Origin of the sequence: Sporofaciens sp. SGI.106 (assembly GCF_050314255.1) — a bacterium.
Lineage (GTDB): Bacteria > Bacillota > Clostridia > Lachnospirales > Lachnospiraceae > Claveliimonas.
In genome coordinates this window covers 1-115343 of the sequence record NZ_JBNPMZ010000001.1, presented here as the reverse complement: position 1 = coordinate 115343, position 115343 = coordinate 1, and the positions used below count along the sequence as shown (strand labels likewise).

Here is a 115343-nt window from a genome sequence, read left to right as displayed (position 1 = left end):
CCAGATGCTTAAAGGAGTTGGTTACCTCCAGATAATAGCCGAATACTTTATTGTACCGGATACGCAGGTTCTTGATACCCGTCTTCTCCCGCTCTTCCTCCTCCAGTTTGGCAAGCCAGTTCTTCCCTTCTGTCTTGGCACTTCTCAGGCGGTCTACCTCTTCGTTATAGCCTTCCCGGATAATGCCTCCTTCCTTCATGGCAAGTGGAGGTTCCTCACAGATTGCCTCCGAAACCAGAGAGCAGAGATCCTCCAGTGTATCCAGAGATTCCCGTATCCCCACCAGAAGCGGGCTTCGCATATCCTGCAGGATGCATTTGATATGGGGAAGCATTGCAAGTGAACTCTGAAAAGCGATCAGATCTCTCGGATTTGCCGATTTGTAGGCAATCTTACCCACCAGACGCTCCAGATCATAAACCGGAGACAAATATTCGCGGATTTCTTCTCTGGAAATAGCGTTGTTCTTAAGCTCTTCAACTGCTCCCAGGCGCCTCTCGATCATCGTGCGGTCAATCAATGGCTGCTCTATGTATTTTCGCAGGGTTCTGGCCCCCATTGCTGTCTTTGTCTTATCAAGCACCCACAGAAGAGACCCTTTTTTCTGCTTTTCACGCAGTGTTTCACAAAGCTCCAGATTCCGTCTGGTGGAGCTGTCAAGAAGCATATATTTTCCGGTTGTATATCCCACCAGCCTGGTCAGATGGGAAAGAGATGTCTTCTGCGTCTCCTCCAGATACTTAAGAAGTGCCCCGGCTCCGATGATTCCACAATCGTAATCTCCAAGTCCCAGAGCTTCCATGGAGCTGACACCAAAGTGATCCTTCAGCGTGCGCTTGCAGACACTGTCATCAAAATACCAGGCGTCCAGCGCATAGATGGTAATTCCAAGCCGGTCACGCATATCGTCAAAATCCATACCACTCATGTAAAAAGCCTCATTACAGATCAGCTCAGACGGCATGAATTTGTAAATCTCATCGAAAAGCTTACCGCTGTCCTCTATCTCCGTGACCATATACTCTCCTGTCGTCACATCGGCAATGGATACCCCATACCGGTCAGCCACATATACAATACACATAATATAATTGTTCTTCGTCTCATCCAGACTCTGCGTATCCAGATTCGTTCCGGGTGTTACAATCCTTACAACTTCCCGCTTTACGATTCCCTTGGCAGTAGCCGGATCTTCCATCTGCTCACAGATGGCTACTTTATATCCTTTGGACACCAGACGGTTCAGATAACTGTCCACGGCATGGTAGGGAACTCCGCACATGGGAGCTCTCTCCTCCAGTCCACAATTCTTTCCGGTCAATGTAATCTCCAGCTCTCTGGATGCAGTCAGGGCATCATCAAAGAACATTTCATAAAAATCTCCCAGTCTATAAAACAGAATACAGTCACTGTATTCTTTCTTGGTCTCCATATATTGCTGCATCATTGGTGTTAATTCAGCCACAGTCCTTCTCCTCTTTCGTCCATTCATATTTTAGTGCAGCTCTCATTCTATAAAGCCACATACATAATTAGTATAACACTTTTTCAGATTTGATTAAAGCAAAATAAACCTGGGTTTTTCTTCCCCATAAAACAGATACCCGATATAGCTGCTCAGGAAAATCCCAAGCACACACAACCCCGAAAAAATCACCATAAAAGGCAGGCATATCTGCCCCAGTAATTGAAATGGAAGTTCCGAATAATCCCACACCTGCATTCCCAGCCATTTATTCACAATAATCCCAGTAATAAACTCCATTGCTGTTACAAAAACCAGACACCTGAGCGTCTGACGCCACAGCGGATCCTGCCAGTGGACCATTTTTCCCTGTATAAAGAAAAATAAAAAACAAACGCCCCCCAGCAAAAACATGGACCAGTGGGAAAATCCCCGGAACAACACTTCAAATCCATAATACATGCAGCCGCCCACTGCCCATAAAAATAAATATTCACTGATTCTTTTCATGGAAAAACGCCCTCACTATGTGTTCTTACTACATAGTTTGAGCGTTTTAAATTCAAAGTATGGGTGGTATTTTAAACCATTCTCCCCAGATAATAAAATCCCTTACATTCCTCAAGCTTTACATCGACCAGTTTTCCAATCAGCGAATCACCTCCCGGAAAATGCACCAGAAGATTGTTGCTCATTCTTCCCGTTACCAGAGAAGAATCATGATCATTGATTGTCTCTACCAGAACCGTCTGCGTGCTTCCTTCGTGAACAGAACATACTTCTGCCGATATCTCCTGCACTTCTTTCAAAAGACGGTCAAACCGGTTCTTTACCACATCCTCCGGCACCTGATTCACCATGGCAGCAGCCGGAGTCCCGGTACGCTTGGAATAAATAAATGTAAATGCACTGTCATAGCGAACTTTTCTTACAACATCCAGAGTCTCTTCGAAGTCTTCTTCCGTCTCTCCCGGAAATCCTACGATAATATCGGTTGTAAGAGAGATATCCGGCACCGCTTTCCGTATCTTTTCCACCAGTTCCAGATATTTTTCCTTCGTATAGCGGCGGTTCATTTTTTCCAGAATCCGGCTGCTTCCGGACTGTACCGGCAGATGAAGATGTCTGCAGATTTTTTTTGAAGTACGCATCACTTCAATCAACTCATCTGACAGATCCTTCGGATGGGATGTCATGAACCGGATCCGTTCCAGTCCCTCAATCTTCTCAATCTCTCGCAAAAGCTCTGCAAAAGTCATAGGATTGTCCAGCGTTTTTCCATAAGAATTTACATTCTGTCCAAGTAGCATGACCTCTACGACACCGTCTGCAACCAGATTCTTAATTTCGTCAATAATTGCCTGCGGCTCTCTGCTCCTCTCCCGTCCTCTTACATACGGTACGATACAATAGCTGCAGAAATTATTACATCCGAACATGATATTTACGCCGGATTTAAACGGATATTTTCGCTCTATCGGCAGATCTTCCACAATCTGATCCGTATCTTTCCAGATATCTACCACCATGGAGCCGGATTCAAACCGGGATACGATCAGCTCGGCAAACTTAAATATATTATGGGTTCCAAATACAATATCTACAAACCGATAGCTTTTGCGGATTTTTTCTACCACATCAGGCTCCTGCATCATGCAGCCGCAAAGCGCGATCATCATATGCGGATTCTCGCGTTTGATGCGATTCAGCTGTCCCAGTCGTCCGTAAACACGCAGATTGGCATTTTCCCGGACTGTACAGGTATTATAGATTACAAAATCCGCCTTTTTTTCGTCCGCCTCTTCTACATATCCGATTTGTTCCAGAATTCCGGCAAGTTTTTCCGAATCTCTTGCATTCATCTGACATCCAAAAGTAGTCACGCAAAAAGAAAGCGGTCTTCCCAGTTCTTCGGACAGTTTCTTTACATAGCCCTTTGCTTTTTCTATGTATTCATGCTGGCGTCTGGTCTCATTCACCGCCTCTGCATTAGACAAACTGATGTCTGGACTCATCATATTCATAATCAATTCCTTTCAATTTATTCACCAGTGTTTCCCTGTCCACCTGCATATCCTCACACAGTGCATCCAGAGAACTGTAGTAATCTCTCAGTTTCGTATTCACCACACTCAAAAGAAGCATGGGATCTGAAGGAAGGTTCATCTGCATGATTAATGCCCCCTCTTCTTTCCATACTTCTCTCCAAGGTCCGTAATACTTCCATCCGCTTCCTGAATAGAAATATTATTAAGCTGACCGCGCAGATTCTTACGGATCGCTGCAATATACTCCTGCCTCAGGAGCTGCTGCTCCTTCTTCTCCGCATCGGTCAGTCCTTCTGCTTTTGATTTTCTGTATAATTCATTGATTCGTTCAATTTTCTTTTCATCCATTGTAATTGTCTCGTTCCTTTCCCAAAGACTGCCCTATTATCTTACACTAATTTCCGTATTTTCGCAAACCCCAAATTCTGCATTTTCCGATACCATTTCAGGAACTTCATTGTGGATTCTCCTGTTGCATGTTAAGTCAGCTGGTGTAGTTTTCCAGAAAACTGTAGAGGCTTTCCGTATCCTTCACATATTTTCCATTTTTAATCTCATTTTGCAGATCGTAAGGCAGATCCTTCACCTGAATGCTGGTATACTCATAGGCCGTCTTTTTATCACTGCAAAATACTGCCACATATCCATTTACTTCCATAAGATAATAACAATCCGCTTTCATTGCTTCACCATCTGCGGATACGGAAGGGATCTCATTCTTAATCTGAACCTGCTCTTCCCGGGCACGTTCCTTTGCTTTTTCATAACTGATCTGATATGCCCCGGATATGCCGACCAGGAGTACCAGCGAAATAATCAAAAAACCAATACTATATCTTTTTTTCATAAGGACAACTCCTTTTTTATATAGTATTGGCTTATTATTTACTCTTTATTCTCTCATTAAATGCATTTTTCGGCAGATATTCAGCAAAGTCTGCCCTTTTGGCAGTGCCAGCATCTCATCCCTGGAAATGCCTCCAAGGAGTACCAGACTGACAGCATATGTCAAAACAGCAACCAGAATGGAAATAACAGTAGCAATTCTGGCTCCAATAAATAATTCACAAATCAGATGAACCAACATGGAAAGAAGGCTCATAATCACAGCAGCAATAGTCGGAATAACAAATGTTCTCTTATACTCCTGTACATAACCGCATGCCACACGCAAATCATGTCCATTCAGAATGCAGATCGCGCCTGCGAATATGATTTTACTCAAAACAATCGAATAAATATTCCACTTGAAGGCCACCAGCATAATAAATAATGCAATCAGGTGGATAACCAGAGAGATAGCCGCATTTTTAACCGGCTTTGCCATCAGATCCATTCCCTGAAGCGCAGCATTTGTTACGGTAGACAAACAGAAAAACACAACAGAAACACCGCCAAGTCTCAAAAGCATGGCCGGAATCGTATTATCCTGCGTGTAATACAAAAGATCCAAAATCGGCTTTCCAAGGGAGATAAAACCTGCCGCACATGGGATCGCGATCAACATATTAAACCTGGATACCATCTCAATCTTGCTATGTATCTGCTTACGGTTTCCTGTCTGAATGGTAGCCACCAGACTCGGAATAAAGGATGCAGCAAGTGCACTGGAAACACTCAGTGGAATATTGGTCATCGTATCATATCTGCCGCTGAACATCCCCAGAAGAGTAGAATACTCTGCCTTAGAATATCCCTGTACTGCCATAATATTCGTAAACATAGCCTGATCCAGAAGATTGCTGATATTGTAAACAGTAGCACTTAAGATAACCGGAGCAATCGTCAGAAACAGAACTTTATAGATGGTTTTTCTGCTTTCTCTTCTTCTCGTACGGTCATGCTTCATATGCCGTTTCATGGTAGACTTGTACATAAAAAATACAAGAAGCATAAAAAGGAGTGCGGTAAGCGCTCCCATCACGGTACCCAGTGTTCCACCAGCAGCCGCAAAAGCAGCCCCATAGGATTCGCTGTTAGGTCCCTCGGCCATCTTTTCTCCCGTTTTCAAAAGAAGATATGCACCAACTACGCTAACAATCGCATTGATGATCTGTTCAGCAATCTGGGAAAATGCCGTTGGGATCATGGTCCCAAATCCCTGGAAGAATCCTCTGAGCACTCCTAAGATAGCGACAATCAAAATACAGGGGGCAAGAACACGAAGAGCATACACACTCAGATCCATCTTCATAATATCTGCAGCAATATACTCTGCACCAAAGAAAACAATAGCTGTCACCACACCTCCTGAAAGAACGGCAAAAGTCATTGCTCCTTTAAAAACGGCATGGGCATTCTTATATTGTCCGGTTGCGATTCTGGCCGATACCAGCTTGGACACCGCCATAGGAAGACTGTAAGAGGTCAGCATAAGGGCCAGGTTATAGACCTGGAATACCACTCCGTAATATCCGTCTCCCTCTGCTCCCATAATATTTGTCAATGGGATTCTGTATGCAAGTCCAATAAACTTTGTAATAATAGCTGCCACCGCCAGAATGGAGCCCTGTACCAAAAAATTATTTCCTTTTTTCTTATCCGACATACCGTTATTCCATACCTTCCATCATTCTATCGGGTAATTCCAAGCAATTCGAGAATCTCTCTCTGCTTCGCCTCCATGACCGTGCGTTCCGCTTCCTCTATATGGTCATATCCTGTTAAGTGTAACACAGAATGAGCAATTAAGAAAGCATATTCTCGCTCGATCGAGTGTCCATATTCCTCAGCCTGAGCCACAACCTTTTCTTTCGAAATCACAATGTCTCCCAGAACAAGCTCCCCGCTCTCCGGGTCGAAACATTCTTCCTCTTCTTCCAGAAAATCAAACTCTCCCGGAACCCCATATTCAATCATTGGAAAAGACAGCACATCCGTAGCCCGGTCAATCCCACGGAATTCCCGATTCATCTCCCGAATCTGGTCATTCATCGTAAGAAGCAGATTCACCTGTGCCTGATAGGGACATCCCACGAAGTCCAGAGCGGCACCTGCCACCCTCACTGCCAGCTCCTCGCATGGAAGAGGAAGAGACATGTCTCCCTCCTCCTCAAAAAAAACAGTTACTGCTGCTTCCTCCTCCGGCATCTGTGTTCCGGTAATTCTATAATCGTCCATTTTCTTCTATCCTCTGCTATTCATACTTTCTGTCTGCATATTATGATCTGCGCTTCCGATTCCGGTCTCCCGTACGGCCCTTCTTAGATTCATACTCTTCATATGCCTTCACAATGCGCTGTACCAGCGGATGACGCACAACATCTTTACTGGTGAGAGTACAGATGCTGATATCCTCAATATTTTTTACTACAGCGGTGGCAACATCCAGCCCGGACTGCTGTCCTGCCGGCAGATCCTTCTGGGTGGAATCACCTGTAATCACTACTTTTGACCCGAATCCAATTCGTGTCAGGAACATCTTCATCTGAGCAGGAGTCGTATTCTGTGCTTCATCCAATATGATGAATGCATTATCCAGAGTACGACCTCTCATATAAGCCAGAGGTGCAACCTCAATCAGGCCTTTCTCCGAATTTTTCAGAAAGCTTTCTGCACCCATGATCTGATAAAGCGCATCGTACAAAGGACGGAGGTAAGGATCTATCTTGCTCTGCAGATCTCCCGGCAGGAATCCCAGCTTCTCTCCCGCCTCAATTGCCGGTCTGGTCAGAATAATTCTTCCAACTTCATTATTTTTAAATGCAGTAATGGCCATTGCCATTGCAAGATATGTTTTTCCGGTTCCTGCCGGTCCCAGTCCGAACACGATCATCTGTTTTCGAATGGCATCCACATATTTTTTCTGTCCCAGTGTCTTGGGCTTAATGGGCTTTCCCTGAAGTGTGTGGCAGATAATATCCCTGTCAATCTCCAATACCTTCTCCTCACTGTCTTCCATCGCAAGAGAAATGGTATAATCAACATTCTGCTCCTTTACTTCACTTCCTCTTCTCGCAAGCTCTGTCAGCTGATCCAGCACACGCTTCGCCTTCTCAGCTCTCGCCGCCTCACCCAGTATCTTCACCGTATCATCTCTGGCAATCAATGTTACGTGAAGCGCCCTCTCTATCTTCTTTGCAAATGCATCAAACTGCCCGAATACTGTACTCTGATACTCAGCAGGTATATCTGCAATGACTTCAATCATTCCCATCTGTCAATTCCTCTCTGTTCTGAACTTCAGGTATGGAAGCCTTCTGTTCAGTTCCTATCTTTTGCAGAACAGTCAGTGTGCCTCTTGCTTCCGCCTGTTCATTCTCTGTGTATATTTTAACATTATTCTCGATAATTTCTACCCCCTTTTTTTCCAGTTCCCCGCATTCTTTCACAAATCTTTCAGACAAAATTCGCCTTAGTTCTTCTTTTTCATAGGAAACCTCCGTTGAAACATAAGGTTTTGTAACACGATTTCCATAATAAATGGGGAGATAAAAATGTTCACCGATACACAGTTGATGATTCTTCAGAAGTGCTTCTGAACTTTCAAAGGTATTTTTTTTACTTCCAAGCCAGAAGAGCCAGGAGCCAATCCTGACAAATAATTCTTCCTTTACGGGCTCCTGATATTCCTTTTCTTCATATACGAGAGGCCAGGCATCCCGATATTCTATCGTCGTTCTGCCCTGAATATCAGCATCCGCCTTCTGAAGCTGATATCCGGTCACTTCCTGACTGTCATTCTTCACCTCAACGATACCGCTTACCAGAAGGTCTCCCTTTTTCACCTCATCACCGACGTGAACTGCAGGCGTTCCCTTTCTGGTAATCATTTCCGTAATCACACAGTCCTGGTCCGCCACCAGATTCATTCCTTCCTGTCCATCCCCGTCCTCCTGACCGGTTTTATTTTCAAAAGAATCCTCATTTTCTTTTATCTGAATAATAAGCCTGCTTCCCTCTACCGATGCCGAAACCCAGATAATATCATCATATTCTTTACGGATATCCTTTACAATTCGTCCGCAATCCACATTCGCTATTCGCATTCCATGTACCACCTTCCGGGTTTCCAGGAAACGAAGAAGAGTCTCATCCGTCCGGGTATAGTTTCCGCGGATATCAATGTTCCAGATAAACAGTGACAAAAAATAGATCAGGCAGACACTCATACATGCTCCCACAAAAAAGATCTTCCTCCTGCGGTAACGGTGCAGAAAAAAAGGCAGTCCATATCTTCCCGTGATTCGTACCGTTGTTCCTGTTTTCTTTATGACAGGCTTCAGCCGCCGAAATCCGGATACTGTAATAAACATCTCATAAGCCCCTTTTACCGGATGCAGCCCCCACAGATAGATTCCTCTGTGGCAGCAGGCATTCAGAAAGCGTTCCGGCGAAAATCCGCTTACCCGGATTCTTAAGTAGCCTTTGATATAACGAATAGCCTCTGTCAGCACAGATATGCTCCTTTCTGAATCCTTATTGCTTCTGATATTCGATTGTATTTATAGTTCCGGTAACCTTCATTTCATCATTCGTATAGGATTCTATCTGAAGCATGCAGCCGCATATCTTAATCTGTCCGATTCTGGTCTGGATGCGAATCAGAGTGTCCGTATACTCCAGTATTCCGCGATAGTTCATCAAATTCAGTTCCATCTGTCCGGTTACCGTCAGTATGGGCGCTCCAAGAACTACATCCTTTGGCGCTCCCGACGCCTCTGCCATGCGGTTTTTCCAGGACCGGCTGTCGGCTTTCGCTTCTCTTTTTTTCATAAAAAACTGCCGCACACACCATTTTATCACTAATGTATGTACGGCAGTTTCTGATTATTCGTTTTTCTATTATTTACGACAGGCAGTACTGCTTCTCTTTAATCCCAGCACTTTTTCTTTCTCTTCTTTACTGACCCGATAGGACTCCCGAATCTTCTGGATGGATTTCTGATGGGTAAAATCATCCAGCTCATCCCCCTCAAGCAACTCCCATGTCTGCTTCGGAAACTTCACATAGCAGATGCTGACCGCCCAGGCAGCCGCCATCTTTACGTAATATCCTTCATGACAGATACCTGCCAGTTTATCCAGCACCCGCTCAATAAACTCTTCTGTCACAAAATGATCCAGAAGTGACACGATCCCGAAACGGATCTCATATTCCTGATTACTGTCAAAGAACTTCTCCAGATATCGATACCAGAGCTCCTGATCTTTCTTCATAAACTTATAAGTCATACAGCTACTGTCACAGACAGCCCAGTTATTAATCTGAGGCACAAATTCATCCAGAAACCTCATCCGCTCCTCCATGTCACATTTCAGATATCCAATGATCATTCCATGCAGCAGAAGTTCCTCATGATAAATGTCCTGCCTTTGTTCATAGACTATGATTTCGTTTATGTACTTTCTGCCATCTCCCTTTGCCAGCGCTTTCGCAATCTCACGCAGCTTTGGAACACGGATTCCCAGCATGCGGATATTATCTCCGGGAACCAGAGATGCGTTAAAATCCCGGTATTTTTCTTCAGAATCCTGCATCAGTTGTCTGCGTATTTCTTCAACCATAGGCTTCACCTTCTGTTATTACGCCTCTTCCTCAATGATAGAAGTACAGTGCGGACATCTGGTTGCTTCAATATCAATCTCACTCTTACAGAACGGACACTTCTTAGTTGTCGGCGCTTCTTCTTTTTCCTCTTCTTTTTTCTTTGTCATGGCTGCTGCTTTATTCAACACCTTGATCAGAATAAAAATCACAAACGCCATAATGAGGAAATTAATGATTGCCGTGATAAATGCTCCGTAATTGAGAGTCACATCTCCGGCAAGCTGCAGATGATATTTGTCGAAATTCATACCACCAAAAAGACCAAGAAGGGGATTAATAATGTCATTTACCAGAGAATTCACAATTGCGGTAAACGCACCACCGATAATGATACCGACTGCCATGTCCATGACATTGCCACGACTGATAAAGGCTTTAAATTCATCTAAAAATTTTTTCATTTCTCTGCTCCTTTTCTTTTGTTTCTTCTATTTCAGACTATTCAATTCACATTATAACGAAATATCAATAAAATAACAACTATGTACAAAAACAAAAAGAGAGGCATATTCCAATTAGAATTCCTCTCTTATCCAAATACTGTTTTTATTCTACACTCTTTCGTCATCCGCAATAGATTATCCGAAATGTTTTCCAACCAACCGCTCCCGGCAGGCACTCACCGGATACCAGGAGCACTCTCCGCAAATATCCGCCAGGATCTCCGGAGTCATTTTGCTCCGGATTTCTTCGGTAATTTCCATATAATTATATGTTTTCTCTTCCAGATGGAAATACTCAACTACCTTTCCGTCAAGCTGCTTCACATGTTCATTGCTGTCGCACAAATCCACATCCAGCATATGAGGACAGCACACACACAGGTCATCGGTGGAAAAAGTAAGTTGAATCTCCACCAGTCCTTCCCCGCGGAGTTTCCCGACGATCCTGTTCATATTGCTAACGAACGCATCGTTATAGCCTTTCCCCTGATATCCCTGTGTACAGAGCAGATGATGAGGTCTTAATCTTATGCACATTGCAGCACCATCCCTAGTCTCTTGCGAAGCTCCAGTCCCAGCACAGATGCAACAACAGCTTTTATGATTGCCGTCGGAATAAACGGAAGTACACATGCTGTGATTCCGGTTGCCACAGGACTCTGGGTAACAACGCAGAAAAGGATCACACCAACCACATAATTAGAAACTGTTCCAAGAACCAGGAATAAAACGAACAGTTCTTTCTTCTTAAGTTCTACCCCAAGCCCGATCAGATAAGCCATGATCGGAAATGAAATGATAAAACCTCCGGTCGGTCCCACCAGATTCTGAAATCCTCCGCTGAATCCAGCAAATACCGGAACTCCGATGGCACCTAATAATACGTATACCAGAATGGACATTCCACCCTTTTTGGAACCAAGCACAATACCTGCCAGTGTAATCGCAAAGGTCTGCATGGTCATCGGCACACCGAGGGGCATGGGAATAGAAATCTGTGCCATTACGGCAGTGATAGCAGTCATGATAGCAATACTGCATATATCCTGAATTGAGAATTTTGAATTTTGCATATTATATGCCTCCATTTCTTAAGTCTGTCAACATTATATATGCAGGTTTTTCTATTGTCAACTTATTTTTAATATTAGTTAACTATTTGTCTGGTCTTCTATAAATGAAACAAAATTCGGTATTTCTTCTATGGAATCTGCCAGAAAATCTGCTCCGTCAAGTTCTCCTTCTTCTCCGAAGCCATATCTGCATCCCACGAAAATGCTTCCACTGGAAACAGCGCATTCCATATCACTTTTTCTGTCACCGATTACAATATAAGGACCCGGTATGTCTTTTTCAATCTTCCGAATGATCTCTGTCTTAGGTGCAAAATCATAGGATTCACAGTCGTAAAATGCATTAAACCACCGCTCCATGGAAAATTCCCTCCAGTGTGCCCTGCGGTATGCTATCTTGCAATTGCTTAAGATTACCATACGGAATCCCATTTCTTTAAGTGCAGTCAGCATCTCTTCCGCTCCCGGATACCAGACTGCCTTATGGTCTTCCACCTGCTTTACCATAGATTCTCCGACACGCCTGCTGGCTTCTTCCCTGAGCAGGATACATATGTCAAGAGTTGTGACTGAATTTATTTTTCATCCACATATTCAAAAAAGTCAAAATCTGCATAATGTTTATGTTTCACACGATCCGCACAGGTAAGACCTACCATGGTTCCTGTAAATTCTCCGTATTTGCAGTATTCATCAGAAAACCTGGTTGTGTCAAATACTCTTCCTATTTTTTCATACTGTTCTCCGTCAATACTCCATTCAAACCAGGACTCTCTTCCGTTAATATACAGTCTCAAATAAACCGGACAGTCCGGTACCGGAATTCTTGAATTCAGAAATTCCGTCTTTTCTCCATTTTCAAGCTGTATGACAGAAAGTGCACTTTGTCCCAGTGTCTCACTGTAATACTTCCGAAGATTGATATAATTCATATTATCATAATACAGGATCAGCCCGGCACTGTGCTGATGCACCTCAGGCAGGAATTCCATTTTCGTTGTGATTCGCGCATGTACACTGGTAAGCTTTCTAGCAAGAATGCTTACTTTATTCAGTGAAGTGCGTGATTCCTGGCCACGGATCCTTACATATCCGGGCCGTGCCTTCACATCCGCGAATGACTGCGGCATCAGTCTTGGAGCATAATACCAGATTCCCAGCTCATTTGAATCAAAATCATCAAAATTAGGTATCCGTGGCATCGGACATTCCGGAAGACTGCTTTCCGGTACCTCCTCTTTAGCCAGATTGCTTCCATCTGCCATGCGGAGCCAGTGATCCTCTGTCCACATCATTTTCTGAATGGCAGTCTCCCTTCCAAGTGTACAGCGAAGCTCCGGTACAAAAGGACGTGCCGTTAAATGCACCAGATACACTTCCCCATCCGGTGTCTCAACATAACTGCCATGGCCGGATTTCTGCAGTACGGAATCCGGATTGAAGTATTTGGGTTTCAAATGATCCGGATCGTGACGCTCATAAGAATCTCCGGGAACAGAGGTTACAATCGGATTTTTCGGATCTTTCTCATATGGTCCCCATACGTCTTTGGCTCTTCCCATGGTAACACAATGGTTGTAACCGGTGCCGCCTTCTGCACACATGATATAATAGTATCCGTTTCTTTTGGTCAGATGAGGAGCCTCGATACAGCCTCTGTCCGTCCCTCCACTCCAGATACGCTTCGGATATCCGATAATTTCTTTATTCTCCGGAGAATATTCTACCATACAGATTGCTCCCGGTTTTTCATATCCTTCTCTTGTCTCCCATTCAAGGGATACCACCCATTTTCTTCCATCATCATCATGGAACATGGAAGCGTCAAAACCGGAGGAATGCAGATATACCGGTTCGCTCCATGGACCCCTGATATCCTTCGCTGTAATCACAAAATTATCCACATCAAAATATCTGGCATTCATGGAATTCATTACGCCATATACAACATAAAATAAATCATCCGCCTCACAATAGGTAAGGCATGGTGCCCAGATCCCCTTTGCAGAAGGCAGCTTTTTTAAATCCACTTTTTCATCATCAGTCAATACATGGGTATAAAGCTCCCAGTTTTTTAAATCTTTTGAATGATAGACGGGTATCCCTGGAAACCATTCAAACGTTGACACCGCCAGATAATAGTCTTCTCCTTTTCTGCAAATACACGGATCCGGATTAAAGCCCGGAAGTATTGGATTTTTTATCATAATCATCACCTTCTTTAAATCGTATCTTCATCAAATTTGCCGCTAACAATAGAATTTGCAGGAATAACAAATGTAAATATTTTACCGGAAATACGAAGATGGCATTTCTGTTCTTCACCACTTCTGTTTAATAATATAAATATCTTTCCACCATCTTTATTTTCCCATGCCGTCATATCGATTTTATCTGTATACCTTGTGGAGGCAAGTCTTACCGCACCCGGTTTCAGAAAGCAGGCGAAATGCCGGTAATACTGCAGACATTTTCTCTCTGCCAGTTTTTTGCTTTTCAAATCAAACATATAAGGAGCTTCACAGTAATTCGCCGTATGATTCGGTCCTCCTTCACTGTCAAGCAGAATGTTCCAGTCGTAAAATCCACACATGCCATGATTCAGATTTCCAATCATATCATGCGCCAGCCGTCCTGCATTTTCCAATTCTGCATTCCTGTCGTATTTACCAAATTCCAGACAGCTCTCAGACAATATCAGCTTTTTATCCGGATACATCTGTCTCACAAGATCCAGTGCTTCAAAATGATCACCGCTGTACCAGTGAAATGCCACACCATCCACCAGATCGTCTGTCGTTTCATCTATAATCCCGGAAGCTCTTTCATATACGCGTTCCTTATTATGATCCCAGATGAAAATCTCTATATCATCCAGCCCATGCTCTTTCAACGTCGGTGCAAGATAATCCCGGAGAAATATTTTTTCTTCCTCCACTGTATAAACACAGGAATCCCATTCCTGTACGGCTTTGGGTTCATTCTGAATGGACATTCTTACAACTTCATAGCCTCTGCTTTTGAATTCCTCAATATACCTGCACAGATATTCTGCCCAGCGTCTCCGGTATTCCGGCTTTAGAGAACCACCCTTTTTTCTCTTGCAATTTGTCTTCATATATGCCGGTGGAGACCATGCTGATAACATAATTTTCAGCTTTTTCCCGGCTTTCTTTTCTGCCGCTTCCAGAAGTGGAATGATATACTTCTCTGTATCAGCAAACGAAAACATCTCAAGCGTTTCGTCCTCCTCATAAGGATCCGCCTCATACATATGGGTAGAAAAATCACAACTGTCCATGTGTATGCGTACCTGTGTATATCCCATCCTGTCCGGATGAAAATAGGTTTCCAACATTTCATTCTGCTGTTTTTCGGATAATTCCGAGAAAACATATCCGGCCGCATCGGTCAGAGCCCCTCCGAATCCTTCAAACGTCTGGTATTTTATTTCCGGATAAATATTTAAGACCTCATTTTCCGTACCGTCATCTTTTTTGCATGTGATGACATTCTCCTTAAAGTTTTCAGCCTCTGTTGTTGTATACAAAAAAGCTCTCATCTATATTTCCTCCAATATTTTCACATCCCAGTCTTTCAGAGTGATACTGTCACCTTTTCGATAAATTTCACCCGTCAGAATGTCCTGTACTGAACGATAGGGACAAAGAACGGTTCTATCTTTTTCGCTGTAATGAAGCAGATAATGCAGCTTTTTCCCTTCCTGATTCATGCCGCTTCTTATGATTACCGGCCAGGAAAAATTGCTTTCTGCCTGCAAAATACCCACTTCTTCCGCAGCAGTTCTATACACATCTTTTATTACATCTTTTTCTGTATAACACCCAATGTAATATGCATGTCCTTTTCCATAATAGTTGTGGGTGAAAGCTGCATATCTTCCCCAGTATTTATGCTCATAATCCGCTATGCTCTCCCCGCCGTCCAGCTTAAGCAGTTCTGCAAAAAACTGTACTTTCTTTCCCTTCACTAACGCCTTTCCCGGCTCTGTAAACTGGTTATAGCTCATACCAAAGCATCGGTGAAGTCCGTGCGGCTGCGTGTCCGGATATACGCTTAAGTGCTCATCCGCCACAAATGACCGGAAAGAGCTTATAAGAACACCGCCATCTGATACGAATCTTTCCAGCTTACCGATTGTCTCTTCATCGGCACTGTAAAGTGCCGGAGTTACAATCATTTTATATTTAGATGCATCCAGTGCATGTACATCTACAATATCACATTCGATATTCATTTCATAAAGGCTGTCATACATCCACCTTACCACATCATTGTAACTCAGATCCCTGTCAATTGGAAACCACTTGCACGCAGTGAGAGAATGATTATCCACAACCAGGGCAACCTGATTTTCTTTTTTCAGATGCATCAGACGACTTCCAACCTTTTTCCACTCCTGCCCAAATACGCATGCTTCTTCATAGGCAGGATTCACAGACAGATCATGGCTTAACAGCCCTCTCCAGTACGTTTCATAACCGTTATGGATGGAATGCCAGTTCCAGTACATAATACCATCCGCCCCGCTGGCAAGATGACTGTAGGCGTGAAGCCGCAGCTGTCCCGGATAAGGAGTCCAGTACTTAAATGCCTGGGCCTGACATTCAAGGACAATGTAATTATCATTTTTCAGACTGCGGATAGAATCACCTCCAAAGGCTATCTCCGCACCGGTCAGTTCATCCTGCGTCGGATGATAGATATCTGTTCCGGCTATGGTAAGACACTTCGAAGCTTCATAGTGATTGATATCCGGCTGCACACCGTAAGAATATCCATCCTGAGCAATATCTGCCCCGAATTTTTTCCATTCGAAATCAAAATTATGGGTAATAAACTGTTCTTTTCTTTTATATTCTCCTACCAATTCTGCCTGCCATGCCAGATACTCTGCCACAAGCTTTCTCCGAAATTTTTCGAATTCTGCCACAAGCCCGCCATTCACGCATCCGCTCATATCCGGGAAATCTTCCCAGTCATGAATCGAATTGCTCCAGTAGGCAAGATAAAACGCCTTATTTAATTCTTCTGTTGTTTCAAAAGTTTCCCGGAGATACTCCCGGAACATGGCCTGAACCTGCTCTCCCACATTTCCGTAATACTTTGTCTCATTATCAATCTGAAAACCAATCACCTGGGGATGATCTGCCGTGTGGGCGATCAGCTTTCGAATGACTCTCTCCGCATAAGCACGGAACACAGGATTCCACAGATTCATAAGCTGGCGATGACCGTATTTTTTTCTGCCTTTATCTGTCACCGCCATAACATCAGGCTCTTTTCTTTCGAGCCATGAGGGAATTGCATAGGTCGGAGTACCGATAATTACCTGCATATCATATTTTTCTGACACTGCAAGAACCCTGTCAATATAGGAAAAGTCAAACTCACTTTCTCTCGGTTCCAGTGTGCTCCATGTAGATTCCGCAATACGGATCACATTCATTCCCGCCTGTTTCATCATTTTCATGTCCGTTTCTATCCTGTCATACGGCATATACTCCGGATAATAAGCTGTCCCAAATAACAATTCCCGATTCATAACTCACTCTCCATTTTATTTATCTGTTCTGTGTTTTCCTTCTGCCAGATCCGCTACAACCTGATCATATTTTTTATCCAGATCAAAGAACGCCATACAAACGATACAGATAACCGATGTGATTACCGGTACCATATCCATTATACCATTCTCCATAGGTAATTGCATCCTGAAGACATCCGAACATAGTTGCACCGCCGTAGCCAAATCCAAGTGAACACATTTCATTGACAAAATTCATACAAAAAGAAAAAATCAGCCTGGCAAAAAACCTGCTGATTTATTCTCATTATTCTTATATTGAAATAGCAACTTACCTGGGTTACTCATCCCAGAGTCATCTCGGAAAACAATTCAAAGAGGAAACAGGATTTACTCTCCGTAAATACCGGGAGCTTTATGGGATGAAGGATTTTGTGTGGTAGATGACTTACTCCCATACCGCCATGAAAAGGACAACGCTTCCTTGGGACAGCATGCCGTACATTTCCCACATCGGATACACTCTGCTGAATTCGGATTTGTTACCGGATTCACATCCATCGGGCACACAGCCTGGCATTTTCCGCAGGAAATACAACTATCCTTATTAATTTCCATATGGTAAACACTGATTTTATTTAATATGCCATATATTGCTCCCAGAGGGCACATCACCTTACAGAAAAACCGGCAGACAATCACACATCCGACCAGAGTAATGATCAGGATCAGCATCTTAACCGAGAACAATGATCCTATGATCGCCCTCAGTTCCGGATGTTTGGCCAGCATCGGAAGCCCTGCTTCTAACGTACCTGCCGGGCAGATATACTCACAAAATGCCGGTGCCCCCATTCCCACCTTATTCGTATGCAGAATCGGAAGTGCGAGAACAAACACAACCAGAAGTACATATTTTACATATGTAAGGGTCTTCCATATTTTCTTCTTGGGAGATGGAATCTTATAGATGAGTTCCTGAATCAGCCCAAAAGGACAGATAAATCCGCAGATAGCTCTCCCAAATAATACGCCAATGGCCAGCACAAAACCAAGCACATAAAAACTCATCTTAAAGTTAATAGATCCACTTACTGCCTGCATGGATCCGATCGGGCAGGACAGTCTTGCTGCCGGACAGGAATAACAATTCAAACCCGGATTACAGAACTGCTTCCATTTCCCTTTATATAACTGCCCATTCACAAAATTGCCGAGGTATGTATTGGAATAGCCAAAAGCCACAATCTGAATGATTTTTCTTTTTATTTCCTGACTGATCTTCATTGCACTACCCCAATCCAATACATTCCAGACAGATGTTTATGGCTTTATTCAGGACAAGCGCTATCTCACCTCTGTATACACCATACGCAGTCATTGCAATTGCCGATACCATAATTATCCCTTGAATCATCTTTTTCTTACTGCTGTCCATTCAAATATTCCTCTACAAAATCTTTATAGCCTTCTACATTAACCCCTATGATCGGATCACCGACAATATTTCCCTCTTTGTCTACAAAAATGGTCGTTGGTACCCCAACAATATGCTTCAAAAGCTCAGAAAAATCACCAGAGACAGGCAAATGTACATAGTTTGCTCCCGTCTGTTCTATAAAATGCTGTGCATCCGCATATTCCTGTGAATCCTTCGATTCAACATCAGTTATAATCCCTATAATCTGTACATTATCCGGCATGGACTTGGACCATTCTCCCAGTTCCGGCATCTCACTGATACACGGACCGCAGAACGTGCCCCAGAAATTCACCACCGTTAAATCTGCCTGCGAAAAAATATCATTGGTAACCGTATTTCCGTCAAGATCCGTAACCGAAAACTCCGGCATTGTATCCGGAAACGATGAAACAGATGACATCGCTTTTGCAGAACTGTCTCCCTGTGTTTTTGTGCTTTCGTCGTCTTCTGCACTGCAGGCACAGAGAGACACACATAATACTGTCGTCAAAAAAATTGAAGTTAATCTTTTTATCATAAAACCCTCCATTTGAAAAACTGGGTAAGACTTCCCGGTTTATTCTTCATCAAGTTTCAAAATAATTTTCGCAACATCCATGGCACTTTCGGCTATATAATCCGCACCGGCCTCTTCAAGCTCATTTCGATCTCCATAGCCATAAAGTACTCCCATAGAATCCAGGCCATTTTGTTTTGCTCCAATAATATCATGCCTGCGGTCTCCAACCATGAGTACGCTCCCTTTATCCTCATCCGGAATCCCAAGCATCTCCAATGTATAACGGATTACATCTGCCTTTTCATTACGTGATTTATCCATCGTTGCACCACATATCTTCTCGAATTTATCAGTAAGTCCAAAGTGTTCTATGATTCTAACCGAATACTCTTCCGGTTTCGAAGTCGCTATTGCATGTTTTTTCCCGCTCTCACTTAGTAATTTCAGACTTTCCTCTATCCCCTCATAAACAGAATTTTCAAACAATCCTTTTTGCAAAAAATATTCTCTGTAAAACACGACTGCCTGTTCAGCCTGCTCCTCATTCATGCCATAATATTTCTTCATAGAATCAACAAGCGGAGGCCCGATAAACTGGAGAAGTTCTTCCTCATCCCTAATCGCAAATCCCATTTTATTCAAGGCGTAACGAACAGAATTCAAAATACCAGGTGCCGATTCCGTAATCGTTCCATCCAGGTCAAATAATATGTACTGATACTTCATAAGTTCTCCTATTTATTTTCTGCAAGTTTTTTTATTACTTTTTCTGACGCACGGAAGATTGTGCATTCATCCAAAGGCACAGCTCCTAAAGAACGATAAAAATTCATACTTGATTCATTCCAGTTCAGGCAACACCATTCTAATCTTCCGCATCCGCGTTCCAAAGCAATTTCTGCCATATGGCCCAATAACTTTTTACCATATCCTTTTCCACGATACTCCTGATCAATGAATAAATCGTCAATATAAAGTCCGCCTTTTCCCAAATAAGCCGGGAACGTCTGATAGAAAAAGGAAAATCCTATTTCCTTTCCATTCACTATTGCAAATACGACTTCCGCCCGCTGTTTTTCAAACATCCACTCTTCCAAAAGTTCTTCCGTCGCAAATACAGCCTCCGGAATCTGTTCATAATCAGCAAGCTTTCTGACAAATTGAAATATCAAAGGAATATCCTTTATTTCTGCATATCGGAATGATACTTCATTTCTTTCCATCTAATGATTTCCTCCGTTACTTATGATATGGTTCCCCGTTAATGATCCTGTAACTCCGGTACACCTGCTCCAGCAAAATTACCCGCATTAGCTGATGCGGAAACGTCATCTTCGAAAAGCTCAACGCATAATCGGACCTGGCAAGGACCTCCCTGCCAAGCCCGATAGATCCGCCGATAATGAAGATAATATGGCTGACTCCCTGTACACCGAGTGTATCGATCTTATCTGCCAGTTCCTCCGAGGTTAGTTGTTTTCCGCCAATCTCAAGAGTGATAACAAAAGCTCCATCTCTGACATTCTTCAGAAGACGCTCTCCTTCTTTTGACCGGATAGCATCCTCCACTGTCTCACTGGCATTCTCCGGCGTCTTCTCATCTGCCACCTCAATGATCTCAAGTTTACAATACCTGGAGAGACGCTTAGAGTATTCTGCAATGGCATCTCTCAGATATTTTTCTTTAATCTTTCCAACCGTTAAAATTGTAATCTTCATATCTATAAACTCGCATTAAGTTTTAGAATACCTGCTGCGTATTTCTGCTCTGGAAATAGTTTTCACGCAATACCAGGAACATCTCGGCATCTGTTGCATATACATACGGTGCTACATAGAAAATTCCTGCAATTCCACAGGTGATTCCTGCGAGCAGTTCCCATCCGATAAATGATAAATCCAGAACAAATGCATTCCACTTCTGTCCTGTCATCATCTCTTTGCTGATACGAAATGCATCCTGTCTGCTCATCTCCGGACAATCTGCCAGAAGATATGGCACCATACGATATTCGTACGCCTTAATAATTCCAGGAATAACAAACAGAAGACTCCATAATGCAATAAATAAATCTCTCAGGAACAAAGTGAGCACCATCTTACCATATGCACCACTCTTAAATGCGTATAAAATCTTTCCTACGCCCGGTGTATCATTCGCATTCTCTACAAAGAAACGGCATCCACCTATCTCCATTGGAGAAAACACAAAAATGCGAAGCAACTCTACAATAATCACTGCCACGCTAAAGATAGCCATAAAAATCAAAACAAATGCTTCTACGCTGATTCCCATATCATTAGATGCAGCAGTCAAAGAATTTATAAAGTCCTCTGCCGGATTCCCCTGACTGGTAATTCCAGCCTGTTCAGTCATCTGTCTGCCGGCATTAGATGATGCTGTTGATGCTGCACCGCCTGTCACTATCATCAGAATCAGGGCAACCAGTACACAACTCCAATAATTGCGTTTAAATGCAACCTTTGCTCTCTCCTTCAACATTGCTCTAGTCCACATAATATTTCTCCTTTAATGTTAAAATAGTAAGTACTTTTGTTATCGTTAACATTATAACTCATTATATCAGCGAAGTGAAGCGTTTCTTTGAATTCAATTATGTTTCAAAAAAGGAGCGCGGTTTTCCGCGCTCCAAAAATACAATATATATTATTTCTGTGACAACAGCTCGTGAATACCCTTTGCACCAGCTTTACCAGCTCCCATTGCAAGGATTACAGTTGCTGCACCTGTAACAGCATCTCCACCTGCGAAAACACATGCTTTGGAAGTCTGTCCATTTTCTTCCTCAGCTACGATACATTTTCTGCGGTTTGTCTCAAGCCCCTTTGTTGTAGATGCGATCAATGGGTTCGGTGATGTACCAAGGGACATGATTACTGTATCCAGTTCCATCTCATACTCAGAACCTGGAATCTCTACCGGACGTCTTCTTCCGGAAGCATCTGGTTCGCCAAGTTCCATCTTGATAACCTTCATACCTTTTACCCATCCATTCTCATCAACGAGGATTTCTTTCGGATTGGTCAGAAGATCAAAGATAACGCCCTCTTCTTTTGCATGATGTACTTCTTCTACTCGTGCCGGAAGCTCTGCTTCGCTACGACGGTATACGATATGTACCTCTGCTCCAAGACGAAGTGCAGTTCTTGCAGCATCCATAGCTACGTTACCTCCACCGATAACGGCTACTTTCTTACCTGCTGCGATCGGTGTATCATAAGAACTGTCAAAAGCTTTCATCAGGTTGCTTCTGGTCAGATACTCATTTGCTGAGAACACACCATTTGCAGTCTCTCCCGGAATTCCCATGAACATTGGAAGTCCTGCACCGGAACCGATAAATACTGCTTCAAAATCTTCCTCTTCCATCAACTGATCGATGGTAGTGGATTTTCCGATTACTACGTTTGTCTCGAATTTAACACCTAATTCTTTAACTTTTTCAATCTCTTTCTTTACAACTTTCTGTTTCGGAAGACGGAACTCAGGAATACCATAAACCAGTACACCACCCAGTTCATGAAGAGCCTCAAATACAGTTACTTCATAGCCAAGCTTTGCCAGATCTCCTGCACAGGTAAGTCCGGACGGACCGGAACCGATAACAGCTACTTTATGACCGTTCATCTTTTCAGCTTTCTTTGGTTTAATATCATTCTCCAGTGCATAATCTGCAACAAATCTCTCCAGTTTTCCGATAGATACCGGATCACCCTTGATTCCGCGGATACATTTGCACTCACACTGAGACTCCTGTGGACATACTCGTCCGCAGATAGCCGGCAATGCGGAAGACTGTCCGATTACTTCATATGCACCTTCGATATCTCCGTCCTTTACTTTGGAAATGAATCCAGGAATATTGATAGATACCGGACATCCCTGAATACATTTTGCATTTTTACAGTTCAGGCAGCGGCTTGCTTCATCCATTGCCTCTTCTTTATTATATCCATAACAAACCTCTTCAAAGTTTGTTGCTCTTACTTTCGCATCCTGCTCTCTTACAGGAACTCTCTTTAATACATCTGCCATTATTCGTCACCTCCGCAGTGGCCACATCCACCATGGTGAGTGTCGCCTTCCTGTAATTTCAGCATTGCACGTCCCTCAGCGGTCTTGTACATCTGCTGTCTCTTCATTGCCTCATCGAAGTTAACAAGGTGTCCATCAAATTCCGGACCATCCACACAGGCAAATTTAATCTCATCACCAACATGCAGACGGCAGGCACCACACATACCGGTTCCGTCTACCATAATCGGGTTCATGCTGACGATTGTCGGAATCTCCAGCTTCTTGGTCAGAAGACAAACAAATTTCATCATGATCATCGGTCCTATTGCCACACAGATGTCGTACTTATTGCCCTCTTCTACCAGCTTCTCAATCTTGGTAGTAACCATACCTGCATGACCATAAGAACCATCATCTGTACATGGATAATAATTACCGGCTACTGATCTCATCTCATCTTCCAGAATCAGCATGTCTTTCGTCTTGGATCCAACGATAACATCTACATGAATGCCGTGCTCTTTCATCCATTTTACCTGTGGATAAACCGGTGCAGCACCAACGCCTCCGGCTACGAATAAAATCTTCTTATTCTTCAGGCTCTCAATGTCTTCTCCCACAAATTCTGATGGACATCCAAGTGGTCCGGTAAAATCACGAAAAGCATCTCCGACTTTCAGTCCTGCCATCTTATGTGTGGATGCTCCTACAGTCTGGAAAACGATAGTAATCGTTCCTGCTTCTCTATCGTAATCGCAGATGGTAAGCGGAATTCTCTCGCCTTTCTCATCCATTTTAACGATGACAAACTGACCCGGCTCACAGTGCTTCGCTACACGTGGAGCTTCAACATCCATAAGATAAATCATATCGGCCAGTTTTTCAGCCTTTAATATCTTGTACATCTTATTTCCTCCTATCATTTCATACTTATTCTATAATAATGTATTTGCCCAAAAATATCAAGTACACTCCAATTTATTTGTGGCAAAATGCTGAAAACCACTTTTTATAGTTTTATGGTTTTGAAAAAGACAGATGCGGCTGCACCTGTCTTTCCATCAAACAGTTTTAGAAGTCTACTTCTGTTCCGTAATAAATACATGTAAAGAGTCTTTCCATTGTTGCAGGATCAATTGCTCTCGGGTTAGAACCTGTACATGCATCACCAACTGCATTTGCAGCGATTTCTGCTATTTTTTCCTTAAATTCATCTTCCTTAATTCCAAACTCTTTTAATGTAGCCGGAATTCCAAGGATTACATTAAACTCATCAATTTTAGCACAGAGGCTGTTGATTAAGGATTTTTCAGAAGCTCCCTGAAGTCCAATTTTTCTTGCGATTTCAGCGTAACGTTTTGCTGCAACCGGATCCTTTGCATTATATTTAATTACATATGGGAGATACATTGCATTTGCAAGACCGTGTGTAATATGTCCTGTTGAGAACGCAGCACCAGTCTTATGTGCCATGGAGTGTACGATACCAAGCAGAGCATTGGAGAATGCCATACCTGCCAGACACTGTGCATCATGCATCTGTGCTCTTGCTTCCATATTACCCTTGAATGATGCCGGCAGATAGTCAAATACCATCTCAATAGCCTGAATTGCAAGAGGATCTGTGTATACACAATTCAGTGTAGATACATAAGCCTCAATTGCATGTGTCAGTGCATCCATTCCTGTGTATGCAACCTGATGTGCCGGAAGTCCTTCAACCAGTTCTGAATCAACGATTGCAACGTCAGGTGTAATATTAAAGTCTGCCAGAGGATATTTGATTCCTTTTTCGTAATCTGTAATAACTGAAAATGCCGTAACCTCAGTTGCTGTTCCTGATGTCGATGGAATTGCACAGAATTTTGCTTTCTGTCTCAGTTCCGGGAAGTTAAATGGAATAATCAGATCTTCAAAAGTAGTCTCAGGATACTCATAGAATGCCCACATAGCCTTTGCAGCATCGATTGGAGAACCTCCACCCATAGATACAATCCAGTCAGGTTCGAATTTGCGCATTGCTTCTGCACCTTTCATTACGGTCTCAACAGACGGATCCGGTTCAACACCTTCAAAGAGTTCTACTTCCATACCTGCTTCTTTCAGATAATTCACTGCTTTATCCAGGAATCCCTGACGCTTCATGGAACCACCGCCCACAACAAGAATTGCTTTTTTACCTTTCAGATTCTTCAGTTCTTCCAGGCATCCCTTTCCGTGATAAATGTCTCTTGGTAATGTAAATCTTCCCATTTTTCGCATCTCCTTTGCGTTTAAACATTGTTAATTATTTGATAATCTCATTCTAATCCTGTTAAATATTTAACGCAATAGGTTTTCCCTTGTTTTTTGTATTTTTTTTCATACAATTACGCAATACTTTTCTATTATTTTTGTAGCACCAAAAACTCAAAGATGTTACAATTTATTCAAGATTAATCGTGTAAGGAGGCGTTTTTTTTGAAAAAAATACTATCCATTTTTATTGCATTTTCTCTGTTGTTTGGCACATGCCAGATTGCTTTTGCAGTAGAGGACGTTCTTACCGAGGGAGACTACAAATATGTAGTTCTTGAGGACGGAACCATTGAGATTACCGAATATACCGGAAAAGAAGAAACGGTCACTATTCCCTCGAAGCTTGGCGGAAAGAATGTTACCAGACTCGGCGAATCGGCATTTCGTGCAGGCATTCAGGTTCACCATCTCATTCTGTCCGAAGGGATCACATCCATTGGGGATTATGCCCTCGAAGCCTGTTCCAATCTCGAAACTGTAGTTATGCCGGACAGCCTTACGAAAATAGGACGATGTGCCTTCTCCGGCTGTGCAAATCTGAAAACTGTGGATTTTTCTGAAAATCTTGAAACAATTGGTGACGGTGCTTTTTTATCCTGCCGGAATCTGACATCGATCGTTCTTCCTGCCAGACTTACCAGTGCCGGGATGTTTGCCTTTGCAGAATGCAGCAGTCTCTCCAATGTTTCACTGAATTCTGGTTTAACCGCAATCAGTGACCGGCTGTTTTACTGCTGTGCCGCCCTGAGCCAGATAGAAATCCCATCTTCTATAACTACAATAGGCACCCGCGCTTTCGCATCCTCCGGACTCCAGACTGTCAATATTCCTTCCAGTGTTACATTCGTCGGTGAATATGCATTTGCGAATTGTGTAGATCTTACTGCTGCTGATTTTCCCTGTTCAGAACTTGCCGCAGGAACATTCGACGGTGATTATTGCCTTAACGCGATAAATTTTACAGGCGGTCTGAATTCTATCGGATGTAAAGCACTCTCCGGATCTAATCTTGCAACGGTTGTAATTCCACAATCCGTAACGAGTATTGACGGATCTGCATTCAATCACTGCAATACCGGTGCATACGCTGTAGAAGAAGGGAATTCCGCTTTTACTGCCGTTGACGGCATCCTGTATAACAGTGACATGACAGAACTTGTTGCCTATCCGAACTTAAAAGAGACTGATACACTTGTAATACCTGAATCCGTTACGAAAATCGGGGATTATGCATTCAGTACAGCAGATATTAGCGGTGAAATTATCCTTCCCTCTGCAACCCTAGAAATTGGAAACTATGCTTTTGCAGATACAAGTACAGCAATCACATTGAATGAAGGGCTCCAAAAAATAGGGGATTATGCATTTTCCGGATACGGTTATGGACTTGAAACACTCCATTTGCCTTCTTCTTTGGAAGTACTTGGTGTGGGCGCTTTCTGCCGCACCAATCTGGAAAAACTTACCCTTCCCGCTAATGTAACACAAATTACTGACTGTATGTTCCGTGAAAGTAATCTGCACTCCATCACATTATCCAATTCTGTATCTGAGATTGATCCTACAGCATTTTCGGAATGTAATGAACTGTCAGAAATTAATATTCCTGAAAGTAATGCATATTTCACAAACATTGACGGAGCTATATTTACAAAGGATGGAACGGAACTGGTTCTGTGTCCGCCTTTCGTCTCAGCAGATTCCTATACCGTACCGGAGGGTACCCGGAGAATTGGCGACCGTGCTTTCCTTGGAAACAAATCTGTCTGCGCGCTTTACATTCCCTCTTCTCTCACCGAAATGGGGGATGCAGCGTTTGGCTTTTATTACGAATATAGAAATACCACATTCCTCAGACAGAAAATGACTTCCTCTGCACTTGCGATTTATGGCAGTGCAGATTCGCCGGTACGTGAATATGCACTGAAAAATAATATTGCATTTTTCACAGGCATTCCTTCACAAAACGCGGAGGATATCACTCTCGCCGGTGGAGAAACCTTTACCTTTTCCATTCTGAATGCAGTGACAGATGATGTCTCATTTACATCCAGCGATGACCGGATTGCAAGTGTAGATCAAACTGGAGTAGTAACAGGATTGAAACCCGGAACTACTTCCATCATTGCAAATGTTGGACTTTTTACTTTTAAACTCAATGTGGAAGTTACGTCTGACTGTGGTATCGCATACACAGGTTTTGATGACAGTTCGTACAAACAACTAACAAAAGATACTATCAGAAAATGGGCGATTGACTATAATACATACAACAATGTACCGGATGGTTTTCCCAATTATTATATCGATCTGTATAAGGGACAGGCTTACTATGAATCCATGAAAGGTGTCCAGGACGAATCCTCCTATTATTACACGATTGGAACAGATTCCTTTGGCAGTGATTACAAAGAAATGATGCTGGCAATGAATCACGGTGTAGCTGCAGAGCTTGCACGCTACAGACAGCCCGAGAATGTAGTCCTTTACAGTGGTGTTTCCACTCTTTATACCACTCAGCTGACCGGAAGCGATCCCAGCATAAAGTCTTTAAAAAATGCTGTCGGAACAACCTATACCGACCCATTCTTCATGAGTACTTCTCTTTCGGAAATGGTATCACAAAACTTTGCTTCTTCTGATGGAGTTGTTTACATTGTTTACGCGGATAAAGAAGCACTCAATAATTGCCCTGCGGGATACGCAGATTCTTCAAATACAGATGTGGGTGAATACGAAATATTGCTTGACGGAAATGCAAAATTCGAAGTACTTGATGCCGGCGTAAGAGAAGTATATATGGAAAGCTTCAGTACTGATGAGGCAGAAACCCGGTTGGAGAGATATGTAAAACTGAAACTGATCAACGAAGGTGGCTCTCCGGATCAGCCTGTATCCCCCGACAAACCGGTAACTCCAGATGAGCCTGAGACTCCGGAAAAACCGGTCAATCCGGAAAAACCGGAAGACAATCCTTCTTCAAAATATTCCGGTAAAGTGAAAACAGCTGATTCGACACAAACAGCGACAATCATTATCTTCGGATTTTTTATGATTGCATCAGTTGCTACAGTTGCCGTTACCCGATATAGAAAGAAAAACAAATACCTTTCCTGATATATGATAAAAAGCAATTATCAGCCGCTCACAAACAGCTGATAATTGCTTTTATTTCTTTACTGAATAGTCAGTTCATAATTTCTGGTAGTAACACCACTGAGTCTGCCTTTTCCATTCACCAGCACTGCTTTGAATATAGTTGATCCTGCAGGCATTTCAATCGGACCTGTGTACAGATTCGACTCCGTTGTAGGATCACTCCTGTCCATCGTATAATATGCTGTATATCCATCCGGTACCTGAATCGTGATCTGCACAGGTTCATCATACTGTCCGGTGGACGGTGTTACTGCCGGAGCATCTTCAATCGGAAGCTCGACCATATATGTCTTGGTTTCCGTAAGACTTGGAACACCCTTTTTATTTACAGCAATCGCTTTTATCGTCGTCTCTCCCTCGGATATCTGAATTGGTTCATCGTATTTCTTACTTTTCTCCGTCGGTTCGGTGCCGTCTATCGTATAGTAAATATCCCCGGATTTCGCAGTCAGTGAAAGTTGTTGTACATCATCAAAAGTCTCCGAATCATCCAGACTAAATTCCGGTACACTCACAATATATGCCGATAACGACTCACGTACTGAATCTTTTGCCTCATCCAGAAGAATAGGAATTTCTTTGCTTTGACTGGTTTCCAGATAGAACTTTATGCATGCCTCATAAATAGCAATACTCTCCGGATATTTATCAATCGCATCCCGATATATCTCTTCTGCTCCATCTCTGTCATTGTCAGCAAGGCAGATTTTAGCCAGACCAATGTAAGCCTCAGCCTTCTCAGGAGCCTTTTTCACTGCCTTATTAAAATAATGTTCTGCATCGCTGTACTGTTGTTCTGCCAAAGCTTTATAACCTTTTTTCACCTGTCCGGAATAAGAATTCTGGTACAGTACAAATCCCAGTACTCCTAATACTACTGCAATTATCAACAGAATAATCAATGCACGAAGCAACTTCTTCTTTCTGAGAGCACGTTTTCTCTCAGCCTGCCTTTTCCGGTCATTTCCCGCATTTCTTCCAGTACCGGAAGCAGTATTCCTTCTGCCCCCCGAAGCAGTATTCCTTCTGCCGCCGGGAGCAGTATTTCTCGACACTGCCGTATTTCTTTTTACCACAGTATTTCTTTTTACCGCAGTATTTCGCCCGGCTCTTGTCATACTTCCGGTTGAACGTTGCAGTGACGCAGTTCGGCTCATATATTCATAATCATCCAAAGGAGTCTCTGTTCCATCAATGGAACCCTTTACCTGTGCTGCAAGCACATCATCCAGGGGATTATAATCCGGTACGATACGCAACTCTTCACCGCAATACTCACACCGCAGCATGCCATTAGGCATTTCTCGCCCGCAGTTTCTGCACCTCATCTCCTGACAACCTCCTGTCACTCTGTAATCATAATTTTTTCATAACTTAACTAGCATACTACATAATCCGAACAGTTTCAACTCTATTTATATGTATTCATCAATATACTGTTCAAACTCTTCCATTGACATCAATACCTTTCTCGGCTTTGTACCCTCTTCCGGTCCAACCACACCAGCCTCACAAAGCTGATCCATAATTCTCGCCGCACGGTTAAATCCAATCTTGAACATTCGCTGCAGCATACCTATTGATGCTTTTTCTTTTTCAATAATAAACTTCCCGGCTTCAACGAAATAGACATCCCGTCCATCTCCATCTGCACTGCCGGAAACAGTACCTGTCACACCTGCCGAAGCACTGCTGTTGACCTGATTCACGATTTCTTCGCTGTATGAAGCGTCATCATTATGTTCTTTCAGATAATCTACTACGCTCTGCACCTCTCTGTCAGATACGAAAGATCCCTGCACACGCGCAGGTTTCTGATATCCAGACGGATAAAACAGCATGTCACCCTTGCCCAGAAGCTTTTCCGCTCCATTCATATCAATAATCGTTCGTGAATCTACTCCGGAAGATACGGAAAATGCAATTCGCGAAGGCATATTTGCCTTAATCAGTCCTGTGATAACATTTACCGACGGACGCTGTGTAGCCAGAACCAGATGAATTCCTGCCGCTCGAGCAAGCTGTGCCAGTCGACAGATTGCTTCCTCCACTTCTCCCGGTGCAACCATCATCAGATCTGCAAGCTCATCTACAATAATTACGATCTGAGGCATCTTTTCCATCTTTATGCCATTTTCATCCGGTACTGACTGTTCTGCTTTTTCGTTATAGCCTTTCAGATCCCTGACATTCTGTTCTGCAAAAAGCTGATAGCGCTTTGTCATCTCGCCAACCGCCCAGTTCAAAGCTCCTGCAGCTTTTTTCGGATCTGTTACTACCGGTATCATCAGATGTGGAATTCCATTATATACACTAAGCTCCACCACCTTCGGGTCAACCATGATCAGTTTGACCTCATCCGGCGATGCCCCATATAAAATACTCATAATCAGGGTATTGATACATACCGATTTACCGGAACCGGTAGCACCTGCCACCAGAAGATGTGGCATTTTGGCAATATCAGCCACCACAACCTTACCGGCAATATCCCGTCCCACAGCAAAAGAAATTTTAGATTTACTGTTCTTAAACTCCTGGGATTCCAGAAGGTCTCTCAGCATGACGGTAGCATTTTCCTTGTTCGGAACTTCGATTCCAACCGCAGCTTTTCCCGGAATAGGCGCCTCTATACGGATATCCGCAGCCGCAAGGTTCAGTTTAATATCATCACTCAGACCCACGATCTTGCTTACCTTAACTCCCTGCTCCGGCTGAAGCTCATATCTGGTTACAGACGGACCACAGCTTACATTCGTGACAGTCACATTTACTCCAAAATTATGAAGTGTCGTCTGAAGCTTCATTGCAGTTTCGCGCAGATGTGCATCTGAATCACCGCCACCCTTTTTACCTCTGGTAAGAAGAGAAATCGGTGGATATTTATAGACTTTTTTCGGTCGTTCATTTCCGGCCGCAACAGCCGCCTCCACATGAGCCACCTCATCGGCTACCATGTCTTTTCCCATACGGGATTTCTTCTGCACCACCGCAGGCTCTTCCATCTTTTCAGCAGGAATTACTTCTTCCGGCTCTGCCTCCGGCATTACCGCACGATTAATCACAAAATCCGGTTCCGGCTGGGGAGCAGAATGCTCAGCATTCTCCTGAGATGCTGCCTTATCTGTATTGATATTCAGCTCCTCTGCCTCCGTTTTTAATTCCCGAAGCTCCGGTGACTTTTTGTCTGACTTATTTTCAAGTGTAGTAGCAAATGATACTCCCGACACATGTTTATCTTTTCTTTTTTCTTCGCGGCGTCCATCCTGTAACTGTTTCTTCTGTTCATCCAGGCGCTCTTCCATCTTACGCTCCTGTTCCTGTCTTTTCAGCTCACGACGATTATCCCGGAATTCCTTCCTTCTGGCGGCATCCTGCCTTGCCCGGTCATAGGCACGCCCGCTTCCGGTTCTCACCGGCTTCAGAAGAGATTTCTCCGTAATCAGAACCATACAGATAATGATCAGGATAATAACCACCACATATGTACCTGCAATTCCTATTGCAGGTGTCAGCCACTCTGTAAATACATAACCCAGATTTCCTCCGGCCTCACAGAGTAATTCAAATAATATACAAAGCAGGACGAAAAGAACAATTGCTGCTCCTGCCTTGATATAAGCCTTTACATTTTCCCTGTTGGAAATCAGAAATGTAACCGTTCCAAATAAAAGGAAAGGAACCAGATATGCTCCCGTTCCAAATAATCCCATCAAAACAGATGCTATGGCCTCCCCTGCAAAACCACAGAATCCAAAATTACTGAGCAGAATCAAAATGCTGACTGCAAGTGTGAGCCATATAATAATCTCATCAGAATAAAAACTCCCTGTTTCCGCCTTCTTCGTCTGTCTTTTGGAAGTCTTTTTTCTGGTATTTTTTTTCTTTACCGGCTTTGAAGCCATATAACTTCCCCCTTAAAAATCAAGTGTGTAAATACACATACTATATTTAGTATAGCATTTTTAAAATAGACTGTCATTATCAAATTATATTGTTGTTTATTTTCATTGTTTTTCACTGCACATGGTCAATCATTTCGTGCAATTTATGCAAAGCATCACTCATTCCACCCACCGCATCGATCAAACCTTCTTTTACTGCTTCTTCTCCCTCCAGAAGAGTTCCCACGTCTTTCACAAGCTGGGTGGGGTTCAGCATCAGTTCTTCAATTCGTTCCTGACTCATATGAGAATGCTTCGCAAGAAATCCTGTGATGCGATCCTGGGTACGGACCATATTTCGAAAACTCTGCATGACACCGATAAACATTCCACTGGAACGAACGGGATGAATGATCATCGTGCCACTCGGCACAATAAAAGAATAATCTGCCGAAACCGCCAATGGACCTCCGATCGAATGACTTCCTCCCAATACCAGGGAAACAGTAGGCTTACTCAGAGATGCTATCATTTCCGCAATAGACAGACCTGCCTCAACATCACCTCCCAATGTGTTAAGGAGAATCAGAAGTCCATCAATTTCCTCACTGTCCTCAATCTCAGCAAGCATGGGAAGCAGGTGTTCATACTTGGTAGACTTCGTATTTCCGGACACAGCTTCGTGGCCCTCTATTTCTCCAATAATTGTAATCAGCTTAATACGGTGTCTGGATGATCCGGATGTAAGATTGGCTGTTCCCATCTCCTTGATCTGTTCATTTTTCTCTTCTTCTTTTCTGTTTTCCGCCATAAAAAAACACCTCCATACTGCTTAGTATGAAGATGTTTTCATATTTTTATACTTGTGCAAGTGCCTGTTCTACATCTGCAATAATATCATCCGCATTTTCAATACCGACACTGAAACGGATCAGATCCGGCTGAACGCCTGCCTCCAGAAGCTCCTGATCGTTCATCTGACGGTGTGTATGGCTTGCCGGGTGAAGTACACAGCTTCTTGCGTCTGCAACATGAGTTACAATAGCAACCATCTTAAGGCTGTCCATCATCTTAACAGATGCATCTCTTCCGCCCTTCAGACCAAAAGTGATAACACCGCAGGTTCCGTTCGGCATATATTTCTTTGCCAGATCATAGTATTTATCCCCTTCAAGAGACGGGCTGTTAACCCATGCAACCTTCTCATGGCTCTGAAGATATTTTGCAACCTTTACAGCGTTCTCACAGTGTCTCGGAACACGAAGATGCAAAGTCTCCAATCCCAGGTTCAGCAGGAATGCATTCTGTGGAGCCTGAATGGATCCCAGATCACGCATAAGCTGTACAGTTGCCTTGGTAATATAGGCACCTTTTCCGAATCTCTGTGTATATACCACTCCATGATAGGTCTCATCCGGTGTGGTAAGTCCCGGGAATTTGTCTGCATGTGCTTCCCAGTCAAAGTTACCGCTGTCAACAATCGCACCACCGACGCAGGATGCATGTCCATCCATATATTTGGTAGTTGAATGTGTAACGATATCTGCTCCCCATTCAAATGGACGACAGTTGATCGGTGTTGCAAATGTATTATCTACAATGAGCGGTACTCCATGACTGTGAGCTGCCTTTGCAAACTTCTCAATATCCAGAACAACCAATGCCGGGTTCGCAATCGTCTCACCAAATACTGCCTTAGTATTGTCACGGAATGCAGCATTCAGCTCTTCTTCTGTGCAGTCGGGGTCAACGAAAGTTGCCTCGATACCCATTTTCTTAATCGTATGGGCATACAGATTATATGTACCTCCGTAAATAGCAGATGCGCATACGATATGGTCTCCTGCCTCTGCAATATTCATAATCGCATAGAAGCTTGCAGCCTGTCCTGATGAAGTCAGCATTGCTGCCACTCCGCCTTCCAGATCACAGATCTTCGCTGCTACTGCATCATTGGTCGGATTCTGGAGACGGGTATAAAAATATCCGGAATCCTCCAGATCAAAGAGACGTCCCATCTGCTCACTGGTGTCGTATTTAAATGTTGTGCTCTGATAAATAGGCAGAACACGGGGTTCGCCTTTTTTCGGTTCGTATCCGGACTGGATACACTTGGTCTCGATTCTGTAATCACTCATAATCTTTTCCTCCCGTATGATTCACTCTTATTCATCCCAGTTGTGGTAAACATCCTGAACATCATCGTCATCATCCAGAAGATCCAGAGTTTTCTGAATATTCTGGATATCCTTCGGATCTGTTAATTCAACATATGTCTGCGGAATCATCGTCACCTCTGCAGATGCCATCTTGATACCAGCCTCTTCCAGAGCCTCTCTTACAGCACTGAAATCATCCGGATCTGTCAGAATCTCGAAGCTGTCCTCCTCTTCCGCAAAATCCTCTGCACCTGCATCCAGAGCCTGCATCATCAGATCGTCCGCATCTCCTTCATACTCTTCCTTATCAACAATAATCTGTCCTTTTTTGTCAAACATAAAGGATACACATCCCGGTGTTCCCACATTTCCATTTCCTTTTGTAAACGCGCTTTTTACATTAGAAGCAGTACGGTTCTTATTATCGGTAAGTGCCTCAACGATAATTGCTGTTCCGTTCGGTCCATAGCCTTCATATGTAATATGCTCATAGTTTGCGGAGTTCGCATCACCTGCAGCCTTTTTAATACTTCTGTCGATAGTATCGTTCGGCATATTGTTGGCTTTCGCTTTTGCGATCACATCACGAAGACGACTGTTATTGGCCGGATCAGCACTGCCTCCTTCTTTAACAGCTACTGCAAGCTCTTTACCGATCTTTGTAAAAATCTTACCCTTTGCAGCATCATTTTTCTCTTTTTTATGCTTAATATTGGCAAATTTTGAATGTCCTGACATCTTTTTCTCCTCGCTTCTCTCTATTCTAATCACATCGTTATATTTTAACACTTCTAAACAATTTTTTCAATCTTAACTGACTGAATTGTGTTATTATCTACTTCCATAGTCGTAAACCTGTATCCTTCATAATCCACAACACACTGTTCATCTTCCGAAGGAATCCGGTCCAGCCTGTCAATCATAAATCCGTTCAGAGTTTCATATTCTTCTTTGTCAAATGAAAGGCCCAGAAGATCTTCCAGATCCTCCAGCTCAATAAATCCATTCGCTTCATAAGTTCCATCCGGGCATCTGACGATCATTTCCTCTTCTTCATCATATTCATCCATGATATTTCCAACAATTTCTTCCAGAATATCTTCCATGGCTACCAGACCGGATGTCTGACCATACTCATCCAGAACTACGACCATGTGGTTTTTTTCTGCCTGCATATCCTTAAAAATCCGGTCAATACTTCTGGTCTCCGGAATAAATGTAACGGGACGTATGTAGTCTTTCAATTCTCTGATTGGTTTATCCCTCATTTCCTTTTGGAAATAACAGGTCATGGCATCTCTGAGATGAATGATTCCCGTTATCTCGTCAATATCTTCCCGGTAGATTGGAAATCTGGAAAAGCTCTCATCCAGCATAAAATGAAGCGCATCCTCCAGCGTTTCTTCTCCATCTATGGCAACAATATCTCTTCTGTGTGTCATAATGTCCTTGGCATCTTTATCCATATATCGGAAAATATTCCGAATCAGCTTTGCCGCTTCTGCGCCCAGCTTTTTTTCTTCCTCTCCCTCTGCCGGGAACAACTGTTTCATTCGATGAAACAAACTGCCTTCTTCCATAATTATTTTTTATCTCCTTTTGTTTTATGTATGAAGCTCAAAGCTTATCTTCAAAGCCTCATCAACCTTATCCATCAGTTCCTTATCCAGATGACATACCATATCTTTCAGTCTCTGTTTATCTATCGTACGGATCTGCTCCAGCAAAATAACAGAATTCTTTACAATCTGATATCTCCTTGCATCTATCTCTACATGAGTCGGGAGCTTTGCTTTATTCATCCGGGACGTAATCGCCGCACAGATGACCGTAGGGCTGTGCCGGTTCCCAATATCATTCTGTATGATCAGCACCGGACGGATTCCGCCCTGCTCCGATCCTACCACCGGACTTAAATCTGCATAATATATGTCACCACGTCTTACCTGCACTCTCTTTCACACTCCGATTTTTAATCTAAAGAAAGTATTCCCATCTTTCCCGGATGTATTCCAAAGAGTTGGATCTTAGATTCAAGATCCGCATTCCCTAAATGCAGTTCTACGTAAAATAATCAATCTGTTTTACCACTTCACCGTTTCTCAGATATTCTCTTGGTATCCTCTTACTCAGGCAGCATACAAACTCGTAGTTAAATCGTCCGGACAAATCACTTAATTCTTCCACCGGAATATGTTCCTCTCCATCAAATCCTACAAGAACCACCTTATCACCGAATTTCACGTCCTCAATGTCAGTCACATCTACCATGAACTGATCCATGCAGATTCGTCCGCAAATGGGTGCCCGCCTTCCATGTATCAGTACCGCTCCTTTATTTGACAGGCTTCTCGGATAACCGTCACCATATCCCACCGGTATGGTTGCAATCTTTCGCGGTGAATCTGCCACATAGGTTGCTCCGTAGCTGATAGTAGCTCCTTTTTCCACCCATTTCACATGTGTAACATGGCTGATCAGCTCCATTGCTGGTTTCAATGGTACGTTTTCCTTGACAACCTCCTCGGAAGGATACATACCATAGGTAGATATTCCTGCCCTGGCCAGATCCATATTCGCCTCTTTCATATCGATAATTCCCGCACTGTTGGAACAGTGATAGAACTCAAAGTTCACTCCACGGTCAGTCAAAGCCTGCCTCATCCACTGATATTTTTCAATCTGTTTCTGCGTAAATGTCTTATCTGTCTCATCCGCCTTGGCAAAATGTGTATACATACCTTCCATTACCAGATTCGGCATGGAGGCAATCCTTCGTATAATCTCTGCGTTTTCCTCATTAATTAAAAATCCAAGCCTGCCCATGCCTGTATCAAGCTTAATATGCACATATGCTTTCTTTCCCATTTCCACTGCAAGATTCGATAAATCCTGTGCCATCTCTTCCGTATAACAGGTTACCCGGATATTTCGTTCGATCATATCCCTGCGCTGTTCCGGGAAGACACATCCCAGTACCAGAATCGGCTTCATAAGATCATGCTCTCTCATAAAAAGCGCCTCGTCTGCGGTTGCCACCGCGTATCCCCAGACATAATCCCTGGGTTCCAGTATTCTTCCAACCTGAACAGCACCGTGTCCATAAGCATCCGTTTTCACTACTGCGATCATCTTCGTATCCGGATGCAGGTTTCGCCTCATCATTTCCATATTATATTCTATGGCATCCAGATTCACTCTTGCACAAACTCTGCTATATTTCTTCATTTAATCCTCCTCCAATTTTCTCAAAACTACTGCCAGATTCTCCGCCAGATCCCGCGCCAGCACGCTGTATGCCCCTTTTTGCTTTCTGGCCGCATCCCCGGCCAATCCATGGAGATATGCGCCCAGGACACCTGCCTCATAAACATCTGTGCCCTGTGAAAGGAGTCCTCCGATAATGCCGGCAAGAACATCTCCCGAGCCTGCCTTTGCCATGGCAGCATTACCTGAGAGGTTCAAAGCCGTGTGCCTTCCCTCACATGCCGTGAGAGTTCGGGCATCCTTCAGCACACAGGTGACCGGATAGTTTTTCACAAACTCCTCCAACATTTCTCTTTTATTCTCCCTGAGTTCCGATACCGGTTTCTTTAAAATCCTGGACATTTCTTTCATATGTGGAGTAAATACAAATTGGTTTTCCCTCAGATCTTTCATATATTTTGGATTTTCTGCCAGTAGATTCAGTCCATCCGCATCAATCACACATGGAACAGCCACATACTCCAGGGTAGTGCGCAGAAGCTTTTTCGCCAGATCTGTCGTCCCGATTCCGGAACCGATGACAACTGTATCTGCCCATCGGAGCAGGGAAATTAACTCTCTCTCATCGAACAAATCATAAGTCGTTATAATTGCTTCCGGAAGGAGCTGCTGAAGAATCATTCGATTTTCTTCTGCCGTGTAGATCTGCACCAGTCCGGCGCCTGTCATATATGCCGCATATGCATTCAGCCAGGCTGCTCCCGCCATCCCCTTACTGCCTGCAATCACAAGCAATCTTCCATAGGTTCCTTTATGGGAATCTTCCCTGCGCTCCGGCATCATTTTCTTAATATCCTTCTCCTCCAGGGCACAGACTGTATGAATATCCTCATCCAGGCATTCTGTATTGATACCGATATCCGTTACGATTACCTCACCGGCCATCTGCCGTCCCGGATCCATATAGAGCCCCAGTTTTCCCCTCTGAAAGGTTACTGTCACATCTGCATGAAATGCATGCCCCAGTATTCTTCCGTCTGCCGCACTGATTCCCGACGGCACATCCACGGCAAACCTGACTGCCTCTGCCTGATTCATCTCTTCAATCAACTCGCCATATCTTCCCTCTATATCTCTATTCAATCCTACGCCAAATAAGGCGTCTACTATGACACTATATTTTCCGGATTTCCATTCACTGACTGTTCCTCCTGCTTTTTCAAACAAATCCATCTGATACACTGTCTCCGGGGTCCTGCTCTCCATGCGTCCCGCCAGAACCGCCTTAACAGAATATCCTTTCTCCAGCAGCATCCTTGCAATCGCAAATCCATCTCCACCATTATTGCCGGAGCCACACACAATGCACACATCTGACAGATCTGTTTTTCGATCTTCCATAACTTCCACACAGGCTCTTGCTGCATGCTCCATCAGTTCCAGAGATGGAATCCCAAGATCACAGATGGTGTGGCGGTCCGCCTCCTTCATCTGATTTCCATCCGGTAAATATATCATATCTCTTTTCCTCCTCTTATTTTCAGCCTGACTATACGCAAAAGACGTGTAAAGAAAGCCTGCACAGCACAGACCGACATTACACGTCCCACTTTCGTTTCAAGACTCACTCTATTCTGTTTTATGCTCCTCGTTATATCGGCTGATATTATAGGATAACCTCATCAGACTCTCTGACAGATGAACATTTTCAACAATGACATGTTCCGGCAGATTCAAATCTGTATGAGCAAAGTTCCAGATTGCTCTGACTCCATGCTCTACCAGTTCATTTGCAACGTCAATCGCTTTTGCCTTCGGTATAGTAAGTGCGGCAATCTCAATATCATTTTTGCCTATAAACTCTCTCAATTCACTCATCATTCGAATCGGAACACCACGAATGGACACACCTGCAAGGGTAGGATTTACATCAAATATCCCTTTCAGAACAAATCCTCTCTTTTCAAATGCCGCATAATTTGCCAGAGCCTGTCCCAGGTTACCGGCTCCGATAATAATCATATTATGGTTCTTCTCAAGCCCCAGGATTTTCCCGATCTCCGTGTATAAATATTTTACATTATATCCGTATCCCTGTTGTCCAAATCCACCAAAATTATTCAGATCCTGTCGAATCTGGGATGCCGTCACCTTCATCTGCTTACTCAGCTCATTTGAGGAAATACGTTCTACACCATTTTCAAGCAACTCGCCCAAATAGCGATAGTATCTTGGAAGTCTTCGTATTACAGCCTGAGAAATTTCTCTTTCTTCCACTAGTCTCACCTTCCCGATTTGTTTCTCTTCATAATATTATATAGAATTGTCAACTCAAAGTCAAACTTTTAGTTGTATTTTGCATAAATTTCGTTATAATTATTGTGAGTAATACTAGGTTTAGGAGGTCATGCCATGATTTTATCATGCCATAACATCAAAAAAGCTTTTGGAGAAGAAGTCATTGTAAAACATGGCTCTTTTCATATAGAAGAACACGAAAAAGCAGCACTGGTGGGTCTCAATGGTGCCGGCAAATCCACGATTCTTAAGATGATCGTGGGGGAACTTTCCCTGGATGACGGTTCTGTCACTCTTGCCAAAGGAAAGACTCTCGGATATCTGTCCCAGCACCAGGAAGTCACTACCGGTCATACGATTTACGAAGAAGTAAAAACTGCCAAGGCAGATGTCATCGAGATGGAGCGTCAGATCCGCTCTATTGAAGAGGAATTATCATCTCTGTCCGGACAGGAGCTGGAAGACAGACTTACCACCTATCATCGGCTGACAGATACCTTTGAGCGGGAAAATGGATACGCTTACGAAAGCGAGATTACCGGAGTACTGAAAGGACTGGGATTTGAAGAGTCTGAATTTGGGAAACCGGTCGACACCCTCTCCGGCGGTCAGAAGACCCGTGTCGCGCTGGGTAAATTATTGCTGACACGCCCGGATGTCCTTCTTCTGGACGAGCCTACCAACCACCTGGATCTGAATTCTATTGCATGGCTGGAGACTTATCTTCTGAATTACCCGGGCGCCGTTCTCATTGTATCCCATGACCGTTATTTTCTGGACCGTGTCGTAACAAAGGTCATTGAAATCGAACTGGGAAATATCATGATGTTCCCCGGAAATTACACAGCCTTCGCACAGAAGAAACAGATGATCCGGGATGCCAGACTGAAAGAATATTTAAACCAGCAGCAGGAAATCAAACATCAGGAAGCCGTCATCGAAAAACTGCGCTCCTTCAATCGGGAAAAATCTATTAAGCGGGCAGAAAGCCGTGAAAAAATGCTGAACAAAATGACTCTGGTGGAGAAACCTGCAGAAATCCACAGTGAAATCCACCTGACACTTGAGCCTTCCTGTGTAAGCGGTAATGATGTACTCTCTGTAGAGAATTTGAGCAAATCCTTTCCGCCGCAGACATTATTTTCCAATATAAGCTTCGAGATTAAACGCGGGGAACACGTAGCAATAATCGGTGATAATGGAACGGGAAAGACCACACTGCTCAAGATACTGAATCAGGTACTTCCGGCAGACAGCGGTACATTTACCCTGGGAACGAACGTCAAAATCGGATATTACGACCAGGAGCATCACGTCCTTCACATGGACAAGACCATTTTTGAGGAAATATCCGATGATTACCCCTCTCTTACCAACACCCAGATTCGTAATATGCTGGCAGCATTTCTGTTTACAGGCGACGACGTCTTTAAACTGATCGGGGATTTGAGCGGTGGAGAAAGAGGTCGGGTATCTCTTGCAAAACTCATGCTCTCAGAAGCGAATTTTCTGATTCTGGATGAGCCTACCAACCACCTTGATATAGCTTCCAAAGAAATACTGGAAAAAGCCCTCAACGATTACACCGGCACCGTGTTATACGTTTCCCACGACCGTTATTTCATCAACCAGACCGCCTCACGAATTCTGGATCTGGTGAACCAGACCTTTGTAAATTATATAGGAAATTACGATTACTATCTGGAGAAAAAAGAAGAACTGACCGCCGCCTATGCCGGTCAGACCATTTCCGAATCCAGTATTTCAGGAAAAAGAGCCGCTGTCACTGCAACCAATCCCTCCACTTCTGCCGTATCCGAATCCAAGCTGAGCTGGCAGGAACAAAAAGAACAGCAGGCGAAAGAACGAAAACGCCTGAACGATCTGAAAAAGACAGAAAACCGGATCACCGAACTGGAAGAACGGGATGTTGAAATTGATGAACTAATGGCTCAGGAAGAGGTATACACTAATTCCGTCCGGTGTCAGGAACTGGCACAGGAAAAAGCAGCGATCGCCGATGAACTGGCTGAGCTTTATGAACGCTGGGAGGAACTTGCAGAGTAAACTGAACAAAAAGGTACACCGCAAATGTTAATTGGGGACGTAGCAAAATGCATTTTGCTACGTCCCCAATTAACTTACAATCTTTTCGCAATTGCCTTAATAAACTCCTCACTGTTCAGCACCGTCGGATTCTCCATCGTTGTGATCAGCGCCAGATCCTTTGTCATCTCGCCACCTTCGATCGTGTCAATGGTAGCTTTCTCCAGACGGTCTGCAAACGCCATCAGCTCTGCATTTCCATCCAACTCACCACGTTTTCTTAGAGCTCCTGTCCATGCGAATATGGTTGCAACTGAGTTCGTGGAGGTTTCCTCTCCCTTCAAATGTTTGTAATAGTGGCGCTGTACGGTTCCGTGAGCAGCCTCATACTCATAATATCCGTCCGGTGACACCAGTACGGAAGTCATCATGGCAAGAGAACCAAATGCAGATGATACCATGTCACTCATTACATCCCCGTCGTAATTCTTACATGCCCAGATGTAACCGCCCTCGGATTTCATTACACGTGCAACGGCATCATCGATCAGAGTATAGAAATATGTAATACCAGCCGCATCAAATTTTTCTTTATATTCCGCATCAAAGATTTCCTGGAAAATATCCTTGAATGTGTGGTCATATTTTTTAGAAATAGTGTCTTTGGTAGCAAACCAGAGATCCTGCTTTGTATCCAGTGCATAGTTGAAGCAGCTTCTTGCGAAACTTTCGATGGAATCACACAGATTATGCATGCCCTGTGCCACGCCCGGTCCTGCGTAATTATGTACGAGTTCTCTTGTCTCTGTTCCATCTTCGGCAGTATAGACCAGTTCTACCTTTCCAGGTCCCGGAATCTTCATCTCGGTGTTTTTATAAACATCACCGTATGCATGTCTTGCAATGGTAATCGGCTTCTTCCAGTTCTTAACGCAAGGCTCAATTCCTTTTACAACGATCGGTGCACGGAATACGGTTCCATCCAGTATAGCACGGATGGTTCCATTCGGGCTCTTCCACATTTCTTTCAGGTTATACTCCGTCATACGTGCAGCATTCGGTGTGATGGTAGCACATTTTACTGCCACTTTATACTTTTTCGTTGCATTGGCAGAATCAATAGTTACCTGATCATTTGTCTCGTTACGATGCTCCAGTCCCAGATCATAATACTCTGTGTTGAGTTCAATAAATGGTTCCAGAAGATTGTCCTTGATCATCTTCCAGAGGATTCTCGTCATCTCGTCTCCATCCATCTCTACAATAGGGGTTGTCATTTTAATCTTTGCCATTGCCTTCAGCTCCTTTTCGATATTCTATACTCTAAATTTCTAAGCTCTGTTAAATCTTAATTATTGTTATTCTTCATTCATGTGGAGATTTGCCATTACCTTAATAATATGCTCATTCGCCAGTTTCTCGGCCAGAACCTCATCCTTACTCTTGATTGCATCCAGTATTCCCCGGTGCTCTGCTATGGACTTCTCTGCCCGGTCTTTGGCACCTACTGACATTGTTCTTGCAATCTGCACATACTTGTGAAAATCTGATAGAACATGCTCCAGTATACGGCTGTTGGAGGCCTCGTACAGTACCTTGTGGAACTTACCGTCCAGATCGGATACCTGTTTCGCCTTCTCATTTCCTTCTTTTTTCAGATGAAATTCTGACAAAAGTATGATCTCTTCCAGTTCCTCAATCTGTTCATCAGTAATATGTCTGGTTGCCCACCGTGCGCATAATCCTTCCAGCATGGAGCGGATCGTATAAATATCATGCACATCTTTAGGTGTAATTCCAGTCACATATGCTCCTTTATTCGGGATGATCGTAACCAGTCCTTCCAGCTCCAGTTGTCTTAATGCTTCCCGGACCGGCGTCCTGCTGACTCCCAGCTCTTCTCCGATAGAGATTTCCCTTAATTCTTCATGCTCCTTATATTTTCCGGATAAAATATCCTCTCTCAGTTTCCGAAACACTCTTCCCCTCAGTGAGCGATCCTGATATTCTTCCATGATTTGCCTCTTTCCGGAGTTTCCCCCAATTGATACTACAGCAATTCCACGCCCAGCTTCTTACAGGCATCATCAATTACCTTAAGCAGCTCGTCGTCTGTCAATACGGTAACTCGTCCGCTTTCATATTCCTCATCCACCCAGGCTTTTACCATAGCTACAAGCTCCGTATTCTTATCTACCTGCTTCTCCTGTGGAAGGCGAAAATATGTATTGATCCAGTGTGCGATTCCCGCAAGTCCTGATGTATTGGATACTGCTACAAGCGGTGGACGGTTCAGGAATTTGTCAGTATCAAATACATTGTAGATCTCCTCATTTTTCAAAAGACCATCCGCGTGGATTCCTGCTCTTGTCACATTGAAATTCCTTCCGACAAACGGTGTCCTGGATGGAATCGTGTAACCGATTTCTTTCTCATAATACTCTGCCAGCTCTGTAATGACTGTGGTATCCATTCCATCCAGAGTACCCCGAAGCTGCGCATACTCAAATACCATAGCCTCAAGCGGAGTATTGCCGGTACGCTCTCCGATTCCGAAGAGGGAACAGTTCACGCCGCTGGCTCCATACAGCCATGCTGTAGTAGAGTTGCTGACTGCCTTATAAAAATCATTATGTCCATGGAATTCAATCTGTTCACTTGGTACGCCCGCATGTACACGAATACCGTAAATAATACCCGGAATAGACCTCGGAATCACAGCTCCCGGATAGTTAACACCATATCCCATGGTATCACAGACACGAATCTTTACCGGAATCTGATATTCCTCCTGAAGTTTCATAAGCTCCAGACAGAATGGAATTACAAATCCGTAGATATCAGAGCGGGTTATATCCTCCAGATGACACCTCGGACTGATTCCCGTCTCCAGGCATTCACGGATAACGGAGAGGTAATGATTCATACATTCTCTTCTTGTCATCTTAAGCTTATAAAAAATATGGTAATCGGAACAGCTTACCAAAATTCCTGTCTCCTTCATACCGATATCTTTCACCAGTTCAAAATCCTTCTTACTTGCACGGATCCAACTGGTCACTTCCGGGAATTCATACCCTCTTTCCATACACTTATAAACGGCATCTCTATCCTTCTTGCTGTATAAGAAAAATTCACTCTGTCGAATCTTTCCTTTTGGACCGCCCAGTTTATGAAAATAATCGTACAATGTTACAATCTGCTCTGTACTATACGGTGCTCTTGACTGCTGACCATCACGGAATGTCGTATCCGTAATCCAGATATTATCCGGCATACAGTGCGGCACAATACGGTCATTGAACGCAATCTTCGGAATTTCATCATAATGAAACAGATTCCGGAATACATTCGGTGTCTCTACATCGACCAGCGGATACATATGCTCTTCAAGCTGTAATAAATTAGAATGTTTATCAAAATATACCTTTCGATCTTCCATCGCTGCACACTCTCCTTCAAATTATACTCTTCTGTCAAAGGTAAATGATTTTCTTTTTCGATGTGTATAATTGTATACAATTATACACATCCTGTCAAGAATTATTTTCAGAATAAAGAGTTTTACTCTATGGAAACGCAGTTTCCTATAGAGTAAAAAAATGCCCCTCTGGTTTTTAGGCCAAAGGGGCATTTTTCAATAGGGTATATTTTCAATTCGGAGGATGAGGTTACAATATTAAATTGCTCTTGTATATTTTCTCAGCCATTCTTTTTCATCTTCTTCAAGATAAGGAGAAACTTTATCATATACAAGCTGATGATAGTCATTTAAAAGAGCTTTTTCCGGTTCAGACATCATTTCCGGTAAAATGGCATCCAGATCCATTGGAATATAGGTAATTGGCTCGAAGTACAGGAAATCTCCATACTCATTCTTCTGCCAGGACTGAACAAGAAGCTCATTTTCCAATCTTACTCCGTGTGAACCTTCAAAATAAATTCCCGGTTCATCTGTAATAACGATTCCCTCTTCAAATGGATGTGTATCATTTGCACGATACTGCCAGCGGAAGTTTGTCGGACCTTCATGGATATTCAAAAGATATCCCATTCCATGTCCTGTTCCATGATTAAAGTTAATTCCTCTGTCCCAGAATGGTTTTCTCGCAAGAATGTCCAGGTTCATTCCGGTACAGCCTCTTAAGAATTTTGCGCTTGCAAGCTGCAGATGGCTGATTGCAACAAGTGTAAAATGCTCTTTCATAATCTGTGGAATCTCACCCAGGGCATAGGTTCTGGTCACGTCCGTGGAACCTTCATAAAATCCGGCACCTGTGTCTGTCAGGAATACACTGCCTTCTTTTAATTCTACATTTGTCTCTTCAGAAGAAACATAGTGGCATAACGCTGCGTGCTCTCCATATGCACAGATTGGCTCAAAACTTGGACGGATAAAATTGCCAAGCTCCATACGGAATTCATCCAGCTTATCAGAAGCACTAAGCTCTGTAATGGTTGTCTTTCCAACATTTTCTTTCAGCCATTTCATAAACCGGATGTGTGCAATACTGTCTTTCATCTGTGCTTTTCTGATATTCTCAATCTCAGTAACATTCTTTACAGCCTTAAACACAATCTCCGGATTACGCTCTTCTACCTTTTTTACTTCATTCGGAATATTTTTATAAATTGCATAATTAATTTTTGCCGGGTCAAGAAGAAGTGTTTCATCTGCATTTAACTTCTTAATATCTTCATAAATATCATTGTATGGATGAAGTGTAATTCCATCTTTTGCGAAACTTTCTTTTATCTCTTCTCCAAGCTTCCTTTCATCAATATAAAGTTCCATTCCATCCAGTGTAATGATTGCATAAGATAATACTAACGGGAAAAATTCAATATCATTTCCTCGGATATTCAATGTCCAGCAAATATCGTCTATGGTTGTGAGCACATGTGCGGTTGCTCCATGTTCACGCATAAATTCACGGATCCGTCCGAGTTTATCTGCTGTTGATTCTCCGGCATACTTCAAATCCAGAGCAAATGCAGGTTCTTCTGATAATTTCGGACGATCTTCCCAGAAGGTATCAATCAGATCGTAAGCATATACAATGCTGCCGCCCTTTTCTGCTGCAATATGCTCATATGTTTTTCCTTCCCCCATGGATACCACACGACCGTCAAATCCAATCGTTCCATTTTCCGGGAGGGTATCTTTCAGATATTCTTCAACAGTTGGAACACCCGGCTCTCTCATCTTCATCAGTTCCACCGTAGTTCCTTCCATCTGTCTTGCAGCCTGGATAAAATATCTTCCATCTGTCCACATATATGCTTTATCTTTTGTGATCACAGCAGTTCCGGCAGAACCGGAAAAACCGGTAATATATTTTCTTGCTTTAAAATATTCCCCAACATACTCACTCTGGTGAAAATCTGCCGTTGGAACGATATAGATATCAATTCCTTTTTCTTCCATCTGAGTGCGTAATTTCGCAAGTCTTTCACGTACATCCATTTTTCTATTCCTCTTTTACTATATACTTCCTAATCTACGAGTGCTGAGAGCTTCTTATCCAGAAGAACCATTATAATCGCAGAAACAAATGCGATACCTGCAACGATTCCTGCTCCTACTCTGAACTCCAGATTTCCGCCAAATAAAACTCCGTAAACATATCCGTAGGATTTTGCTGCGATAAATGTCGCAAATCCCCATACAGACATCATAACTGCAAGGTAACGGCTTGGAGAATATTTACTGATAAACGCATGTCCCAGTGGTGAGAAGAACATTTCACCAAGTGTAAGAAGGAATGCAAATCCCAGAAGCCAGACTACACTGACTTTTCCGTCTCCACGAACAATGTCCATAATGATATAGAAAAGATAACCCAAACCAATTGTTGTGATACCCAGAGCTGTTTTACGGAAAATACTCATATCACCCTGTGGTCTTGCTGCAAGTTTCTTCCATAATGAAGCAACAACAGGACCTAAGATTACACAGAACAGTGAATTCGCTGCGTCAAACCATGTTGCCGGAACCTCGTAACCTGCAACTACCCAGTTGGCATTTTCTGCCCAGTAATAGTATACCGGAAGGTATCCAAGATACCAGAAGATCCAGAAGATGATAGAGAATACAGATGCGATAATGATTGCACCAATTCTCTTCTTTTCTACAGTTGTCATTGGCTGTTTTGTTTCTTTTTCGGAAGCTTTTCTTGCTTTTTCTGCTTCGATTTCTTCAGCAGTCATTGTCTTTTTGAATGGAAGCGCTGCTGTATTACCTAAGAATCTCCAACATACAAATACATACCATAATGCACCTAATACCATGATCAATGCTGCAAGTCTGAAACATGGAACGAAACCTAATACGCCGTCTTTCGCAAATACGTCTTTATATAAGATACCTACTGCAAATGTTCCGATAAACGCTCCAACATTTACAAGAGAATAACGGATAGAAAACGCAGAGTCCATCTGTGATTTATCGGTAATAACACGTCCGATAATCGGTCCGTTTTTAAAAAGTGCAAGTCCTGCGCTGACAAAAAAGATCATCAGATATACACCCATTGTGCTGGTTGCAACAGAACCCATGAAATAACCAAAACCTGCGATTACCATACCAACCGGTGTCGTGTATTTCGCACCAATATATTTGTCTACGACAACTCCTCCCAAAAGCGGAAGCAGATAAGAAAATGCTGTCAGGTTTGACTGCATGTTTGCTGCAACTGTATCAGAAAGCCCAAGACCTCCTGTCGCTACGGTTGCTGTTACAAAGATTAAGATCAGTGAACGTCCAAGATAGTATGACAGACGCTCGAAAATTTCTGTACATGCACATGCCCAAAATGCTTTTGGATAGCCTTTTTTCTTAGTTTCCATTGTTTTGTTCCTCTCTCTTTCCCTTTTCCTTTATTCCATATTTTTTAAGAATGCTTTATATCCTTTATAAACTTCATAGATATCTGATTTGCTTGTCACCTCATTTGGTGCATGCATGGACAGAACTGCAACGCCGCTGTCAATTACGTTCATTCCATAATTTGCCATAATGTATGCAATAGTTCCGCCGCCTCCAAGGTCAACTCTTCCCATTTCTGCAGTCTGGAATGCCACTTCATTTTCATCAAATACTTTACGGATCTTTGCAATATATTCTGCATTGGCATCACTTGTATTGACTTTTCCGCGGCTTCCGGTGTATTTGTTTAACACAAGACCTTTTCCAAAGAAAGCTGTATTCTTCTTTTCAAACGCACTTGCATGAAGCGGGTCGTAAGCTGCACTTACGTCAGAAGATAACATGTAGGAATTGCGAAGTGTACGTCTTACTTTCAGCGCATCTCGGTCCCCTGTGAGAGCGGAAAGTTCCGCAATTGTATCTTCAAAAAATCTGGAGTGCATTCCGGTTGCACCTACACTTCCTATTTCTTCTTTATCCACTAATATACAGCAGCTTGTACGCTTTGGCGCCTCTGTTTCCAGCATAGCAAACAAAGATGTAAATGCACACACTCTGTCATCCTGTCCATAACCGATGACCATGCTTCTGTCCAGACCACAGTCTCTTGCTTTTCCCGCCGGAACAATCTCCAGCTCAGCAGACAGGAAATCCTCTTTGTCCATATCATATTTTTCTTTCAGATATTTGAGAATGGATGCTTTTACAAGCTCTTTTTCTTCCTTATCGTCACAATCCGCAAGTGGTTTTGTTCCTACCAGAACATCCATACCTTCCCCTTCAATCACGACACTTGCTTTCTTTTCCATCTGCTCCTGCGCAATATGTATTAACAGGTCAGAAATTACAACAACCGGATCATTCTCGTCTTCACCAATCACAACATCTATCGTTGTTCCATCCTTCTTTGCTACCGTTCCATGAATTGCAAGAGGAATTGTCACCCACTGATATTTCTTAATACCGCCATAATAATGAGTATCCAGATAAGCCATCTCACTGTCTTCATATAATGGATTCTGCTTAATATCCAGTCTCGGTGAGTCAACATGTGCCCCCAGAATATTCATTCCCTTCTCCAAAGGCTCACTACCCACCTGAAAGAGTACGAGTGCTTTCCCCATGCACTGTGCATACACTTTGTCACCGGCTTTCAGACAGACATCTTCCGCGATGCATTCCTCTATGTCCCGATACCCATGCTCTTTCGCCATGCGAATTCCAAGAGCTACACATTCTCTCTCAGTCTTCGCAGTATTCAGACAATTTTTATATCTGTCGTTTAAGTTCTCCAGTTCCTGGTTCTGGGTATCCGTATACTGCTTCCACATATTTTCTTTTGCCATTTCCATATTCCCTCCTTTTTTTGTCAGCAGTCTCTATTACAGATTTTATTACCGCATTTCGACAAATTCAAACAAGAAAAAATTATATTTGGATAAGAAATTTTTATAGGTATATTTCCGTCAAAATGTACACAGAACAGCTACTAAAACAGGAGAAGGTAAATGATTTCCACAAATCATTTACCTTCTCCTGTTTGAAACGATTGATTTCCAATCTCATTATTCATCGTTTCCCATCAATTCCCGAAGATTCATAAATACATCCCTTATCTCAGGTCTGTCTTTCTTAAAATAAAACTTTACAAGACAGGTTTTATCAAAATCTTCTAATATCCTGAGTTCTCCGTCATCAGATGAGAAAAACCTGCTGTCCACAAATGCATATCCATCATTAAACTCCACTTTGAGTTTTAATGTATCCACATTATCTTCACACTTTACCCATTCATCTTCATCCTTATCCGTATATTGAGAAATTCCTTTTTGTCTGCTGCAGGAATAAAGCTTTGTCTCATATCTTTTGTGCCCCTCCAGATCACTAAGTGTAAGTACTTCCCTATCCTTTAGAGATGAACTTGGTCCCAGAAAGACCCCTATTTTGCTTTTGCAAAGCACCTCTTCCTCCAGATCTCCCAGCTTCAGATTATTCACCTCATATCCGATAAAAATATCAAGTTCCCCGTCCTCCAGCATCCGGCATCCGGTTCTTGAATCAACCTTATGAAAATGATAATCAGCTTCCGTTTCCGGATAGTACACATACAGCATCTTCTCAACTTTTTTCCAGAATATCCGACTTAATGAACAGTCCACACCAAGCTCAAATTTCGATCTGCCCTTATACCTTTTGATTTCTCTGAGCATTTCTTCATTGATCTCCAGCATTTCTTTGGCTTTTGTGTATACAATGCGCCCCAGTTCTGTCGGCTCAATTCCACCGCTTCCTCTGTCAATCAGTTTTCCTCCCACGCTTTTCTCCAATGAAGAAATCTGCTGGCTGATCGCAGTCTGTGATACAAAGTTTTTCTTTCCTGCTTTCGTAAAACTTTTACTGTCAATTACATCGACAAAATACTTATATTTCCAAAGACTCATGACTATTATCTGCCTTCCTCAAACACCCTGTCTTCCGTAATCATAGCTTCTTTAATATAATTTTGCACCAATTTCTCGCGGTCTGAAGCCTTCATCCTCCAACGCCTGAAGGATCTCATTCTTATGTTCGGTTCCGAATGCCTCCATGGTAATTCGAAGTTCCACAGCCGCATTACGGTTTGTGCTGACGAACTGATTATGCTCAAGCTTGATAACATTTCCCTGAGCATTGGCAATAGTTGCCGCTACACGCACTAGCTCACCCGGCTTGTCCGGAAGCAGAACGGATACAGAGAAGATTCTGTCTCTCTGGATCAGACCATGCTGTACAATAGAGGACATGGTAATCACATCCATATTTCCTCCACTTAAAATTGCAACGGCTTTCTTATGCTCCAGATCTAACTGTTTTAAAGCAGCTACTGTGAGCAGGCCGGAATTTTCCACGATCATTTTGTGATTTTCTACCAGATCAAGGAATGCACCGATAAGTTCATCATCCTCTACCGTAAGAATATCATCCACGTTTTCTTTAACATATGGGAAGTTCAGATCTCCCACACGCTTCACTGCAGTACCATCGGCAATAGTATTGGCACTTGGCAGTGTCACAGGCTCTCCGGCTGCAAGTGCGGCCTTCATGCTTGCTGCCTGAGACGGTTCTACACCGATTACTTTAATTTTGGGATTCAGCATCTTTGCCAGAGTTGCCACTCCGGTAATCAGTCCGCCGCCGCCGATCGGTGCCAGGATATAATCAACTGTCGGAAGCTCCTGAACAATCTCCATCGCAATCGTTCCCTGTCCGGTTGCCACATCCAGATCGTTGAAAGGATGTACGAATGTATATCCCTTTTCCTCTGCAAGCTGCATTGCATACTCACATGCTTCATCATATACGTCCCCGTGAAGGATAACTTCTGCACCATAGCTCTTTGTCCGGTTTACTTTGATCAGAGGAGTAATAGACGGCATTACGACAATTGCCTTGCATCCGAATTTCTGTGCTGCATATGCAATTCCCTGTGCATGGTTGCCGGCAGACGCAGCAATCAGTCCTCTGTCCCTTTCCTCCTGACTCAATGTGCTGATTTTATAATATGCACCACGAACCTTATAAGCTCCTGTATTCTGCATGTTCTCCGGTTTCAGATAAATCTTACCCCCGGTCTGTCTGCTCAAAAAATCACTGTAGACCAGCTTTGTCGGATTGGTAACGTCTTTTACTAATTCACTTGCCTGTTCAAATTTCTCTAATGTTAACATCTCTCTCTCCTTCTCTTATTCATGCTCCTTATCTGAAGTGGTAAACAACGCATCCACAAATGTATCTGCATTAAATTTCTGTAAATCATCTATGGTCTCACCTACACCGATGTATTTCACCGGAATACCAAGTTCTGCCTGAATTGCCACTGCAATTCCACCCTTGGCAGTTCCGTCCATCTTCGTAAGAATGATACCCGTAATATCGGCAACTTCTTTAAATTCCTTCGCCTGCTGAAGTGCATTCTGTCCGGTAGTTGCATCCAGAACGACCAGGGTCTCACGAAATGCCTCCGGATACTCCCGGTCAATAATCCGGTTCATCTTCTTAAGCTCTTCCATCAGATTCTTCTTATTATGGAGTCTTCCCGCCGTATCACACAGAAGAACATCCGCGTGTCTGGCTTTTGCAGCAGCTACTGCATCATATACAACCGCAGCAGGGTCTGATCCCTCCTGGCCGCCAATCAGCTCTGCCTGAGCACGGTTTGCCCATTCCTTCAGCTGTTCTCCCGCAGCTGCGCGGAAGGTATCCGCAGCCGCCAGCACTACCTTTTTGTTCTGTGCCCTAAGTTTTCCGGCGAGCTTGCCGATAGTAGTGGTCTTACCTACACCATTGACACCCACAACCATAACTACAGATGTTTTCTCCTCGAACTCATAGGCAGCTTCCCCCACATCCATCTGTTCTTTGATACTGTCTATCAATATCTGACGGCAATCTGCCGGTTCCTTGATGTGACGTTCCTTTACTTTCTTTCTCAGATCATCCAGAATATCATATGTTGCCTGTACACCAAGATCTCCCATGATCAGAAGTTCTTCCAGTTCTTCGTAAAAATCTTCGTCTATTTTGGAAAATCCATTGAAAATACTGTCCATGCCGGACACGATATTATCTCTTGTCTTTGCAAGTCCTGAGACCAGCCGTTTAAAAAAACCCATTCCCTCTGCCATAATTTCCCTCCTGATTATTTATCCAGCTCATCGGTGAGCAGGCTTACCGATACAAGGGTGGATACACCCTTTTCCTGCATCGTAATACCGTATAGTCTGTCTGCCGCCGTCATCGTTCCCCTTCTGTGGGTGATAACGATAAACTGAGTGTTCTTCGTCAGTTTATGAAGATACTGCGCAAATCTGGTAACATTGGAATCATCCAGCGCCGCCTCAATCTCATCCAGAAGACAGAATGGGGACGGTTTCAGATTCTGAATCGCAAACAGAAGTGAAATTGCTGTAAGTGCCTTCTCTCCACCGGAAAGCTGCATCATATTCTGAAGCTTCTTTCCCGGCGGCTGGGCAATGATACGAATACCTGCCTCCAGAATATCCTCATCCTCCTGCAGTTCCAGTGTACCCTTACCACCACCGAATAATTCTTTGAACACACTGTCAAATTCCTTTGCGATCCGCTCAAACTGCTCGGAAAACTGTCTGCGCATCGCTTCATCCAGCTCATTGATAATCTTAACCAGGGTTGCTTCCGCTTCCACCAGATCATCATGCTGGGTCTTTAAAAATTCATAACGCTCTGAAAGATTCTTAAAATCCTCAATCGCATTTACATTGACAGATCCAAGCCCCCTGATCTCATTTTTCAGTGTCTGGATCCGTTTCTTCATTACAGAAAGATCTGTCAGGTTCTCATTCCGAAGCTCCAGTGCCCGGTTGTAAGTGAGCTCGTATTCCTCCCACATATAATTGATCTGTTTCTCGGATGCCTCTTCATATCCTTCTTTCCGGCTCTCAAGCCGGAATATCTCTTTATCCAGCTCTGCCATATGTTTGGACAGATCTTCTCTTTTCTGAAGGAATGATTTATGTTTCTGATTCAGTTTTTCGCGCTCTTCCACTGATTTTTGAATCTCTTCCTCAAGCTCTGCAAAAAGCTCTTTGGAATTCTCGATCGTCTCCCTGATTTTCAGAATCTGTTCTTCCTTCTCCCGAATCTCCTGAGAAGCGTTATCCTTACCCGACTCCAGATCTTCCTGCTCCTTGCGGAAGCCTTCCAGTTCTTCACCGATTCGGGCAAGATTCTCTTTCATGAAAGTATGCTTCTGCTCCATACCGGCATATAACAGATGCAGCTCTTCCACCTTCTTCTGACCGTCACTTTCCCTGACCCGAAGTTCCTCCAGCATCTTCTGGTATTCTTCTGTCTGCTTTGTAAGCTCAGACTCCATCCGCTCCGACGTATCCAGTTCCACTGCAATGGACTCCTGATTATCGCTGATATCTGTAATCTGCTGATCCAGTTCCGCGTTTTCCTTCTGAATCCTGAGCGATTCTTCCCGCGCCTGTGCAATCTTTGCCTGGCTCTGATCCAGATTCATTTTTGCCGTATTCTGAATAACGTAGGCCTCCTGAAGTTTCTTCTGTATTTCATCAATCCTTGCATAATATCCGGCACGCTCTTTTCTCAGCTTCTCGGATTCCTGCTGCATGATGTCCATTTCCTGCTTAAGCTTCCGGACTGTCTTCTCAAATTCTTCCATCTCCCGGCGCCTGCTGAGCAGATTGCTGGAATTCTTGAATGCTCCACCAGTCATGGAACCTCCCGGATTCAAAAGTTCACCTTCTACCGTTACCAGCCGGAGCGACTGATGATACTTACGGGCAATTGCAATTCCGCAGTCAATATTCTCTACCACAATGGTTCTTCCCAGAAGATTGTCTGCCAGATTCCGGTATTTATCTTCCACCTTCACCAGCGTACTTGCAATTCCGATCACACCCGGTTCCTTAAGAGCCTCCGGTCTGTTGATCCCGTGATTGCCATTGACACTGGTAAGCGGCAGGAAAGTCGCACGACCATATTTATTTTTCTTTAAAAATGCAATCATCCTTTTGGCAGTATTTTCATTATCTGTGACAATATTCTGAATACTTCCACCAAGTGCTGTTTCAATGGCAATCTCATATGCCTTATCTACCTTAATAATATCGGCAACTACACCCAAAAGCCCCGGCTCCTGAGATTTACGCTCCATTACCTTGCGGATACTGTTGCCATATCCGTCATAGCGCTCTGTAATATTTTTAAGGGATTCCAGTCTGGACTGCTCTCTGTGATAAGCCGTCTGGCCGATCTGAAGCTGTTCGGTCTGTTTTGCCAATTCTTTCTGAAGCTTCTCAATCGAAGCTTCCAACATGCGATTTTCATCCGTATACCCAACAATCGTCTCAGATATCGTTCTCAGCTCATCCTCATATTTCTTAAGCTGGTCCATCTCCTCACCGGATTCGCTCTCAGAGATCAGCAGCTTCTTCTGCATCTCCGACTTACGCACCTGAATCTGTTCCAGCATGGTATCATAACGCTGTATCTTCGCTTTTGTGGAAGCTCTGTTATTCAAAAGCTCAATAATATCATTCTTATTCTTTTCAATCTGGTCAGTCAAAGTGGCAATCTTTGTCTGAATCTCTATCAGAGCCCTTCTGGCTTCATTTTCAGCCTGGCTCTGCTCCTTCATCTGCCCGCGGATTTCTTCCTGCTCCTTCGTAAGTTCACTGAGCTGAAGATTTCTTTTCTCTATTTCTTCCGAAATAGCCCTTGACCGCTGTTCAAAATGCTCATCCGTCATGCGGGCACTGTGAATCTTCTCTTTTAAAAGCGCAATCTGATTCTCCAACTGTTGTTTTAGCAGGTTCGTCTCATTAAGTCTGTTTTTATAGCCTTCAATGGAATCTTCAATCTCATCCACCTGCTCTTCCACGGCCTCATATTCCGCCTTCATGGCATCATAGGCTACTCCCGCCTGTTCCAGTTCTTCTTTGGAAATATCCAGTTTACTATCTACCTCGCTGATCTGCTCCTTTAGTCGTGCCGTCTCCAGAAGGAACATATTAATATCGTATGTTTTTAACTCTTCTTTCTTTTTCAGATATTCCTTTGCCACCTCGGACTGGCGCTCCAGAGGCCCCTTTTGCTTCTCAAGCTCAGACAGAATGTCATTCACACGAACCAGATTCTGACGCTCATCCTCCAGCTTTTTCACCGACATATTTTTTCTGCGCTTAAACTTTACAATTCCGGCAGCCTCATCAAAAAGCTCTCTTCTTTCTTCCGGCTTACCGCTTAAGATCTTATCAATCTGTCCCTGACCGATAATGGAATACCCTTCCTTTCCGATACCCGTATCATAGAACAGCTCATTGACATCCTTCAAACGGCAGGTACTTCCGTTAATCAGATACTCACTCTCACCGGAACGATATAATTTTCTCGCAACCGTAACCTCCTCATACTCAATAGGAAGCTGATGATCCGAATTATCCAGAGTAATGGCAACCGAAGCATAACTTAATGGCTTACGATTCTCAGTTCCTGCGAAAATAACATCCTGCATGCTGCCTCCGCGCAGCTGCTTGATTCTCTGTTCTCCCAGCACCCATCTTACCGCATCTGCTACATTACTCTTACCACTTCCGTTCGGACCCACGATTCCGGTAATGCCGTTGTGAAAATCAAACACGATTTTGTTGGCAAACGACTTAAAGCCCTGCACCTCTATGCTTTTTAAATACATATAACACCTACTTTATATTTTTCTTGTGCAGCAATAAAATTGTCTGATATGCGGCTTCCTGTTCCGCTGCTTTCTTGGTTCTTCCTTTTCCGTTTCCGTATTCTTCCGGACCAATATGAACACTTACCGTGAACGACTTATCATGATCCGGACCTTCTTCCGCAATGAGATCATAAGAAATAGCGGCATCAAAATTTGCCTGCACAATCTCCTGCAGGATAGTCTTGCTATCAAAAAAGAGTTTCTTATTCTCAAGATCATTGAGAACAAAACGATGAACAAACTCTTTTGCATTAGCAAAACCACCATCTATATATATTGCTCCGATCAAAGCCTCAAGCGCGTCTGATGTGACAGATTCCCTCTTTCTTCCTCCGGTAGCCTCCTCTCCCTTACCCAGCAGAAGATAATCTCCCAGATGAATATCTCTGGCACAATAAGCCAAAGACTGTTCGCAAACCATACTGGCCCTCGTCTTCGTCAGTTCCCCCTCCGGCATGGTCTCATGCTCATAAAACAAAAATTCACTGGATATAACCTCAAGAACAGCATCACCTAAAAACTCCAGCCGTTCGTTACATTCATATTTCGGCAAATGCTTCTCATTTACATAAGAGCTGTGCATCATTGCCTTTTTTAAAAGTGAAAAATCCTGAAAATGATATCCAATTTTTTCTTCCAATAATTTTAAATCTCTGTTCATTTTCCGCCTCACAAAACGAAAAAGCCCGTTCCTGGGCTTTTTCGTGTCAAATGCCTAGTTATTTGTTGCGTTTTTGATCTCCTCTACCGCATCACCAACGGTAACAATCTTCTCAGCATCATCATTATCAATTTCAATATCAAAAGCCTCTTCGATTCCCATAATAATCTGGAAAATATCCAGAGAATCTGCTCCAAGGTCATCTACAAAAGTAGAATCCTCTGTAATGTCATTCACATCCACATTAAGGACATCTGCTATGATTTCCTGTATTTTTTCAAATTCCATACTTCTCTTCTCCTTTTTTGTTACATATTGATTTATTCTGCGGATTTCGTATCCGTTTGAATACATTCTCTGATTTTTCCATTTACATCCTGTTCTTTAAATGTAATACACTGGATGATGGAATTACATACTTCTTTTGCCGTTGCACTGCCGTGTGTCTTTACCACCAGACCATTCAGCCCCAGAAGTGGTGCTCCTCCATACTCACTGGCATCAAATTCTTTCAGAGTAGCCTTCAGTGCAGGCTTCACCAGGAGTGCTCCTATCTTACTCCGAAGAGAGGACATCATGCCCTGCTTTATCTTATGCACCAAAGTGGAAGCAAGCCCTTCCGTAAGTTTTAAAATCACATTGCCTGTAAATGCCTCACATACAATGACGTCTGCCTGCCCATGTGGAATCTCTCTTGCCTCAATACTGCCGGTAAAATTGATACCCTGGGTCTCTTTCAGCATCGGAAAAGTCTCCTTCACCAAAGCATTTCCCTTCTCTTCCTCTGCGCCGATATTTACAATAGCCACTTTCGGATTTTTAATTCCCACAACACGTTCCATATAAATGGATCCCATCTTGGCAAACTGTACCAGATGAGAAGGACGGGCATCCACATTAGCTCCACAGTCAACAAGAAGCGCCACTCCCTTTTCTGTAGGAATCAACGGTGCAAGAGGCGGCCGTTCCACTCCTTTGATTCTTCCCACCAGCGTCTGTCCGCCAACCAGGACCGCTCCGGAGCTTCCTGCTGATACAAAAGCGTCTGCTTCCTTCGCTTTCACCATCTTCATTCCCACTACAATCGAGGAATCCTTTTTTCTGCGGATAGCATTCACCGGCGGTTCTGCTGTCTCAATCACCTCCGTTGCATTTACAATCTCAATCCGGTCTTTGTCATAAGTATATTTATCTAATTCACTTTTTACAATCTCTTCTTTACCCACCAGAAATACTTTGACATTCTTTTCTTTCGACACGGCATCCACAGCGCCTTTCACCATCTCTACCGGAGCATTATCTCCCCCCATGGCGTCCAGTACTACTTTCGTTATTTCTGACATTTTTTTCCCTCCATTGTCTGCTAGGTATCATTCTACTAAACATTGATATAAAAATCAATATATGACAGAAAAAAAGAGCCTTCCGATATTTCGGAAAGCTCTTTACTCTCATTAATCCTGAGCGATGATTTCTTTTTTGTTGTATGAGCCACAAGCCTTGCATACTCTGTGAGGCATCATTAATTCGCCGCACTTGCTGCATTTAACCAGGTTCGGAGCGCTCATTTTCCAATTCGCTCTTCTCTTGTCTCTTCTTGCTTTAGAAGATTTATTCTTTGGACAAATTGACATAGGTTACACCTCCTTAAAATTCTTAAAAACATCGCGGATAACTGACATTCTAGGGTCAAGACTTGTATCTTCACAGTCACAAGTTCCCTGGTTCAGGTTTTGACCACACACGTTGCAAATACCCTTACAGTCTTCGCTACACAGAATCTTCGTCGGCCACCCTATTAGTACTTCGTTGCGGATGAGTTGTTCCGCATCGAGCGTATATCCGTCAATATAGTTTGTTTCATCTAAATCTTCTGACTGTTCTCCATCCGGCACACTAAGATCGACATCCTTGGTAAAATCAAGAACCAGCTCTGTTTCCACAGGTTCCAGACAGCGATCACATGGAATCTCCACCGTAATCTTTGCTTTTCCTGTAATCAACAATTCTCTTCCTTTTACATGTTCCACCCTGATAGCCAGAGGCTCTTTATCAAGAATCCGGAACTCACCCAGTTCTGATTGAAATACCTCCATCTCTATCGGAATATCCTTCTCGATGGTCTTATGTTGTTCAGACAGAACGTCTGATAGGTTTAATATCATATTATTACTCCTATTCACACCTAGACTATTATATCACGAAATATAAATTTGTCAACCACTAATCTTCTATACTAATGCAACAGTTTCGCGGGCGATTGCAAGCTCTTCATTGGTAGGAATAACCATTACTGTTACTTTTGAGTCCGGAGTAGAAATTGCGATCTCTTCTCCTCTCTTTGCATTTGCCTCTGCATCAAGCTCAATACCAAGATAACCGAGGTAGCTCATAACTTTCTCACGTACGATTCCTGCATTCTCACCGATACCTGCAGTAAATGCGATCGCATCAACCCCATTCATTGCTGCAACATATCCGCCAACATATTTTGCAACACGATAGCAGAATACTTCCAGCGCAATCTTAGCCGGTACATTTCCTTCATTGGCACCTGCCTCCAGATCACGGAAGTCACTGGAAAGGTTGTTGGAAAGACCGTAAACACCGGATTTCTTATTCAGCATGTTCATAAGTCCTGCAATGTCCAGATTCTCTTTCTTTGCAATGAACTCCAGGATAGCCGGATCAATATCACCGGAACGTGTCCCCATTACCAGACCTTCCAGAGGTGTCAGACCCATGGATGTGTCAACGGATTTGCCATTTTCTACAGCACAGATGCTGGCACCGTTTCCAAGGTGACATACGATAGTTTTCAGCTGATCATACGGTTTTCCAAGCAGCTCAGCCATTCTCTTGGATACGAAGCTGTGGCTTGTTCCGTGGAATCCATAGCGTCTTACCTTATATTTCTCATAGTACTCATACGGAAGTCCGTACATATATGCCTTCTCCGGCATTGTCTGATGGAATGCGGTATCAAATACTGCCACCATAGGTGTGCCCGGCATCAGCTTCTGGCAAGCTGCGATACCGATTAAGTTTGCAGGATTGTGAAGCGGTGCAAGATCATTACACTCTTCAATTGCCTGGATAACTTCCTCATTGATTACTACAGAATTTGCAAATTTCTCACCGCCGTGGACTACACGATGTCCAACTGCCCCAATTTCGGAAAGACTCTTTACAACGCCTGTCTCAGCGTCTGTCAGAGCATCAATTACGAACTGAATTGCTTCTTCGTGTGTCGGCATTGCTTTGTCAGATTTTACCTTTTCCCCACCTGCCGGCTGGTAAGTAAGGCTTCCGTCAATTCCGATTCTCTCGCACAGACCTTTTGCAAGTACCTGCTCGGACTCAGAATTGATCAGCTGGAATTTCAGTGATGAACTTCCACAGTTAATTACTAATACATTCATTGGTTTGCCCTCTCTTTTTTTGATTTATTTATCAGCAGCCTGGCACTGTACAGCCGTGATTGCAACAACGCCTTCAATATCCTCTGCGCTGCATCCACGTGACAGATCGTTAACCGGTGCTGCGATACCCTGTGTCAGTGGTCCATAAGCCTCTGCTTTTGCAAGTCTCTGAACCAGTTTGTATCCGATATTTCCGGCATCCAGATCCGGGAATACCAGTACGTTTGCTTTTCCTGCAACCGGGCTTCCAGGTGCCTTGGATGCTCCGATCTCCGGAACGATAGCTGCATCTAACTGGAACTCTCCATCCAGAAGCAGTCCTTCCGGTGCATTCTCTTTTGCAATTCTTGTTGCCTCTAATACCTTATCTACATCAGCGTGCTTTGCACTTCCCTTAGTAGAGTGTGACAGCATTGCAACAACAGGCTCTTTTCCTGTCAGAAGCTCGAATGACTCTGCGGAAGAAAGAGCGATTGCAGCCAGTTTCTCCGGATCCGGATTCTGTTCCAGACCGGAATCTGCGAATACGAATGTTCCGTCTGCTCCCATATCACAATCCGGAACTACCATTACGAAGAATGCGGAAACAAGCTTTGTTCCCGGTTTGGTCTTCAGAATCTGCAGACATGGTCTTAAAGTATCTGCTGTAGAATGGCATGCTCCGGAAACCATTCCGTCTGCGTCTCCCATCTTTACCATCATTACACCATAATATAAGTAGTTGGTAAGAAGCAGTTCTCTTGCCTGCTCTTCTGTCATGCCTTTTTTCTGACGAAGCTCAACCAGTTTTGCAATATAGCCTTCTGTCTTCTCGCTCTTCGCAGGATCCACAATTGTTGCTCCTGAGATGTCAAAAGAACCTTTATTCTTTGCGATCTCTTCTTCGCTTCCTACGAGAATCAGTTTTGCAGTTCCTTCTTTCAATACAGCTGCAGCTGCTTCATAAGTTCTTGCATCTTCTGTCTCCGGAAGTACAATTGTTTTTACATTTGCTTTTGCTTTTGCTTTAATTTCATCAATAAATCCCATGATTTACAGACTCCTTTCCATTTTTTCTCACATATATTTATTATAATACAAAGAGACCCTGCGGACAAGGTCTCTTGCTGGAATATTATGTCTGTTTTTTAATACAATGTATCATTTCTTTCTCATTTATAACTGAAATATCGCGCTGACAATCGCAAAATAAACACTGATCGTGCTGATATCCACCAGCGTAGAGATCAGCGGCGTTGCCATGATCGCCGGATCCAGTCCCACCTTCTTTGCAATAAGCGGCAGGGTACATCCCACTACCTTCGCAATGATTACCGTACAGGCCATGGTCATACCGATCGTCAGAGCCATCAGCCCGCCTCCCTGCCCCATAAGGACAATACGGATTCCATTGACCACTGCCAGAATAATACTGATACATACGGCAATTCGAACTTCTTTCCATATTACTTTAAAAAGATCTTTAAATTCTATTTCCTCCACGGCCAGTCCCCGGATCACCAGAGTCGAGCTCTGGGAACCGCAGTTTCCTCCCGTTCCGGTCAGCATAGGAACGAATCCGGCAAGCTGCGGCATCACTGCAAGGGCAGATTCATAGCTGTTCATGATCATCTGAGTCACTGTCGCTGAAAGCATCAGAAACAGAAGCCAGGGCAGACGGCTCTTCACATGCTCCATCACCGTCGTTCCGAAATAAGATTCCTCACTGGGGCTGACACCGGCCATGATCGAGATATCTTCCGTTGCCTCTTCCTGCAGGACGAGCATAGCGTCGTCAACCGTTACAATACCGACCATACACATTTCATGATCCACGATAGGCAGAGCGATCAGACCATATTTCCGGATGATACCTGCCACCTCTTCCTGATCATCCGTGGTCCGCGCGTACAGCATATTGGTTTCCATGATTTCTTCAATGGTCTTAGACTCACTGGTGGTCAGAAGTTCCTTTACGTCAACGACACCGATCAGCTTCTTCTTCTCCGTAACATAGCAGGTGTAAATGGTCTCCCTGTTTAGACCTACCTGACGGATCTTCAGGATGGACTCCGCCACCGTCATTTCCTTGCGAAGCGCGATATAGTCCACGTTCATGACACTTCCGGCGCTGTCCTCCGGATACTGCAGAAGCAGATTAATCTGCTGGCGGGTCTCTTCGTCCGTAGCCATCAGGAGACGATCCACCACATTGGCAGGCATCTCTTCCAGTACGTCTACCGTGTCATCCAGATACATCTCTTCCATAATCTCTTCCAGCTCGGAATCTGTAAGCCCGTTGATCAGAATCTCCCTCAGATCACTGTTCATATACGAAAATGTCTCCGCCGCCTCTTCCTTGGCAAGGAGACGAAATACCATCACCATCTGTTTCTGGTTAAAATTTTCCATCAAATCGGCAAGATCGACAGGATACATGTTATTTTCCAGTTCTTCTTTCAAGTCTTTATACTGTCTTGCCTCCAGCATCTCAAGGATACGTTCTTCCGTCAGTTCCTCGCGCTCTTCCATATAATCTGCCGTTTCATCCTGTTCTTTGACTGCGAAATCACTTTCCGGATCATGTTCTTTCCATTCTTTTTCCATGGTATCCTCCTTCCTGTCTTCTTTTGTCGGATGAATTTCTGCCATTCAGAACTCGCATCGCGAGTTCCAGCGCGTGATTTGTACCTGCAAAGCAGGCATTATTTTCCACAGGTTGCATACACTCATCCTTATATAGTATAATCAATTTCAAAGGGATATACAAGGGAGATTATTATGAAAATCGTCGGACTCATTACAGAATATAATCCATTTCACAACGGACACCTGTATCATATAGAAAAAACAAAAGAACTGACCAATGCAGATGCAGTCATCGTTGTCATGAGCGGTGATTTTGTGCAGAGGGGTGCTCCGGCTATTATGCCCAAACATTTACGGACAGAGGCTGCATTGAGATCCGGAGCAGATCTGGTCATAGAACTTCCTGTGTACTGTGCGTCAGGAAGTGCCGAATATTTTGCCGCAGGTGCAGTCTCAATTCTGGATCAGCTAGGATGTGTGGATTATCTCTGCTTCGGAAGTGAATCCGGTGACATAGAAGGACTGAAACATCTGGCATACATTCTTTCCGAAGAACCGGAAGCCTATCAGGACAAGCTTAAACAGGCACTCAAAGCCGGCAATTCTTTTCCAAAAGCACGACAGAAAGCACTGGCAGAATACCTGGGAGACGAAGATGCCGCATCTCTTCTCGGGCAGCCCAATAACATCCTGGGCATGGAATATATCAAGGCTCTCTTCCGAAGAAAAAGCAGGATGAATGTCCTCACCATTCAAAGATTGGTATCCTGCTATCACGACGAAGAACTTCAGGACGGACTGAGCTCAGCCTCCGCAATCCGCAAAAAATTACTTCAGACTGAAGCTCCGGAAATTCCCACCCTCCTTGCAAACCAGGTTCCCCCTGCCAGTCAGCATCTTTTGCAAACAACATACGGAACCCGTTATCCGGTTTGCTCAGACGACTTTTCCCTGCTTCTGAAATACCGCCTTCTCACAGAGAACCGGAGTAATCTGGCAGCCTATGCGGACATCACTGAAGAACTGGCTAACCGCATTGCCAACTGCTCCAATGATTTTATAAATTTCGATCAGTTCTGTGAGCTTCTCAAGACAAAAGAGATTACCTATTCCCGCGTCAGCCGGGCATTATTTCATCTTCTTTTGAACATAAAAAAAGAGGATGTAGATGCCTACATCCAGACAGGATATTGTCCTTATGCGCGTATTCTCGGATTTCGCCGGGATGCAGTCGGAATTTTGAAAGAGATAAAGGCGCACGCCTCTATCCCGCTGATCACCAAGCTCGGACAGACAGAAGGGCTTTCTGATACCGGAAAACGGATGTTGGAAACGGACATTTTCGCGGCCAACCTCTACGAATCTGTCATCACAGCCAAATTCGGGACACCTTTTATCAATGAGCATCAGCAATCTATTGTCATCATATAATAGACGAAGGGGTTTTGCCTAAAAAACGAGGGAGCCCCGCTCCATAATCGGCTTTTGCGACACTCCCTCTATCACCAATTTAAATCTTTTTACTGCATGCAACTGCCATGGACCCCGGTCCGATATGACACGCCACACTCAAAGAAAGCTTGTCCATCTGTATCTCATATCCCGGAAGCCTTGCTTCAATCTCACGTTTCCATTCCTGTGCTTCTTCCTCTGAACAGGTATAAGCTGCTTCCAGATGAACCTCTTTTCCCGCAAAACGTTCCTTAATATCTTTCTCCATGGCATCCAGCATGGTCTTCTTTGCCGCTTTCCATCCACGAACCTTTGCAAAAGCATCCAGCTTTTCTCCCTGGATCTGAAGCACCGGCTTCAAGTTAAGAACCGTTCCGATAGCTGCCGCTGCCGGTGTGATGCGTCCTCCCTTTTTCAGGTATTTCAACGTATCCACCGTAATATAAATACTTGCTTCCAGCTTCTCTTCCATCAGTTTGTCGTGAATTTCCTTCGCGGATTTGCCCTCATTTGCCAACTGGATCGCGTCCATGACAGACTGTCTCTGGGTAACTGAAATTCTCTGATTATCAACTACCTGCACCTTACCTTCATAATCCTGTGCCAGCATCAAAGCTGTCTCACAGGTACTGGAAAGTCCGCTTGACATTGGAATGTGCACAATCTCATCATAACTTTTCAGCAGTTCATCCCAAAGCTCCAGTACATCCCCCGGTGAAGGCTGGGATGTAGAAATATCCGCATCCTGAGCAAGCTTCTGGTAGAATTCTTCCTGTGAAAGCGTGATATCTTCATAAAACAATTCTTCATTAATATAAAACGGCATTGGAATCACACGGATCCCCAGTTCTTTTGCCTCATTCTGTGTAATACCGCTGTTACTGTCAGTCACAATCGCTACTTTACCCATTTTTTAACCTCTCTTTTTAATTTTTAAAACTATGAATAGGTGCCGGGATACGTCCCTTTCTATTTATAAATGCACTGCAGTCATACTCATTAACCGGAATAATCGGAGCATATCCGAGAAGACCTCCGAATTCTGCCGTATCTCCGACATCCTTTCCGATAACAGGAATAAGACGGACTGCCGTAGTTTTCTGATTTACCATACCGATAGCCATTTCATCGGCAATGATACCGGAAATGGTCGCAGCACTGGTTTTTCCCGGAATCGCAATCATATCCAGACCAACGGAGCAGACACAGGTCATAGCCTCCAGTTTCTCGATGGTAAGCGCTCCCATCGTCACTGCATCAATCATTCCCTGATCCTCACTGACCGGAATAAATGCACCGCTTAATCCTCCCACGTATGAAGACGCCATTACCCCGCCTTTCTTCACCTGGTCATTCAGCATGGCAAGTGCTGCAGTTGTTCCCGGAGCACCTACACGTTCCAATCCGATTTCCTCCAGAATCTCTGCCACACTGTCTCCAATTGCCGGTGTAGGAGCGAGTGACAGATCCACAATACCGAACGGAATTCCCAGTCTCTTTGACGCTTCTCCTGCTACAAGCTGTCCCACACGGGTTACTTTGAACGCCGTCTTCTTAATCGTCTCACAGAGAACTTCGAAGCCCTGGCCGCGTACCTTAGCGATGGCATTTTTCACAACACCCGGTCCGCTGACACCTACGTTAATCACCGCGTCTCCTTCTGTCACACCAAGAAAAGCGCCTGCCATGAACGGATTGTCATCCGGTGCATTACAGAAGATGACCAGCTTGGCACATCCGAGAGAATCCATTTCACTGGTTGCTTCAGCCGTTGCCTTCACAATTTCACCGCAAAGACGTACCGCGTCCATATTAATACCTGTTCTTGTGGATCCCACATTTACCGAACTGCATACTCTGTCTGTGCATGCAAGTGCTTCCGGTATGGACCGAATCAGATTCTCATCACTGACAGTCATTGCCTTGGACACCAGAGCAGAATATCCTCCAATAAAGTTAACTCCAACTTCTTTTGCCGCTTTGTCGAGAGTTTTTGCAAGACTCACATAGTCCTTTGGCTCCTTACAGGCGGATGAACCTATGATACCGATCGGTGTTACAGAAATACGTTTATTTACAATCGGGATACCAAATTCCTTCTCTATATCTTCTCCGGTCTTTACCAGATCTTTCGCGAGGGTGGTAATCTTATTATAAATATTCTCATTCAGCCGTTCCAGATCGGAATCCATACAGTCCAGAAGACTGATGCCCAGAGTAATGGTTCTCACATCAAGATTTTCCTGCTCGATCATCTGATTGGTTTCTTTTACTTCAAGTATATTAATCATAATTCTGTACGTGACCTCCTATATTCTGTGCATGCTTTCAAATATCTCTTCTCTCTGACAATGAATGGTCACGCCGATCTCAGCACCCAGTTTTTCCAGCTCCTCTGCATACACATGAAACTCTTTATCCGCATTTGACACATCCACTACAGCCATCATATTAAAATAGCCGCTCACGATAGTCTGAGCAATATCCAGAATATTGATATTAGTCTCTGCCAAATAGGTGCACACCTTCGCAATAATTCCAACAGTATCTTTTCCCACAACAGTTATTACACATTTTCTCATGTTCTTCCTCCTAATCTCGTCCCTCAACAACTGACTTGCTTTTATACGGTTACAATATCTGATACACGGTCTCTGCCTGCTACATACAACGGAATATCATCTCCCTTATAAGGATTATCTCCTATTGTCACTTCCAGTTTAACTGTCTCATAGGCAAGCTCCGCATAATTATTCTCCTTGCTCAGATGCCCCAAAATTACATATTGCAAGTTGTCATGTAGTATATCACAAAGAAGGCGTCCTGACAATTCATTCGATAAATGTCCTTTATCGCCCATAACTCTTCGCTTAAGCGGATAAGGATAAGGCCCCACCTCCAGCATGTGTATATCATGATTTGCCTCCAGAAGGACTGCATTCAGATTCTTCAGATTTTCCACCGTATATTCGTCGTAGATTCCAAGGTCGGTGGCAACTGCCACAGATTTCCCTCCATGATTCATCCGGTAGCCGCAGGGCTCCTTGGCATCATGGGAAATCCGGAAAGGATGGACTTCAATATCTCCCAGCATAAAATCCATATCCGTCTCCACCTCATGAAGCAATCCTTCAGGCAAAGCTCCCAGACTCTTATATGCCCGGATCCCCTCCAGCGTTCCTCTGGTAGCATAAATTGGAACCTGATACTTCCGGCTGAACACTCCCAGCCCCTGAATATGATCCGAATGCTCATGGGTAATCAAAATCCCGTCTAACTCTTCTCCCTTAATTCCAATCTCTGAAAGGCCTTCATCTATTCTCTTTTTACTGATTCCAGTATCCACAAGCAGATGGGTATCATCATTACCCACATAAATACAGTTTCCGCTGCTTCCACTGGCTATACTGCATAATCTCATGTAATTTCTCTCCCGGTTATAATTTATCTAAAATGTGCTCCAGCTGGGCGCAGGTCTCTTCAAAGCTTCTGCTGTTATCAATGACTCTGTCACTCTGCTCCATATATTCCTCTCTTGTCTTCTGGGCACGGATTACAGACTGTGTTTTTTCTTCACTGTAACCCCGGAAGAATCTCAGACGTCTGGTTCTCACCTCATCACTGGCATAAATGTACCAGATTTCATCACAGAAATCTTCATAACCAGCTTCAATTAAAATGGCTGATTCCAGCACAAACAGGGATTTTCCCTGACTCTGAGCCTCTTCTTTAAGCTGCTTTACTCTCTCTTCCACCGCCGGATGCACGATCGCGTTAAGAGCGGCCAGTCTGTCCGGATTATCAAATACAATTGCAGAAAGCTTTGCACGGTTAATCTTCCCGTTCTCCTCCAGGATCTCATCACCAAATTCTGCCACAATACTGTCATAGCAGGCCGTTCCTTCCTGTTGCAGTTCTCTGCCCACTTCATCTGCACGGCAGACAGAAGCCCCATGTTTCTCCTCCAGATAACGGAGCACTTCACTCTTGCCGGAGCCTACGCCGCCTGTAATTCCTACTATCTTCATCTCACACCTCAATCTTTATTTCGCCTCATACCAGTTTTCTCCGGTATGCATATCTATCTCAAGAGGAACCTCCAGCGATGCTGCCTGTTCCATTTCTTCTTTTAATATTTCTTTCACCTGTTCCAGCTCCGACAGATGTGCTTCAATAAGAAGCTCATCGTGAACCTGAAGAACCAGTCTGGACTTCATATGCTTTTCCTTTAGCTGACGGTTCACGCCTACCATCGCAATCTTCATAATATCTGCCGCTGTTCCCTGAATCGGTGCATTCATAGCCACACGCTCTCCAAATGCACGCTGTTGGAAATTGCTGGATGAAAGCTCCGGAACCGGTCGTCTTCGTCCAAACAGGGTCACCACATAGCCCATCTCTTTTGCATGCTTGACCGTATCATCCAGAAAAATCTTGATTCCCGGATAAGTTTTAAAGTACTGTTCGATGTACTGTGCAGCCTCTTTTTTGGTAATACTCAGATCCTCACTCAGTCCAAAGGAGCTGATTCCATACACGATTCCAAAATTGACTGCCTTGGCATTGCGCCGCTGCAGATCCGTCACTTCCTCAAATGGAGTGTGGAACACCTGAGACGCGGTAATTCTATGAATATCCTGCGCCTCCCGATATGCCCGTATCAATTTCTCATCTTCAGAGCAGTGTGCCAGCACACGAAGCTCAATCTGAGAATAGTCCGCATCCACAAATACATATCCGTCCTCCGGAACAAATACCTTGCGGATCAGCCGTCCAAGCTCCATCCGCACCGGAATATTCTGCAGATTCGGTTCCGTGCTGCTGATTCGGCCGGTAGCCGTTATGGTCTGATTAAATTTACCATGAATCCGCCCGTCTTCACGGATATAGCCCGCTAGTCCGTCTGCATAGGTGGACTTAAGCTTCGTAAGCTGACGATACATCAATATCTGTCCGATAACCGGATAATCCGGTGCCAGCTTCTCCAGTACATCAGCCGCTGTAGAATAACCGGTCTTGGTCTTCCTGCCGCCTTTCAGACCCATTTTTTCAAACAAAATGACCCCCAGCTGCTTAGGAGAATTAATATTAAACTTTTCTCCTGCCGCCTCGTAGATTTCCTGTTCCAGGGTTTCGATGCGGACTCCCAGCTGTTCGCCGTAAATGCGAAGAGCCTCCGCCTCAACCCTTACCCCGTTCTGCTCCATATCATGCAGGGTAAATACCAGCGGCATCTCAACATTTGCAAAAAGGTTCCACATCTGTGTTTCCACAAGCTTCTCCGTCAGAGGTTTCACAGACGCATATGCCGTATAGACCTCATAGCATACCTTCACATATTCTTCGCTCTTCTCTTCCAATATCAGATCCATCTGTTCCCTGGCCACATCTTCATAAGTATAGTCATTTTTCAGCGGGTTCAGAAGATAGGCAGCTACCGTATTGTCAAACCAGCACGCCTTCTCACCGGATTGAAGATAAGAAAGCAGCTCTTTTACACGGAAAGCCGCAAGAGTCTTCACCTTATCCGTCAGAATATCTATCTGTTCTGCCAGATAATCCATCGTTATATCTGTATCTGCATAAATGCAGTAAATGTCTTTCTCACCATAGCAGATTCCAATTCCGCCTGCCTGGGCTTCATTGGCAAACAGGGGCAGCACGTCCTTTGTATTCCGGAATACTGTAACTGCCACCGTTTCCCTCTTCCCGGCCTCTGTAAAAATGCGTTCCGCATCCGCTTTCGCATGAATTTCCCGGAATCCGTCCTCCACCGCATTAGAGGGTGCACTGATTTCAAATCTGCCAAGAAGATTCTTGAACTGCAGCTTCTGAAACCATCCGTAAGCCTCTTCTGTATACAGATTGCCCAGTTTTGCTTCCTCAAGGGAATACTCAAAATCCGCATGCACTTCTATCGTTGCCAGTACCTTGCTAAGCTTTGCCAGCTCCCAGTGTTCCCGGAGCGCCTTAGACGCCCGGGGCGGTTTCAGTTCATCCGAATGGGCATAGGCTTCTTCAATAGAGTGGTATTCTGTAATAATCTTCGTAGCTGTTTTCTCTCCGATACTGGGAACACCCGGTATATTATCAGAAGCATCGCCCATCAGAGCTTTCAGATCAATGAATTCCTGAGGTGTCACCTGATACCGCTCCAGAACATCTGCCGCATAATAATCCTCCACCTCTGTTCTGCCCTGTTTCGTCTTCGGTATCCGGATCTTAACATGCTCCGTTGCAAGCTGGAGAAGATCTCTGTCTCCGCTGATAACGGATACTTCCATCCCGATTTCCTCACAGCGTCTGGACAGGGTTCCCAAAAGGTCATCCGCCTCAAGGCCTGCCTGCTCAATGATCTTTACTCCCATTGCCCTCAGAACATCCTTAATTACCGGAACCTGCTGACGCAGTTCATCTGCCATAGGTTTTCTGGTACCCTTATAGTCTTCGAACATCTCATGCCGGAAGGTAGGCGCATGTACATCAAATGCCACCGTCAAATACTCCGGCTTTTCCTCATCCAGTATCTTAAACATAATATTCAGGAATCCATACACTGCATTCGTATGAAGTCCTTCTGCATTCGTAAGATCCGGCACTCCGTAAAATGCACGGTTCAGAATACTGTGTCCGTCTATCAGAACAATCTTCTCAGCCATATATAACTCTCCGTTCTTTCTCTGCTATAGGAATTTAACTGTTCATACAAAATTCCACTTTATTACTATACACCAAAGTATCTATTTTTGAAAGAAAAAAAGCTGACCGTTTTTTTCGATCAGCTTTTTCATGTATGTTTTCATTCTATTCTGCCAGGAAATTCTCCAGAATATCCTTCATATCTGCCACCATACCATAATCGGTAGTATTAAAGATTGCCGCATTCTCATCTGTGTTTACAGCAATATACAATTTCGTATCCTTGATACCCTCGGTATGCTGAATTGCTCCGGATACACCAAAAGAAATACATACCTTCGGGCGAATGGTAAGTCCTGTCTGTCCAATCTGATGATTGAACGGAATCATCTCAGAATCAACCATTGGTCTGGTTCCTCCGATTGCTGCTCCGACCTTCTGTGCAAACTTCTGAAGCAGCTCAAAGTTTCCTTCCTCCAGAGCTCCACGTCCGCCTACAACTACAACCTCTGCACCAAGGATGCTGTCTGTCTCATTCTCAGCCGGAAGTACTTCCAATACTTCAACCTTAGATTCCGGCATCTGGATATCTTCCATATATGTCAATGTTGCATGTGCGTCAGCAACTGGTTCCTGTGCACCATACACACCAGGTCTCACCGTCATCATCTGCGGGGCAAATCCTTCTCTGGTAATAATTGTAACGAAAACATTCTCTCCATAAGATGGTTTATTCTGTTTAATAAAGTAAGAACCATCTTCTCTTGTTCCTACAAGAAGCTCTGTGCAGTCTGCAGTCATACCACATCCAAGCTTCATTCCAACTCTTGAGAAGATAGAACGTCCGGTCGGTGTAGCCGGAACCAGTACGCTTGACGGAGCAATCCGACGAAGCATTTCCGCAACGACTTCACTTACCGCATCATCCTGCAGAAGACAGTCTTCTGCAGTCTTAACTGCATAGATTTCATCTACGCCAAGCTGATTTAACTCCTCCGCAATACCATCACACTCTCTGGCAACAACAATGGCACTGATTTTCTCACCTGTTGTTTCCTGAATGAGATGTGCGGCTGTTATCAGCTCTGCAGCTACCGGCTCTAATTTACCCTTATAATTCTCTGCAAATACACAAATTCCACTAGCCATTATTATTTTCCTTTCTCCTCTTCGAGTAATTCTTTCAGCTTCGCAGCAAGTTCAGCACCTGTACCGGTCAGCATCTTTGCCTTCCTTGCGCTTTCCGGCTGGAAGGAATCGATAACGGCTGTCGGTGAACCGGCGATACCCACTTCCTCAGCCGCAAATCCAAGATCTGCATTTGTGTAAGTCACAAGTGGTTTACTCTTCGCTGCGCGTTTGGTTCTGAGGGTTGCAAGACGCGGCTCATTACTTCCAAAGTTTACAGACAAAACTGCCGGTAGAGCACACCGTACTCTGACCTTTTCATCATAAACCTTTTTCACTGCCTCGATCTTTCCACTCTCAGCTTCATCATATTTCATCCCCTGAATCTCTGCAACATGCGGAATCTGTAAAGCTTCTGCAACCATTGCACCAACCTGTCCGGTTGCACCGTCTGCTGACAGTGCACCGCATAAAATCAGGTCGAAGGATCCATAGAGTTCTATTGCTTTTGCCAGAACCTTAGCTGTTGCAACCGTATCTCCTCCTGCAACAGCGCGGTCTGTGATCAGACAGCTTTCGTCGCATCCGAGAGCCATTGCATCCCTTAATGCCTTCTCTGCATCCGGAGGTCCCATGGTAAATACAACAACTTTTCCCTCTGTCTGTTCTTTCAGAAGCATTGCTTCCTCAATGGCATTTAAATCTGCCGGATTAATCATTCCCTCTGAACTCGCACGAACCAGTGCGTGTGTCTCCGGATCAACAGAAACATCATTTGAAACGGGAACCTGCTTAATAAGAACTGCTATATTCATTATTTCCTCCTAATTTGTATGAAACAATTTTATCATTTTAATTCTGTCAGATTATTTTTCAAGCAGACGTTTGAATGACCAGTTCTCTAACAGTGGAGTTGACTCTCCAATCATAATCAGTTTTGCAAGGTCACGGCTTGCTGCAGGAGCCTCGATAACTCCGTTTCCGCCGTATCCTGTAGCCAGCATATATCCCTCAACCGGTGTCTCACCAAGGATTGGCCAGAAATCCTTTGGCTCTGCACGGTAAGATAACCAGGAGGATACCAGTCCGCTGTCTACGATTCCCGGAACTTTTGCTTCCAGCTGATCAAGAAGGAAATCAATGAAGTAATCATCGGTTCCGCCTGTTGCCGGCAATTTATCCGGATCCCACTGTCCTGCATGCATCGGGTTGCTCAGATCCATGGAAAGGTGAGATTTGCAGATAAAGATATTATCTCCTGCTCTCAGTGCATAGAATTCAGGATACTTTAATACCGGGAATGTATAATCCAGTTTCTTTCCCGGAGGACATAAGAAGAATGCTTCTGCTTTTGTATGCCAGATCGGTACATCCATTCCTACCATTTCACCTGTGAATTTGCTCCATGGTCCTGTACAGTCTACGATTACATCAAAATCATATTTTTCACCTTCAGATGTAGTAAGACCTGTTACCTTGTTTCCTTCTTTGTGAATTTCTGTAACCTTAACGCCTGTTTTGATCACGCCGCCATTTTTCTGAAGCTTCTTAGCGTATGTATTGGAAATCATAGTTCCATCAAAATATCCGTCATCTGCTGTATATCCGGCACCCAGGATGTTCTCTGTAGAAATATCCGGAAGGATTTCCTTAATGCGATCCTTATCTGTAATATATTCTCCGGTATATCCTGCCGCTTTTGCAAGAGCGATACCTGTCTTGATTGTCTCTTCCACTTTCTCATTTGTAGCAACTACGAGTGTTCCTGTCTTATCAAATCCTGCGGAACCCTTCTCCTCTGCTTCCATCTTCAGGTAGGATTCAAATCCATAAAGTCTTACATCCCAGTATCTGTTCTTCAGAGAATCGTCAAACAGACACACGGTTCCAGCTGATTTTGCTGTAGATGCTCCTCCAATGGTGTCTTTCTCGAAAATCACGATCTCTGCATTATCATACAGACTTAAGTGATATCCAAGAGCTGTTCCGGAAATTCCTCCACCGATAATACCAATTCTTTTCTTTGTCATAATGTTACCCTGCCTTTCTTTTTTCTTTTTATTTTTAGATGACTTATATCATCTCATCTACTTTTAATACGGTTTCAAGTAATACATTGCATCCCTTCTCAATGTCTTCTTCCCGTGTAAATTCATTTCTGTTATGACTGATTCCGTTCACACTCGGCACAAATATCATTGCCGTTGGAAATACGCCGGTCATAATCAGAGAATCATGGAAGGCTCCGCTTGGAATCACTTTATAATCATAACCAAGCTCCTTTACCGCTTCCTCAATCTTAGCCTTCACCCAGTCACACATCGGTGCCGGCTCATGGAAGGATGTGGGGACAAATGTATAAGACACATCGTATTTTTTACAGATGTCCCCAAGGGATTCCTGCAGTTTTTGTTCAATCAGCTTCATCACTTCATTGCTCTGATCCCTGATTTCCAGGCTGAATGTGCAGGTGCCTGGAATTACATTAACAGAATGCGGGGTGACTTTTATGGTACCTACCGTCGCCACGGTAAAATGATTCCCGTATTCTGTTGTAACCTCCGGTACTTTATTAATAAATCCTGCCGCAGCTACAAGTGCATCTCTGCGGTCTTCCATTGTGGTACTTCCGGCATGATTTGCTTCTCCGGTAACTGTCACCTCATAACGGTTCACACCCGCAATGGATGATACAATTCCTATTGAAGTGCCGGACTTATCGAGGGTAGCTCCCTGTTCCACATGAAGTTCAATGAAACAGTGTACAGAATCTTTATCGCGCTTTGCCTCCAGGACATTCTCACTTCTGATTCCATAGGTTTCCATGACTCTGCCTCTCGCTTCACCGTAAATATCCGGCTCGTCATCACTGATATCCGGATCCTGTCCGCAGATTGCCGAACTTCCAAGCAGCCCCTTTCCGAATCGAAAACCTTCTTCATCCGTAAATACAATCACTTCTATGGGATGATTCGGTACATATCCTTCTTCAGCCATCGCCTCACAGACGCTTAATGCCCCGACACAGCCTACTACTCCATCATACCGTCCTCCATCCGGGACAGTATCCATATGAGAACCCATCAGAATGGCCGGTAGTCCGGGGTTCTTTCCTTCCATCCGGACAATCAGATTACCCGCCGCATCCATCCGGTGAGACATTCCCAATTGTTCTGCCCAGCCTGTAAAAAGTTCTCTTGCTTTCACATCCTCTTTGGAAAATGCCATTCTGGTATGTGTACCATCTTCTTTTGCACCACATTGATAGATCTCTTCCAATCGGGAAACTATCTTACTGATATCTGCCTTCATTTTCTCTCTACATCCTCCCTTCCGTCGACACTGTCAACTTTCTGAATTTACTTATTGGATTCTTCTATGCATGGATTCGTCAAAAAATAGTCAATAATATTGTACATCATGCACAATTAGAACCATTAAGTTTTGTGTGTTTTGTTTATGTTTCACATTATAGATATTTTTTTAACAATATGCATCGGCATAAAAGGATAAAAAAAGAGAATGCAAATTATCCTTTTCAGACAATTTGCATCCTTCAAGTTTTTTACTTATCGATATTTTCTATCATTTTGTAGACAACCAGTCCAATCCGAATTGCAAGCATCTCATTGGAATTGTCAAAGTCAATTCCGGTAATATCCGAGATTCTCTCAATACGATATGCCGCCGTTTTATAATGGATAAACAGATCCTGAGCAGTCTTGGCCAGATTCTGATTCCTGTCCAGATAAGTCTTCAGTGTGGTGAGAAGATCTTCCCGCTGCGGCTTTTTATAATTATAAAGCTTCTGCAGGGATTCCGGCACATACTCAAGAAGCTGTTCCTTTGTTTTCAGATGGCAGAGAAGCTTAAAAATCCCCATATCCGAAAAGATCATAAGTCTTGCATTATCTTCCCCCACATTCTCTCCCAGAATGTCAATAAAGAGCAGAGAATCATTCGCCTCCTTAAAGCTCTCCTGCACATGCAGCAGTCCATGCACCACCTTGCCGACTCCCGTCCATACTTTCAAATGCTTATATTTAGAAGATACCTTCTTCTGAATCGAAGCAATCGTTTCTTTAAGTTCCCGCCTGTAAGCCTCCTGCTTCTGATTACTGTTTGCTTCCTGAATTACAATCACCTTATCCAGATCATTCTGTATCTTTACATTTGGGACATTCGCCATAATGGCATCATTCAGTACTTTAAAATACTTCATGCGCTCATTCATGTCTTCGGCTTTCCTGTCATCATTCCCATTTAGACAGAACACCAGAACCCGGTAATCGGCCTCGATATTAATTCCCAGTATCTTGGTACTTCTTCTCAATTCCTGAAGAGTATTCACTTTACCATTCAGAATATTGTTCCAGATATCACTCTGGAATTTTTTCTCAAGCTCCGCAATAGAATACTGTCTGAACAGCTCATGCTTTAAAGCTGTGACACCATTTTCAATAGCAATATGGGCCATACTGTCAATCGGACTGTTGCACTCTGTAACAACCAGGTATAATTTCACATTATACATCAGATTCAGACGGACAATATACTGATTACACGGTTTCTCATTCTCTTCACTTAAAAGAACGTTTTGCTTTAAATACGTGTAATTCGAGTAAAAATCCGGTTCATACTTTTTTGCCCGTTCCGAAATTGACAGCTCATGGATCTCCGGACTGGTAGATGCCAGACATTCCATATTCTGCCCGAATAATGATACAGGATTATCGATCAGCTTACTGAGTACATCCAGAATCCTCTCCACGCCATCTTCGTTCGAGTTCATCGAAAGAGAAAGTGCCGCAAAGTTCTCATGTGTTGTCTTAAAATACTTCAGACGGATGACCTCCTGATTAAAGATATGCTCCATAATCTCCGTCATAATTTCCCGAAATGACGTTTCAAACGGAATCTCCAGAAGCGGAATCCGATTCTCATCCGCAAAATTCACAAGAATTCCGATTTTCTCATCCAGGTTTTCCATCTCACGCCCACGCTTAATGATTAACGCGCTGATCTCTTTTTTAGACAGAACTCTTACATACTGTCTGAATTCCTCCAGCGAATAAGTATGGAATGCATAAAGTCCGCTTAACAGCACTTCCCCACCACTGATAAACTTCACAATATCCGGTGATTCGATAATCGTCACTCCGCTGACCGTCCGTTCCAGTCCATTTTCTCCCCCCAACAGATCAGCATCTTTTAAAATATCCAGTTTCATCATATCACGAACACAAAATTCCATCATTTCACCTCCCTCGTATTGTCAAAAATGCAGATTTACAAAAAAAGTCTTCCAAACAATGGAAGACTATCTCTTTGAATCTGTTTAAATGCGGATGGTGGGACTTGAACCCACACGAAGTCACCCTCGCAAGATTTTGAGTCTTGTGCGTCTGCCATTCCGCCACATCCGCTTATCTCGACTTTTCTTAAAGCCGAGATTAAGTTTAACATATTATATCTGAAAATACAATACTTTTTTTATTTTTTCTACTACTTTTGACAAAGTTTCTTTCCAATTTCGAAACAGTCAAATGTCGCGAAATAATCTGCCGGTGTCTCTGCACGGCGGATCAGTTTGGCACTTCCGTCTGACTGAAGCAGAACTTCTGCCGAGCGAAGACGTCCGTTATAATTATATCCCATGGAAAATCCGTGGGCACCGGTATCATGAATGACCAGAATATCTCCCATATCTACCTTCGGCAGCATTCTGTCGATTGCAAATTTATCATTATTCTCACAAAGGGAACCAGTCACATCGTACATATGGTCACACACTTCATTTTCCTTACCCATAACTGTAATATGGTGATATGCTCCATACATTGCCGGACGCATCAGGTTTGCTGCACACGCATCTACACCGATATATTCCTTGTGAGTATGTTTCTCATGAATAGCGGTAGTCACCAGGCACCCGTATGGTCCCAGCATAAAACGACCAAGCTCCGTATAAATTGCCACATCGCCCATTCCGGCCGGCACAAGAACTTCTTCATATACTTTTCTAACGCCCTCACCGATTACTTTGATGTCATTTGGCTCCTGATCCGGCTTATACGGAATACCGATTCCTCCGGACAGGTTAATAAATTTAATATGTGCCCCAGTCTCCTTCTGAAGCTTTACAGCCACCTCAAAAAGAACCTTTGCAAGCATCGGATAATACTCATTCGTCACTGTATTGCTGGCAAGGAAGGCATGAATACCGAATTCTTTTGCTCCCTTTGATTTCAGGATCTTAAATGCCTCGAAAATCTGCTCCGTTGTCATTCCGTATTTGGCATCTCCCGGATTATCCATAATATCATTGCTGATTTTAAAAAGTCCGCCAGGGTTATAACGACAGCTGATAGTCTCAGGAATATGTCCGATCGTCTCCTCAAGGAAATCAATATGTGTGATATCGTCCAGGTTGATAATGGCACCAAGCTTATCAGCAAGAGCAAATTCCTCCGCCGGAGTATCATTGGATGAGAACATAATATCACCAGGCTCTGCTCCGATTGCGTCAGAGAGCATGAGCTCTGTCAATGATGAACAGTCATAACCGCATCCGTATTCACGGAGAATATCAATCAGGAACGGATTCGGTGTTGCTTTTACAGCAAAATATTCTTTATATCCTTTATTCCATGAAAATGCTTCCTTCAGCGCTTCTACATTTTTCCGGATTCCCTTCTCATCATAGAGATGAAAAGGTGTAGGATAGGTTTTAATGATTTCTTCCAGCTGTTCTTTTGTTACAAATGGTTCTTTTTTCATAAGTACTTTCGCCCTCCAGTCTTAATAATTAGTCAATCACGGCAATCCGCATCATATTGCTGACTCCTGCTTTTGTCTTCGATGCATTCGGAGATGGAATTCCTGCTGTCAGCACAATAATATCTCCTGTTTCTACTACCTGCTTCGCAGAGATCAGATCAATCGCACCACTTAAAATATCCTCTGTATTACTGAACTCAATAGATTTATACGGACGTACACCCCAGTAAATCTGCATACGTCTTAAGGTTGCTTCGTTTGGCGTCACACCAATAATATCAGCCTTGGGCTTGAACTTGGATACCACCCTTGCTGTTGCACCGGACATAGACGGTGTCACAATACATTTTGCATTTAAGTTCACTGCAGCAGATACGGACGCATAGCCAATCGCACTGGAAATACCTTTCCGTCTGTTCTCTCCTGCCTTTTCCAGAATCACTTCATAATCCAGATGTTCTTCCGTACTCTCCACAATATGAACCATCATCTGCAGAGCCTCCAGCGGATATTTTCCCTGTGCAGTTTCTCCGGAAAGCATGACAGCATCGGTTCCGTCATATACCGCATTTGCAACGTCTGTAACCTCCGCACGGGTAGGACGTGGATTACGGATCATAGAATCCAGCATCTGTGTTGCAGTAATAACCGGTTTATAATACTCATTACATTTCTGAATCATCATTTTCTGCAGATACGGAACCTCCTCTGCCGGAATTTCTACACCAAGGTCACCACGTGCAACCATGATTCCATCCGCACAGCGAATAATCTCTTCAATATTGCGGATTCCCTCCGCATTCTCAATTTTGGCAATAATCGGAATATAGCCTGCCCCGCACTCCTTAAGCCATGCGCGAATTTCCAGAATACATTCAGCATTGCGGACGAAGGAAGCAGCAATAAAATCTACCCCCTGCTCCACTCCGAATTTAAGATCCTCTTTATCTTTCTCGGTAATTGCCGGAAGACGAACAGGTACATTCGGAACGTTTACACCTTTCCTCTCTCCCAGTTCTCCGCCATTTAATACTTTACAGACAATCTCCTTATCCGTCTTATCTTTTACAGTCAATTCAATCAGACCGTCATCAATCAGAATTGTCTTACCGATCTGAACATCCTCGATCAGTCCCGCATAAGTAATCGATACTCCATGCTCATCACCTTTCTTTTCCTCAATACTGAGGACAAAGGTGTCTCCGGCATTCAGCTTAATCTTCTTGCCATCTTTTAAAACCCCGGTACGGATCTCCGGTCCCTTTGTGTCCAGAAGGATTGCAATCGGTTTATTCTCCTCTTCGCGAATCTTCTTCAGCATGTCCATTCTGCTTTTCTGTTCTTCGTGATCACCGTGCGAAAAATTAAATCTGGCAATATCCATGCCATTTTGTACCAGCTTTCTCATCAGGTTCTCATCATTGGTGTTAGGTCCCATGGTACAGATAATCTTTGTTTTTTTCATACTTTTCTCCCTTTTCATCCTTCTTTTATCACAAGTTACTGCACATGCGTGTGCGTAAACAAATGATCCTGACAATATTCATAATTCCCATTACATTTTGAACAATATCGGAACTCAAGCTCCGGATGGTCAATATCCGTTCTTCCGCAGACCGCACATCTGTGTTTTGCACCATTGGCATAATGATTCACCGGGCGCATCTTCTGTTTGAATTCCTTTTTTCTCTTCACCTGTTTCGGAGAATAAGGTTTCATATTTCTTGAACCCAGGAAAAAGATCACAAAATTCAAAATCGATACTGCCGCTCCCAGAGCATTGGCTCTGTAGATGATTCCGTAAGGTCCCCCACCGTATGCCGGTAAAAATGCCTGAATAAATGCATACAGGAAATATACTCCATCCAGAAGTGCCAGCCATTTAACTTTAACCGGAATGAAAAAGAACAGTAAAAACTGCATATCCGGGTAAAGTGCAGCAAACGCAAAGAACAGTGACATATTCAGATACCATGTATCAAGAGGCAGTGATACCCCTGTCAACAGATAAGCTGCAAGGGCAGCAATCACATGAAACAGTACTCCGGAAAAGAAATACAGATTAAACCGAAAGGCTCCCCATGCACGCTCAAGCTGCATTCCTATCATATAATAAAGATATAATGCAAAAATCACAAATATCACACTGGTTGATGGTGGCTGGATAATAAAGGTCACGATCCTCCACACCTGTCCATGAAGGATCGCCGCCGCATTCAGACTCAGATACTGGTAATAAAATGAAGGATTCACCAACTGAAGAATAAATCCTCCTCCATACAAAAGAATAATATAGTTCATCAGGTTCGGAATCGCATATCTTCCGAATTTCCGTTCCAGCTTTGATAACCAGTTCATAAAATGTCTCCTTACTAAAAATTCCTTACTAAAAAATGAATGAATACAGTAGTCATTCTACCTTTTTGGAATATATTTGTCAATTATACCCTTAAACTTTAACTGTATTTTAACATTTATATGATATTTATTAATTGTCATTTCAATTTTTTTGTCGTATAATGTTACGGGTTGTAAAAGAAAAAATACATTTAATAAGAAGTAACTCATAGATTTAGTAAAAAGGAGTACATAGTATGAATCACAAAGAATTGTATACTCTTGGAATTGACATCGGTTCAACGACTGTAAAAATCGCTGTTCTTGATGATGAGAATGACGTAATCTTTTCTGACTATGAACGTCATTTTGCCAATATTCAGGAGACTCTGTCAGATCTTCTGGGCAGAGCAATTTACAAACTTGGCTCTATTTACGTGTCACCGGTAATTACCGGCTCCGGCGGACTCTCACTTGCGAAACACCTTGGGGTTCCTTTTGTCCAGGAGGTCGTTGCTGTATCTACCGCACTTCAGGACTATGCCCCTCAGACCGATGTCGCAATCGAGCTTGGCGGCGAGGACGCCAAGATCATTTATTTTGAGGGCGGAAATATTGAACAGCGAATGAACGGCGTCTGTGCAGGCGGAACAGGTTCTTTCATCGATCAGATGGCATCTCTTCTTCAGACAGATGCCTCCGGTCTGAATGAATATGCAAAAAATTACAAAGCACTCTATTCTATTGCTGCACGGTGCGGTGTTTTTGCCAAGACGGATATTCAGCCATTGATTAATGACGGTGCTTCCAGGGAAGATCTGGCCGCATCCATTTTCCAGGCTGTAGTAAATCAGACCATCAGCGGTCTGGCATGCGGCAAACCGATTCGCGGACATGTAGCATTTCTCGGAGGCCCTCTGCACTTTTTATCTGAACTGAAAGAGGCATTTGTGCGCACACTGAAGCTGGACGAAGAACATACCATCGCTCCCAAGCACTCCCATCTTTTTGCAGCTATTGGCTCTGCATTGAATTCCAAAAAGGATCTGGAAATCTCTATCCGTGAGATGCAGAACCGACTTGCAGGCAAGATTCAGCTGGAATTTGAAGTAGACCGTATGCAGCCTCTTTTTGCTACAGAGGCAGATTATAAAACATTTATTGACCGACATGCAAAACACCAGGTCCCGATCAAAGACCTTGCTTCTTATCACGGTAAGGCATTTCTCGGTATTGATGCCGGCTCTACCACTACCAAAGCGGCACTGGTAGGCGAGGATGGTACTTTGTTGTACTCCTTCTACCATAACAATGACGGTGATCCTCTCGGAACTACGATTACGGCGATTAAAGATATCTACAGTCAGCTTCCGGAGGATGTGGAGATCGTACATTCCTGTTCCACCGGATATGGTGAGGCACTAATCAAAGCAGCCCTGATGCTGGATGAGGGAGAAGTTGAGACTGTTTCCCATTACTATGCTGCATCCTTCTTTGAACAGGATGTAGACTGTATCCTGGACATTGGCGGACAGGATATGAAATGCATTAAAATCAAGAATCAGACCGTAGACAGCGTCCAATTAAATGAGGCCTGTTCTTCCGGATGTGGTTCCTTTATCGAAACCTTTGCAAAATCACTGAATTATACCGTAGAAGATTTTGCGCATGAGGCGTTATTTGCCAAGAATCCTATTGATCTGGGAACACGCTGTACCGTATTTATGAATTCCAAAGTTAAGCAGGCACAGAAGGAAGGAGCATCCGTTGCCGATATCTCGGCAGGTCTTGCCTACTCTGTTATCAAAAACGCTTTATTTAAGGTAATCAAAGTATCTGATGCTTCTGAATTGGGCAAACATATCGTCGTACAGGGCGGAACGTTTTATAACAACGCAGTCCTTCGAAGTTTTGAGAAAATTGCAAATTGCGAGGCAATCCGTCCGGACATTGCCGGAATTATGGGTGCCTTCGGTGCCGCTCTCATCGCCAGAGAGCGTTACAGCGACTGCCAGGGCACTACCATGCTCTCCATTGATGAGATTAATGCTCTGGAATATAAGACTACCATGGCAAAATGTAAAGGGTGTACCAACAACTGCCGTCTGACCATCAATCATTTCAGCGGCGGACGTAAATACATTACCGGAAACCGCTGCGAGCGTGGCCTTGGAAAAGAAAAGAGCGAAAACAAGCTTCCGAATTTATTTGCATATAAAATGGAACGCTACTTTGGCTACGAATCTCTGAAAGAAGAAGACGCCCGCCGCGGAATCATGGGAATTCCACGCGTCCTGAATATGTATGAGAATTATCCATTCTGGCACACCTTCTTCACGAAGCTTGGATTCCGCGTGGTTCTCTCACCGGCGTCCACCAGAAAAATATATGAGCTTGGAATCGAATCCATACCAAGTGAATCCGAATGTTATCCGGCAAAGCTGGCCCACGGACATGTACAGTGGCTGATCAATGAAAAGGTACCACATATCTTCTATCCTTCCGTTCCTTATGAACGAAATGAATTTGAAGATGCCAACAACCATTATAACTGTCCGATCGTAACCTCTTACCCGGAGAATATAAAAAATAACATTGATGCAATCGTAAATGGAGAGGTGGATTTCATTCATCCATTTATCTCCTTCAGCAATGAAGAAGTTCTGACCGCAAGACTAAGTGAAGAACTCTGTGATTCTTTCACCATTCCTGCTGAAGAAATAAAAGCTGCCGTTCACACAGCCTGGACAGAACTTACTGCCTGCCGTGAAGACATGAAGAAAAAGGGCGAAGAAACCATTGCCTATCTGGACAAAACCGGCAATCGCGGAATCGTTCTGGCAGGCCGCCCATATCACATTGACCCGGAGGTAAACCATGGCCTTCCGGAGCTGATTAATTCCTATAACATCGCCGTCCTGACCGAAGACAGCGTCTCACACCTTCACCCGGTAGAGCGCCCTTTGAATGTTATGGACCAGTGGATGTACCACTCCCGCCTGTACGCGGCGGCGAACTACGTGAAAACAAAAGAAAATCTGGATCTGATCCAGCTGAATTCCTTCGGATGCGGTCTGGATGCGGTCACCACCGACCAGGTGGCAGAGATCCTGACCAATTCCGGCAAAATATATACATCACTGAAAATTGACGAAGTCAACAATCTGGGAGCCGCAAGAATCCGTGTCCGTTCCCTGCTGGCCGCAATCCGTGTCAGAGAGAAACGACATGAAAAACGGGATATTCAGTCTTCCGCCATTAAAAAAGTTTCATTTACAAAGGAAATGCGAAAAGACTACACCATCCTGTGTCCGCAGATGTCTCCGATCCACTTCGACCTGCTGGAGCCGGCATTCCGCGCTTGTGGATATCATATAGATGTTCTTCCAAACGACAATAAACAGGCTGTGGATGTAGGACTTAAGTACGTAAATAATGACGCCTGCTATCCGTCTCTGATCGTTGTGGGACAGATTATGGATGCCATTCTTTCCGGCAAATATGACACAGATAGAATCGCTGTAATCATCAGTCAGACCGGAGGCGGATGCCGCGCATCCAACTATATTGGCTTCATCCGCCGGGCATTGAAAAAAGCCGGATATGAGCATATTCCGGTAATTTCCATTAACTTGAGTGGTCTGGAGGGAAATCCTGGTTTCAAGATTACTCTCCCACTTGCAATGCGGGGAATGTATGCAGTTGTATTTGGGGACATTTTCATGAAATGCGTCTACAGATTGCGCCCTTATGAGGCAGTTCCGGGATCTGTAAATGCGATGCACGAAAAATGGAAGAAAGTCTGCACAGACTTCCTTTCACACGGATTCCCATCTCGCAGACGCTTTAAAGAAATCTGCAGAAATATTATTGAAGACTTTGATAACAACATTGAGCTTGTGGATGTGAAAAAGCCCCGTGTAGGTGTGGTTGGAGAAATTCTGGTCAAATTCCTGCCGGCAGCCAACAATCATCTGGTAGAACTTCTGGAAAGTGAAGGAGCCGAGGCTGTCGTACCGGACCTTCTGGACTTCCTGCTCTACTGCTTCTATAACCAGAACTTCAAGGTGCAGAAACTTGGATTTGAAAAGAAAAAAGCAACCATCGGAAACCTGGGAATCAAAGCACTGGAATGGCTTCGTGCCCCGGCTACAGAAAGCTTCGCAAAGAGTAAGCACTTTACTCCTCCGGCAAAGATCGAAGAACTGGGTAAAATGGCATCAGAGATCGTCTCACTGGGAAATCAGACCGGCGAAGGCTGGTTCCTCACAGGAGAAATGCTTGAACTGATACATAATGGTGCACCAAACATCGTGTGCACACAGCCTTTCGCCTGCCTGCCGAACCATGTTGTAGGCAAGGGCGTAATCAAAGAATTAAGACGGCGTCATCCGGAATCCAACATCGTTGCAATTGATTTTGACCCGGGCGCAAGTGAAGTAAATCAGTTGAATCGAATCAAGTTGATGTTATCAACAGCCAACAAAAATTTGGGGACGTAGGAAAATGCATTTTCCTACGTCCCCAGTTAATTTTTTAACATTTTATTAATTGGATGCCCCGCTATTACAATAATACTCACCATTCAAAACTCCATATATTCCATTCGATAGGAATTCAATCTTATTTTCTTCCGGGTAATAAGTTAGAAAAACATTTGATGATCCTTTTGCCGAATCATACATTCCATTTGTCTCAAAATTAGCAGCTGTTTGTAACATGCCATTCTCAATAAGCACATCATAGAGGCTCTGTCCATTCGGATATCCCTGATAACTTTTTTGAATACTATCTGAATATTGTTCTCCGTAATTCAGTTCAAATTCATTTCCAAAAGGATCTACTTTAACCGAAATCATTCCATTCCCATCTAACCCGTTTACTGTTAACGTAAGATCAACATTTTTCCCTTCCAAAGATATCTGTGCCTTAAATGCATTTTTTTCATCTGGTGTACTCTCTGTTATTTCCTCTTCTGTTTCTTCAGTATCCGGATTTTCAAAAGAGAAGCTAATAACACCCCATTTTCCATTTTTCTTTACCCAACATCTTCCTTCATATACAGGTCTAATTTCCTCAAATACGCCAGGAAGAATCACAAGATTTCCTTCGATGTCGCGTAATTCCCACTTTCCATCTTTAACAAGAGGTACATAACCATCACTTGCAGAATAGCAGAATCCCTCTGTCGGTAAAACCTCATCCACTATATATATATCCTTCAAAATATCTTTATTCCAAGAAGCATCATATTCTAATGGAATTACAGTTTCTCCATTTTCATTAATATATCCCCATTTTCCATTCTGACAAACAGCAAAAAGTCCCTCCGATAAAGAACCGCATTTATCATATATAAAATCTGTCACTAATTGATCTCCATTACATATTGCATACTTCTCTTCCAATTCATTCCACCATTGCAGAATATAATCCTCACGATCACAGAGCTTTTCAGATTTTTTTACGGGAACAAGCTCAACAGGCTTATTGTAATTCACTTCAGGTGACGCTTTAACATATTTATAACCATCACACCAGTAAATTAGATAAGCAACTCCATTAACCCCTCCCCTTCCATTAACAGGGATAATAATATCATTACTTAATTCATAGATACCTTCTGAATAATCATTCATTTCACTTTTTCCCAGTAAATAAGTCTCACCTTCCCAGCAATTAACCCATTCATATTCTACATTTCCAAGCACATTACCATCCAAATCAATCAATCCTTTTTTATCTCCTATCTGGATTACGGCATATGGTGATTTATATTGAAGAAATGTTCCATTCCATGTTCTAAAATATGCACCGGTCTCCGTAATATAATTAATATCATCCGCCTCAATCGTTGGCTCGACAACCCATGTATATTCTCCCCGGTTCTCCAGTTCCTCCTTTTTATCACTGATTGAAGTATCTTTATCATCAACTTCATCCTGTTCTTCCACTACATTCTTCTCTGCCTTTTCAAGAATTTCTATGGCTTTCTCGTACTTTTCCTGCACAATATAAATATCTGCAAGATTTAAATATGCATCCTTCTTTTTCGGCTCAATCTCAATTGCCGTTAAGAACATTGCTTCTGCATTTTCATAATCCAGTTTTTCCAGATAATTTTCTGCCTGAGCCATGCAGTTTTGATACTCCTGAATTCTTTTTTCCTCATTTTTCTTTGATATAGTTGTAAGACAAAGGAAAATAGCAACTAAAATCAACGCTATCGAAACAACTGCAGCTACAATTACTGTTGTATTTCTGCGTTTTGGCCTTGGATATACTGGTTCAGATATAAACGTATCCCCCGTCACTTTCTGAGCATTATAATCCAGTGCATTTCCACATTTTTTGCAAAACTTTGCATGATCTTCATTTTCTGTTCCACATTTCCCACAAAACATTTTTTCACCTTTGTTTTTCCCAATATATTTTATTACCATTGTGTTCTAAAATGATATAACAAGAATCTGACGAATTCTTCATAATATCCATATATCCCGATTCCTGAATATCATCATATCTTTGGATTTTATATGCTAATTGTTTCTGATTCATCCAACAGATTCCGGTTCCACCGATTCCCGCACCAATATAATATGAAAAACTTCCGTCATTTTCTATTTTCATTTCAGAACCATAGTCAGAATAAGCGGAACCAAAAAGATCAAACATACTCATACCATTCTCATCCATTGTTTTCTCATCATTTATTTTCCACACTCCGGATAATGTCATAAGACTATCACTTGATTGTGATGAATCCAACTCAGCATCACTCGCTTTTTCTATGTCTCCCCATTCGCATATAAAAGCTTTTCCGCCATTTAGTGTATACCCACCAAAATCGCCATCATTCCAGGAACCATCTGTATACTTCATATAATACATACCGTAGTCTTCATTTTGATTTTCACCATTGGGTTCTCCGTCATGCCAATTTGTGTAATACACACTTTCACCATTGTCCCATACCCAGGTTCCTTCCTGATCCTTATCTGTCAGGCCAAAATAGGCGCTTTCATAGAAAAATGTATCCCTTAATCTGGAATAAAGGAATTTGTCTTCTCCTTCGCTTGTTATTGTCGCCAGATACCCTCCTATATTATGACAATACTGTCTGGCTTCATCCCAGGTATTTACAGAATCCAAATCATATACATAATAATAATGTCCATTATACTCAACAGCGTTTTCGGGAATCTTAGTATTTACATTCTCAACTTTTTCACTAGTAAGTTCAATCACACCCCATTTGCCGTTTTTCTTTACCCAGCATCTTCCTTCATATACAGGTCGGATTGCTTCAAATACTCCCGGAAGAATCACAAGTTTCCCGTTTGTATCACGAAGTTCCCACTTTCCATTCTTGACAAGAGGCACATAACCATCACTTGCTGCATAACAATAATCTTTTACGTTACTGGTAGAACGACTGGAACCCATGTCAAACACGGGATATTGTTTCCAGGAAGCATCGTATTCGATGGGAAGAACAATCTGTCCCTTTTCATCTACATATCCCCATTTTCCATTTTGACACACAGCACATAAACCGTCCGATAGAGAACCACATTCGTCATAAATAAAATCAGTTATTAAATTACCATCACACTCAAGCGCATATTTACTATTCAAATTATTCCAAAAAGCTCTAGTCACATAAAGACCTGCGTACTCCGAGGCCTCTTGAACAGGAATAACTTGTTGTACAGGTTCTCCACTTATACCACCGGCCTGTTGTCGGTTTCCTTCATAGTAATAATATAGCGTTAGATCTAAAGCTCCATTACCAACTGATGCCTCTATTTCACCATCCTCGTCTAGCCAAAAAATATCCCATTCCATATCATATTCTTTTGAATATTCAGGAATTGTCCTAATCATCATAAAAGAATTACCAAAATTTGCTATTTCTTTATACGCTATATCGGTCAATAATTTACCCGTTAAATCTATAATTCCAAACTGGTTATCTATCTGTATGACTGCTCTGGAATTATTTGCTTGTTTAGAAAGTTCATTTATGGAGTACTTTCCCTCCGGGTAGCTCGCAAGATAAAATATATCATCGGCTTCTATGGTTGGCTCGACAACCCAAGTATACTCTCCCCGGTTCTCCAGTTCCTCTTTTTTATCACTGATGGAAGTATCTTTATCATCAGCTTCATCCTGTTCTTCCACTACATTCTTCTCTGCTTTTTCCAGAATTTCTATAGCTTTCTCATACTTTTCCTGTACAATATAAATATCCGCAAGATTTAAATATGCATCCTTCTTTTTCGGCTCAATATCTATTGCCGCTAAGTACATTGCTTCTGCATTCTCATAATCCAATTCTTCCAGATACTTTTCTGCCCGTGCCACGCACTTTTCATATTCCTGAATTTTTTTCTCTTCTTTTTTTCTTCCTGCAATGGAGAAACAAAGAAAAACTGCTATCAAAACCAGCAAGATCATGATAATCACGGAAACAATGACTATTGTATTTTTACGTTCTGGTCCCTTTACAGGCGGTTTCTCTTTCGGAGCTTTTCCAGATGGTTTCTGCCAGCTTTTATCAAGTTTACTACCGCACCTTTTACAATAGCTGGCATGATCGTCATTTTCTGTTCCACATTTTACACAATACATTTTTTCTCCCGATACTTCTCTTTTTATTGTCTATTTTAAATCGTTGCATACTAATATCTACTTTTGGATTTTGTGACCACATTTAGGGCAAAAGAAAACATCTGCTTCCAATTTCGTTCCACACTTTGGGCAAAACATAACTTTGTGTAATTGCTTCTCTCTATTTTTCAACTGTGTTATTCTATCAAACAATGGCAGAAGCTGCGGCAGTGGATCTTCAAATGCGCCTTCATAATACTCCTTTCCCAGCTCTAAGTACAACGAATTTAAATCGTCATCCATTATTCCTCCATTATTTACACAAACTGTATCATCTACTTCTTTATCTGTACGTCTTACCTGCATAACTGCTTCTCCTCTCTAAGCCAAAGTAAATAGATTTTGCTTATCCAGAATATATATTTGGGTTCCTCTGGGCAAATAATACTCTCTTCCATTTCCCAATGGCTGTCCACTCATCAAAAACACATTCAATTTTTTTAAAGGTTTGATACAATATTCCTGATACTCCGGAATATAAAACAGCTGTGCAACCATATTGGAAGACATTTTTTCTCTTTGAATCAGAATTTGTTTTCCATCTTCTACAACAAAGACAAGTTCCTTTTTTCGAAGCTCAAAAGCCATTTCTTTATACATTCCTGTTTTTCCAACAATTGCACCATAATAGGAACTATCCTGCGGAAAATTTGGTTTCGAACTCACAGGCTCTTCAGGAATAACAACTTCAGGAATAACGTTTCTGCCTCCGGGAGTAATTATATCATGTATATACTCCTCTCTATCGAAATTCGTGTCCCTAAACAGATACAACCCACACACATTTATCATAAATGCTAAAATTTCCAAAAGTATCCAGATGATCAACGGAAAAATCTGAAAAGATACAACTCCTTCCAAATCAAAAAAAGATACCATCTCTCTAATCGCATAAATATTGTGACGCAACTTAAAGAATAAATATATAACAGTTCCATTCATTACAAACTGTCCTATTATTCCCGCAATATACGCATTTTTTCCATTTATAACAATTGATAATACCACCATTACAATCAATAAAACGATCATAATTAATATCAGGTACACAAATGGCTGTGTATACGATTTTATAATAGATAATACTCCTTTTTCAAGGATTGACCCTTCACTTTTCCCAAATCCTATTTTTAAAATACTCCATATTGTTAAGCGAATTTTTCCTATCTTAACGAACGGTAAAAGAATCATTCCAAACACAACTGCAAAAATATGCAATATTGGCGGAATAAATTTTACTTTTTCTCTCATTTTTTCTCTCCATTTCAATAAAGCTTTTATTCCATTTCAATAGTTTTTAATAGATCTTTGCGCTGCTTCGCAAATATCTTACCACTTACTAAAAGCAATATTGTACACAGAACTATTCCCAGAACACTAATTCCTGTTATCAATATTCCCATCTATTATCACCTGCCTGTTACTTTTGAAAAAATTATGTAAGGCTATAAAGAATGCCTGCCAAAGATGATCCAAAAATCAATAATAACACAAAGCTGATTACCCACATCAAAATAATTGCCCTGCAATAGTTACTTTTATTTTTGTTTGAACTGTTAATTGCAAACACTATAATAATAATTACACCAACAATCGGAATTGCACTAAGCAAAAATAACCCCAGATAACTCCAAACACTCATAACAGGTGCATATTCTACATTCGCATTATTTACAGCCTGTCCATTTGAAACAGGTGCTTTGTCTGTAAACTGATTTGTCGAATTATTCACAGAGTATATTTGTTGATTACTTTCCTGATTTACTTTTGTCCCACACACCGGGCAAAACTTTACTCCATCTTTTATTTCTGTTCCACACTTTCTACAAAACATTTCTCTTCCTCCTCATATTTCATTCATCTTACAGCCATCCACCGGATTTTACCTGCTGATATATATTTTCCAAAAGCCCCATCTCAACATCAGTATTATTGTCTTTAAGCTGTTCATAATAGAGCTTTTCGGCCATTTTGTAATACCTGGCAAATTCAGAGTAATCTCTACTCATATTGTCTAGCACTTCCTGCTCTTCTATTTCCAGAAATGCAAATCTCTTATCAATATTGTAATCTTCACCAAACATTTGTATCATCTTATTTAATACATTTCTAGCTTCTGTCTGATTTTTCTGTTTTTGAAATAGAATAGCAAGATTATCATATGTATCATATGTATCCCAACCCCGGTCAATCACTTCATACAAGAGCTGAATAGCCTCATCACGAAGTCCCGTCTGTCCGGCATTCTCTGCCAAATTGATATCTGCTTGTATTAACCGTTCCAGTATAAGCATCTGATTTTCAGCGGAAAGATTGCTTTTCGCTTCTAAAAGTACAGTTCTTTCCTGTAAAATGTCTCCCTGCTCTTCATAAATCTTACTTAAAAGAACATATGCCCTGGTCTTCAATTCTTCATTTTCAGTTATTTCGATACACTGCCTAAATTCTGTCAAAGCTTCGTTCATTTTTGCTTCCGAATGTTCAATCTCACCTTTTGCAAAATAAACAGAATCATTTTCAAGGCCATACTCAATCGCATCATTCAGTACTTCTTCTGCTCTTTTAATCTGACCGTTATATGCAAGTGCAATTGCATAATCTCGATAATACTCGCTTACAAAACCTCCATATTCAAAAACATGCTCAAATGAATCTATTGCATTCTGATATTCCTCCAATTCAAAATAACTTTCAGCTTTCAGATAATAAATATCTGCCATTCTGGTATTCAGTAAATCAAGCTTTTCATTTTTCAAAATATCATAGTCAATAAAGCTAATACAATCTCTGTATCTCTGCTGTTGATAAAGGGCGCAGGCATTCTGATAATAGGTTTCTAATCCTGACGGATATACCTCAATTGCACTTTTATGCAAATTTTCTTCCTCTTCATAATCACCTTCTATACGACTGTCTGTCTGTTTTTCGACTATTGAATTATACTTTTCAAGTTTTTCCAACTTTATCAAATGAACTCCGTAACCACAGCCAATAATAGATAATGAAAGTATACAAACAAGCGCTCCTCGAATAATCCATTGTCGGTGAATTAATCTACGATATCTTTTATCTTTTTTACTGATTCCCTGAAACGCCTGAAACATTTCCAGAGCATTTCGATACCGTTTTTGAGAATCGTTTTGCAATGCTTTCATTATTACAGCAGCAAACGCTTCACTTGTATTTTCTACAAGGAGCATTTCATCATCTTTACTTATTCTTTTTCCCAGTTTTCTTCCTGTAGCCAAATGAAAAAATGTTGCACCAACACTGTAAATATCACTTTTTTCATCAATACTTTTATGGTTTGGAATGGAATGAAGTGATTTCTTATCTAAAGCAATAATGTATTGTTCCGGAGATGTATAACCATCTGAATATCCCAAAACAGTACTGTCATCCATAAAGAATGAAATATTAAAATCAATCAGACAAATATTGCCCTGTGGAGTCAGCATAATATTTGCCGGTTTAATATCACTATGAATTATTGGTGGATTTTGTGTGTGAAGATAATATAGTGCACTGCAAAGCTGCATCCCCCATCGAATCAGATCCCTCTGCGAAAATTTGACACCTCGTTTCAGCAGATCCTTAAATGACTCACCGGGAATAAAACTCATAACTGTATAAATATCATCATCAACCTCTAAAAAATCCAAAACCTGCGGCAAATACATATGATTCAAATGTTTCAGAATATCTGCTTCCTGACGGTTTGTGTTGACATTGATATTTTTGCTGATCATTTTTTTTAAAACAACTTCTTTTTGCAGTCGTTTATGATATGCCTTATATACAATTCCTCCGCTGCCCGACCCCAATACTCCCAGAATCTCATATGTATCTGAAAGTATTTTCTTTTCATTCTCCATAGTCTTATTCCAGCTCCATTTCAAATACAAATTCTTCATTGGACAAACAAAAAGTTGTACCGTTCTTCAATAACACTTCATCTTCAATCTGTTTATTATCAACAAATGTATGATTCAATGAACCAAGATCTTTCAAATAATATCCATCCATTTTCTTCTGAATCTGAACATGGTGTCTGCTTATGGTCATATTATTATCAATCGTATAATCACAATCTTTAGCTTTTCCAATTACAAATATATCCCTGTTTATTTTAATCTTTTCTTCCGTACCTTTTCGATATATAAATCCCTGCATAGCTCTGGGTTGCAGAAGAACCGTTAAGTCTTCATTCTCTAAATTTTGCCGAATTAAAACAGTAGCCTCTTCGTCCTGTTCAAATTGTAAATCAGATTCATAAGGAATTGGATCTACTTTATTTCTCACAACAACTTTCTCTCGAAATCCCTGTGTTTCAATCGGTGGAATTGTTACTTCCCGCACCGACTTCCATCCTTTCAAACACTTTTCCATCATTTTTTCCTTCCTGTTTAATTTCTACTTTATTATCTGTGGTCTTTTGCCACCCGCCGTAATAGAATTGTTCCAACTGCCATTACCAGAACAGTCATTCCAAAAAGAATAAACCATGTTTTTGCAACATGTCCGGCACTTGCTTTAAAAAAGCTTTCTGCTTTGTGCTCTAACATAGGAAATTCTTCCTGCATTTTTAAATCCAGGCGATTAAGCCTTGCGATACTTCCCAGGGCTTCCACTGACCATCTGCTCACAGTGCAATAAGATATTTTCTTACCAATTCCTTTTAAAGAAAACAGTATTCCACTGAAAAGAAGTTGTACGATCAAAACAAACGGTGCAGCAGCCATAGCCTTATCACCACTTTTTACCATTGCCGATATAACGAATCCCATTGCAACAGATGCCATAATTGTAAGCCAGATTGTAAATAAGATTTCCAATTCAAATTGAGAGACAAAAATGCCTTCTCTATGCTTTCCGGTCAATTTTAAGAATACCAATGTCAAAATAACTGCCTGTAATAAACCAAGGAGCGCCTGCAAAACAAATTTTGATAACATATAGCAGGATAACCTGAGGTTTGCCATGTATTCTCTCTTCAAAATAACCCGTTCCTTACAGATTTCCTGAATGGAATTAAACATTCCTATCCAGATTCCGGAACAACTTAAAGCAAAGAGCATGGATTTTGTACTTTCGTATATCTTAAATATATTTTTATCAGCAACAATATTAAGAAGGATTGCAATAAGAAACGGCTGAACTAACAGAAGAATAAGCCTGGGCCTGTCATTAAATAAAAGTTCCGCATATCGTTCTGTTAAGATACCAAATTGTCTCAAAGCCGAAGTTTTCTTATTCTTTTCTAATTTATCATTTTCCTTCTTCTCGCTATGATTCTGATATACATTATCTCTCTCATTATTTCTGCTATATTTCTTCTGCCAGTACTCTGGATTATCTGAAATAATATTATAAATATTAACCAAATCCTCTGTTTCAAAAAATTCTTTGGCTGCCTGTACATTACCACAAAAACAGAGCCGTCCTCCCGGACCCATGAAAATCACCTTATCACACAAATGAAGATTTTGTGTCGTATGCGTTACCATAATAATTGTTTTATTTTTCGTTTTAGACAGTTTGTTCAATGTAATCATTAGGTTTTTTTCGGTTCCAGGATCCAATCCGGATGTAGGTTCATCTAAGAAAAAGAGTTTTGGATCAGCTAATAATTCAACCGCTATACTGGCTCTTTTTTTCTGTCCTCCAGATAGTTTTCTAATAAAAGTATTCTGGTGCTCTACTAAATCTACCATCTCCAGGACTTCCTGAATCCTCTGATCTCGCTCAAATTTTTGCGTATCGCTTGGCATTTTTAATTTTGCCGTATAAATCAGCATTCTTTTTAACGTAAGATTTTCATAGATAATGTCCTGCTGGGGAACAAAACCTATAATACTCTTTAAACTTTGGAACTGTTCAATTAAATCCACGCCATTACAATATACATTGCCTGAAAACTCTTTTTCAAAACCGCTTATAGCATTCATTAATGTTGTTTTACCTGCCCCGGATCCGCCAATAATTGCCACAAATTCATTGGCGTTTATTTCACAACTTACATCTCTTAGTATTTTTTTCTTTTTTGTTCCCCGACCTACTATCTTATTAATATTACACACTCGTAAAGAAACGCCTGATGTTGCCGTCCGATAATAAATACAATTATTAGAAAACAACAATTGAAAATCTAATATCTGAATCAAGTCCTTATCATGCAAAATCTGCTGTCCCCGAACAATACGCCCATTCACCAGAACTCCATTCATACTTTCAAGATCTTTCAGTATCATTTTCCCATTTTGACAATATATCAAACAATGCTCTTTGGAAACGCCGGGATTATTCAGGGCAATATCATTTTCTCTGCTCCTGCCGATTCGAACAATCGAACCCTTTAGCTCTTGTTTTCTCCATCCTTCTTCTTCCTTTGAATTACGATATAAGAGCAACACCATCTCATCCGGATTATTCATATTTCCAATCCGCAATACCGACTTGTCATATAATTCTACATACCCGTCATTTTTATTCAAAAGTCTGCTGTTGTGAGCATTTCCAAAGTAGGTTCCGTTTCGACTATTCTGATCCCGATAAAAGGTTTTTGTTCCCTCCAGCCATATCGTTCCCTGTATTTTAGAGACAATATTATCCGATATCACAACATCGCATTGTTCCCTGCTTCTTCCCAACTGTACCAATGGTTTCCCATAAGTTTCCAGATCAATTTCCCGCAGTTCACTATGTGTATCAATAATTGTAAGCGTTCTTCTCTGCATATATAAACTCCATTTAATTTAACAAAGAATAGTTTGACACCTCTAAAGATGGTAAAAGGTACTCGTTTGCGTAATATTCAGCATTGTCATTTGATGAAATTTCCTGTTCAACGACCTTTCCATCCTGAATGAAAACATGATAAACATACCCATATCCCATATGCCCGGAAGATCGAATTATATAATTCTCCGTCCCCCCATTTTCATCGGCATAAAAACTACTGTGAAATCCTGAAACCTCACCCAGATAAACCGCCTCAAAAGTTTTTCCATCTGACGCATCTATCTCTCTAATCGTATAGATTTGATACATATAATCTGCTTCACATGTTCCTGTCTGCACCATCAGTTCTTTGACGCCATCCTTATCAATATCAAAACAATAATAATAATTGGACCCATAACTCTCCTGATATTGATTTTGTGTTTCCAGAAGAATTGGCTCATATTGAGCATGGTATATAGCGGAATCCAGCTCTGTTTTTTCTTTCGTATCTCCTTCTTTTGACTGAGATTCACTTTCTAATTCAACTACACCCCACAATCCATTCTTTTTTACCCAGCATTTTCCATCGTATACCGGACGAATCTCCTCGAACACTCCCGGAAGAATAATCAGTTTACCACTTATATCCCTGAGTTCCCATTTACCATCTTTCACAAGCGGAATATACCCGCCACTTGCTGCATAACAAAAATCTTCTTTTTCTGCTTCTTCTCCAAATACAATATAATACTGCTCAATATTTTTCTTCCAAGAAGAATCATATTCTATCGGAATAACAATTTCTCCTTCTTCATTGATATAACCCCACTTATTATCTTTACATACTGCAAATAAACCTTCCGAATAAGAACCACATTTATCATAAATAAAATCAGTAATCAACTGACCATCTTTGCAAACAGCATATCCTCCCTGTAAATTACGCCACCACAAATAATTACTTTCTGTCTGACCCTGATACAGTTCTTCAGACATACGAACAGGAATAGCTTCAGAAGGCGCTTTCACATCTCCTCCCCACGAATAATATTCATCAACATGATGCAAACCATTACACCAATAGAAAGAATAACAACAAGGATCACCGCCGCCTAAACCCAGGGCTGGTTCAACGGTATCACCTTCAAGATAATATGTAGTAAATCCCTCTATACCACGAGTAGTTCTTTCTAAAATATATGTTTCACTCCATCCCAAATGGAAAGCACCGATCCATTTATAGTCTAAATTTCCAATCATCTCTCCATCCAAATTAATCAGTCCCAGACTCTCTCCCTGTCGAATAACTGCATACGGAGATATAAATTGCAGATTTATTCCATTCATTGTTTTTTGTGAATAATCTTCATCTGTCACATAATTAATATCGTCGGCTTCGATAGTCGGCTCTACTACCCAGGTATATTCTCCCCTGTTTTTTATTTCTTCTTTCTTATCACTAACTGAAATACCTGTCTCCTGAGATTTATTCTCACTATCTTCAGCATTTTTTTCAGCTTTTTCCAAAATTTCAACAGCCTCAGCATATTTTTCCTGCAGCAAATATATATCTGCCAGTTTTATATACGGATCCGAGTATTTTGGTTCAATATCTATTGCCATTAAATACATAGCCTCAGCATTTTCATAATCCAGTTCTGTCAAGTATTTTTCAGCCTCAGTAATACAATTTACATATTCCTGCCTGCTTTTTTCTTCTTTATTCTTCACCGCAAGAGAAACTCCAATTATAAGTGCTGCCAGTATAATAAATATCAAAACTATGATCCAGATTAAAGATTTTTTCTTTTTCGCTTCAGTATTATGTTTCTCCGATCCAGCATTCGTCATCTCATTTAGCGCGCTGCCGCATTTTTTACAGAATTTTGCTTCATCCCGATTTTCTGTTCCACATTTTCTACAGTACATTATAACTTTTCTCCTATTCGCCCATAATCAATAAGTCATCCGGCTTTTTTCAAAGATAATCTCATTTATTTTATAAAAATAGAAAACACCTTACATATCAACTGCATATAGCCAATCCCACAAGCAAGTCCACTGAAGAATCTTCTTGTATTTGTAGAAGCAAACACTCCTATAAACTGAATATACCAATCAAAAAACATCAGAAAACACAAACATATGCATATTTTAATTGATATTGAAATCCTAAAAAAAAGCAATACCCCTATTAAATATCCTACAGCAAGTCCGGTACATCTGGCACAAACCGGAAACTGATATCCTTTCCAGAAAAAACTTCTTTCCGGCATTTGATGACAGCCTGTTGTACTACCAATTTTCATAAGAAATTGATGCACGATAAAGACTTTATTTTCGGCCGGTACATTTCTGTTCCAACGCATAATAAGCCTCCCAATCCACTCCTATTTGCTTTTTTAATAAAAAATATAATCCAACAAAGCAAACAGCTGCAATTGATAATAAGCCCATCATGAATCCTGTACCTGTAATAATCCAAAACAGTAATCCAACAAGTAAACTAATAATAGCTGCACCAATTTGCATTTTACATGTCTCTTCCTTTTTATTAATTTCCTCTTTCCAATCATCCAAATTACGGAATTTTGTTCCACAATCTGAACATACCCAATATGTCTTACTGGTCGAGTCCACCGATGTCTTCTGAGACTGTCCGCAAGATCCGCATAATAGACCAAATGGTCCAAAAATCAGCCATCCGAGACATCCTTTTCCTGCAGAATAGCCCCCTCCAGATGTTTTTACCTGCGTAGAATTTTCACTTACAGCCTGTAAACTATTCCCACCACATTGAGGACATTTCAAACATTTTACTCCGCCAGACATTTCATTTTCGACTATTATCTACTTTGCTTCTTTTTTTGTTTGACTCACAGACGGCTCCATTTTCTTCTGTGGTGCACCGCACGAACCACAAAAAGCCGCATTGTCTGGAATTTTAGCACCGCATTTACTACAAAACATATTATTTTCTCCTTCTTCTGTAGATTTTATGGATAATTTTTCTCCTAACGAATCAATCGTTCCCCACAGGAAGTACAAAACAAAGCATCTTCTTCCACTTCTTCACCGCATTTTTTACATCTTAAAATAATTTTCGCTGGTTCTGTTTTCTCCACCGACCCATATGTTTTTTCTATATCTTTAGTCATTTTTGTTCCACAAACAGTACAAAAAACAGAGCTTAGCGGCTGTTCTGCGCCACATTCAGGACAAATCTGCATCTTTTCTTCTTCTGGCTCCTGCTTTTGCTCGACCACGAATTCTTCCTGGCTTAATAATGACTCATTTTCTGCTTCCACAACATTTGGTTCAATTACTGTCGTTTCTTTCTCTTCCGGCACAGTTATTTCTTTTTGCTCTCCATCAGATTCTGCTATATAATTTAGGTCTTCTGTCTCTTCGTCTTTTGTCTCTAAAGACATTTCCAATCTTGTACCACACACAGTACAAAAAGCAGCCTCCGGTGATAATTTTGAGCCACAATTAGAACAAATCTGTTCTTTCAATTTATCTTCCGAAATATCTGAGGACATATCTTTATTTTGCGGCTTTTCGATTGACATGCCACAGTGAATACAGAAATTCGCATCTTTGCTCACTGTTTTTCCACAATGAGTACATTTAATTCCATCAATCTCTTCCTGATTATGCACCGGCGCGCCACACGAAGAACAAAACATCATCCCCTCTGTTATTTCTGCACCACACGCGCATCGCTTTACAGATTTCATAGCATCAATCTGTCTTTTGTAATCTTCAATTTTCCGCTCCGACTCATTCACAATCATCATTAAATCTGCAAAAGAATCTTCATAATTTAATTTATGTAAAGACGCATATTTTTTCCCTATTTCATAATATGCATTTTTTATTTTTTTCTCTTCCTCGCCAATCATAACGTTCATTTTTGTAGACTCAGAAAAATCTTTTGTCATTTGGACTGTTTTCTGCCCTGCATTCGTAACCTTTTTCCCCAGTTCATCAATAAATCCCATTTTTTCACTCCTATTCTTTTACGTCCATATTTTCTTTTTCTCGGACTAATCATAAAATTTATATAAAATTAATAATAATTTTATATAAATTTATCACTTTTGTCAATGTATCAGAAATAACTGGGGACGTAGAAAAATGCATTTTCCTACGTCCCCAGTTATTTTTTTAACAAGCCGTACTTTTTCGATGTCTTTTTTCTTTTATTAATTTTACTCAGAAAACCAAACTGATGCCACCTCTCCACCTCTCTCGTTAATTAATAAATCCTATTCTTCACTAAAGCAACGGATAAAACTACTATATTTTGCATCCGAATCACCATACATCATTTCCTCTGTTATTTCTAATCCTTCATTTTGCTAATCGTCTAACTTCGTTAAGAACTCAAAAAGGCGTTTCTGCCAGAGAAATGAGTCTCGCACTCGGGCAGAATCCCAGCTATATAAACCGCATAGAAAACAAATTGACTTTTCCTTCAATGCAAACCTTTTTCTATATATGTGATTATTTAAATGTTACTCCCCAGGATTTTTTCAATTTGCAAAGCAGTGACCCTTGCAAATCACATAATATAATGAATGATATTAACAAATTAACCCAAACACAATTAGATGCTATTGAAACTGTAATACAAGAATTTTTGCGAAAGAAATAATTTTTTCTTCAAACAAACATAAAACGACACTCTGTATTATAAGCAAATAATATTACTGGTTGCTTAAATTACAGAGTGTCTTTACCTTCGTATCATAAATATTTTTTTAACGCTATTTTTCCATACCTGCTCAAAAAATCACATCTGATGACGCACTATTTTATAATCATCGTTTGACTGGTAATATGGACAGTTCTTATAGTTGCTACTTACAAATCGATAATACTCATCCTCGTCAAGATTCACGTTACAGTAATAGCTCTCGTCTTCGTCATCATATACATAATTGGAACAATATTCACATGCTGCCATAGTCTCCTCCAAGCAATTGGGGACGTAGGAAAATGCATTTTCCTACGTCCCCAGTTAATTATTTAACAATCAAACTCTTGCCTGTCATTTCTTTCGGCTGTTCCATACCCATCAATTCAATCAGCGTCGGAGCGATATCTGCCAGACATCCTCCCTCGCGAAGTTTATAAGACGGGTCTGCGTTAACCAGTATGAACGGTACCGGATTGGTTGTATGCGCAGTAAACGGTTCACCATTAGACTCGTCGATCAACTGCTCTGCATTGCCGTGGTCTGCGCAGATAAACATCTGACCATTTACTTCTTTGATTGCATCTACTGTCTTTCCGACACACTCGTCCACTGCTTCAATGGCTTTGATTGCAGCCGCCTCTACACCGGTATGTCCTACCATGTCCGGATTTGCGAAGTTGATGATGATCACATCATACTCACCGGATTTGATTGCCCCTACCAGTTTATCACATACTTCATATGCGCTCATCTCCGGCTTCAGGTCATAGGTTGCAACCTTCGGAGATTTTACAAGGATTCTGTCCTCTCCCTCGTTTGGTTCTTCTACACCGCCGTTGAAGAAGAAGGTTACATGTGCATACTTCTCTGTCTCGGCGATACGTGCCTGCTTCAGACCATTTGCTGCCAGGAATTCTCCGAATGTATTGGTGATTTCTTCTTTTACGAATGCCACCTGCTTATTCGGGATGGTTACGTCATATTCTGTAAAGCATACGTATGTTGTCTTTACTCTTTCTCCTCTTTCGAATCCTGTAAATTCATCATCGCAGAAAGTTCTGGTAATCTCTCTTGCACGGTCAGGGCGGAAGTTAAAGAAGATGATGGAATCATTATCTTTGATTGTTGCAACCGGTGCTCCGTCCTTCATTACAACGGTAGGAAGTACGAACTCATCTGTGGTATCCTTATCATAGGATGCCTGAATTCCTTCCGGTCCGCTGGCTGCCTGTTCTCCCTCGCCAAATACCATTGCTCTGTATGCCTTTTCCACACGATCCCAGCGATTATCACGGTCCATCGCATAGTAGCGTCCCATTACGGAAGCCACTTCTCCAACGCCGATTTCCTGCATTTTAGCTACCAGTTCTTCTACATATTCTTTTCCGGATGCCGGTGGTGTATCACGTCCGTCCAGGAAACAGTGTACATAGACTTTCTTAAGTCCCTGTCTCTTAGCCAACTCTAAAAGACCATAAATGTGTGTGTTGTGACTGTGTACACCGCCGTCAGATACAAGACCAAACATATGAAGTGCACTGTCATTCTTCTTTGCATTTTCACAGGCTGCAAGGAGTGCTTTATTTTCGAAGAAATCTCCATCCTGAATTGCTTTTGTAATCTTGGTCAGATCCTGATATACGATGCGTCCTGCGCCCATATTCAGATGTCCTACCTCTGAGTTACCCATCTGTCCATCCGGAAGACCTACTGCCATTCCGCTGGCATTTCCTTTTACAAACGGATACTCAGCCATGAGTTTATCCATTACCGGAGTCTTGCCTTCTGCAACAGCATTTCCTTCAGTCTTAGCATTCAGTCCATAACCATCCAAAATCATCAGTACTGTTGGTTTTTTACTCATTTTCTTTCTCCTTTAAAATAAGGAACCGCAGGAAGCCCTTAATCCGCCTCCTGCGGCTTCACCTTTACTTATTTATAATTTACGATCTTACCGAAATCAGCCTTCAGGGAAGCTCCACCAACAAGACCTCCGTCGATGTCTGCCTGAGCAAATAACTCAGCCGCATTTCCTGCATTTACAGATCCGCCGTACTGGATACGGATTGCTTCTGCTGTAGCTTCGTCATAAACTTCAGCTACACATGCACGGATACCTGCACAAACTTCTTCAGCCTGCTCAGTTGTTGCAGTCTTACCTGTTCCGATTGCCCAGATTGGCTCATAAGCGATTACCATTTCCTTAGCCTGGTCAGCTGTTACATTCTGCATGCCAACCTTAACCTGCTGACGGATGAAGTCCATAGTAACACCCTGCTCTCTCTGCTCAAGAGTCTCACCACAGCACATGATTGGTGTAATACCATGCTCGAATGCTTTCAGGACTTTCTTATTTACTGTCTCGTTTGTCTCAGCGAAGTATTCTCTTCTCTCAGAATGTCCGAGAACAACATATTTTACGCCTGCATCTGTAAGCATAGCCGGAGAAATCTCACCTGTGTAAGCACCTTTCTCCTCAAAGTACATATTCTCAGCACCAACCTGAATATTTGTACCCTTACAAGCCTCAACAACCGGGATAATATCGATTGCCGGAACACAGAATACAACATCAACGTCTTCGCTCACTACAAGCGGCTTTAACTCTTCAACCAGAGCAACTGCCTGACTTGGAGTCATGTTCATTTTCCAGTTGCCTGCTACAATTTTTCTTCTTGCCATTATTTTATCCTCCAAATAATTGTTAAGCTGATGATGTTCTTCGGGACTAAGCTCGAAAAGACCTCGCCAAGTTCCGAAGAACTAAGTTCGCACTAAACTCGTGAAATACCTCGTTAAGTGCTTACTTATCGTTTGCTGCTGCAACACCCGGAAGTTCCTTTCCTTCCAGGAACTCAAGTGATGCACCGCCACCTGTAGAGATATGTGTCATCTTATCACCGAATCCAAGCTGGTTAACTGCTGCTGCAGAGTCACCGCCACCGATGATTGTCACTGCATCTGTCTCAGCCAGTGCTTTTGCAACTGCTTCTGTTCCGTGAGCGAACTTAGGCATTTCGAAACATCCCATTGGTCCGTTCCATACAACGGTCTTAGCATCTTTTACTGCTTCACAGAAAATCTTCTCTGTATCAGGTCCAATATCAAGACCTTCCCAGTCTGCCGGAATTTCTCCTGCAAGTACTACTTTGGAGTTTGCATCATTAGAGAAATCATCTGCAACTACTGTATCAACAGGAAGGAGTAATTTCACACCTTTTTCTTTTGCCTTTGCAAGCATATTCAGTGCGTATTCACAGTAATCCTCTTCCAGAAGAGATTTACCAACGCTTCCGCCCTGAGCTTTGCTGAATGTATAAGACATACCACCACCGATGATCAGAGTGTCTACTTTGTCAAGCAGGTTCTCAATTACGGAAATCTTGCTGGATACTTTTGCTCCACCAAGGATTGCTACGAACGGTCTTTCCGGATTATTTACTGCATTTCCGAGGAAATCGATTTCTTTCTGCATCAGGTATCCAACTACAGCTGTGTCTACAAACTGTGTAACACCTACGTTAGAGCAGTGTGCTCTGTGAGCTGTACCGAATGCATCATTTACAAAAACATCACAAAGAGAAGCAAGATCTTTGGAGAAGGCCTCTCCGTTCTTTGTCTCTTCTGCTCTGTAACGTGTATTTTCAAGAAGGATAACTTCTCCGTCTTTCATAGCTTCTACAGCAGCTTTTGCGTTTGGTCCTACTACTTCCGGATCAGCTGCGAATTTTACTTCCTGTCCAAGGAGTTCAGATAAACGTACTGCTACCGGTGCAAGAGATAAGGACGGAACTGCCTCTCCCTTCGGTTTTCCGAGATGAGAACAGAGAATAATCTTTCCACCATCTGCAATCAGTTTTTTAATAGTAGGAAGAGCTGCAACAAGGCGGTTCTCGTCTGTAATTTTTCCGTCAATAAGCGGAACATTAAAGTCACATCTTACCAGAACTTTTTTGCCTTTTACATTGATATCATCTACTGATTTTTTATTAAGCATATGTGTGCCTCCTTTATAACATAAATAGTTAGAACAAAAAAGGAGTCCGGTCCAAAGAGACCGGACCCCTTGTGAGTCATTAGGACAATCCCTGAAATTAAGCTAATTCAGAGAAGTATTTGATTGTTCTTACCATCTGGCTTGTGTAAGAATTCTCATTATCATACCAGGAAACAACCTGAACCTCTGTTGTTCCATTATCCAGTGGGCATACCATTGTCTGAGTAGCATCGAATAATGAACCATATCTCATACCAACGATATCACTGGATACGATCTCATCTGTGTTATATCCGAAGGACTCGTTAGAAGCTGCCTTCATAGCTGCGTTGATCTCATCAACTGTTACAGTTCCTTCAACAACTGCTGTTAAGATTGTTGTAGATCCTGTCGGGGTTGGAACACGCTGAGCAGCTCCGATTAACTTACCATTTAACTCTGGAATAACCAGACCAATAGCTTTTGCAGCACCTGTGCTGTTTGGTACGATATTAACTGCTGCTGCACGGGATCTTCTTAAATCACCTTTTCTCTGTGGTCCGTCAAGTGTCATCTGGTCACCTGTGTAAGCGTGGATTGTGCACATGATACCGGATTTGATTGGTGCAAGGTCATTCAATGCTTTAGCCATTGGTGCCAGGCAGTTTGTTGTACATGATGCAGCGGAAATTACTGTATCTTCTGCTTTAAGTGTGTCATGGTTTACGTTGTAAACGATTGTCGGAAGGTCATTTCCAGCTGGTGCAGAAATAACAACTTTTCTTGCTCCTGCTTTTACGTGAGCAGATGCTTTCTCTTTGGATGTATAGAATCCTGTACACTCCAGAACAACGTCAACACCGATCTCTCCCCATGGAAGTTCCTCAGCATTAGCTTTTGCATAAATTTTGATTTCTTTTCCATCAACAATAATAGAATCCTCAGTAGCTTCTACTTTGTCAGCCAGCGCATATTTACCCTGTGAAGAGTCATATTTTAATAAGTGAGCCAGCATCTTTGGAGATGTTAAGTCGTTGATTGCAACTACCTCATATCCCTCTGCTCCGAACATCTGTCTGAATGCAAGACGTCCAATACGTCCGAATCCATTAATCGCTACTTTTACTGCCATGATTAATTCCTCCTAATGTTTTGTTTATTAACTGTTACACAGCCGTTTATTTTTGAAATTCCCTAACATCGTTAAAGAATCATCAACCGTTTATAATTGTACTAAATATTGTACAAAAATTCAAGTGCCTTTTGCATTTTTATGGAATAAAGCCCCTGTTTTTTTATACAAGTTTCCTAAAAACAGGCTTTCTGTCCTTATATTCCGCATAATATTCAAACCCGCAGCTCTTCAGGATAGCGTCTGCTTTTCCAAAATCATAGGCGATATGATCCGGTCTGTGCCCGTCTGCTCCCACCGTAATGATCTCTCCTCCAAGCTCCCTGTAGCGTTTCAGAATATCCGGATGCGGATGTGCGAACGGAAGACCATATTTCAAACCGGCCATATTCAGTTCCAGACCTTTTCCCTGCTCAATGATTTCTTTCAGAATGGCATCTATCTCATCTGCATATTTCTGATAAGAATATGCGGAAATGCCTTCATTTCCATACCGTGTAACATAATCCACATGACCCAGCACGTCAAAATCTCTTATCACCCGGATATCCTCAAGCATTTCCCGGAAGGTCATACGGTATACCTCATCATCGCTCCGCCCTTCAAACAGCTGTCCGAAAGCCGGATCAGAGCCATTCACCGCATGGACGGACCCTATCACAAAATCAAAAGGATATTTCTGGGTAAATTCCGTATAATATTCTCCCAGATGAGGCTGCATTCCAAGTTCCACTCCAATACGGATATCAATCAGATCTTTGTATTTCTCCTGCAGTGGTCTGAGCGTTGAGAAATAGATGTCTGCATCGAAGATGCTTTCCTCGCCCCAATCCATATAATCTTTATCATAATGATCCGTAAAACAGATCATCTCCAGCCCTTTATCGATCGCAGCCCGGATCATCTGTTCCGGACGCGTATCAGAATCATGGGAAAACACGGTATGCATATGCACATCTGCTCTCATAGCTTCTTTCCTCCTGTTATCGTACCGCCGCCAAGCACATACTCCCCATCATACAGCACCAGTGCCTGACCGGGTGTAACCGCGCGCTGAGGCTCCTCGAAAATTGCCGTCACCTCATCCGTGCCAGTCCTTTCAACAGTGCACCAGGCACCTTTGTGATTATAGCGGATTTTTGCCCAGACACGCTTTGGCTCCTTCAAATCTTCCACCGACATAAAATTCAAATGGTTGGCTTTTACAATTTGTGTCATGGATTCTTCACCCGTACCTACGACCACTTCGTTGGTCTCCGGACGAATCTCCAGCACGAACACCGGATGTCCCTGAGACAGCCCCAGTCCTTTGCGCTGTCCCACCGTGTAGTGAATAATTCCTTTATGGGTTCCCACTACCGTTCCATCACTGGTCACAAAATTGCCTTTTGGAAATGTCTTTCCCTTATTCTTTTCAATAAAGGAAGCATAATCTCCATCCGGTACAAAGCAGATATCCTGGCTGTCCGGTTTATTTGCCACCTGCAGTCCAATCTCTTCCGCAATTTTACGGATCTCTTCTTTTTCATATGCCCCCACCGGCATCAGCGTGTGCGAAAGCTGTTCCTGAGTCAGGTTATACAAAGCATAGGTCTGATCCTTCCTTGCCGTTTCCGAAACACGAAGCGCATATCTTCCATTGGCAAGCTTCTCCACCCTCGCATAGTGACCGGTGGCAATGTAATCCGCACCGATATCCAGACTCCGCTTTAACAGAGATTCCCATTTTACAAACCGGTTACAGGCAATGCATGGATTTGGTGTCCTTCCATTTTCATACTCATCAGTAAAATAATCTATCACATATTTCTGAAATTCTGACCGGAAATTCATTACGTAATATGGAATACCAATCTGAGATGCCACCCTTCTTGCATCATCCACAGCGCTTAAGCCGCAACAGCCTCCATTTTCTTCCTGTACGACAGATTCCTCTTCCTGCCATATCTGCATAGTCACTCCGATGACATCATAGCCCTGCTCCTTCAGAAGCCACGCAGCCACCGAAGAATCTACGCCACCGGACATTCCTACCACAACTTTTTTTCGCTCCATTCACATTTCCTCTATTTATTAATATTCCTCTTCTTCCTCTTCTTCACCTTCATGAATATCTGATTTGGGTTTTTCCAGTCCCTCAATCTCAATTCCGTTCTTTTGAGCATAATCCCAGAGAGCTGCATGAATGGCTTCTTCCGCAAGCAGTGAACAGTGAACCTTTACCGGCGGCAGCCCATCCAGTGCTTCCATAACTGCCTTGTTCGTTACCGCCATGGCCTCTTTTACATTTTTTCCTTTCACCAGCTCAGTCGCCATACTGCTGGTAGCTACTGCTGCTCCGCAGCCAAATGTCTTAAATTTTACATCCTGAATAATCTGATTCTCATCAATATCCAGATAAATCCTCATAATATCGCCACATTTTGCATTTCCAACGGTACCCACACCGCTGGCATTTTCTATCTCTCCCATATTTCTCGGATGCTGAAAATGATCCATTACCTTCTCTGTATACATTATAATTTCCTCCATCTACTGTTATTCGTATCTCAAATTCTATGATGTTAGGGGTTAAAAGCCCCCAATTATGGTACCTAAGGATTGTTTTAAGCTTCTTTTTTCACAAAGTCCTCATACAACGGAGACATATCTCTTAATTTTCCCACAATTTCCTTCAGACTATCCACTACATAATCGATATCTTCCTTTGTGGTCTCCTCACTTAAAGTCAGTCGAAGAGATCCGTGAGCAATCTCATGAGGGAGACCGATTGCCAGAAGAACATGGGACGGATCCAGTGAGCCTGAAGTACATGCAGAACCGCTGGAACCGCAGATTCCCTTCATATCCAGCATGATCAGCAGGGATTCTCCTTCCACAAACCGAAAACTGAAGTTGGCATTATTCGGCAGTCTCTTCTCGGGATGTCCATTCAGCTTCGTATACGGAATTTCCTCCATTACCCGTTTAATCAGGTAGTTACGAAGTTCTGTTTCTTTTTCCGCACGTTCACTCATCGTACGTACCGCACGCTCTACAGCCGTTCCAAGTCCGATGATTCCCGGCACATTTTCTGTTCCGGCGCGACGCTTTCTCTCCTGCGCTCCTCCATGTACAAATGAGCGGATTTTCACACCTTTACGGATATAAAGAAAACCGATTCCCTTTGGACCATTCAGCTTATGTCCGCTTGCACTCAGCATATCAATATGATACTCATCCACGTTAATCGGAACCTGACCAAATGCCTGAACCGCATCTGTATGGAAAAGGATTCCATGTTCGGAAGCAATTTCTCCAATTTCCTTAATCGGCTGAATCGTTCCGATCTCATTATTTGCAAACATAACAGAAATCAGAATCGTCGTAGGGCGAATTGCCGCCTTCAGATCATCCAGCTTCACCACACCATTCTCATCCACGTCCAGATAAGTCACCTCAAATCCCCTGCGTTCCAGATACTCACAGGTGTGAAGGATCGCATGATGTTCAATTTTCGTTGTAATAATGTGATTTCCTTTCGCCTCGTATGCCTCTGCCGTTGCTTTCAGAGCCCAGTTATCCGACTCGGATCCTCCTGCAGTAAAATAAATCTCACTGGTATCAGCCCCAAGTGCATTGGCAATGATTTCTCTCTTTTCCGTAATCGCAGTTTTATTTGCAGCAGCAAATCCATAAACACTGGATGGGTTTCCAAAATGCTCAGTAAAATACGGAAGCATAGCCTCCACTACCTCCGGTGCTGTCTTTGTAGTTGCCGCATTATCCAGATAAATCAGTTTTTCCATGGTTTTTCCTCCTTGTATCACTTCAAAAATTTATTTTTCGCACAGACTTTTACTCTCGGACACTAATGTGTCGATCTTCATCTCATCCACCGTCTGATTAATACTTTCATTAATCTTTTTCCAGACATATTTCGTAACACAGCTTCCGGATGCTTCACATCCTTCTCCGTTCTCCTGAAACGCCGGACACTCCACCGGCTCAAGATTTCCCTCCAGAGCTCTTAAAACATCTCCTACAGATATGTCTTTGGCATCCTTTGCCAGAACATATCCTCCTCCGGCGCCGCGAATACTTTTTATTAAACCCGCTTTCTTCATCAATGCCATCAACTGCTCCAGATACCGTTCTGATATTCCCTGCCTGGCAGCGATACTCCCGATAGAAACCGGTTCAGCCTCACTATATTGCGCAAGATCAATCAATGCACGCAGTCCATATCTCCCTTTTGTAGAAAGTTTCATACCCTCACCTTCTTTCCTTGCAAGAACGCCTCTCCGGCGACGGAAAACCCTAGTGTTTTGCTAGGAATTTTCCTTTTGTAGAATATCACCTGAAAAAAGTTCTGTCAAGTCCCTTTCCCGAATATCTTATATGGACACCTCAAAGGGGGATATTATGGTCCAGAAAAATGCAATTGTCAAAGGTGCTTTTATACTGACGCTCACCGGATTTGCCACCCGTTTTATCGGCTTTTTCTATCGTATCTTTTTAAGCCGTGCCTTTGGAGAAGAAGGAGTTGGAATCTACCAGTTGATTTTCCCCGTTTTCGCTCTTGGTTTTTCCCTCACCTGTGCCGGAATTGAGACAGCCATCTCCCGGTGTGTGGCCGGAAAAATGTCTCTGGGAAAAGCCCGCCAGGCAAAAGAAATTCTATATACAGGAGTCAGCCTTTCCGTTTTTCTGTCAATTATATTTCTCCTGATATTACAGTGGAATGCCGAATTTATTGCCGCAGAGCTTCTCAAAGAACCCCGATGCGATACTCTGCTCCTTGTACTGTCTTATGCATTTCCTTTTGCCGCAGTCCATGGATGTATCTGCGGGTATTATATTGGCTTAAAGCAGACACGGATTCCTGCTCTCTCACAGATTATTGAACAGCTTGTACGCGTAGCTTCTGTGTGGACAATTTATGCCTCTTTAAAAAGATCAGCCGGAGCACCAGGCGTCATAGTTGCGGTAGCAGGATTCGCCGCCGGAGAAATTGCATCTTCCCTTTTCTGCGTCTGGTCAGTAAGCCGCCGGGAAACGAGAAAAATTCCGTTTCGTATTTCCTTTCCTGCATATTTTACCAATTTGTGCGAACTCCTACACATATGCGTCCCCCTTACCGGGAGCCGGGTACTTTTGAATCTGCTGCAGAGCGCGGAGGCTGTGTCCATTCCTTTAAGACTGCAGATGTTTGGTTTTTCTGTCAAAGACTCTCTGAGCATTTACGGAGTTCTGACCGGCATGGCACTTCCCTGCATCCTTTTTCCCTCTGCCATCACGAATGCAATTGCATCTATGCTTCTTCCTACGATTGCAGAGATTCAGGCACTGAACGATCAGAAAGAAATGAACTCTATCATTAAAAAGGTATTTGCATGCTGTTTCTTCCTGGGCACTGTCTGCTGTTTTTCTCTCATCCTTACAGGATCATTTATTGGAGATCTGCTTTTCCACAGCCAGATGGCAGGACAATTCATCATTACCCTGGCATGGATATGCCCTTTTTTATACACAAACAGCAATCTGATCAGCATAATAAATGGACTCGGTCACACTACTTACTCCTTTCTGTACAATACCATCAGCCTTCTTCTCAGGCTCTGCAGCGTATTTCTTGCCATCCCTGCATTTGGAATACGTGGATATCTGTGGGGACTTCTGGGAAGTCAGCTCGTCTTATTCACGCTTTGCATCCTCCATTTAAAAAAGATTGCACATTAGCGCACTAAAAAAGCTGTACCGAAATAAAATCAGTACAGCTTCTTTTTACTTTATTCAATTTTCAGAATGTCTCAGCATGCTTGGTGTGATGGTTCCTTCAATACCCGCTTTCGCAGCATATCCTTTCAATATCTTCCAAAATCCCTGACGGCTCATCTTTCTGCCACTGATGTTCGGGAACAATACATCCGATTCTCTCCCCTTCAGCAGCTTATCACGACCGTTTTTCAAATATGCACGCATCGCTTTCATAGCCTGCTTATCAATCAGATATGCGTTCTGATTGTTCTCAAAATGGCACTGCAGATAACCCATATCCATACTAATATCGGTAATCTTCAGACTTACCAGCTCCTCTACCATAATACCGGTCGAATACAGAAGCTCAATCATAGCCTTATCTCTCAGAAGTTTCGGAGACTTTCCGTTAGGGACCGCAAGTACCTTTGCAACATCTTCCTTGGCAGCACTCTTTGGCGCTCTTCTTTCAATCTTTGGACTGGTTAATCCCTCTGACACATCCTCATCAATACGTTTCTGTTTATACAGATACTGGAAAAATCCTTTAATAGATGCAACATTTCGTGAAATAGTCGTATTCGTAAGTCCCTGCTTCTCCATAAAAAGCATGTAAGAATTTAAATTTGTAGCAGTTGTCTTCTCAACATCTGTTACACCCTGTGCTCCCAGATATTTTACCAGCTTCATCAAATCACGACGATACGCCATCTCCGTATTCACAGAAATACCCTTTGTGGTTTTTAAATAATCAACATACTCTAATACTATTTTTTCCATATCCTTATCTCCCATCGTATAAATTGATTATACGTATATTCACCACAAAAATCAAATCCTTTTTAAAAACATTTTCAACAATGGCGGATTTACATAGCATTCTGATATAATTCCAATACCTATAAGCAAAAAAAGCGCCATTATTTTCTGGGAATTCCATTTTGTGGATGGATAATAGTACATAGTCCAAATCAGTATAAAGATTCCTGCAGCATAAAAAATCAATTGAGGAAATCCTGCAACCAGACATAGGAAAATCCCTTTCACCCCCAGCTTCATGACAGAAGCCGTCAAAAGAGTTCCACATAAAAAGCCTGTCCAGGCGACCGACATCAACGCCACCCCTTTTCTGATTTTCAGGTAACCTGCCGCAAAAAGTGCCGCCACCGGAAGACATCTCACACGAAAGAGATACCACAGATATTCCTGCACCTCCAGATCTGCCTGCACATAATTATACAGGAAATACTCATCAAAGATTCCCATTGCTGCAATATAATCTTTTGATATTACATTTGCATAGAGGACTCCCATGAGAAATCCTGCCATATAAAACACCACAAATATTCTTCCGTTATCACGCAGCTTCATATACTATCCTCCGGGTTTTGGATATTTCATTATATGCCGCGTGAATTCAGATATTCGTTACTTATTATTATAGCGCACCTCATATGCCATCAGAGCAGCAACCGTCTTGGAATCCTCTATCTCTCCGCTGAAAATTTTTTCTTTCAGTTCATCCATTGTATACGCCTTTACGTCAATATATTCATCTTCATCCAGATGCTGGCTGGTAGGGATCAGATTATGAGCTGCAAATATTTCAATTTTTTCATCACAAAATGCAACTGTTGTGCGAAGTGTGATCAGCCATTCCAGATTCTCGCTCTTGTATCCTGTTTCTTCCTCTAATTCCCTGGTAGCACATTCAATCCCCGGTTCTCCCGGTGCATCTAATTTACCAGCCGGTATCTCAAGAGTATATCTCTCCAAAGCATTCCTGTACTGGCGAACCATCAGGATTCTTCCATCATCCAATACCGGCACCACTGCCGCAGCACCGTCATGATGAATAAAATCCCATTTAGCAGTATTGCCATTCTCAAATTCCATGTAATCACAATACATATTAATAATTGTACCCTTGTGAACCAGTTCTCTCTTTACTCTTCTTACTTCCTCACCCATTTTTTCAGCTCCTTCTTTAAATAAATTTT

The 115343-nt window shown here is 42.5% G+C and carries 105 protein-coding genes and 1 tRNA gene (1 of these 106 running past the window's edge); 7 read left to right on the top strand and 99 right to left on the bottom strand.

What is annotated here, in order from left to right; genetic code table 11:
* The 20 genes from mutS to ACQRCC_RS00435 form a co-directional block, all read right to left on the bottom strand.
* A protein-coding gene (mutS, locus tag ACQRCC_RS00530; RefSeq protein ID WP_427848858.1) for a DNA mismatch repair protein MutS crosses the window boundary here: on the bottom strand, nt 1–1465 show its 5' portion. 1187 nt of this gene lie to the left of the window's left edge; 1465 of the gene's 2652 nt are visible here — the first part of the coding sequence; its start codon is at nt 1463–1465; its stop codon lies off the left edge, out of view.
* 93 nt (nt 1466–1558) lie between these two features.
* A complete protein-coding gene (locus ACQRCC_RS00525; RefSeq protein ID WP_427848857.1) occupies nt 1559–1975 on the bottom strand; it encodes a putative ABC transporter permease in 417 nt (138 codons plus the stop codon).
* 71 nt (nt 1976–2046) lie between these two features.
* A complete protein-coding gene (gene miaB, locus ACQRCC_RS00520) occupies nt 2047–3480 on the bottom strand; it encodes a tRNA (N6-isopentenyl adenosine(37)-C2)-methylthiotransferase MiaB (RefSeq protein ID WP_427849083.1) in 1434 nt (477 codons plus the stop codon).
* Nucleotides 3455–3637 (bottom strand): DUF4250 domain-containing protein, encoded by a 183-nt coding sequence (locus tag ACQRCC_RS00515; RefSeq protein WP_427848856.1) that lies wholly within the window; start codon nt 3635–3637, stop codon nt 3455–3457. Before ACQRCC_RS00515 ends, miaB begins: the two co-directional genes overlap by 26 nt.
* A gap of 2 nt (nt 3638–3639) precedes the next feature.
* Entirely contained in the window at nt 3640–3861 is a 222-nt protein-coding gene (locus tag ACQRCC_RS00510; protein ID WP_427848855.1) for a DUF896 domain-containing protein, read from the bottom strand.
* A gap of 136 nt (nt 3862–3997) precedes the next feature.
* Nucleotides 3998–4360, bottom strand: coding sequence for a hypothetical protein (locus tag ACQRCC_RS00505; protein ID WP_427848854.1), 363 nt, complete (start codon nt 4358–4360; stop codon nt 3998–4000).
* 45 nt (nt 4361–4405) lie between these two features.
* Entirely contained in the window at nt 4406–6061 is a 1656-nt protein-coding gene (locus ACQRCC_RS00500) for a putative polysaccharide biosynthesis protein (RefSeq protein ID WP_427848853.1), read from the bottom strand.
* 26 nt (nt 6062–6087) lie between these two features.
* Nucleotides 6088–6633 carry an rRNA maturation RNase YbeY gene (ybeY, locus tag ACQRCC_RS00495; RefSeq protein WP_427848852.1) on the bottom strand — a complete coding sequence of 182 codons (546 nt, stop codon included), beginning with the start codon at nt 6631–6633 and terminating at the stop codon, nt 6088–6090.
* A gap of 40 nt (nt 6634–6673) precedes the next feature.
* Nucleotides 6674–7669, bottom strand: a complete 996-nt coding sequence (locus tag ACQRCC_RS00490) for a PhoH family protein (RefSeq protein WP_427848851.1) — start codon at nt 7667–7669, stop codon at nt 6674–6676.
* The gene (locus tag ACQRCC_RS00485) at nt 7656–8909 is read right to left on the bottom strand and encodes a sporulation protein YqfD (protein WP_427848850.1); all 1254 of its coding nucleotides are present in this window, start codon (nt 8907–8909) and stop codon (nt 7656–7658) included. The genes ACQRCC_RS00490 and ACQRCC_RS00485 overlap by 14 nt, the downstream gene beginning before the upstream one ends.
* A 22-nt stretch (nt 8910–8931) precedes the next feature.
* Nucleotides 8932–9228 (bottom strand): YabP/YqfC family sporulation protein, encoded by a 297-nt coding sequence (locus ACQRCC_RS00480; RefSeq protein WP_427848849.1) that lies wholly within the window; start codon nt 9226–9228, stop codon nt 8932–8934.
* A gap of 69 nt (nt 9229–9297) precedes the next feature.
* Nucleotides 9298–10020 carry a DNA alkylation repair protein gene (locus tag ACQRCC_RS00475; RefSeq protein WP_427848848.1) on the bottom strand — a complete coding sequence of 241 codons (723 nt, stop codon included), beginning with the start codon at nt 10018–10020 and terminating at the stop codon, nt 9298–9300.
* Between the two features lie 18 nt (nt 10021–10038).
* Complete coding sequence (gene mscL / locus ACQRCC_RS00470; protein WP_427848847.1) at nt 10039–10464, bottom strand: large conductance mechanosensitive channel protein MscL; 426 nt, start codon at nt 10462–10464, stop codon at nt 10039–10041.
* A 177-nt stretch (nt 10465–10641) separates the two neighbouring features.
* On the bottom strand, nt 10642–11043 hold the full coding sequence (locus tag ACQRCC_RS00465) for a DUF1284 domain-containing protein (protein WP_427848846.1): 402 nt from the start codon (nt 11041–11043) through the stop codon (nt 10642–10644).
* Nucleotides 11034–11579: a biotin transporter BioY gene (locus ACQRCC_RS00460; RefSeq protein WP_427848845.1), complete on the bottom strand. Its 546-nt coding sequence runs from the start codon at nt 11577–11579 to the stop codon at nt 11034–11036. Before ACQRCC_RS00460 ends, ACQRCC_RS00465 begins: the two co-directional genes overlap by 10 nt.
* Before the next feature lie 78 nt (nt 11580–11657).
* The gene (locus tag ACQRCC_RS00455; RefSeq protein WP_427848844.1) at nt 11658–12086 is read right to left on the bottom strand and encodes an HAD family hydrolase; all 429 of its coding nucleotides are present in this window, start codon (nt 12084–12086) and stop codon (nt 11658–11660) included.
* A gap of 68 nt (nt 12087–12154) precedes the next feature.
* A complete protein-coding gene (locus ACQRCC_RS00450; RefSeq protein WP_427848843.1) occupies nt 12155–13786 on the bottom strand; it encodes a glycoside hydrolase family 43 protein in 1632 nt (543 codons plus the stop codon).
* A gap of 14 nt (nt 13787–13800) precedes the next feature.
* Complete coding sequence (locus tag ACQRCC_RS00445) at nt 13801–15141, bottom strand: glycoside hydrolase family 30 protein (RefSeq protein ID WP_427848842.1); 1341 nt, start codon at nt 15139–15141, stop codon at nt 13801–13803.
* Nucleotides 15142–17145, bottom strand: a complete 2004-nt coding sequence (locus tag ACQRCC_RS00440; protein ID WP_427848841.1) for a beta-galactosidase — start codon at nt 17143–17145, stop codon at nt 15142–15144.
* Between the two features lie 15 nt (nt 17146–17160).
* The gene (locus ACQRCC_RS00435; RefSeq protein WP_427848840.1) at nt 17161–17301 is read right to left on the bottom strand and encodes a hypothetical protein; all 141 of its coding nucleotides are present in this window, start codon (nt 17299–17301) and stop codon (nt 17161–17163) included.
* A gap of 71 nt (nt 17302–17372) precedes the next feature.
* On the opposite strand from ACQRCC_RS00435, the gene ACQRCC_RS00430 reads away from it, so the two are divergent.
* Complete coding sequence (locus tag ACQRCC_RS00430) at nt 17373–17570, top strand: helix-turn-helix domain-containing protein (RefSeq protein ID WP_427848839.1); 198 nt, start codon at nt 17373–17375, stop codon at nt 17568–17570.
* On the opposite strand, the gene ACQRCC_RS00425 is transcribed toward ACQRCC_RS00430, so the two are convergent.
* From ACQRCC_RS00425 to ACQRCC_RS00380, 10 genes are all read right to left on the bottom strand, one after another.
* Nucleotides 17518–18414, bottom strand: coding sequence for a 4Fe-4S binding protein (locus ACQRCC_RS00425; protein WP_427848838.1), 897 nt, complete (start codon nt 18412–18414; stop codon nt 17518–17520). The genes ACQRCC_RS00430 and ACQRCC_RS00425 overlap by 53 nt on opposite strands.
* Before the next feature lie 4 nt (nt 18415–18418).
* Nucleotides 18419–18526 (bottom strand): CD1871A family CXXC motif-containing protein, encoded by a 108-nt coding sequence (locus ACQRCC_RS00420; RefSeq protein ID WP_427849082.1) that lies wholly within the window; start codon nt 18524–18526, stop codon nt 18419–18421.
* Nucleotides 18527–18551: 25 nt separating this feature from the next.
* On the bottom strand, nt 18552–19127 hold the full coding sequence (locus ACQRCC_RS00415; RefSeq protein WP_427848837.1) for a redoxin domain-containing protein: 576 nt from the start codon (nt 19125–19127) through the stop codon (nt 18552–18554).
* Between the two features lie 39 nt (nt 19128–19166).
* A complete protein-coding gene (locus ACQRCC_RS00410; RefSeq protein ID WP_427848836.1) occupies nt 19167–19835 on the bottom strand; it encodes an HAD family hydrolase in 669 nt (222 codons plus the stop codon).
* A gap of 8 nt (nt 19836–19843) precedes the next feature.
* Nucleotides 19844–20332 carry an N-acetyltransferase family protein gene (locus ACQRCC_RS00405; RefSeq protein WP_427848835.1) on the bottom strand — a complete coding sequence of 163 codons (489 nt, stop codon included), beginning with the start codon at nt 20330–20332 and terminating at the stop codon, nt 19844–19846.
* Nucleotides 20333–20348: 16 nt separating this feature from the next.
* Nucleotides 20349–20828 carry a 23S rRNA (pseudouridine(1915)-N(3))-methyltransferase RlmH gene (gene rlmH, locus ACQRCC_RS00400; protein WP_427848834.1) on the bottom strand — a complete coding sequence of 160 codons (480 nt, stop codon included), beginning with the start codon at nt 20826–20828 and terminating at the stop codon, nt 20349–20351.
* A gap of 22 nt (nt 20829–20850) precedes the next feature.
* A complete protein-coding gene (locus tag ACQRCC_RS00395) occupies nt 20851–21627 on the bottom strand; it encodes a DUF975 family protein (protein ID WP_427848833.1) in 777 nt (258 codons plus the stop codon).
* A gap of 150 nt (nt 21628–21777) precedes the next feature.
* Complete coding sequence (gltA, locus tag ACQRCC_RS00390) at nt 21778–23166, bottom strand: NADPH-dependent glutamate synthase (RefSeq protein ID WP_427848832.1); 1389 nt, start codon at nt 23164–23166, stop codon at nt 21778–21780.
* Nucleotides 23166–24053 carry a sulfide/dihydroorotate dehydrogenase-like FAD/NAD-binding protein gene (locus ACQRCC_RS00385; protein WP_427848831.1) on the bottom strand — a complete coding sequence of 296 codons (888 nt, stop codon included), beginning with the start codon at nt 24051–24053 and terminating at the stop codon, nt 23166–23168. The genes gltA and ACQRCC_RS00385 overlap by 1 nt, the downstream gene beginning before the upstream one ends.
* A gap of 166 nt (nt 24054–24219) precedes the next feature.
* On the bottom strand, nt 24220–25401 hold the full coding sequence (locus tag ACQRCC_RS00380; RefSeq protein ID WP_427848830.1) for an iron-containing alcohol dehydrogenase: 1182 nt from the start codon (nt 25399–25401) through the stop codon (nt 24220–24222).
* 207 nt (nt 25402–25608) lie between these two features.
* On the opposite strand from ACQRCC_RS00380, the gene ACQRCC_RS00375 reads away from it, so the two are divergent.
* The gene (locus tag ACQRCC_RS00375) at nt 25609–28563 is read left to right on the top strand and encodes a leucine-rich repeat protein (protein WP_427848829.1); all 2955 of its coding nucleotides are present in this window, start codon (nt 25609–25611) and stop codon (nt 28561–28563) included.
* A gap of 59 nt (nt 28564–28622) precedes the next feature.
* Here the strand turns inward: ACQRCC_RS00375 and ACQRCC_RS00370 are convergent, their stop codons facing one another.
* From ACQRCC_RS00370 to ACQRCC_RS00325, 10 genes are all read right to left on the bottom strand, one after another.
* Entirely contained in the window at nt 28623–29933 is a 1311-nt protein-coding gene (locus tag ACQRCC_RS00370) for a chitobiase/beta-hexosaminidase C-terminal domain-containing protein (protein WP_427848828.1), read from the bottom strand.
* A gap of 87 nt (nt 29934–30020) precedes the next feature.
* Nucleotides 30021–32510: a DNA translocase FtsK 4TM domain-containing protein gene (locus ACQRCC_RS00365; RefSeq protein WP_427848827.1), complete on the bottom strand. Its 2490-nt coding sequence runs from the start codon at nt 32508–32510 to the stop codon at nt 30021–30023.
* 112 nt (nt 32511–32622) lie between these two features.
* On the bottom strand, nt 32623–33300 hold the full coding sequence (locus ACQRCC_RS00360) for a ClpP family protease (protein WP_427848826.1): 678 nt from the start codon (nt 33298–33300) through the stop codon (nt 32623–32625).
* Nucleotides 33301–33346: 46 nt separating this feature from the next.
* Nucleotides 33347–34627, bottom strand: a complete 1281-nt coding sequence (locus tag ACQRCC_RS00355) for an O-acetylhomoserine aminocarboxypropyltransferase/cysteine synthase family protein (RefSeq protein WP_427848825.1) — start codon at nt 34625–34627, stop codon at nt 33347–33349.
* Nucleotides 34628–34654: 27 nt separating this feature from the next.
* Nucleotides 34655–35386: a YebC/PmpR family DNA-binding transcriptional regulator gene (locus ACQRCC_RS00350; RefSeq protein ID WP_427848824.1), complete on the bottom strand. Its 732-nt coding sequence runs from the start codon at nt 35384–35386 to the stop codon at nt 34655–34657.
* Between the two features lie 53 nt (nt 35387–35439).
* Nucleotides 35440–36228, bottom strand: a complete 789-nt coding sequence (locus ACQRCC_RS00345) for a hemolysin family protein (protein ID WP_427848823.1) — start codon at nt 36226–36228, stop codon at nt 35440–35442.
* A gap of 24 nt (nt 36229–36252) precedes the next feature.
* Nucleotides 36253–36600, bottom strand: a complete 348-nt coding sequence (locus tag ACQRCC_RS00340) for a type II toxin-antitoxin system PemK/MazF family toxin (protein WP_427848822.1) — start codon at nt 36598–36600, stop codon at nt 36253–36255.
* A gap of 109 nt (nt 36601–36709) precedes the next feature.
* Entirely contained in the window at nt 36710–37876 is a 1167-nt protein-coding gene (gene alr, locus ACQRCC_RS00335; protein ID WP_427848821.1) for an alanine racemase, read from the bottom strand.
* On the bottom strand, nt 37877–39373 hold the full coding sequence (locus ACQRCC_RS00330; protein WP_427848820.1) for an NAD(P)H-hydrate dehydratase: 1497 nt from the start codon (nt 39371–39373) through the stop codon (nt 37877–37879).
* Nucleotides 39374–39484: 111 nt separating this feature from the next.
* Complete coding sequence (locus ACQRCC_RS00325) at nt 39485–40132, bottom strand: redox-sensing transcriptional repressor Rex (RefSeq protein ID WP_427848819.1); 648 nt, start codon at nt 40130–40132, stop codon at nt 39485–39487.
* 135 nt (nt 40133–40267) lie between these two features.
* Here ACQRCC_RS00325 and ACQRCC_RS00320 point away from each other — a divergent pair, with 135 nt between their 5' ends.
* Complete coding sequence (locus tag ACQRCC_RS00320) at nt 40268–42220, top strand: ABC-F family ATP-binding cassette domain-containing protein (protein ID WP_427848818.1); 1953 nt, start codon at nt 40268–40270, stop codon at nt 42218–42220.
* A 74-nt stretch (nt 42221–42294) separates the two neighbouring features.
* On the opposite strand, the gene ACQRCC_RS00315 is transcribed toward ACQRCC_RS00320, so the two are convergent.
* From ACQRCC_RS00315 to mgtE, 18 genes are all read right to left on the bottom strand, one after another.
* On the bottom strand, nt 42295–43491 hold the full coding sequence (locus ACQRCC_RS00315; RefSeq protein ID WP_427848817.1) for an NADP-dependent isocitrate dehydrogenase: 1197 nt from the start codon (nt 43489–43491) through the stop codon (nt 42295–42297).
* 66 nt (nt 43492–43557) lie between these two features.
* Nucleotides 43558–44214, bottom strand: a complete 657-nt coding sequence (locus ACQRCC_RS00310) for a GntR family transcriptional regulator (RefSeq protein ID WP_427848816.1) — start codon at nt 44212–44214, stop codon at nt 43558–43560.
* 35 nt (nt 44215–44249) lie between these two features.
* A complete protein-coding gene (locus tag ACQRCC_RS00305) occupies nt 44250–45641 on the bottom strand; it encodes a 2-isopropylmalate synthase (protein ID WP_427848815.1) in 1392 nt (463 codons plus the stop codon).
* 237 nt (nt 45642–45878) lie between these two features.
* Nucleotides 45879–47666 (bottom strand): aminopeptidase P family N-terminal domain-containing protein, encoded by a 1788-nt coding sequence (locus ACQRCC_RS00300; protein WP_427848814.1) that lies wholly within the window; start codon nt 47664–47666, stop codon nt 45879–45881.
* A 29-nt stretch (nt 47667–47695) separates the two neighbouring features.
* On the bottom strand, nt 47696–49048 hold the full coding sequence (locus ACQRCC_RS00295; RefSeq protein ID WP_427848813.1) for a peptide MFS transporter: 1353 nt from the start codon (nt 49046–49048) through the stop codon (nt 47696–47698).
* A gap of 30 nt (nt 49049–49078) precedes the next feature.
* Nucleotides 49079–50473 (bottom strand): aminopeptidase, encoded by a 1395-nt coding sequence (locus ACQRCC_RS00290; protein ID WP_427848812.1) that lies wholly within the window; start codon nt 50471–50473, stop codon nt 49079–49081.
* 219 nt (nt 50474–50692) lie between these two features.
* Entirely contained in the window at nt 50693–51568 is an 876-nt protein-coding gene (locus ACQRCC_RS00285; protein ID WP_427848811.1) for a LysR family transcriptional regulator, read from the bottom strand.
* Nucleotides 51569–51619: 51 nt separating this feature from the next.
* Nucleotides 51620–52834: a threonine ammonia-lyase gene (ilvA, locus tag ACQRCC_RS00280; protein ID WP_427848810.1), complete on the bottom strand. Its 1215-nt coding sequence runs from the start codon at nt 52832–52834 to the stop codon at nt 51620–51622.
* A gap of 15 nt (nt 52835–52849) precedes the next feature.
* Complete coding sequence (ftsY, locus tag ACQRCC_RS00275) at nt 52850–53791, bottom strand: signal recognition particle-docking protein FtsY (RefSeq protein WP_427848809.1); 942 nt, start codon at nt 53789–53791, stop codon at nt 52850–52852.
* Between the two features lie 14 nt (nt 53792–53805).
* Nucleotides 53806–57366, bottom strand: a complete 3561-nt coding sequence (smc, locus tag ACQRCC_RS00270) for a chromosome segregation protein SMC (RefSeq protein WP_427848808.1) — start codon at nt 57364–57366, stop codon at nt 53806–53808.
* A 7-nt stretch (nt 57367–57373) separates the two neighbouring features.
* Nucleotides 57374–58069 carry a ribonuclease III gene (gene rnc, locus ACQRCC_RS00265; RefSeq protein WP_427848807.1) on the bottom strand — a complete coding sequence of 232 codons (696 nt, stop codon included), beginning with the start codon at nt 58067–58069 and terminating at the stop codon, nt 57374–57376.
* A 54-nt stretch (nt 58070–58123) separates the two neighbouring features.
* A complete protein-coding gene (gene acpP, locus ACQRCC_RS00260; protein WP_427848806.1) occupies nt 58124–58357 on the bottom strand; it encodes an acyl carrier protein in 234 nt (77 codons plus the stop codon).
* 32 nt (nt 58358–58389) lie between these two features.
* On the bottom strand, nt 58390–59412 hold the full coding sequence (plsX, locus tag ACQRCC_RS00255; RefSeq protein WP_427848805.1) for a phosphate acyltransferase PlsX: 1023 nt from the start codon (nt 59410–59412) through the stop codon (nt 58390–58392).
* A gap of 111 nt (nt 59413–59523) precedes the next feature.
* A complete protein-coding gene (gene rpmF / locus ACQRCC_RS00250; RefSeq protein ID WP_005332600.1) occupies nt 59524–59703 on the bottom strand; it encodes a 50S ribosomal protein L32 in 180 nt (59 codons plus the stop codon).
* Between the two features lie 3 nt (nt 59704–59706).
* Complete coding sequence (locus ACQRCC_RS00245; RefSeq protein ID WP_427848804.1) at nt 59707–60234, bottom strand: YceD family protein; 528 nt, start codon at nt 60232–60234, stop codon at nt 59707–59709.
* 66 nt (nt 60235–60300) lie between these two features.
* Nucleotides 60301–61491, bottom strand: a complete 1191-nt coding sequence (locus tag ACQRCC_RS00240; protein WP_427848803.1) for an acetate kinase — start codon at nt 61489–61491, stop codon at nt 60301–60303.
* Nucleotides 61492–61515: 24 nt separating this feature from the next.
* The gene (pta, locus tag ACQRCC_RS00235) at nt 61516–62520 is read right to left on the bottom strand and encodes a phosphate acetyltransferase (RefSeq protein WP_427848802.1); all 1005 of its coding nucleotides are present in this window, start codon (nt 62518–62520) and stop codon (nt 61516–61518) included.
* Nucleotides 62521–62646: 126 nt separating this feature from the next.
* Entirely contained in the window at nt 62647–64002 is a 1356-nt protein-coding gene (mgtE, locus tag ACQRCC_RS00230) for a magnesium transporter (protein ID WP_427849081.1), read from the bottom strand.
* A gap of 249 nt (nt 64003–64251) precedes the next feature.
* On the opposite strand from mgtE, the gene ACQRCC_RS00225 reads away from it, so the two are divergent.
* Nucleotides 64252–65490 (top strand): nucleotidyltransferase, encoded by a 1239-nt coding sequence (locus tag ACQRCC_RS00225; RefSeq protein WP_427848801.1) that lies wholly within the window; start codon nt 64252–64254, stop codon nt 65488–65490.
* A gap of 79 nt (nt 65491–65569) precedes the next feature.
* Here the strand turns inward: ACQRCC_RS00225 and ACQRCC_RS00220 are convergent, their stop codons facing one another.
* The 15 genes from ACQRCC_RS00220 to ACQRCC_RS00150 form a co-directional block, all read right to left on the bottom strand.
* Nucleotides 65570–66421, bottom strand: coding sequence for a DegV family protein (locus ACQRCC_RS00220; RefSeq protein WP_427848800.1), 852 nt, complete (start codon nt 66419–66421; stop codon nt 65570–65572).
* Nucleotides 66422–66437: 16 nt separating this feature from the next.
* Nucleotides 66438–67802 (bottom strand): PFL family protein, encoded by a 1365-nt coding sequence (locus ACQRCC_RS00215; RefSeq protein ID WP_427848799.1) that lies wholly within the window; start codon nt 67800–67802, stop codon nt 66438–66440.
* A gap of 18 nt (nt 67803–67820) precedes the next feature.
* Nucleotides 67821–68093, bottom strand: a complete 273-nt coding sequence (locus ACQRCC_RS00210; RefSeq protein ID WP_427848798.1) for an ACT domain-containing protein — start codon at nt 68091–68093, stop codon at nt 67821–67823.
* Between the two features lie 41 nt (nt 68094–68134).
* A complete protein-coding gene (locus tag ACQRCC_RS00205) occupies nt 68135–68932 on the bottom strand; it encodes an MBL fold metallo-hydrolase (RefSeq protein ID WP_427848797.1) in 798 nt (265 codons plus the stop codon).
* 16 nt (nt 68933–68948) lie between these two features.
* Nucleotides 68949–69539, bottom strand: a complete 591-nt coding sequence (coaE, locus tag ACQRCC_RS00200; RefSeq protein WP_427848796.1) for a dephospho-CoA kinase — start codon at nt 69537–69539, stop codon at nt 68949–68951.
* A gap of 15 nt (nt 69540–69554) precedes the next feature.
* Nucleotides 69555–72170, bottom strand: coding sequence for a DNA polymerase I (polA, locus tag ACQRCC_RS00195; RefSeq protein WP_427848795.1), 2616 nt, complete (start codon nt 72168–72170; stop codon nt 69555–69557).
* 145 nt (nt 72171–72315) lie between these two features.
* A complete protein-coding gene (locus ACQRCC_RS00190) occupies nt 72316–73299 on the bottom strand; it encodes an electron transfer flavoprotein subunit alpha/FixB family protein (RefSeq protein ID WP_427848794.1) in 984 nt (327 codons plus the stop codon).
* Nucleotides 73300–73301: 2 nt separating this feature from the next.
* Entirely contained in the window at nt 73302–74093 is a 792-nt protein-coding gene (locus ACQRCC_RS00185; RefSeq protein WP_427848793.1) for an electron transfer flavoprotein subunit beta/FixA family protein, read from the bottom strand.
* A 51-nt stretch (nt 74094–74144) separates the two neighbouring features.
* Nucleotides 74145–75308 carry an NAD(P)/FAD-dependent oxidoreductase gene (locus tag ACQRCC_RS00180; protein ID WP_427848792.1) on the bottom strand — a complete coding sequence of 388 codons (1164 nt, stop codon included), beginning with the start codon at nt 75306–75308 and terminating at the stop codon, nt 74145–74147.
* A 43-nt stretch (nt 75309–75351) separates the two neighbouring features.
* A complete protein-coding gene (locus tag ACQRCC_RS00175) occupies nt 75352–76590 on the bottom strand; it encodes a M20 family metallo-hydrolase (protein ID WP_427848791.1) in 1239 nt (412 codons plus the stop codon).
* Nucleotides 76591–76843: 253 nt separating this feature from the next.
* Entirely contained in the window at nt 76844–78535 is a 1692-nt protein-coding gene (locus ACQRCC_RS00170; RefSeq protein ID WP_427848790.1) for a PucR family transcriptional regulator, read from the bottom strand.
* A gap of 86 nt (nt 78536–78621) precedes the next feature.
* A tRNA-Leu gene (locus ACQRCC_RS00165) sits at nt 78622–78704 on the bottom strand.
* 79 nt (nt 78705–78783) lie between these two features.
* Nucleotides 78784–80058, bottom strand: coding sequence for a diaminopimelate decarboxylase (locus ACQRCC_RS00160; protein ID WP_427848789.1), 1275 nt, complete (start codon nt 80056–80058; stop codon nt 78784–78786).
* A gap of 28 nt (nt 80059–80086) precedes the next feature.
* On the bottom strand, nt 80087–81541 hold the full coding sequence (gene pyk, locus ACQRCC_RS00155) for a pyruvate kinase (protein WP_427848788.1): 1455 nt from the start codon (nt 81539–81541) through the stop codon (nt 80087–80089).
* Nucleotides 81542–81558: 17 nt separating this feature from the next.
* Nucleotides 81559–82416 (bottom strand): rhomboid family intramembrane serine protease, encoded by an 858-nt coding sequence (locus ACQRCC_RS00150; RefSeq protein ID WP_427848787.1) that lies wholly within the window; start codon nt 82414–82416, stop codon nt 81559–81561.
* Nucleotides 82417–82652: 236 nt separating this feature from the next.
* On the opposite strand from ACQRCC_RS00150, the gene ACQRCC_RS00145 reads away from it, so the two are divergent.
* Nucleotides 82653–86897 (top strand): acyl-CoA dehydratase activase-related protein, encoded by a 4245-nt coding sequence (locus ACQRCC_RS00145; protein ID WP_427848786.1) that lies wholly within the window; start codon nt 82653–82655, stop codon nt 86895–86897.
* Nucleotides 86898–86942: 45 nt separating this feature from the next.
* Here ACQRCC_RS00145 and ACQRCC_RS00140 read toward each other — a convergent pair whose 3' ends face one another.
* The 13 genes from ACQRCC_RS00140 to ACQRCC_RS00080 form a co-directional block, all read right to left on the bottom strand.
* Entirely contained in the window at nt 86943–88799 is a 1857-nt protein-coding gene (locus ACQRCC_RS00140; RefSeq protein WP_427848785.1) for a WG repeat-containing protein, read from the bottom strand.
* Between the two features lie 4 nt (nt 88800–88803).
* Nucleotides 88804–91029, bottom strand: a complete 2226-nt coding sequence (locus tag ACQRCC_RS00135) for a WG repeat-containing protein (protein WP_427848784.1) — start codon at nt 91027–91029, stop codon at nt 88804–88806.
* Nucleotides 91030–91086: 57 nt separating this feature from the next.
* Nucleotides 91087–91374, bottom strand: coding sequence for a zinc-ribbon domain-containing protein (locus ACQRCC_RS00130; protein WP_427848783.1), 288 nt, complete (start codon nt 91372–91374; stop codon nt 91087–91089).
* 15 nt (nt 91375–91389) lie between these two features.
* The gene (locus ACQRCC_RS00125) at nt 91390–92319 is read right to left on the bottom strand and encodes a hypothetical protein (protein ID WP_427848782.1); all 930 of its coding nucleotides are present in this window, start codon (nt 92317–92319) and stop codon (nt 91390–91392) included.
* A gap of 184 nt (nt 92320–92503) precedes the next feature.
* Nucleotides 92504–92902: a zinc ribbon domain-containing protein gene (locus ACQRCC_RS00120; RefSeq protein ID WP_427848781.1), complete on the bottom strand. Its 399-nt coding sequence runs from the start codon at nt 92900–92902 to the stop codon at nt 92504–92506.
* Nucleotides 92903–92930: 28 nt separating this feature from the next.
* On the bottom strand, nt 92931–94943 hold the full coding sequence (locus ACQRCC_RS00115; RefSeq protein ID WP_427848780.1) for a protein kinase domain-containing protein: 2013 nt from the start codon (nt 94941–94943) through the stop codon (nt 92931–92933).
* Nucleotides 94944–94947: 4 nt separating this feature from the next.
* The gene (locus ACQRCC_RS00110; protein WP_427848779.1) at nt 94948–95460 is read right to left on the bottom strand and encodes an FHA domain-containing protein; all 513 of its coding nucleotides are present in this window, start codon (nt 95458–95460) and stop codon (nt 94948–94950) included.
* A gap of 29 nt (nt 95461–95489) precedes the next feature.
* On the bottom strand, nt 95490–97805 hold the full coding sequence (locus ACQRCC_RS00105) for an ATP-binding cassette domain-containing protein (protein ID WP_427848778.1): 2316 nt from the start codon (nt 97803–97805) through the stop codon (nt 95490–95492).
* A 13-nt stretch (nt 97806–97818) separates the two neighbouring features.
* Complete coding sequence (locus ACQRCC_RS00100; protein WP_427848777.1) at nt 97819–99720, bottom strand: WG repeat-containing protein; 1902 nt, start codon at nt 99718–99720, stop codon at nt 97819–97821.
* Between the two features lie 65 nt (nt 99721–99785).
* A complete protein-coding gene (locus ACQRCC_RS00095; protein ID WP_427848776.1) occupies nt 99786–100160 on the bottom strand; it encodes a DUF2085 domain-containing protein in 375 nt (124 codons plus the stop codon).
* The gene (locus tag ACQRCC_RS00090; RefSeq protein ID WP_427848775.1) at nt 100126–100602 is read right to left on the bottom strand and encodes a hypothetical protein; all 477 of its coding nucleotides are present in this window, start codon (nt 100600–100602) and stop codon (nt 100126–100128) included. The genes ACQRCC_RS00095 and ACQRCC_RS00090 overlap by 35 nt, the downstream gene beginning before the upstream one ends.
* A 39-nt stretch (nt 100603–100641) precedes the next feature.
* The gene (locus ACQRCC_RS00085) at nt 100642–100761 is read right to left on the bottom strand and encodes a zinc-ribbon domain-containing protein (RefSeq protein WP_427848774.1); all 120 of its coding nucleotides are present in this window, start codon (nt 100759–100761) and stop codon (nt 100642–100644) included.
* 44 nt (nt 100762–100805) lie between these two features.
* On the bottom strand, nt 100806–101795 hold the full coding sequence (locus ACQRCC_RS00080) for a zinc-ribbon domain-containing protein (protein WP_427848773.1): 990 nt from the start codon (nt 101793–101795) through the stop codon (nt 100806–100808).
* 410 nt (nt 101796–102205) lie between these two features.
* On the opposite strand from ACQRCC_RS00080, the gene ACQRCC_RS00075 reads away from it, so the two are divergent.
* Entirely contained in the window at nt 102206–102451 is a 246-nt protein-coding gene (locus tag ACQRCC_RS00075) for a helix-turn-helix transcriptional regulator (protein ID WP_427849080.1), read from the top strand.
* 138 nt (nt 102452–102589) lie between these two features.
* Here ACQRCC_RS00075 and ACQRCC_RS00070 read toward each other — a convergent pair whose 3' ends face one another.
* The 10 genes from ACQRCC_RS00070 to ACQRCC_RS00025 all read right to left on the bottom strand — a co-directional run bounded on the left by ACQRCC_RS00070 (nt 102590) and on the right by ACQRCC_RS00025 (nt 111854).
* Nucleotides 102590–102763: a DUF6472 family protein gene (locus ACQRCC_RS00070; RefSeq protein ID WP_427848772.1), complete on the bottom strand. Its 174-nt coding sequence runs from the start codon at nt 102761–102763 to the stop codon at nt 102590–102592.
* Between the two features lie 58 nt (nt 102764–102821).
* The gene (gpmI, locus tag ACQRCC_RS00065) at nt 102822–104360 is read right to left on the bottom strand and encodes a 2,3-bisphosphoglycerate-independent phosphoglycerate mutase (protein WP_427848771.1); all 1539 of its coding nucleotides are present in this window, start codon (nt 104358–104360) and stop codon (nt 102822–102824) included.
* 68 nt (nt 104361–104428) lie between these two features.
* Nucleotides 104429–105178, bottom strand: coding sequence for a triose-phosphate isomerase (gene tpiA, locus ACQRCC_RS00060; RefSeq protein WP_427848770.1), 750 nt, complete (start codon nt 105176–105178; stop codon nt 104429–104431).
* A gap of 121 nt (nt 105179–105299) precedes the next feature.
* Nucleotides 105300–106493 carry a phosphoglycerate kinase gene (locus ACQRCC_RS00055; protein ID WP_427848769.1) on the bottom strand — a complete coding sequence of 398 codons (1194 nt, stop codon included), beginning with the start codon at nt 106491–106493 and terminating at the stop codon, nt 105300–105302.
* A 97-nt stretch (nt 106494–106590) separates the two neighbouring features.
* The gene (gene gap, locus ACQRCC_RS00050; protein ID WP_427848768.1) at nt 106591–107604 is read right to left on the bottom strand and encodes a type I glyceraldehyde-3-phosphate dehydrogenase; all 1014 of its coding nucleotides are present in this window, start codon (nt 107602–107604) and stop codon (nt 106591–106593) included.
* A gap of 163 nt (nt 107605–107767) precedes the next feature.
* Nucleotides 107768–108571, bottom strand: a complete 804-nt coding sequence (locus ACQRCC_RS00045; RefSeq protein ID WP_427848767.1) for a histidinol-phosphatase HisJ family protein — start codon at nt 108569–108571, stop codon at nt 107768–107770.
* Nucleotides 108568–109659, bottom strand: coding sequence for a tRNA 2-thiouridine(34) synthase MnmA (gene mnmA / locus ACQRCC_RS00040; protein WP_427848766.1), 1092 nt, complete (start codon nt 109657–109659; stop codon nt 108568–108570). Before mnmA ends, ACQRCC_RS00045 begins: the two co-directional genes overlap by 4 nt.
* Before the next feature lie 18 nt (nt 109660–109677).
* The gene (nifU, locus tag ACQRCC_RS00035) at nt 109678–110121 is read right to left on the bottom strand and encodes a Fe-S cluster assembly scaffold protein NifU (RefSeq protein ID WP_427848765.1); all 444 of its coding nucleotides are present in this window, start codon (nt 110119–110121) and stop codon (nt 109678–109680) included.
* Between the two features lie 89 nt (nt 110122–110210).
* Complete coding sequence (gene nifS, locus ACQRCC_RS00030) at nt 110211–111392, bottom strand: cysteine desulfurase NifS (RefSeq protein ID WP_427848764.1); 1182 nt, start codon at nt 111390–111392, stop codon at nt 110211–110213.
* Between the two features lie 30 nt (nt 111393–111422).
* Entirely contained in the window at nt 111423–111854 is a 432-nt protein-coding gene (locus ACQRCC_RS00025) for an RrF2 family transcriptional regulator (protein WP_427848763.1), read from the bottom strand.
* Between the two features lie 154 nt (nt 111855–112008).
* Between ACQRCC_RS00025 and ACQRCC_RS00020 the strand changes: the two genes are divergently transcribed.
* The gene (locus tag ACQRCC_RS00020; protein WP_427848762.1) at nt 112009–113325 is read left to right on the top strand and encodes a polysaccharide biosynthesis protein; all 1317 of its coding nucleotides are present in this window, start codon (nt 112009–112011) and stop codon (nt 113323–113325) included.
* 54 nt (nt 113326–113379) lie between these two features.
* On the opposite strand, the gene ACQRCC_RS00015 is transcribed toward ACQRCC_RS00020, so the two are convergent.
* The 3 genes from ACQRCC_RS00015 to ACQRCC_RS00005 are packed head-to-tail and all read right to left on the bottom strand — an operon-like array spanning nt 113380 to nt 115314.
* Nucleotides 113380–114123, bottom strand: coding sequence for a tyrosine-type recombinase/integrase (locus tag ACQRCC_RS00015; protein WP_427848761.1), 744 nt, complete (start codon nt 114121–114123; stop codon nt 113380–113382).
* A gap of 51 nt (nt 114124–114174) precedes the next feature.
* Nucleotides 114175–114714 (bottom strand): stage II sporulation protein M, encoded by a 540-nt coding sequence (locus ACQRCC_RS00010; RefSeq protein ID WP_427848760.1) that lies wholly within the window; start codon nt 114712–114714, stop codon nt 114175–114177.
* A 57-nt stretch (nt 114715–114771) separates the two neighbouring features.
* Nucleotides 114772–115314 (bottom strand): NUDIX hydrolase, encoded by a 543-nt coding sequence (locus ACQRCC_RS00005; RefSeq protein ID WP_427849079.1) that lies wholly within the window; start codon nt 115312–115314, stop codon nt 114772–114774.
* Nucleotides 115315–115343: the final 29 nt, after the last annotated feature.

What these genes read in the sequence shown, in the direction of transcription:
- ACQRCC_RS00525 (WP_427848857.1), bottom strand. Translation starts at nt 1,975, where the DNA reads ATGAAAAGAATCAGTGAATATTTATTTTTATGGGCAGTGGGCGGCTGC.
- miaB (WP_427849083.1), bottom strand. Translation starts at nt 3,480, where the DNA reads ATGAGTCCAGACATCAGTTTGTCTAATGCAGAGGCGGTGAATGAGACC.
- ACQRCC_RS00515 (WP_427848856.1), bottom strand. Translation starts at nt 3,637, where the DNA reads ATGCAGATGAACCTTCCTTCAGATCCCATGCTTCTTTTGAGTGTGGTG.
- ACQRCC_RS00510 (WP_427848855.1), bottom strand. Translation starts at nt 3,861, where the DNA reads ATGGATGAAAAGAAAATTGAACGAATCAATGAATTATACAGAAAATCA.
- ACQRCC_RS00505 (WP_427848854.1), bottom strand. Translation starts at nt 4,360, where the DNA reads ATGAAAAAAAGATATAGTATTGGTTTTTTGATTATTTCGCTGGTACTC.
- ACQRCC_RS00500 (WP_427848853.1), bottom strand. Translation starts at nt 6,061, where the DNA reads ATGTCGGATAAGAAAAAAGGAAATAATTTTTTGGTACAGGGCTCCATT.
- ybeY (WP_427848852.1), bottom strand. Translation starts at nt 6,633, where the DNA reads ATGGACGATTATAGAATTACCGGAACACAGATGCCGGAGGAGGAAGCA.
- ACQRCC_RS00490 (WP_427848851.1), bottom strand. Translation starts at nt 7,669, where the DNA reads ATGGGAATGATTGAAGTCATTGCAGATATACCTGCTGAGTATCAGAGT.
- ACQRCC_RS00480 (WP_427848849.1), bottom strand. Translation starts at nt 9,228, where the DNA reads ATGAAAAAAAGAGAAGCGAAAGCCGACAGCCGGTCCTGGAAAAACCGC.
- ACQRCC_RS00475 (WP_427848848.1), bottom strand. Translation starts at nt 10,020, where the DNA reads ATGGTTGAAGAAATACGCAGACAACTGATGCAGGATTCTGAAGAAAAA.
- mscL (WP_427848847.1), bottom strand. Translation starts at nt 10,464, where the DNA reads ATGAAAAAATTTTTAGATGAATTTAAAGCCTTTATCAGTCGTGGCAAT.
- ACQRCC_RS00465 (WP_427848846.1), bottom strand. Translation starts at nt 11,043, where the DNA reads ATGTGCATAAGATTAAGACCTCATCATCTGCTCTGTACACAGGGATAT.
- ACQRCC_RS00460 (WP_427848845.1), bottom strand. Translation starts at nt 11,579, where the DNA reads ATGCAAAATTCAAAATTCTCAATTCAGGATATATGCAGTATTGCTATC.
- ACQRCC_RS00455 (WP_427848844.1), bottom strand. Translation starts at nt 12,086, where the DNA reads ATGGTAAAGCAGGTGGAAGACCATAAGGCAGTCTGGTATCCGGGAGCG.
- ACQRCC_RS00450 (WP_427848843.1), bottom strand. Translation starts at nt 13,786, where the DNA reads ATGATAAAAAATCCAATACTTCCGGGCTTTAATCCGGATCCGTGTATT.
- ACQRCC_RS00445 (WP_427848842.1), bottom strand. Translation starts at nt 15,141, where the DNA reads ATGAGAGCTTTTTTGTATACAACAACAGAGGCTGAAAACTTTAAGGAG.
- ACQRCC_RS00440 (WP_427848841.1), bottom strand. Translation starts at nt 17,145, where the DNA reads ATGAATCGGGAATTGTTATTTGGGACAGCTTATTATCCGGAGTATATG.
- ACQRCC_RS00435 (WP_427848840.1), bottom strand. Translation starts at nt 17,301, where the DNA reads ATGGAGAATGGTATAATGGATATGGTACCGGTAATCACATCGGTTATC.
- ACQRCC_RS00425 (WP_427848838.1), bottom strand. Translation starts at nt 18,414, where the DNA reads ATGAAGATCAGTCAGGAAATAAAAAGAAAAATCATTCAGATTGTGGCT.
- ACQRCC_RS00420 (WP_427849082.1), bottom strand. Translation starts at nt 18,526, where the DNA reads ATGGTATCGGCAATTGCAATGACTGCGTATGGTGTATACAGAGGTGAG.
- ACQRCC_RS00415 (WP_427848837.1), bottom strand. Translation starts at nt 19,127, where the DNA reads ATGATAAAAAGATTAACTTCAATTTTTTTGACGACAGTATTATGTGTG.
- ACQRCC_RS00410 (WP_427848836.1), bottom strand. Translation starts at nt 19,835, where the DNA reads ATGAAGTATCAGTACATATTATTTGACCTGGATGGAACGATTACGGAA.
- ACQRCC_RS00405 (WP_427848835.1), bottom strand. Translation starts at nt 20,332, where the DNA reads ATGGAAAGAAATGAAGTATCATTCCGATATGCAGAAATAAAGGATATT.
- rlmH (WP_427848834.1), bottom strand. Translation starts at nt 20,828, where the DNA reads ATGAAGATTACAATTTTAACGGTTGGAAAGATTAAAGAAAAATATCTG.
- ACQRCC_RS00395 (WP_427848833.1), bottom strand. Translation starts at nt 21,627, where the DNA reads ATGTGGACTAGAGCAATGTTGAAGGAGAGAGCAAAGGTTGCATTTAAA.
- gltA (WP_427848832.1), bottom strand. Translation starts at nt 23,166, where the DNA reads ATGGCAGATGTATTAAAGAGAGTTCCTGTAAGAGAGCAGGATGCGAAA.
- ACQRCC_RS00385 (WP_427848831.1), bottom strand. Translation starts at nt 24,053, where the DNA reads ATGTACAAGATATTAAAGGCTGAAAAACTGGCCGATATGATTTATCTT.
- ACQRCC_RS00380 (WP_427848830.1), bottom strand. Translation starts at nt 25,401, where the DNA reads ATGGGAAGATTTACATTACCAAGAGACATTTATCACGGAAAGGGATGC.
- ACQRCC_RS00370 (WP_427848828.1), bottom strand. Translation starts at nt 29,933, where the DNA reads ATGAGGTGCAGAAACTGCGGGCGAGAAATGCCTAATGGCATGCTGCGG.
- ACQRCC_RS00365 (WP_427848827.1), bottom strand. Translation starts at nt 32,510, where the DNA reads ATGGCTTCAAAGCCGGTAAAGAAAAAAAATACCAGAAAAAAGACTTCC.
- ACQRCC_RS00360 (WP_427848826.1), bottom strand. Translation starts at nt 33,300, where the DNA reads ATGGCGGAAAACAGAAAAGAAGAAGAGAAAAATGAACAGATCAAGGAG.
- ACQRCC_RS00355 (WP_427848825.1), bottom strand. Translation starts at nt 34,627, where the DNA reads ATGAGTGATTACAGAATCGAGACCAAGTGTATCCAGTCCGGATACGAA.
- ACQRCC_RS00350 (WP_427848824.1), bottom strand. Translation starts at nt 35,386, where the DNA reads ATGTCAGGACATTCAAAATTTGCCAATATTAAGCATAAAAAAGAGAAA.
- ACQRCC_RS00345 (WP_427848823.1), bottom strand. Translation starts at nt 36,228, where the DNA reads ATGGAAGAAGGCAGTTTGTTTCATCGAATGAAACAGTTGTTCCCGGCA.
- alr (WP_427848821.1), bottom strand. Translation starts at nt 37,876, where the DNA reads ATGAAGAAATATAGCAGAGTTTGTGCAAGAGTGAATCTGGATGCCATA.
- ACQRCC_RS00330 (WP_427848820.1), bottom strand. Translation starts at nt 39,373, where the DNA reads ATGATATATTTACCGGATGGAAATCAGATGAAGGAGGCGGACCGCCAC.
- ACQRCC_RS00320 (WP_427848818.1), top strand. Translation starts at nt 40,268, where the DNA reads ATGATTTTATCATGCCATAACATCAAAAAAGCTTTTGGAGAAGAAGTC.
- ACQRCC_RS00315 (WP_427848817.1), bottom strand. Translation starts at nt 43,491, where the DNA reads ATGGCAAAGATTAAAATGACAACCCCTATTGTAGAGATGGATGGAGAC.
- ACQRCC_RS00310 (WP_427848816.1), bottom strand. Translation starts at nt 44,214, where the DNA reads ATGGAAGAATATCAGGATCGCTCACTGAGGGGAAGAGTGTTTCGGAAA.
- ACQRCC_RS00305 (WP_427848815.1), bottom strand. Translation starts at nt 45,641, where the DNA reads ATGGAAGATCGAAAGGTATATTTTGATAAACATTCTAATTTATTACAG.
- ACQRCC_RS00300 (WP_427848814.1), bottom strand. Translation starts at nt 47,666, where the DNA reads ATGGATGTACGTGAAAGACTTGCGAAATTACGCACTCAGATGGAAGAA.
- ACQRCC_RS00295 (WP_427848813.1), bottom strand. Translation starts at nt 49,048, where the DNA reads ATGGAAACTAAGAAAAAAGGCTATCCAAAAGCATTTTGGGCATGTGCA.
- ACQRCC_RS00290 (WP_427848812.1), bottom strand. Translation starts at nt 50,473, where the DNA reads ATGGCAAAAGAAAATATGTGGAAGCAGTATACGGATACCCAGAACCAG.
- ACQRCC_RS00285 (WP_427848811.1), bottom strand. Translation starts at nt 51,568, where the DNA reads ATGAGTCTTTGGAAATATAAGTATTTTGTCGATGTAATTGACAGTAAA.
- ilvA (WP_427848810.1), bottom strand. Translation starts at nt 52,834, where the DNA reads ATGTTAACATTAGAGAAATTTGAACAGGCAAGTGAATTAGTAAAAGAC.
- ftsY (WP_427848809.1), bottom strand. Translation starts at nt 53,791, where the DNA reads ATGGCAGAGGGAATGGGTTTTTTTAAACGGCTGGTCTCAGGACTTGCA.
- smc (WP_427848808.1), bottom strand. Translation starts at nt 57,366, where the DNA reads ATGTATTTAAAAAGCATAGAGGTGCAGGGCTTTAAGTCGTTTGCCAAC.
- rnc (WP_427848807.1), bottom strand. Translation starts at nt 58,069, where the DNA reads ATGAACAGAGATTTAAAATTATTGGAAGAAAAAATTGGATATCATTTT.
- acpP (WP_427848806.1), bottom strand. Translation starts at nt 58,357, where the DNA reads ATGGAATTTGAAAAAATACAGGAAATCATAGCAGATGTCCTTAATGTG.
- plsX (WP_427848805.1), bottom strand. Translation starts at nt 59,412, where the DNA reads ATGTCAGAAATAACGAAAGTAGTACTGGACGCCATGGGGGGAGATAAT.
- rpmF (WP_005332600.1), bottom strand. Translation starts at nt 59,703, where the DNA reads ATGTCAATTTGTCCAAAGAATAAATCTTCTAAAGCAAGAAGAGACAAG.
- ACQRCC_RS00245 (WP_427848804.1), bottom strand. Translation starts at nt 60,234, where the DNA reads ATGATATTAAACCTATCAGACGTTCTGTCTGAACAACATAAGACCATC.
- ACQRCC_RS00240 (WP_427848803.1), bottom strand. Translation starts at nt 61,491, where the DNA reads ATGAATGTATTAGTAATTAACTGTGGAAGTTCATCACTGAAATTCCAG.
- pta (WP_427848802.1), bottom strand. Translation starts at nt 62,520, where the DNA reads ATGGGATTTATTGATGAAATTAAAGCAAAAGCAAAAGCAAATGTAAAA.
- mgtE (WP_427849081.1), bottom strand. Translation starts at nt 64,002, where the DNA reads ATGGAAGAGCGCGAGGAACTGACGGAAGAACGTATCCTTGAGATGCTG.
- ACQRCC_RS00225 (WP_427848801.1), top strand. Translation starts at nt 64,252, where the DNA reads ATGAAAATCGTCGGACTCATTACAGAATATAATCCATTTCACAACGGA.
- ACQRCC_RS00220 (WP_427848800.1), bottom strand. Translation starts at nt 66,421, where the DNA reads ATGGGTAAAGTAGCGATTGTGACTGACAGTAACAGCGGTATTACACAG.
- ACQRCC_RS00215 (WP_427848799.1), bottom strand. Translation starts at nt 67,802, where the DNA reads ATGATTAATATACTTGAAGTAAAAGAAACCAATCAGATGATCGAGCAG.
- ACQRCC_RS00210 (WP_427848798.1), bottom strand. Translation starts at nt 68,093, where the DNA reads ATGAGAAAATGTGTAATAACTGTTGTGGGAAAAGATACTGTTGGAATT.
- ACQRCC_RS00205 (WP_427848797.1), bottom strand. Translation starts at nt 68,932, where the DNA reads ATGAGATTATGCAGTATAGCCAGTGGAAGCAGCGGAAACTGTATTTAT.
- coaE (WP_427848796.1), bottom strand. Translation starts at nt 69,539, where the DNA reads ATGAAGATAGTAGGAATTACAGGCGGCGTAGGCTCCGGCAAGAGTGAA.
- polA (WP_427848795.1), bottom strand. Translation starts at nt 72,170, where the DNA reads ATGGCTGAGAAGATTGTTCTGATAGACGGACACAGTATTCTGAACCGT.
- ACQRCC_RS00190 (WP_427848794.1), bottom strand. Translation starts at nt 73,299, where the DNA reads ATGGCTAGTGGAATTTGTGTATTTGCAGAGAATTATAAGGGTAAATTA.
- ACQRCC_RS00185 (WP_427848793.1), bottom strand. Translation starts at nt 74,093, where the DNA reads ATGAATATAGCAGTTCTTATTAAGCAGGTTCCCGTTTCAAATGATGTT.
- ACQRCC_RS00180 (WP_427848792.1), bottom strand. Translation starts at nt 75,308, where the DNA reads ATGACAAAGAAAAGAATTGGTATTATCGGTGGAGGAATTTCCGGAACA.
- ACQRCC_RS00175 (WP_427848791.1), bottom strand. Translation starts at nt 76,590, where the DNA reads ATGAAGGCAGATATCAGTAAGATAGTTTCCCGATTGGAAGAGATCTAT.
- ACQRCC_RS00170 (WP_427848790.1), bottom strand. Translation starts at nt 78,535, where the DNA reads ATGATGGAATTTTGTGTTCGTGATATGATGAAACTGGATATTTTAAAA.
- ACQRCC_RS00160 (WP_427848789.1), bottom strand. Translation starts at nt 80,058, where the DNA reads ATGAAAAAAGAACCATTTGTAACAAAAGAACAGCTGGAAGAAATCATT.
- pyk (WP_427848788.1), bottom strand. Translation starts at nt 81,541, where the DNA reads ATGAAAAGGGAGAAAAGTATGAAAAAAACAAAGATTATCTGTACCATG.
- ACQRCC_RS00150 (WP_427848787.1), bottom strand. Translation starts at nt 82,416, where the DNA reads ATGAACTGGTTATCAAAGCTGGAACGGAAATTCGGAAGATATGCGATT.
- ACQRCC_RS00145 (WP_427848786.1), top strand. Translation starts at nt 82,653, where the DNA reads ATGAATCACAAAGAATTGTATACTCTTGGAATTGACATCGGTTCAACG.
- ACQRCC_RS00140 (WP_427848785.1), bottom strand. Translation starts at nt 88,799, where the DNA reads ATGTTTTGTGGGAAATGTGGAACAGAAAATGAAGATCATGCAAAGTTT.
- ACQRCC_RS00135 (WP_427848784.1), bottom strand. Translation starts at nt 91,029, where the DNA reads ATGTATTGTGTAAAATGTGGAACAGAAAATGACGATCATGCCAGCTAT.
- ACQRCC_RS00130 (WP_427848783.1), bottom strand. Translation starts at nt 91,374, where the DNA reads ATGCAGGTAAGACGTACAGATAAAGAAGTAGATGATACAGTTTGTGTA.
- ACQRCC_RS00125 (WP_427848782.1), bottom strand. Translation starts at nt 92,319, where the DNA reads ATGAGAGAAAAAGTAAAATTTATTCCGCCAATATTGCATATTTTTGCA.
- ACQRCC_RS00120 (WP_427848781.1), bottom strand. Translation starts at nt 92,902, where the DNA reads ATGTTTTGTAGAAAGTGTGGAACAGAAATAAAAGATGGAGTAAAGTTT.
- ACQRCC_RS00115 (WP_427848780.1), bottom strand. Translation starts at nt 94,943, where the DNA reads ATGGAGAATGAAAAGAAAATACTTTCAGATACATATGAGATTCTGGGA.
- ACQRCC_RS00110 (WP_427848779.1), bottom strand. Translation starts at nt 95,460, where the DNA reads ATGATGGAAAAGTGTTTGAAAGGATGGAAGTCGGTGCGGGAAGTAACA.
- ACQRCC_RS00105 (WP_427848778.1), bottom strand. Translation starts at nt 97,805, where the DNA reads ATGCAGAGAAGAACGCTTACAATTATTGATACACATAGTGAACTGCGG.
- ACQRCC_RS00100 (WP_427848777.1), bottom strand. Translation starts at nt 99,720, where the DNA reads ATGTACTGTAGAAAATGTGGAACAGAAAATCGGGATGAAGCAAAATTC.
- ACQRCC_RS00095 (WP_427848776.1), bottom strand. Translation starts at nt 100,160, where the DNA reads ATGCGTTGGAACAGAAATGTACCGGCCGAAAATAAAGTCTTTATCGTG.
- ACQRCC_RS00085 (WP_427848774.1), bottom strand. Translation starts at nt 100,761, where the DNA reads ATGTTTTGTAGTAAATGCGGTGCTAAAATTCCAGACAATGCGGCTTTT.
- ACQRCC_RS00080 (WP_427848773.1), bottom strand. Translation starts at nt 101,795, where the DNA reads ATGGGATTTATTGATGAACTGGGGAAAAAGGTTACGAATGCAGGGCAG.
- ACQRCC_RS00075 (WP_427849080.1), top strand. Translation starts at nt 102,206, where the DNA reads ATGAGTCTCGCACTCGGGCAGAATCCCAGCTATATAAACCGCATAGAA.
- ACQRCC_RS00070 (WP_427848772.1), bottom strand. Translation starts at nt 102,763, where the DNA reads ATGGCAGCATGTGAATATTGTTCCAATTATGTATATGATGACGAAGAC.
- gpmI (WP_427848771.1), bottom strand. Translation starts at nt 104,360, where the DNA reads ATGAGTAAAAAACCAACAGTACTGATGATTTTGGATGGTTATGGACTG.
- tpiA (WP_427848770.1), bottom strand. Translation starts at nt 105,178, where the DNA reads ATGGCAAGAAGAAAAATTGTAGCAGGCAACTGGAAAATGAACATGACT.
- ACQRCC_RS00055 (WP_427848769.1), bottom strand. Translation starts at nt 106,493, where the DNA reads ATGCTTAATAAAAAATCAGTAGATGATATCAATGTAAAAGGCAAAAAA.
- gap (WP_427848768.1), bottom strand. Translation starts at nt 107,604, where the DNA reads ATGGCAGTAAAAGTAGCGATTAATGGATTCGGACGTATTGGACGTCTT.
- ACQRCC_RS00045 (WP_427848767.1), bottom strand. Translation starts at nt 108,571, where the DNA reads ATGAGAGCAGATGTGCATATGCATACCGTGTTTTCCCATGATTCTGAT.
- mnmA (WP_427848766.1), bottom strand. Translation starts at nt 109,659, where the DNA reads ATGGAGCGAAAAAAAGTTGTGGTAGGAATGTCCGGTGGCGTAGATTCT.
- nifU (WP_427848765.1), bottom strand. Translation starts at nt 110,121, where the DNA reads ATGTATACAGAGAAGGTAATGGATCATTTTCAGCATCCGAGAAATATG.
- nifS (WP_427848764.1), bottom strand. Translation starts at nt 111,392, where the DNA reads ATGGAAAAACTGATTTATCTGGATAATGCGGCAACTACAAAGACAGCA.
- ACQRCC_RS00025 (WP_427848763.1), bottom strand. Translation starts at nt 111,854, where the DNA reads ATGAAACTTTCTACAAAAGGGAGATATGGACTGCGTGCATTGATTGAT.
- ACQRCC_RS00020 (WP_427848762.1), top strand. Translation starts at nt 112,009, where the DNA reads ATGGTCCAGAAAAATGCAATTGTCAAAGGTGCTTTTATACTGACGCTC.
- ACQRCC_RS00015 (WP_427848761.1), bottom strand. Translation starts at nt 114,123, where the DNA reads ATGGAAAAAATAGTATTAGAGTATGTTGATTATTTAAAAACCACAAAG.
- ACQRCC_RS00010 (WP_427848760.1), bottom strand. Translation starts at nt 114,714, where the DNA reads ATGAAGCTGCGTGATAACGGAAGAATATTTGTGGTGTTTTATATGGCA.
- ACQRCC_RS00005 (WP_427849079.1), bottom strand. Translation starts at nt 115,314, where the DNA reads ATGGGTGAGGAAGTAAGAAGAGTAAAGAGAGAACTGGTTCACAAGGGT.